We start from the raw sequence: 81473 nt of genomic DNA on the forward strand, positions 1-81473 counted from the left end.
GCTTTAGCGCGGTGGTCCCACCTGACCCCATGCCGAACTCAGAAGTGAAACGCCGTAGCGCCGATGGTAGTGTGGGGTCTCCCCATGTGAGAGTAGGGAACTGCCAGGCATCAAATTTAGTAGTAAGCCGGTGCATTAATCCGGTGGTTACAAGCAGTCTTCGGTGGAGCGGTAGTTCAGTCGGTTAGAATACCTGCCTGTCACGCAGGGGGTCGCGGGTTCGAGTCCCGTCCGTTCCGCCACTTATTAAGACATTAAGCCTGCCTTACTGGCAGGCTTAATGGCAAAAAACTTTAGGGGCGTAGCTCAGTTGGTAGAGCACCGGTCTCCAAAACCGGGTGTCGCGAGTTCGAGTCTCTCCGCCCCTGCCATATAGAATCCTTTGCTTCGGCAAAGGATTTTTTTTTGCCTGAAAGACTGTAAAAACGTCTCTTCTTACTATTCAGCCAGCATTCCTGCCGGCTGATGTATCAATCCATTACATTGATTTTTAACAGATCTTTTATCTGCGACTGCTTATCACTGTTTTGCAGCCAAATCGCATACAGCGGTCTGGTAAGCGTGGTGGAATCCATTACGGTATGCAGCCCAGCTTTAGTGTCTGCCCAGCGAACAGGTAACCAGGTACAACCTCTCAGCAAGGGCAGTTGCTGACAGGCGATCTCTGCAGAGCTGGTCGTTAACTGTGGGACGTCATCAGGTGCAATCAAGCCCGTCTCATGCTGCTGAAAATCAGGCCCCCATTCCAGGCGCAAATAGGTCAGGTCTGCCTTCATCATCGAAGGTTCAGAGGCATAAAGCGCCAGGCCAAACTGGCCCACAATCTGGCTGCTAAATTCGTCCATCTTGGGGGCTTCGGTTGTGATAAGAAGATCAAGCTGGCGCTCATGAAGTTGCTTAACCAGCGACTGCCGTTGCGCAATCCTGGCTTCAAATTGCAGGTGGCTATGAGATTGATAAAGCCGGGAAAGCCACTGACTGAGCATACATTCCCATAGGGAAGCGCTGGCCCCTATCGAGAACTCATTATGCCTCGAAGTATGTGCAACCTCTTTGCGTGCCGCCTGCCAGGTATTCATCAGCGTTTCTGCGTACGGCAGCAGTTTTTCGCCGGCGGGCGTGAGGCGGATATTGTTGCGATGGCGGGTAAAAAGATTCACACCCAGTTGATTTTCCAGCTGTCGAATACGAAAACTGACTGCTGACTGCGTCAGGTAAAGGGCTTCCGCTGCTCGCCCAAAGTGGCGTGTTCTGCTCACTTCAAGGAAAGTTTTAAGCAATTCCGTATCCACATCTTTCTCCGCAAAATTATTTGTCGTTATGATTTAAATGTTTTGTTTTACACTCTGTCAAGCGTAACTAATACTCCGCGCCATAAATAGCTCGGCCAAAGAATTAGGAGCGTGTAGGATGGCGGAAAGCTTTACGACGACTAATCGTTTTTTCGACAATAAACATTATCCGCGCGGGTTCTCTCGTCACGGCGATTTCACCATCAAAGAAGCTCAGCTGCTTGAGCGCCATGGTTATGCCTTTAACGAGCTGGATCTGGGCAAGCGTGAGCCTGCTACTGAAGACGAAAAACAGTTTGTTTCTGTTTGCCGTGGTGAGCGTGAGCCGCAGTCTGAAGCGGAACGTGTATGGATCAAGTATATGGCACGCATTAAGCGTCCAAAGCGCTTCCATACGCTGTCTGGCGGTAAGCCGCAGATGGAAGGTGCAGAAGACTACACCGAGTCTGATGACTAAGATGATAAGAAGGGGCTACGGCCCCTTTTTATGCCAGCAACTTCTGCAGGTGCAGCAGCAAACGATCGATAGCGCGGTAACTCAGCGCCTCCTGCAAGTGTTTCCTCTCAATGTCAGTACATCCCTCCACGTCAGCAATGGTTCTGGCCACTTTTAGCAAACGTTGCCACGCTCGTATAGACAGCCCAAAGCGCGTCAACGTCTCCTCAAGCCATCCTGCATCTTCACTGTTAAGCGAACAAAACTGCCGGATCCCGGCATTATCAAGCCGAGCATTCAGCCTGTTTTGACGGGCGTATTGTCGTGCCTGGGCAGCGATCACCCGCTCGCGCACTTTTACTGAGCTCTCACCCGTTATGCCCGTCTGCCTGAGCAGGCCCGGCGGCGGAAGGGGGATTTCGAGAGACAAATCGAAACGGTCGAGGAATGGGCCGGAAAGCTTTCCCAGATAGCGCAGCGTCTGCTCTGGCGTACAGCGGTTATGGTTGCCCTGATAATGCCCCGTCGGGCTGGGGTTCATCGCAGCGACCAGTTGAAACTGCGCGGGATAGCTTATTTTGGCCCGCGTGCGCGAGATATGTATTTCACCAGATTCAATAGGTTCTCTCAGTGCATCCAGCACGCGACGCTCAAACTCAGGCAACTCATCAAGAAACAGAATGCCATTGTGTGCCAGTGAAATCTCACCCGGTCCGGGGATAGACCCACCGCCGACCATTGCCGTCAGTGAAGCGCTATGATGTGGGGAACGAAAAGGGCGACGGCGCCACTGTTTTTGCAACGATGCCGAACTGATGAGGCTATATATGGCAGCGCTTTCCAGCGCTTCATGGTTATTGAGCGGCGGGAGCAACCCGCTCAGCCTGCTCGCCAGCATCGTTTTACCTGTACCAGGCGGGCCAATCAGCAGGAGATTGTGTCCACCTGCAGCCGTAATCTCCAGCGCCCGTTTACCTTGCTCCTGTCCCATGATCTCACTGAGATCTTCTGGCGTATCTGCTACAGCCTCGTCGCACTCCTCCGGCTCGGACAGTTCATGTCGGCCTTCCAGCCAGGCACACACTTCCTGAAGATGCCCGGCGATGAGACACCCCTTTTCGGCAATAAGACTCACTTCTGATGCGTTTTCATTGGCGACAATGATTTGCCGCCCTGCACGAATGGCTTCCAGCGCTCCCGATATCGCACCGGGAACGCCTCTCAATGCGCCTGTGAGCGCGAGTTCACCCACGAACTCGTACGAGCCTAGCCTGGTCGTAGTAAGCTGCTCAGAAGCCGCGAGAAGCGCAATGGCGATAGGTAAATCGTATCGCCCGCCCTCTTTGGGCAGATCGGCGGGGGCAAGGTTGATGGTGATCTTCTTCGCGGGGAAGGTATAACCGCTATTTATTATTGCGCTGCGAACGCGATCTCTGGCCTCTTTAACCGTCGTTTCAGGTAACCCGACAAGCGTGAGTCCGGGCAGCCCATTACTCAAATGAACCTCTACGGAAACAAGCGGTGCCTTTACCCCGAGAGCCGCACGCGTATAAACAACTGACAGTGACATTTGCACTACCTCCTGGTGTGACTATGCCAGTACGCGTTATGCCTGTTTAGCGCTATTTAGCGAATTTACGCTGCCTGTTCAGGAGTTTTAAAAGCACAATGAAACTATTGCACAATCGTGGAACCCTCCTCGCAGAGCGAAAAAAACCTGTTTTGACGGTTAGCGGAGGAGTAAAAAAGTGAAAAATATTCATTTTCTAATTTCCGTATATAAAACAACGATTTTAAGAAATATGATTCGCGGGCTAACCAAATCCGTCATAAATAAATCTTGTGTTTGATTTAAAAACTGTGATAACTCTTTAGGTATTCCTTCGAACAAGATGCAAAAAGAACTGAAAATGACAGCCCTTCTACGAGTGATTAGCCTGGTCGTGATTAGCGTGGTGGTGATTATTATCCCACCGTGCGGGGCTGCACTTGGACGAGGAAAGGCTTAGAAATCAAGCCTTAACGAACTAAGACCCCCGCACCGAAAGGTCCGGGGGTTTTTTTATGACTAAAAAACGTAAATGAGGAGCAGAGAATGACGACTAGCACAAAATTCTGTTTCTCCCGATTTATGACGGGGAACTAACTATGAATGGGGCACAGTGGGTAGTACATGCGTTGCGCGCGCAGGGAGTCGAGACAGTATTCGGTTATCCGGGTGGCGCAATTATGCCGATTTACGATGCACTGTATGACGGCGGCGTGGAGCACCTGTTGTGCCGACACGAGCAGGGCGCAGCGATGGCCGCCATCGGTTATGCCCGTGCCACCGGTAAAACCGGTGTCTGTATGGCGACCTCAGGTCCGGGCGCAACGAACCTGATCACCGGTCTGGCTGATGCACTGCTGGATTCTGTTCCCGTTGTTGCCATCACCGGACAGGTTGCCTCTCCGTTCATCGGCACCGACGCGTTCCAGGAAGTCGATGTACTCGGTTTATCGCTGGCCTGCACCAAACACAGTTTTCTCGTTCAGTCACTGGAAGAGCTGCCGCGCGTAATGGCGGAAGCATTCGAGGTTGCCAGCTCCGGCCGCCCTGGTCCGGTTCTGGTCGATATCCCGAAAGATATCCAGGTCGCACACGGCGAACTGGAGCCGCACTTCTCCACCGTTGGACACGACGACGCGTTTCCGCATGCGGAAGTCGAAGAGGCCCGTCAGATGCTGGCGCAGGCGAAACAGCCGATGCTGTACGTTGGTGGTGGCGTAGGTATGGCGCAGGCGGTTCCTGCCCTGCGCGAATTTATCGCGGCAACGCAAATGCCTGCCACCTGCACGCTGAAAGGGTTGGGTGCGGTAGATGCCGATTACCCCTACTATCTGGGCATGCTGGGGATGCACGGCACCAAAGCGGCAAACCTGGCGGTGCAGGCGTGCGATCTGCTCATCGCCGTAGGCGCCCGTTTTGACGACCGCGTCACCGGTAAGCTGAATACCTTTGCGCCGAACGCCAAAGTTATCCATATGGATATCGACCCGGCGGAAATGAACAAGCTGCGTCAGGCGCACGTCGCGCTGCAGGGCGATCTCAACGCGCTATTACCGGCATTGCAGCAGCCGCTGGATATCAACGCGTGGCGTCAGCACACCGCAGACATGCGCGCCGAGCACGCCTGGCGTTACGACCATCCCGGCGAGGCCATCTACGCGCCGCTGCTGTTGAAGCAGTTGTCCGACCGTAAGCCCGCCGACAGCGTGGTGACGACCGATGTCGGCCAGCATCAGATGTGGTCCGCCCAGCACATGACCTACACCCGTCCGGAAAACTTCATCACTTCCAGCGGGTTAGGGACGATGGGCTTCGGTCTGCCAGCCGCGGTTGGCGCACAGGTTGCCCGCCCGAACGATACCGTTATCTGTATCTCCGGTGACGGCTCCTTCATGATGAACGTTCAAGAGCTCGGCACCGTGAAGCGCAAGCAGTTACCGCTGAAGATCGTGTTGCTCGATAACCAGCGTTTAGGGATGGTTCGCCAGTGGCAACAGCTGTTCTTCCAGGAACGTTACAGTGAAACCACCCTGACCGATAACCCCGATTTCCTCACCCTGGCCAGCGCCTTCGGCATTCCTGGTCAGCACATCACCCGTAAAGACCAGGTTGAAGCGGCACTCGACACCATGCTGTCAAGCGAAGGGCCATACCTGCTTCATGTCTCAATCGACGAGCTTGAGAACGTCTGGCCGTTGGTACCGCCCGGTGCCAGTAACTCACAAATGCTGGAGAAATTATCATGATGCAACATCAGGTCGCCGTGCAGGCTCGCTTCAACCCGGAAACATTAGAACGCGTTTTGCGCGTGGTGCGTCATCGTGGTTTTCAGATTTGCTCTATGAATATGGAGACGGCCACCGACGCGCATAACATCAGTATCGAATTAACCGTTGCCAGCCCGCGGCCGGTCGACTTACTGTTTAGTCAGTTATCAAAGCTGGTAGACGTTGCCCATGTTGCCATCTGCCAGAGCACAACCACATCACAACAAATCCGCGCTTAAGCGTGACAGGACGAAAAAATGACGACAAAAAAAGCTGATTACATTTGGTTCAACGGTGAGATGGTTCGCTGGGAGGACGCGAAGGTCCACGTGATGTCCCACGCGCTGCATTACGGTACCTCCGTGTTTGAAGGCATCCGCTGCTACGATTCTCACAAAGGGCCAGTGGTGTTCCGCCATCGCGAACACATGCAGCGTCTGCATGACTCAGCCAAAATTTATCGTTTCCCGGTTTCTCAGAGCGTGGATGAGCTGATGGAAGCCTGCCGCGACGTGATCCGTAAGAACAACCTGACTAGCGCCTATATTCGTCCGCTGGTCTTCGTGGGCGACGTCGGCATGGGCGTGAACCCGCCAGCCGGTTACAACACCGATGTGATCATTGCCGCGTTCCCATGGGGTGCCTACCTGGGTGCTGAAGCCCTGGAGCAGGGGATCGACGCAATGGTCTCTTCCTGGAACCGCGTTGCACCCAACACCATCCCGACCGCGGCTAAAGCGGGCGGTAACTACCTTTCTTCCCTGCTGGTCGGCAGCGAAGCGCGCCGTCACGGCTACCAGGAAGGTATCGCGCTCGACGTGAATGGCTACATCTCCGAAGGCGCAGGTGAAAACCTGTTTGAAGTGAAAGACGGCATTCTGTTTACGCCGCCATTCACCTCGTCCGCGCTGCCGGGCATCACCCGTGATGCCATCATCAAGCTGGCGAAAGATCTGGGTATCGAAGTGCGCGAGCAGGTGCTGTCCCGCGAATCCCTGTACCTGGCCGATGAAGTGTTTATGTCCGGTACCGCGGCTGAAATCACCCCGGTGCGCAGCGTAGACGGTATCCAGGTGGGCGAAGGCCGCTGTGGCCCGGTGACCAAACGCATTCAGCAAGCGTTCTTTGGCCTCTTCACCGGCGAGACAGAAGATAAATACGGCTGGTTGGATCAGGTTAATCACTAAATATAAATTTGGGACGGCACGCACCGTCCCATTACATAGTCAGACGGGAGTAAATAAAGCATGCCTAAGTATCGTTCAGCCACCACCACCCACGGCCGCAACATGGCCGGTGCCCGCGCACTGTGGCGCGCCACCGGAATGACCGACGCCGATTTCGGCAAGCCAATTATCGCCGTGGTGAACTCCTTCACCCAGTTCGTACCGGGCCACGTGCACCTGCGCGATCTCGGTAAGCTGGTTGCCGAGCAAATCGAAGCCTCCGGCGGCGTGGCGAAAGAGTTCAACACCATTGCGGTGGATGACGGTATCGCGATGGGCCACGGGGGCATGCTCTATTCACTCCCGTCGCGCGAGCTGATCGCCGACTCGGTAGAGTACATGGTTAACGCCCACTGCGCCGATGCGATGGTCTGTATCTCCAACTGCGACAAAATCACCCCGGGGATGCTGATGGCCTCCCTGCGCCTGAACATTCCGGTGATCTTCGTCTCCGGTGGCCCGATGGAAGCGGGGAAAACCAAGCTCTCCGACAAAATCATCAAGCTCGACCTGGTCGATGCGATGATTCAGGGCGCGGACCCGAAAGTCTCTGACGAGCAGAGTGACCAGGTGGAGCGCTCCGCGTGCCCGACCTGCGGCTCCTGTTCCGGTATGTTCACGGCGAACTCCATGAACTGCCTGACCGAAGCGCTGGGTCTGTCTCAGCCGGGCAACGGCTCGCTGCTGGCGACCCACGCCGACCGTAAGCAGCTGTTCCTCAACGCCGGTAAACGCATCGTTGAACTGACTAAGCGCTACTACGAGCAGGACGACGCCAGCGCGCTGCCGCGCAGCATCGCCAGCAAAGCGGCGTTCGAGAACGCCATGACCCTGGACATCGCCATGGGCGGTTCCACCAACACCGTTCTGCACCTGCTGGCCGCCGCGCAGGAAGCCGAAATCGACTTCACCATGAGCGACATCGACAGGCTCTCCCGTAAAGTGCCGCAGCTGTGTAAGGTCGCACCGAGTACCCAGAAGTACCATATGGAAGACGTGCATCGCGCGGGTGGCGTCATCGGTATCCTCGGCGAGCTGGATCGCGCCGGGCTGCTGAACCGTGACGTGAAAAACGTGCTTGGCCTGTCGCTGCCGGAATCGCTGAACCAGTACGACGTGATGCTGACCAAAGACGACGCGGTGAAAAAGATGTTCCGCGCGGGCCCTGCTGGTATTCGTACTACCCAGGCGTTCTCGCAGGACTGCCGCTGGGATACCCTGGACGATGACCGCGCTGAAGGCTGCATCCGCTCGCTGGAGCATGCCTATAGCAAAGACGGCGGCCTGGCCGTGCTGTACGGTAACTTTGCGGAAAATGGCTGCATCGTGAAAACCGCTGGCGTGGACGACAGCATCCTGAAATTCACCGGTCCGGCGAAGGTGTACGAAAGCCAGGATGAAGCGGTAGACGCCATCCTCGGCGGCAAAGTGGTGGAAGGCGACGTGGTGGTCATTCGCTACGAGGGGCCGAAAGGCGGGCCGGGCATGCAGGAGATGCTCTACCCAACCACCTTCCTCAAATCCATGGGGCTCGGTAAAGCCTGCGCGCTAATCACCGACGGGCGTTTCTCCGGCGGCACCTCCGGCCTCTCTATCGGCCACGTTTCGCCAGAAGCGGCAAGCGGCGGCAACATTGCGATCATCGAAGACGGCGATCTTATCGAAATCGACATTCCGAATCGCGGCATTCAGCTCAAGCTGAGCGATCGGGAAATTGCGGCCCGTCGTGAAGCGCAGGAAGCCCGCGGCGACAAAGCCTGGACGCCGAAAGACCGCCAGCGCGAAGTCTCCTTCGCCCTGCGCGCCTACGCGAGCCTTGCCACCAGTGCAGATAAAGGCGCGGTGCGCGATAAATCGAAACTTGGGGGCTAATGATGGCCGAGTCACAACCCTTATCCGCCGCCCCCGAGGGGGCGGAATATCTCAGGGCGGTGCTGCGCGCACCGGTCTATGAAGCCGTTCAGGTCACGCCCCTGCAGAAAATGGAAAAACTCTCTTCGCGCCTCGACAACGTTATTCTGGTGAAGCGCGAAGACCGCCAGCCGGTGCACAGCTTCAAGCTGCGCGGTGCCTACGCGATGATGGCCGGGCTGACCGACGAGCAGAAAGCGCGCGGGGTGATTACCGCATCGGCGGGCAACCACGCGCAGGGCGTGGCGTTCTCGTCTGCCCGTCTGGGGCTGAAAGCGCTGATCGTGATGCCGGTTGCTACCGCCGATATCAAGGTCGACGCGGTGCGCGGTTTCGGCGGCGAAGTCTTGCTCCACGGGGCCAACTTTGACGAAGCAAAAGCCAAAGCGATTGAGCTGGCGCAGCAGCAGGGGTTCACCTGGGTGCCGCCGTTCGACCACCCGATGGTGATTGCCGGCCAGGGGACGCTGGCGCTTGAACTGCTGCAGCAGGATGCCCATCTCGACCGCGTCTTTGTCCCGGTGGGCGGCGGTGGTTTAGCCGCAGGCGTGGCGGTGCTGATCAAACAGCTGATGCCGCAGATCAAAGTCATTGCCGTGGAAGCGGAAGACTCCGCCTGCCTGAAAGCGGCGTTGGATGCCGGGCATCCGGTCGACCTGCCGCGCGTCGGGCTGTTTGCCGAGGGCGTGGCGGTGAAGCGCATTGGCGACGAAACGTTCCGCCTGTGCCGGGAATATCTCGACGATATCGTCACGGTGGACAGCGACGCTATCTGCGCGGCGATGAAAGATCTGTTCGAAGACGTGCGTGCGGTGGCGGAACCCTCCGGCGCGCTGGCGCTGGCGGGCATGAAAAAATACATCGCGCAGCACAACATCCGCGGCGAGCGTCTGGCGCACGTGCTTTCCGGTGCCAACGTGAACTTCCACGGCCTGCGCTACGTGTCCGAGCGTTGCGAGCTCGGCGAACAGCGTGAAGCGCTGCTGGCGGTGACCATTCCGGAAGAGAAGGGCAGCTTCCTGAAGTTCTGTCAGCTGCTGGGTGGACGTTCGGTGACGGAGTTTAACTACCGTTTTGCCGATGCCAAAGACGCCTGCATTTTTGTCGGCGTGCGTCTGAGCCGCGGCGTGGAGGAGCGCAAAGAGATCCTCAGCCTGCTGCATGAGGGCGGCTATAGCGTGGTCGATCTCTCCGACGACGAGATGGCGAAGCTGCACGTGCGTTACATGGTCGGCGGCCGTCCTTCCAAGCCGCTCAGGGAACGCCTGTTCAGCTTTGAGTTCCCGGAATCGCCGGGCGCGTTGCTCAAGTTTCTGCACACGCTGGGCACGCACTGGAACATCTCTCTGTTCCACTACCGCAGCCACGGCACCGACTACGGCCGCGTGCTGGCGGCGTTCGAACTGGGCGAGCACGAGCCGGATTTCGAAACGCGGCTGAACGAGCTGGGCTACGAGTGCCATGACGAAACCCACAACCCGGCGTTCCGCTTCTTCCTGGCAGGCTAAGGGCTGAGCGGCATGTAGGCCGGGTAAGCGCAGCGCCACCCGGCTTTAGTGGTTCGGCAGTATCGTCCAGAACGCATCAATAAGCGGCTCATGCAGCCGCTTTTTTTGTGCGCACACGCCAAGCTCAAACGGCGTTTTCTCGTCGCTGCGCTCTAAAATCATCACGCGATTGCGCACCGGCTCCGGGCTGTTGTCCAGCACCACTTCCGGCAGCAGCGCCACGCCGCAGCCCAGCGCCACCATCGACACCATCGCCTCATGGCCGCTGACGGTGGCGTAAATCGACGGGTTGCTGATTTTCTGACGGCGGAACCACAGCTCTATGCGGCGACGCACCGGTCCCTGATCGGCCATGATAAACGGCACCGTGGACCAGTCCGGTTTTTCCACCGATACCTGGTTACGCACCGGGCAGGGCAGCGCGGGGGCAATCAACACCACCGCCAGATTTTCCAGCATCGAGAACGCTACCGCGCCCGGCAGGGTTTCCGGCTTCCCGGCAATGGCGAGATCCGCTTCGCCTGTCACCACTTTTTCCATCGCGTCGGCAGCGTCGCCGGTAGTGAGCTTAATTTCAACCGACGGATGCGCCGCGCGAAAGCGGTCAAGGATGGGCGGCAGATGGCTGTAGGCGGCGGTCACGGAGCAGAAAATATGCAACTCACCGGAGAGTGACGGCCCCTGCTGATCGATAGAGTGCCGCAGCTGCTGGTACTGCAGCAGCGTCTGCTGGGCAAAAATGCGCAGCTCTTCGCCCGCTTCCGTGAGGGTGACGGTGCGGTTATCGCGCACGAACAGCGGCTGCCCGAGGTCTTCCTCAAGGCGCTGGATCTGGCGCGACAGCGTGGAGGGGCTGACGTGCATCGCCCGGGCGCTGCGGCCAAAGTGACGGCTTTCCGCCAGGTGCAGGAACATTTTCAGATCGCGTAAATCCACCGATTCCACTCCCTCTTTTTACATTGCATAAATTGCAATGTGACGTTGTGAATATATCAATTTCCGCAATAAATTTCCTGTTGTAATGTGGGTACATTCTCGCTGAAACGCGAACCGAACAATAAGACACACAACATCACGAGGTATCACCCATGGCTAACTACTTTAATACACTGAACTTGCGCCAGCAGCTGGCGCAGCTGGGCAAATGCCGCTTCATGGCGCGCGATGAATTTGCCGATGGCGCGAGCTACCTTCAGGGTAAAAAAGTGGTCATCGTCGGCTGTGGCGCACAGGGTCTGAACCAGGGCCTGAACATGCGTGACTCCGGTCTGGATATCTCCTACGCACTGCGCAAAGAAGCGATTGCCGAGAAGCGCGCTTCATGGCGTAAAGCGACCGAAAACGGCTTCAAAGTGGGTACCTACGAAGAGCTGATCCCGCAGGCGGATCTGGTGGTTAACCTGACGCCGGACAAGCAGCACTCTGACGTTGTGCGTTCCGTACAGCCGCTGATGAAAGACGGCGCGGCGCTGGGTTACTCCCACGGCTTCAACATCGTTGAAGTGGGCGAGCAGATCCGTAAAGACATCACCGTAGTGATGGTGGCACCGAAGTGCCCGGGTACCGAAGTCCGTGAAGAGTACAAACGTGGCTTCGGCGTGCCGACGCTGATCGCGGTTCACCCGGAAAACGATCCGAAAGGCGAAGGCATGGCGATTGCCAAGGCATGGGCAGCGGCGACCGGCGGCCACCGTGCGGGCGTGCTGGAATCGTCCTTCGTTGCCGAAGTGAAATCTGACCTGATGGGCGAGCAGACCATTCTGTGCGGCATGCTGCAGGCCGGTTCTCTGCTGTGCTTCGATAAGCTGGTGGAAGAGGGCACCGACCCGGCATACGCGGAAAAACTGATTCAGTTCGGCTGGGAAACCATCACCGAAGCGCTGAAGCAGGGCGGTATTACGCTGATGATGGACCGTCTGTCCAACCCGGCAAAACTGCGTGCTTACGCGCTGTCTGAACAGCTGAAAACCATCATGGCGCCGCTGTTCCAGAAACATATGGACGACATCATCTCCGGCGAGTTCTCTTCCGGCATGATGGCTGACTGGGCGAACGACGATAAGAAACTGCTGACCTGGCGTGAAGAGACCGGTAAGACCGCGTTCGAAACCGCGCCACAGTACGAAGGTAAAATCGGCGAGCAGGAGTACTTCGATAAAGGCGTCCTGATGATTGCGATGGTGAAAGCAGGCGTTGAGCTGGCGTTCGAAACCATGGTGGATTCCGGCATCATTGAAGAGTCTGCGTACTACGAATCACTGCACGAGCTGCCGCTGATCGCGAACACCATCGCCCGTAAGCGTCTGTACGAAATGAACGTGGTTATCTCGGATACCGCAGAATACGGTAACTACCTGTTCTCTTACGCCTGCGTACCGCTGCTGAAAGAGTTTATGACCACTCTGCAGCCGGGCGATCTGGGTAAAGCGATTGCAGAAGGTGCCGTGGACAACGCGCAGCTGCGCGACGTGAACGAAGCCATTCGCAGCCACCAGATCGAGAAAGTGGGTCACAAACTGCGTGGCTACATGACCGACATGAAGCGTATCGCGGTAGCGGGTTAACAACCTTGTCGGGTGGCGCTTTGCTTACCCGACCTACAAAACCGTAAGATGTAGGCCGGGTAAGGCGCAGCCGCCACCCGGCTTGTTTATTTGCGGTACAGCACTTTAATCACGTGGTAGCCGAACTGCGTGTGCAGCGGGCCGGTTGGCTCCAGCACCGGGCAGGAGAAGACCACTTTATCGAATGCCGGTACCATCTGACCCTGGCGGAATTCACCCAGATCGCCGCCGCGTTTGCCTGACGGACAGATAGAGTGCTTCTTCGCCAGCTTGCCGAAGTCGGCGCCGTTTTTGATCTGCTCCAGAAGATCCAGAGCCAGTTTCTCTTCTTTAACAAGAATATGCAGTGCTGCTGCTGTTTTTGCCATGATCGTGCCTTGAGTGGTATGGATTAGGCTCGCTATACTACCACGCTGTTATTCTCCCCTCCTGACTTTCATTGAGTGATCATTTATGCGTTTAAACCCCGGACAACAACAAGCCGTCGAATTTGTCACCGGACCGTGTCTGGTGCTGGCGGGTGCAGGATCCGGCAAAACGCGCGTTATCACCAATAAAATTGCGCACCTGATCCGCGGCTGTGGCTATCAGGCCCGGCACATTGCGGCGGTGACGTTTACCAATAAAGCGGCGCGTGAGATGAAAGAGCGTGTCGGCCAGACCCTGGGGCGTAAAGAGGCGCGCGGCCTGATGATCTCCACCTTCCACACGCTGGGGCTGGATATCATCAAACGCGAGTATGCGGCGCTGGGAATGAAGTCCAACTTCTCGCTCTTCGATGATACCGACCAGGTGGCGTTGCTCAAAGAGCTCACCGAGGGGCTGATCGAAGATGACAAGGTGCTGTTGCAGCAGCTGATCTCAACGATCTCAAACTGGAAAAACGATCTGATGACCCCGGCCCAGGCCGCGGCGATCGCCAAAGGCGAACGGGATCGGATCTTCGCCCACTGCTACGGTCTGTACGATGCGCACATGAAAGCGTGCAACGTGCTGGACTTTGACGACCTGATTCTGCTGCCCACGCTGCTGCTGCAGCGGAACGAAGAGGTTCGCGAGCGCTGGCAGAACAAAATCCGTTACCTGTTGGTGGATGAGTATCAGGACACCAACACCAGCCAGTACGAGCTGGTGAAGCTGCTGGTGGGGCAGCGCGCGCGTTTCACCGTTGTCGGCGACGACGACCAGTCAATTTACTCCTGGCGCGGCGCGCGTCCGCAAAACCTGGTGCTGCTGAGCAAAGATTTCCCCGCCCTGCAGGTGATTAAGCTGGAGCAAAACTACCGCTCCTCCGGGCGTATACTGAAGGCAGCAAATATCCTGATTGCCAATAACCCGCACGTGTTTGAGAAGCGTCTCTTCTCCGAGCTGGGTTACGGTACTGAATTGAAGGTGCTCAGCGCCAATAATGAAGAGCATGAGGCGGAGCGCGTGACGGGCGAACTGATCGCCCACCACTTCGTCAATAAAACCGAATATAAGGATTACGCGATCCTCTATCGCGGCAATCACCAGTCGCGCGTCTTTGAAAAGATGCTGATGCAGAACCGCATCCCGTACAAAATTTCGGGCGGTACGTCGTTCTTCTCACGGCCAGAGATTAAAGATCTGCTGGCCTATCTGCGCGTCCTCACGAACCCGGATGACGACAGCGCGTTTCTGCGCATCGTGAATACGCCGAAGCGCGAGATTGGCCCTGCGACGCTGCAAAAGCTGGGCGAGTGGGCGATGACGCGTAATAAAAGCCTGTTTACCGCCAGCTTCGACATGGGGCTGAGTCAGACGTTAACCGGCCGCGGTTACGATTCGTTAACACGATTCACCCACTGGCTCGGCGAAGTGCAGCGTCTTGCGGAGCGCGAGCCGGTGGCGGCGGTGCGCGATCTCATTCACGGCATCGACTATGAGTCCTGGCTGTACGAAACCTCGGCCAGCCCGAAAGCCGCTGAGATGCGCATGAAGAACGTTAACCAGCTCTTCAGCTGGATGACCGAAATGCTGGAGGGATCCGACATCGACGAGCCGATGACCCTGACGCAGGTCGTCACCCGCTTTACCCTGCGCGACATGATGGAGCGCGGCGAGAGCGAAGAAGAGGCCGATCAGGTTCAGCTGATGACGCTGCATGCGTCCAAAGGGCTGGAGTTCCCGTATGTGTATCTGGTTGGTATGGAAGAGGGATTGTTACCGCACCAGAGCAGCATTGACGAAGATAACGTCGACGAGGAGCGCCGCCTGGCCTACGTGGGGATTACTCGCGCGCAGAAAGAGCTGACGTTCACGCTGTGTAAAGAGCGCCGTCAGTATGGCGAACTCGTCCGCCCGGAGCCGAGCCGTTTCCTGCTGGAGCTGCCGCAGGACGACCTGATCTGGGAACAGGAACGCAAAGTGATTACCGCAGAAGAGCGGATGCACAAGGGGCAGGCTAACGTGGCGAACATTCGCGCCATGCTGGCAAAAGCCAAAGAGAAAGGATAATGATGAGTAGGCCGGGTAAGGCGAAGCCGCCACCCGGCAATGTTCAGCGTATTACTTCACTTCCAGCACCCAGTGCACATAGCTTTGCCACTGGCACTCCTGCTCGATCATCTCTGCCCCAAGCGGGTGACGCTCAATCCAGTTTTCCGGTAACGTCAGCGACAGTTTTTCGTCATCGGCCACCAGATTGATTGCAGGCAACAAATCATCGCGACGGCGGCTGGCAAAGAGAATCGCCAGACGCAGCAGGCGGCACAGATGCTCGGCTACGCGCGGCGGTACGGCGTTTTGCTGATGCAAGGATGAGAGATCAACGGCGTTGGTCTGGTTCAGCAGCAGCGTTGCCAGCAGCTTTTTCTGTGCGGGCGTGTAGCCCGGTAAATCCAGGTTGCGAACCAGATACGCTGCGTGAGCGGGGGCCTGCTTAAAATCGATGCTCAGCCCCACTTCATGCAGCGCACAGGCGCTCAGCAGTAAATCGCGGCTCAGATGATCAAGATCCCAGACGTTAGCGACCTGATCGGCGAAGCGAGATGCCAGCTGCGATACGCGTCCTGCCTGATCGATATCGACCAGAAAACGACGCTGTACGTTGCGCAGGGTTCGGCTGCGGATATCCTGATCGACCGACAGATGCAGCATCCCGTAGACCAGGCCTTCGCGCAGCGCGCCGCCGGCAAGGGTCATACACTGGATGTTGAGCTCGGTGAAAATGGCGATCAGAATGGCCAGCCCGCTCGGGAAGACCAGCGCGCGTTCCAGCGTCAGGCCTTCAATTTCCAGTTCTTCCAGGCGTCCGCACTGGATGGCGCGCTGTTTTAGCTGCTGAAGTTTGGCAAGCGTAATCCGCTCGTCCATTCCCTGCGCCATCATGATTTCCTGCAGGGCCTGCACGGTCCCCGACGCACCCACGCACACTTTCCAGCCGTGATAGCGCAGTTCGTCCATCACGGGACGTAATACCTCGCGCGCGGCATTTTCTGCCTCGTCGAAGTTCTCTTTACCCAGATTACGATCGGTAAAATAGCGCTCAAGCCAGGTCACGCAGCCCATCGACAGGCTGAACAGCGACGTAGCCTGCGCGCCGGTGCCGGTCACCAGCTCGGTACTGGCTCCGCCGATATCCACCACCAGGCGGCGATCGTCACCCCCCGTGGTGTGTGCAACCCCCTGATAAATCAAGCGAGCTTCTTCTTCACCGCTAATAACCTGAACCGGGCAACCGAGAATCTCCTGCGCTCTGGCAATAAAATCCACGGCGTTAACCGCCAGGCGGAGTGTCGCAGTGGCGACAACGGTGATTTGGGCGTGCGGGATATCCTGCAGACGCTCGGCAAAGAGTCGCAGGCACTGCCAGCCACGTTCCATGGCTTCAGGCGAGAGGTGATTGTCGCTGCTCAGGCCCGCCGCGAGGCGGACCTTGCGCTTAATGCGCGTCAGCGTTTGTATGCTTCCCGCCACCTCGCGCACAACCAGCATATGAAAACTATTCGAACCGAGATCAATTGCCGCATAAAGCGAGGTGGAGCTGAGCATATTTTCTTAACCTGAACGACGACGATTACGCGGTGCGCCGCCTGAACGACGCGGACCATTGCCGGAGCGTGGGCGGGTAAGACGCTTAGGCGGCGGCAGTTCGCTTAACAGCGCTTCCGGATTGTATTTGCTCTGCGGAATAGAGTGACCGATGTAGGTCTCAATGGCCGGAAGGTTCAGCGCATACTCTTCACACGCAAGGCTAATAGAGTGACCGCTTGCGCCCGCGCGACCGGTACGACCGATACGGTGTACGTAGTCTTCGCAGTCGTCTGGCAGATCGTAGTTAAAGACGTGCGTTACGGCTGGAATGTGTAAACCACGTGCAGCCACGTCGGTGGCGACCAGAATATCGAGATCGCCGCGGGTGAACTCTTCAAGAATACGCAGGCGTTTTTTCTGCGCCACGTCTCCGGTCAACAGGCCAACACGGTGACCATCGGCAGCCAGGTGGCCCCAGATGTCTTCACAACGGTGTTTGGTGTTCGCAAAGATGATGGCGCGATCTGGCCACTCTTCTTCAATCAGCGTTTGCAGCAGGCGCATTTTCTCTTCATTAGAAGGATAGAAGAGCTCTTCTTTAATGCGGTGACCCGTTTTCTGCTCCGGTTCCACTTCTACGTATTCAGCGTTGTTCATCTGTTCGAACGCCAGCTCGCGAACGCGGTAGGAGAGGGTTGCAGAGAACAGCATATTCAGGCGCTGATTAGCCGGAGGCATACGGCGGAACAGCCAGCGGATGTCTTTAATGAAGCCCAGATCGTACATGCGGTCAGCTTCATCGAGCACCACAACCTGGATGGCACCGAGGTTAATGTGGTTCTGTTTGGCGTAATCGATAAGACGGCCGGTGGTACCGATCAGGATATCCACACCGCTTTCCAGCACTTTCAGCTGTTTATCGTAGCCGTCGCCGCCATAGGCCAGGCCCAGCTTCAGGCCGGTAGCCTGCGCCAGGGGTTCAGCGTCTGCGTGGATCTGTACCGCCAGTTCTCGCGTCGGGGCCATAATTAGCGCGCGCGGCTGGTTAACTTTGCGGTCTGCAATCGCTGGGTGAGAAAGTAAATAATGAAACGTTGACGTTAAAAACGCCATCGTTTTGCCGGTACCGGTTTGCGCCTGCCCGGCAACATCGCGACCGGCCAGCGTCAGCGGCAGCGCGAGGGCCTGAATGGGCGTGCAGTTATGAAACCCTTTATTTTCAAGGGCTTCAATCACCTTCGGGTGCAGCGCGAAGTCGGAAAACTTCTGTTCTGTTAAATGTGTTTTGCTCATAGTGTGGTAGAATATCAGCTTACTATTGCTTTACGAAAGCGTATCCGGTGAAATAAAGTCAACCTTTAGTTGGTTAATGCGACATCAACGCGTCGTTGGTGGAGACAAAACCAACGTACCAGGCTTATTCCTGTGGAGTTATATATGAGCGATAAAATTATTCACCTGACTGACGACAGTTTTGACACGGACGTACTTAAGGCTGACGGGCTGATCCTCGTCGATTTCTGGGCTGAATGGTGTGGTCCTTGCAAAATGATCGCCCCGATTCTGGATGAGATCGCCGACGAATATCAGGGCAAACTGACCGTTGCCAAGCTGAACATCGACCAGAACCCGGGCACCGCACCAAAATACGGTATCCGTGGTATTCCGACCCTGCTGCTGTTCAAAAACGGCGAAGTGGCGGCGACCAAAGTGGGCGCGCTGTCCAAAGGTCAACTGAAAGAGTTCCTCGACGCTAACCTGGCGTAAGGTTTCTCCGCTGTGCGTTCAGAGCCCCCGGCTAAATGATTCGGAACTCTGGACGCCCGGCTGAAGTCGTGCTAAGTTAGCTATGACTTCGTTTTAAACATATCTTGTTGTTTGAATCTTGTTTTACCCGATACTTCCCGTTGTTAACATGAACAGTGCGTGAAGTGGCTAAATTCCGGGCTTGTCACTCAATCCGTCTTGTCGTTTCAGTTCTGCGTTCTTTCCCTGTGACCAGACAGCGAACAGACATGAGTTGATGGCCGCTAAACAGGCATGGATGACCCTGCCATACCATTCACAACATTAAGTTCGAGAATCACCCCGAGTTTAAGAACCCACACCATTATGAATCTTACCGAATTAAAGAATACGCCGGTTTCTGAGCTGATCACTCTCGGCGAAAATATGGGGCTGGAAAACCAGGCTCGTATGCGCAAGCAGGACATCATTTTCGCCATCCTGAAGCAGCACGCTAAGAGTGGCGAAGATATCTTTGGCGACGGTGTGCTGGAGATATTGCAAGACGGATTTGGTTTCCTCCGCTCTGCAGACAGCTCCTACCTCGCCGGCCCTGACGACATCTACGTATCCCCCAGCCAAATCCGCCGTTTCAACCTCCGCACTGGTGACACCATTTCAGGTAAGATTCGTCCTCCTAAAGAGGGTGAACGCTACTTTGCGCTGTTGAAAGTCAATGAAGTTAACTTCGATAAGCCAGAAAACTCACGCAATAAGATCCTCTTTGAGAACTTAACGCCGCTGCACGCGAACTCTCGCCTGCGTATGGAGCGTGGTAACGGTTCTACCGAAGACTTAACCGCGCGCGTTCTGGATCTGGCCTCACCAATCGGTCGTGGTCAGCGTGGTCTGATTGTGGCGCCGCCAAAAGCGGGTAAAACCATGCTGCTGCAGAACATCGCGCAGAGCATTGCTTACAACCACCCTGACTGTGTGCTGATGGTGCTGCTGATTGACGAACGTCCGGAAGAAGTGACCGAGATGCAGCGTCTGGTTAAAGGTGAAGTGGTTGCTTCTACCTTCGACGAACCAGCATCTCGCCACGTTCAGGTTGCGGAAATGGTTATCGAGAAGGCAAAACGCCTGGTTGAGCACAAGAAAGACGTGATCATCCTGCTCGATTCCATCACCCGTCTGGCGCGTGCCTACAACACCGTGGTCCCGGCGTCTGGTAAAGTCCTGACCGGTGGTGTGGATGCTAACGCCCTGCATCGTCCAAAACGTTTCTTCGGTGCTGCACGTAACGTCGAAGAGGGCGGCAGCCTGACCATCATCGCGACCGCGCTGATTGATACCGGCTCCAAAATGGACGAAGTGATTTACGAAGAGTTTAAAGGGACAGGCAACATGGAACTGCACCTCTCTCGTAAGATCGCTGAAAAACGCGTCTTCCCGGCAATCGACTACAACCGTTCCGGTACCCGTAAAGAAGAGCTGCTCACCACCCAGGAAGAGCTGCAGAAAATGTGGATCCTGCGCAAAATCATCCATCCAATGGGTGAAATCGACGCGATGGAGTTCCTCATTAACAAACTGGCAATGACCAAAACCAACGACGATTTCTTCGACATGATGAAACGCTCGTAACGCAAATAAAGCCAGCGAACGCCACGTTTTTACGTGGCGTTTTTCTTTTATGGACTATACGCTAGTACCACCTACTCCCAATTTTGACCTGTCGGTGCGACAATAAGACCGTTTGCACAGTCAAAGTAATAATTGTTTGAAAAATATACAAAGGGAGTTGTAAGAAGCCATCTTTATTACTTCTGAGGTAATGGCTTCATGGTTATACTTCCGGGACTAACATTTGTTGAGAGCAATCCATTGTGAATCTATTCACCGCCGTTACTGAATTGATCAGTATTTTTTTATTCACAACCTGTTTTTTGTTCATCGCACGTAAGGTGGCAAAACGAATAGGGTTAGTGGATAAGCCAAATTTTCGTAAACGCCATCAGGGACTTATTCCTCTAGTCGGCGGGATTTCTGTTTACGCAGGGATTTGCTTCACGTTTGGGATCGCCGATTATTATATCCCTCATGCCGCCCTTTATGTCGCCTGCGCCGGTGTCCTGGTGTTAGTCGGGGCTCTTGATGACCGGTTTGATATCGCGGTGAAAATACGCGCTACCGTTCAGGCGGCCATTGGCGTGGTGATGATGGTAGTGGGCGGACTGTATCTGAGAAGCCTCGGGTATGTGTTTGGCCCCTGGGAGTTAGTCCTGGGGCCATTTGGCTTCTTCCTGACACTCTTTGCTGTCTGGGCAGCAATCAATGCTTTCAACATGGTGGATGGCATTGACGGCCTGCTCGGTGGATTGTCATCCGTCTCGTTCGCCGCTATCGGCATTATTTTATGGTTTGATGGTCAGTACAGCCTGGCAATGTGGTGTTTTGCCATGATTGCTGCCATTCTGCCTTATATCCTCTTAAACCTCGGTGTGCTGGGTCGTCGCTATAAAGTCTTTATGGGAGACGCAGGCAGTACGCTGATTGGTTTTACGGTTATCTGGATCCTGCTTGAAACTACGCAGGGTCAAACCCATCCGATAAGTCCTGTAACAGCGCTGTGGATTATTGCCATTCCATTAATGGATATGGTGGCGATTATGTATCGCCGCCTGCGCAAAGGGATGAGTCCTTTCTCTCCCGACCGCCAACACATTCATCATCTCATCATGCGTGCGGGTTTTACGTCCCGTCAGGCGTTTGTGCTTATTACACTGGCCGCCGCTATTTTGGCCGCGATTGGTGTGGCTGCAGAATATTCTCATATTATTCCTGAGTGGGTTATGTTGGCATTGTTCTTGCTCGCATTTTTCCTGTACGGCTACTGCATTAAGCGCGCATGGAAAGTAGCGCGGTTCATTAAACGTATTAAACGCAGGATGCGTCGTAACAGTGGCAAAAACACAACATTAACTAAGTAAAACCGGGACTATGATGACTCAACCGTTGGCGGGAGCGAAATCAGTGGTAACTGAGAATGAACTGGATATTCGGGGTTTGTTTCGCGTGTTATGGGCAGGCAAACTTTGGATTGCGGGGATCGCGCTGGGGTTTGCACTGTTAGCGCTGGCCTATACGTTCTTTGCAAAACAAGAGTGGAGCGCCACGGCAATCACTGACAAACCAACGGTTAACATGCTTGGGGGGTTCTATTCCCAACAGCAATTCCTGCGAAACCTGGATATCAAAGCTAACCTCGCCACGCCAGATCAGGTCTCCGTTATGGATGAGGCCTATAAAGAGTTTGTGATGCAACTGGCTTCGTGGGATACGCGCCGCGACTTCTGGTCCCAGACGGATTACTACAAGCAGCGTCGGGTTGATAACACCAAAGCCGATGCCGCTCTGCTGGACGATCTGATTAACAATATACAATTTATGCCGGGCGATGCCCTGCGTAACGTGAATGACAGCGTCAAGCTGATTGCAGAAACCGCGCCGGACGCCAACAACCTGCTGCGTCAGTATGTCGCGTTTGCCAGCCAGCGTGCCGCAAGCCATCTTAACGAAGAGCTTAAAGGCGCCTGGTCGGCTCGCACCATCCAGATGAAAGCGCAGGTGAAACGTCAGGAAGAGGTGGCTAAAGCGATTTTCGCTCGCCGTGTACACAATATTGAGCAGGCGCTGAAAATTGCGGAACAGCACAATATTTCCCGCACTGAGACGGACGTGCCGGCTGATGAACTGCCTGATTCAGAGATGTTCCTCCTTGGCCGCCCCATGTTGCAGGCACGTCTGGAAAACCTTCAGGCCGTCGGTCCTGATTTTGACCTCGATTACGATCAAAATCGCGCGATGCTCAATACGCTTAATGTCGGTCCATCTCTGGACCCGCGTTTTCAGACCTATCGTTATTTGCGAACGCCTGAAGAACCTGTAAAACGCGATAGTCCGCGTCGTGCATTCCTGATGATCATGTGGGGGATTGTAGGCGCACTGACGGGCGCTGGCGTGGCGTTAACGCGTCGTCGCACAAACTAAGAATGCCGTCTACGATGAAGGCTGCGGCCTTCATCGCCTAATCGAAGAGAATCGATGTGAAAGTACTAACCGTATTTGGCACCAGGCCGGAGGCCATTAAGATGGCACCTCTGGTTCATGCGCTGGCCAGCGATCCTGATATTGAAGCGAAAGTGTGCGTCACGGCCCAGCACCGTGAGATGCTCGATCAGGTGTTAACGCTCTTTTCCATCGTCCCGGATTACGACCTCAATATTATGAAACCGGGGCAAGGATTGACGGAGATAACCTGTCGCATTCTGCAAGAGCTGAAGCCTATCCTGGAGTCATTCAAGCCTGACGTGGTGCTGGTACACGGCGACACCACCACGACCGTGGCGACCAGCCTGGCCGCGTTTTACCAGCGAATTCCCGTGGGGCATGTTGAGGCGGGTCTGCGTACCGGCAATCTTTATTCGCCGTGGCCGGAGGAGGCCAACCGCACGCTAACGGGCCACCTGGCGATGTATCACTTTGCGCCTACGGAAAACTCGCGTCAGAACCTGCTGCGTGAAAATATCGCCGATAACAAGATCTTTGTGACCGGCAATACGGTCATTGATGCGTTAATTTGGGTACGTGACCGGGTCCTGGCAAACCACGAGCTTAAGAACGAACTCGCTGCCCGCTATCCATTCCTGCACAACGGCAAAAAAACTATTCTGGTCACCGGCCACCGTCGCGAAAGCTTTGGCCGGGGTTTTGAACAAATCTGTCACGCGCTGGCTGAAATCGCGGCGCAGAACGACGACGTGCAGATTGTCTATCCGGTCCATCTCAATCCTAACGTCAGCGAGCCGGTTAACCGCATCCTGGGCCATATCGAAAATGTCATTCTGATTGAACCTCAGGATTATCTGCCGTTTGTCTGGCTGATGAACCATGCCTGGCTGATCCTTACCGATTCCGGCGGCATTCAGGAAGAAGCGCCTTCTCTTGGCAAACCGGTGCTGGTGATGCGTGAAACCACCGAACGTCCGGAAGCGGTCAAAGCCGGTACGGTGCGTCTGGTCGGCACCAACGCGGAACTCATCGTCGAAGAGGTCACGCGCCTTCTGCATGACGACGAAACGTATCAGGCGATGAGCCGGGCCCATAATCCGTATGGAGACGGGCAGGCTTGTGGCCGTATTTTGCATGCACTTAAAAACAATCGGGTATCGCTATGAGTTTTACTACCATCTCTGTCATTGGTCTTGGCTACATTGGCTTGCCCACCGCGGCGGCGTTTGCCTCTCGTCAGAAACAGGTTGTCGGTGTGGATATCAACGCCCGTGCGGTGGAAACCATTAACCGTGGCGAAATTCATATTGTCGAGCCCGATCTTGACCGCGTGGTGAAAGAGGCGGTGGAGGGCGGCTTCCTGCGCGCCAGTACCACGCCCGTTGAAGCGGATGCTTACCTGATTGCCGTTCCAACGCCCTTTAAAGGTGACCACGAGCCCGACATGGTCTACGTCGAGGCGGCGGCAAAGTCCATTGCCCCTGTGCTGAAGAAAGGGGCGCTGGTGATCCTGGAATCAACCTCTCCGGTCGGTGCTACCGAGCAGATGGCGCAGTGGCTGGCCGACGCGCGCCCTGATTTAAGCTTCCCGCAACAGGCGGGGGAGCAGGCGGATATCAACATCGCCTACTGTCCGGAGCGCGTGCTACCGGGCCAGGTCATGGTCGAACTGATTAAAAACGACCGCGTCATTGGCGGTATGACGCCCGTCTGTTCCGAGCGCGCCAGCGCGCTGTACAAGATTTTCCTGGAAGGGGAGTGTGTGGTGACAAACTCCCGCACCGCCGAGATGTGCAAGCTGACGGAAAACAGCTTCCGTGACGTTAATATCGCCTTTGCGAACGAACTGTCGCTGATTTGCGCCGATCAGGGGATTAACGTCTGGGAGTTGATTAGCCTGGCGAACCGCCATCCGCGCGTCAACATTCTCCAGCCAGGCCCGGGCGTGGGTGGACACTGCATCGCCGTCGATCCGTGGTTTATTGTGGCTCAGAATCCGGCGCAGGCGCGCCTGATTCGCACCGCGCGTGAAGTGAACGACAGCAAACCTCACTGGGTGCTCAATCAGGTCAAAACCACGGTAGCGGATTGTCTGGCAGAGAGCGGAAAGCGCGCCAGCGAGTTGAAAATTGCCTGCTTTGGTCTGGCATTCAAACCCAACATTGACGACCTGCGCGAAAGCCCGGCAATGGAAATTGCTCAGATGATTGCCGAATGGCACAAGGGTGAAACGCTGGTGGTTGAGCCGAATATCGATGAGTTGCCGGCAAAACTGGCGGGGCACTGCACGCTGGCTGCGCTGGATGAGGCGCTGGCGACGGCGGATGTGCTGGTGCTGCTGGTGGATCATCAAGAGTTTAAAGCGACGTCCGGTGATGCGGTGCGTCAGAAGTATGTCGTTGATACCAAAGGTGTCTGGCGTTGAACAGCCTGAACGGGGTACTTGAGCCCCTGCAGTGGGAGAGTGCCTTTTTCGGCCTGCCGTCGGCCATTGTGCGTCTGCGCGATGATGCGCCGGTACTGGCTGAATCGGATTTCATCGCCTGGCAACGGATTCAGGCGAAGATCCCGGCGGACCGTACCGACCTGCTTGATGCGCTCCAGCAACGCGGCTTTCAGCTGGTGGAAGGTGAGGCAGACCTTTCCATAACCCTCACCCGGCATGATGCGCCCGGTGCGGAAATGGCAACCGAACAGGATATTCCCGTGCTGCGTCAGATGGCGGCCCGGGCGTTTGCGCAGAGCCGCTTTCGTACGCCCTGGTACGCACCTGACGATAGTGGACGTTTCTATGCCCAGTGGATAGAGAATGCGGTTAAAGGCACCTTTGACCACGTCTGCCTGGTTTTCCGCGCAGGGGACGGTCAACTCCAGGGGTTCGTCTCGCTTCGCAAGCTCAACGTGCGCGAGGCGCGTATTGGCTTATTAGCCGGGCGCGGCATGGGTGAGAAACTTATGCAGGCGGCGCTGCACTGGGCGCAGCAGCAGCAGGTTGAGACGCTGCGGGTGGCGACCCAGGTGGGCAACACCGCCGCGCTTAAACGTTATATTGCGAGTGGTGCCAACATCGACGCCACCGCCTACTGGTTATACAGGTGACAAGATGATTCCATTTAACGCACCACCCGTCGTCGGAACGGAACTCGACTATATGCAGTCTGCCATGGGCAGCGGCAAACTCTGCGGTGACGGCGGTTTCACCCGTCGCTGTCAGCAGTGGATGGAACAGCGTTTTCGCAGCGCCAAAGTACTGCTGACCCCTTCCTGTACGGCATCGCTGGAAATGGCCGCACTGCTGCTGGATATCCAGCCCGGCGATGAAGTGATCATGCCGAGCTACACCTTCGTTTCCACGGCGAATGCGTTTGTCCTGCGCGGGGCGAAAATCGTCTTTGTGGATATCCGCCCGGATACCATGAACATTGATGAGACGCTGATTGAAGCGGCGATCACCGACAAAACGCGCGCGATCGTGCCGGTTCACTACGCAGGTGTGGCCTGTGAAATGGACACCATCATGGCCATCGCCAAAAAACATAACCTGTTTGTGGTGGAAGATGCCGCGCAGGGCGTGATGTCGACCTACAAGGGACGCGCGCTGGGCACCATCGGCCACATCGGCTGCTTTAGCTTCCACGAAACCAAAAACTACACGGCAGGCGGAGAGGGTGGCGCGACGCTGATTAACGACCGGGCACTCGTGGAGCGTGCGGAAGTGATCCGCGAAAAAGGCACCAACCGCAGCCAGTTCTTCCGCGGCCAGGTAGACAAATATACCTGGCGCGATATTGGCTCCAGCTATCTGATGGCGGATCTGCAGGCCGCGTACCTGTGGGCGCAGCTGGAAGCCGCGGATCGCATCAACCTGCAGCGTCTCTCCCTGTGGCAAACCTATTACGATGCGCTGGAACCTCTGGCCAAAGCCGGGCGTATTGCGCTGCCAACGATTCCGGCGGATTGCGTCCACAACGCACACATGTTCTACATCAAGCTGCGCGATAACGACGACCGGAGCGAGCTCATCGCCTGGCTGAAAGAAGCCGAAATTATGGCGGTGTTCCACTATATCCCGCTGCACTCCAGTCCGGCGGGCGAAGCGTTTGGAACGTTCGCGGGTGAAGACCGTTACACCACCAAAGAAAGTGAGCGGTTGCTTCGTCTGCCACTGTTCTACAACCTCGCGCCAGTTAACCAGCGTACGGTGATTAATACCCTCCTGAGTTATTTCGGCTGATATGTCTCTGGCAAAAGCATCGGTGTGGACCGCCGCGTCCACGCTTGTAAAAATTGGGGCCGGGCTGTTGGTCGTCAAGCTCCTGGCCGTCTCATTTGGCCCGTCAGGAGTGGGGCTGGCGGGTAATTTCCGTCAGCTTGTCACCGTCCTTGGCGTGCTGGCCGGTGCCGGTATCTTCAACGGCGTCACCAAATACGTTGCTCAGTATCATGATGATGCGGCCCAGCTCCGCAGGGTGGTGGGCACCTCGTCGGCGATGGTCACGGGTTTTTCGACCCTGATGGCGATCATCTTTCTGCTGGCGGCGGCGCCCATCAGCCAGGGATTATTCGGTCACACCCACTATCAGGGGCTGGTGCGTCTGGTCGCATTGGTTCAGATGGGGATTGCCTGGGCTAACCTGCTGCTGGCGCTGATGAAAGGGTTTCGTGATGCTGCCGGGAACGCGCTTGCGTTGATCCTGGGCAGCGTCATCGGCGTGATTGCCTATTATTTCTGCTATCGCCTGGGTGGCTATGAAGGGGCACTGCTGGGGCTGGCGCTGGTTCCGGCGCTGGTGGTTGTGCCTGCGGCATTTATGCTGATGCGTCGGGGCGTCATTCCGCTGAGCTACCTGAAACCGCAATGGGACTCGATGCTTGCCAGCCAACTGGGTAAATTTACCCTGATGGCGCTCATCACCTCCGTCACGCTGCCGGTGGCCTACGTGATGATGCGAAACCTGCTGGCGGCGCACTATAGCTGGGATGAGGTCGGGATCTGGCAGGGCGTAAGCAGTATTTCCGATGCCTATCTTCAGTTTATTACGGCTTCCTTTAGCGTTTACCTGCTGCCAACCCTGTCGCGTCTGACGTCCAGACAGGACATAACGCGCGAGATTTTCCGATCGCTGCGCTTTGTATTGCCGGCCGTCGCGGCTGCCAGCTTTACCGTCTGGTTATTGCGCGATGTCGCCATCTGGCTGCTGTTCTCGGCGAAGTTCACCGCCATGCGCGATCTCTTTGCCTGGCAGCTGGTGGGTGATGTACTGAAAGTGGGGGCTTACGTTTTCGGCTATCTGGTGATCGCGAAAGCGTCCCTTCGGCTCTATATCCTGGCGGAAATTAGCCAGTTTGTTTTACTGACGTCATTTTCACACTGGCTGATACCCACGCACGGTGCGCTGGGGGCGGCCCAGGCCTACATGGCAACCTATATCGTTTATTTCGCCGCCTGTTGCGGTGTATTTTTATTGTGGCGTAAACGCGCATGACTGCACTGATTCACATCCTGGGATCGGATATCCCACACCATAACCAGACCGTTTTGCGGTTCTTCAACGACGAGCTGGCATCGGGCGATCCTGATGCGCGTGAGTTTATGGTTGCAGGTCAGGATAAGGGCCTGAGCGAGGCGTTTCCGGCACTGACGATTCGCTTCTGGCCGGATAAGGCCTCACTGGCGAAGGCGGTGGTTGCCAAAGCCAAAGCGGATCGTAAGCAACGTTTCTTTTTCCACGGGCAGTTCAATACCGGCCTGTGGCTGGCGCTTCTCAGCGGAGGGATTAAACCCTCCCAGTGCAGCTGGCATATCTGGGGAGCCGATCTTTATGAAGTCTCCCGCGGCTGGAAATTCCGTCTTTTTTATCCCCTGCGCCGCATGGCTCAGGGGCGCGTAGGCTGCGTTTTTGCTACCCGCGGCGATCTCAACTATTTTGCTAAACAGCACCCGAACGTGCGCGGCGAGTTGCTCTATTTCCCCACCCGCATGGATCCGGCGCTGAATGCCATGGCGAATGACGCGGTGCGAGAAGGCAAGCTGACGATTCTGGTGGGGAATTCCGGCGATCGCAGTAACGAACATGTCGCGGCGCTCAGGGCGGTGCATCAGCAGTTTGGCGACACGGTGAACGTGGTGGTGCCGATGGGCTATCCCGCCAACAACAGCGCCTATATCGACGAGGTTCGTCAGCAGGGGCTGGCGCTGTTTAGCGCGGAAAATCTGCACATCCTCAGCGATAAGCTGGAATTTGATGACTATCTTGCGCTGCTGAGAAAATGCGATCTCGGTTATTTCATCTTTGCCCGGCAGCAGGGGATTGGCACGCTGTGCCTGCTGATTCAGGCAGGTGTACCGTGCGTGCTCAACCGCGACAACCCGTTCTGGCAGGACATGGCCGAGCAGCATATTCCGGTGCTGTTTACCTCAGACACGCTGAATGTCGAGGTGGTACGTGAAGCTCAACGTCAGCTCACGCTGGTGGATAAAAACAGCATCGATTTTTTCAGCCCGAATTATCTCACGCCGTGGCACCGCGCGCTGCGTATCGCTGCAGGAGACAAAGCATGAGTCAGTTGCAATTCAGCGGCTTACTGGTTGTCTGGCTTCTGAGCAGCCTGTTTATCGCCACGCTCACCTGGTTTGAATTCCGCCGCGTGCGCTTCAACTTTAACGTCTTCTTCTCGTTACTGTTTCTGCTAACGTTCTTTTTCGGCTTCCCGTTGACCAGCATACTGGTCTTCCGTTTTGACGTGAGCGTCGCGCCGCCGGACATTCTGCTCCAGGCGCTTCTGGCGGCGACCTGCTTCTATGCGGTTTACTACGTCACCTATAAAACGCGTCTGCGTTCAGCGCAGACAGCTGCTCCACGCAGGGCGCTCTTTACCATGAATCGGGTGGAAACCCACCTGACATGGGTGATGCTGATGACTATCGCCCTGGTCAGCGTTGGCATCTTCTTCATGCATAACGGCTTCCTGCTTTTTAAACTCCACTCCTACAGCCAGATTTTTTCGGCAGAAGTCTCGGGCGTGGCGCTTAAGCGTTTCTTCTACTTCTTCATCCCGGCGATGCTGGTGATCTTCTTCCTGCGCCAGGACAGCAAAGCGTGGCTGTTCTTCCTGGTCAGTACCGTCGCGTTTGGCATCCTGACCTACATGATTGTGGGCGGTACGCGCGCGAACATCATCATCGCCTTCGCGATTTTCCTGTTTATCGGCATTATCCGCGGCTGGATCTCGCTCTGGATGCTGGTTGCAGCAGGCGTGTTTGGCATTGTGGGGATGTTCTGGCTGGCGCTAAAGCGCTACGGGATGAACGTGGCGGGTGATGAGGCGTTTTACACGTTCCTTTACCTCACGCGCGATACGTTCTCGCCATGGGAAAACCTGGCACTGCTGCTGCAAAATTACGACAAGATTGATTTCCAGGGGCTGGCGCCGATTGTTCGCGACTTCTACGTCTTTATCCCTTCCTGGCTATGGCCGGACCGTCCTGGCGTGGTGCTGAATACGGCGAATTACTTCACCTGGGAAGTGCTGAACAACCATTCCGGTCTGGCAATTTCACCCACGCTGCTCGGTTCCCTGGTGGTGATGGGCGGGGCATGGTTCATTCTCCCCGGAGCGGTTGCCGTGGGGCTGATTATTAAGTGGTTCGACTGGCTTTACCTGCGTGGCAATGAAGAGACCAACCGCTATAAAGCGGCCATTTTGCACAGTTTCTGCTTTGGTGCCATTTTCAATATGATCGTTCTGGCGCGCGAAGGTCTGGACTCGTTCGTTTCGCGCGTGGTGTTCTTCATGGTCGTTTTCGGCATCTGCCTGTTACTGGCCAAACTGTTGTACTGGCTGTTTGACAGCGCCGGGCTTGTGCACAGGCGCGAGCGGCAGGGCAGCACAACGCTGTCTCAAGTCTGAGTAAGGATAGTAATGACTGATAGAATTTCTGCACCGCGCTATGCGCTACGTGGTCTGCAGCTGATTGGCTGGCGCGACATGCAGCACGCGCTGGATTTTCTGTTCGCCGACGGCCAGATGAAATCCGGTACGCTGGTGGCCATCAACGCGGAAAAGATGCTGGCGGTTGAGGATAACGCGGAAGTCAAAAGCCTGATAGACGCGGCCGAATTTAAATACGCGGACGGGATCAGCGTGGTTCGCTCTATCCGTAAAAAGTATCCTGACGCTAATGTTTCCCGCGTGGCGGGTGCCGATCTCTGGGAGCAGCTTATGGCCCGCGCAGGCGCGCAGGGAACGCCCGTGTTCCTGATTGGCGGGAAGCCGGAGATACTGGCCCAGACGGAAGAGAAACTGCGTCGTCAATGGAATGTTAATATTGTCGGCAGCCAGGATGGTTACTTCAAACCGGAAGATCGGCAGGCGCTGTTTGAGCGCGTTCGTGACAGCGGGGCGAAGATTGTCACCGTGGCGATGGGGTCCCCGCGCCAGGAGATCCTGATGCGTGACTGTCGTCTGGTCTGCCCGGATGCTCTCTACATGGGCGTCGGCGGCACGTACGACGTCTTTACCGGCCACGTTAAGCGTGCGCCGAAGATCTGGCAAAATCTGGGGCTGGAGTGGCTGTACCGCCTGCTATCGCAGCCGACACGCATTAAACGACAGATCCGTCTGCTTCGCTACCTCGCCTGGCATTACACCGGGAAAATGTAATCAAAATGTAGCGCGATATGCTATTCGCGCTGCAACTCGCCTGCAAAACTGCTGATAATCTGTGCAATGCATTCATTTTTTTTATGCATCGTTTGCCATTTGGCACATTTTAAGAAACCATTCGCTCCGTATTTTAGTCCCCCTAAAAAACAATACCCGATCTTAAGTCGGGAAACAGCAAACACAATCGAGGATCTATGGCAGAGAAAAAACCGGAGCTACAGCGTGGGCTGGAAGCTCGTCATATTGAACTGATAGCGCTGGGCGGCACTATCGGCGTGGGCCTGTTTATGGGCTCCGCAAGCACGCTCAAGTGGGCAGGCCCTTCCGTATTACTGGCGTACATTATTGCCGGGCTGTTTGTTTTCTTCATCATGCGTTCCATGGGCGAAATGCTCTTCCTGGAGCCGGTAACCGGCTCCTTCGCCGTTTACGCGCACCGGTATATGAGCCCCTTTTTCGGCTACCTGACAGCCTGGTCATACTGGTTCATGTGGATGGCGGTGGGCATCTCCGAGATCACCGCGATAGGGGTCTATGTCCAGTTCTGGTTCCCGGACATGGCCCAGTGGATACCCGCGCTTATTGCCGTGGGGCTGGTGGCGCTGGCAAACCTGGCCGCCGTGCGTCTATATGGTGAGATCGAGTTCTGGTTCGCGATGATTAAAGTCACCACCATCATCGTGATGATTGTTGTCGGCCTGGGCGTGATTTTCTTCGGATTTGGCAACGGTGGACACGCTATCGGTTTCGGTAACCTGACCGAAAACGGCGGCTTCTTTGCCGGCGGCTGGAAGGGTTTCCTGACGGCGCTGTGTATCGTTGTGGCTTCGTATCAGGGCGTAGAGCTGATCGGTATTACTGCCGGTGAAGCGAAAAATCCTCAGGTCACGCTGCGTAGCGCGGTGGGCAAAGTGCTGTGGCGCATCCTGATTTTCTATGTGGGCGCGATCTTCGTTATCGTAACCATCTTCCCGTGGAACGAAATTGGCACGACGGGTAGCCCGTTTGTTTTAACCTTTGCCAAAATTGGCATCACGGCGGCGGCGGGCATCATTAACTTTGTGGTCCTGACGGCCGCGCTGTCAGGGTGTAACAGCGGGATGTACAGCTGTGGGCGTATGCTCTATGCGCTCTCGAAGAATAACCAGCTGCCTGCGGCGATGAGCAAAGTGTCACGTGCTGGCGTGCCGGTGGCGGGCGTGGCGGTTTCGATTGCGATCCTGCTGATTGGTTCTTGCCTGAATTACATCATTCCCAATCCGCAGCGGGTGTTTGTTTACGTCTACAGCGCCAGCGTCCTGCCGGGCATGGTGCCGTGGTTTGTTATCCTCATCAGCCAGCTGCGTTTCCGTCATGCGCATAAAAAGGCGATTGAAAGCCATCCGTTCCGTTCAATTCTGTTCCCGTATGCGAACTATTTAACGATGGCGTTCCTGATTTGCGTATTAATCGGAATGTACTTTAATGAAGATACCCGCATGTCGCTGTTTGTCGGGATGATCTTCCTGGCCGCTGTAACGGCTGCCTATAAGCTTTTTGGTCTCGGTCGCCGTGCCACCACGCAGAAAGTGGAGGAATAAGCGGCAAAATGTGCAAACGATAACCAAACGCGCATTTTTTTCAAAAAAGCACTAGACAGCGGGGACGGAGGTACGTAATATCCAGCCCCGCAACGGCGCTAAGCGCCCGTAGCTCAGCTGGATAGAGCGCTGCCCTCCGGAGGCAGAGGTCTCAGGTTCGAATCCTGTCGGGCGCGCCATTTTAGTCCCGGCGCTAGAGCTGCGGTGGTCTGAGAAGTAGTCAGTACCGCGTGAAAGAATACAGTGGTGGCTATAGCTCAGTTGGTAGAGCCCTGGATTGTGATTCCAGTTGTCGTGGGTTCGAATCCCATTAGCCACCCCATTATTGAAAGAGTTGTGAATTGCGAAGGTGGCGGAATTGGTAGACGCGCTAGCTTCAGGTGTTAGTGTCCTTAGGATGTGGGGGTTCGAGTCCCCCCCCTCGCACCACGACTTTTTAAATGAATTGAACTAAAAATTCAAAAAGCAGTACATCGGCGAGTAGCGCAGCTTGGTAGCGCAACTGGTTTGGGACCAGTGGGTCGGAGGTTCGAATCCTCTCTCGCCGACCAATTTTGAACCCCGCTTCGGCGGGGTTTTTTGTTTTGTGCCACTTTTCACCCCTGTAGTGATTCCCCGACAGCGCCCTGTTTCATTGTCGCGATTCAGCGACATATAATGCATTGAAAATAAACATATTTACTATCCATAGGTTTTGCTGTCTCCTCCTGGCGACATATTTCTGCGTTGACCGATATGTTGTAGCGATTAAGACGACGCTTAACAGCATAATTTCCTTTTATCTTAAAATGTTGCGTCATGTAAAAGTTCTGCGTGTCATGTTGGCACGTTACGTGCAATAATATGCGTGTAGATGCTCATTCCATCTCTTATGTTCGCCTTCGTGCCTCATAAACTCCGGAATGACGCAGAGCCATTTACGGTGCTTATCGTCCACTGACAGATGTCGCTTCGGCCTCATCAGACACCATGGACATAACGTTGAGTGAAGCACCAAATATGTTGTCTTACAGACCTGTTTTAACGCCTGCTTTTATAGCAGGCGTTTTTTTATGTCTTATTCCCGATACCGGCGCACGATCAGGGCAACCATCACAAGGGCCGCTGACGAGACAGCATAGAGTGCGGCTACTGAGCCAAACCCGGCAGCCACTGCCGCTGCGATGCCGGTGAAGAGAGAGGCGCTGAGCGTTTGCCAGCGCCAGGCTTTACCACTGGCCGAAGCGGTTTGCGTAATATGAAAACTACTGAGAATGCCAAACGTCCCGGCCGCGAACAGAACATTCGAAGCCAGATGCGCGATAAAGATCATCCCCAGCGCACATGCCATCCACCCGGACAACAACGGCAGCATTCCATAAGCGGCCAGAAAGATGCCGAGACAAACGATGATGCGTGGCGTGCGAGCGGCAAAGCGCGTCAGGCTCTCTTTTTTTAGCAACATGGGGCCGCAAAGCTGTCCCAGGCTCCTGGCGAAAAGCAGCGGCAGAGCAAGGCCCGCCGCATCCTGAGGATGGATTTGCTGTGCCAGTGCCGGAAGCAGTGCCATGGCCGGCGAGCCGACGGCCGCCAGCGCTGGCAGGATGAGCAGACTGCGTTTCTGCCGAACGGTCAACGTCCGCCAGCGTAATGCCGCAGGGGCTTCCTCTTCCTCGAGGGACGGGAGTGATGGCGCAGAAAACCGGCGTCCAGCCAGCCATAGCATGAGCAGTGACCCGAGAAAGCTGGCGGCATCAATGGCCAGCAGGGTAAATACGGATATCTTCTGAAACAGCATCACGCCCAGGCTGGTCCCCAGCAAAACCTGAGAAGCAAAAATCACATTTTCCAGACAGGTCGCAGCAGGCAGCTCCGCTTCGCTGAGACCGCGCTTGAAGAGCAACGTCAGCGCGGGCCAGCTCATCCCGCTGAGCAGCGCTTCGGTGGATTGCACGGCGAGTAACGCGGTAACGCTGTGATAACCCACACCAAGGAGGGGAAAGAGCAGGGCGAGCAATCCCAGCGCCTCGGTCAGTATCAGCAGGGCGATCGGAGAACATCGGGAGCACAGCTTTTCGCCGATCGTACTCCCGATAAACCCCGGTACCGTAGCGAAAAGAAAAGCGAGGGTGAGCAGTGCGGGCGGGGCTGACCATGCTAACAGCAAGCCGAAGACCACGACCTGGGTTAAGCCATTCCCCAGCGAAGAAAAGATAAAAGCACAAGCAAGGAGGCGCAGCCAGCGGTGGCAGCGCAGCGCTTCAATCAGCGCATAGAGAAGCGAGTTCATGACGATTTCCTTTCAAAAACGATTTAATCCACGCTGCACAATGTGCGCGTGTGTGAGAAAAAGTTAATGAAAAGAGATCGTTACATTGGCGTTTTCGTTAGCGGATATAGGTGTAAAGAATGTAGCAGCAGAAAGGCGATAAAAAAAGGAGGCCGTCTGGCCTCCTTTTTGATTATTGCTGGGTACCGTTGTTTTGCAGGGTCAGCAACAGCCCGTCACGGCGCATGGCGGCGGCCTCTTCCGGCTTATGCTGCTTGTCCAGCGTATCGGCAAGCCAGGCGTAGTCGAAGGCGTCCGGACGCTGCTTCAGCGCTGCACGGAAGGCGAGGCTCGCCTCCTGCCATTCGCCGTGCTTCATCAACGACTGGCCGAGCGTGCTCCACAGCAGCGGTCGATCGCCGACGGTTTTAATCTGCTGGCGCAGCACTTTTTCGATTTGCTCAGGATTGTTGGTTTTCAGGCGCGGGATCACCATCACCAGACGATCGTCGTACTGACGCTTCAGACCGTCGAGGAGGATCGCCTGAGCCGTGTCGTGATCGTCACATTCGATGAGGTGTTCCGCCATCGCCACCTGCAGAGGAACCTGCTGACGCGTTTTACGGCTCTGATTCTTCCACCACGTTTTCAGACCGTCGCTGCCCAGGTCTGCGCGCGCCTGATCCATCAGGCCAATCCACGCCAGACGCTGAAGCTCATCACGATGTTCATCGTCGCCCACCTCGGCCTTCGCCATCGATGGAATGATGTCCAGCAGTGAGCCCCAGGCGCCGGTACGAATATAGGCCTGCTCGGCAAGGCGCAGCACTTCCGGATGACGCGGCGCGACTTCCAGCAGACGGTCGATGCCGTGGCGAGCCGCGTGATTCTCATTGCGTGCCAGCTGCAGACGAACGCGCGTGATTTCCACCGGAATCGGGTCGCCGTGAGCCAGCTCAGCCGCTCGCTCCAGGTGCTGATTAGCGCGGGCTTCGTCACCGCGCTGCTGCGCCGCTTCGGCCGCCAGCAGATAGTTCACCACCGGCTGTTCGGCATGGTCGGCGTTTTTCGACATCAGCTTTTCAACCTGCTGATAGTCACCCTCTGCGAGCTTAAGCAGCGCCTGCTCGGTCTGTTTACGGGCGCGACGGCGCTTACGGCCAACGAACCAGCCGCGGGTATGGGCACCGGTACGGAAAATACGGCGCAGGATCCACTCGATCGCAAACAGCACCACCACGCCAAGGATCAGAATGATCGTCAGACCCGTTACGCTGGTTTCAATGTTGTAGTTATCGGTCTGGATCAGGACATAACCCTGATGACCCGCAAGCATAGGCCCCAGGACGATCCCGGCGATCAGCAGGATAAAGAGTAAGAGGACTTTTAGCATCGTTACTCTCCCTGCGGTGCGCTTTCAGGCGCAGGAGCCGGAGCAGGTGCCGCTCCGCCCGTTTGCTCAGCCGGCACGCCCGGCTGCGCCAGCAGGTTACGCACGCGCGTCTGCATCAGTTTCTCCAGAATCGGCTGGCTGGTCAGCTTGTCCGGCACGTTCATGGTGATGTTCTGCTGGCTCAGCTTATCAATGTCTTCGAGGAAGGCGGTGGTCGTCGCATCATCGGTGTTGTAGTAAGCGCGTACCCACGTTGAGACGTTATCCAGCGCCTGTTTATAGGTCTCTTCCTGATGACGTGGCACGGCCTGGGCCGCCACCAGCAGACGGGAACGAATGTTCTCGCGCAGATAGATGTCCTGGTTCGGCGCGAGCAGCGGTACGGCAGTTTCGTCGCGACGGCGGATAGTGATAAAGCTGTCCATAAAGTTCTGCCAGCTTTTCTGCAGGTTTATGCGCCATTCGCTCAGCGAGCTGGAAAGCTCGGTACCGTCGGAATCCATCGGGGAGTCGTCGTCGTTGTTATCCGCTAGCTGCAGGTTATCAATCTGATTCGACAGCTGATTCACTTTAAGGATAATGCCGTCGTAATCCACCTGCGAAACGGCGGAGAGGCTGGCGATGTCTTCGGTAATCGCGCGACGGGCGGTAATGAGGCTCGGGTCGTTCATGTCTGCCAGGCTCGCATCGGCGCTTTTCAGCAGCGCGGCGGCAGTGGTGACGTCCTGATCGCTCCAGAGCTTACGTCCGGCGAGCTTCACCAGGAAGTCAGCCTGCGAGAGCAGCCAGGTTTTGGCATCGGTGCCGGAAATCGTGGCGACTTTCTGCTGTACTTCATCCAGCTGTTTGGTCAGCTCTTCCTGTTTGCTGTTCGCTTCGGCAAGCGCGGCGGCCTGCTGCTTAATCACGGCTTCCAGCTCGGTTTTCTGCGTCTCCTGCTCTTTTTGCAGGGCAGTGAGCTGATTCACCAGCGCATCGCTGGTGGACGTCTGGTTAGCGCTCTGTTGCTTCACCAGCCCGTACAGGCCAGCCCCCGTTGCCAGCGCAATGGCGATGGCAATCGCGCTCAGCGTGAGGCTTGTTTTGTTGCTGCCGTTTTTCTTCTCAGCGGTTTTCTCAGTCGTCTCTGGCTGTGGCGTCGTCTCCACAGTCTCCCTGGTCTCTTCAACCACGGCGGAGGATTTGTCGTGTTCCGTCATTATGGCTTCCCATTTGAGAGTTATTGTAATGCGCGCAGCAGCGCATCGTTGTCGGCGTTATCAGCGATCCGAATATCCTGCCAGCCCAGTTCCCGGGCCTGGTTCGCCAGACGCTCACTGACGACCAGAAGCCGACAGCGGAGTAACCAGTTTTCGCGATACCAAAGCGGTATCAGCGTCCAAAGCTGTTGTAACATTTCACCGCTGGTGACCACCAGCGTATTGATGCCTCGCGCGTGCCAGCGCATCGCCTCTTCCGCGCCATCGTAGTGTTTTGCACAGCGCTGATAGCACTCAACGAACGTCACGTTCGCACCACGTTCACGCAGCGTTTCGCCCAGCAGCTCGCGCCCCCCATTGCCGCGCAAAATGAGCGCACGCTTTCCGGCAACAGTTTGTAATTCAGGTAATTGTAGCAAGACTTCAGTGATTTCCCGATCTAACGGGTAACGAACGTCCGCGCCGCTTACGGTATGCAGCGCCAGTGCCGTTGTGCGGCCAATCGCGAAATAGCCGGGGGCGGTTGGCCAGGCCATGTCCTGCTGCTGCAGCTGTGCGTGGGCAAATTCCACGGCATGCTGCGACAGCGCAAACAGCAGGTCACCGTCCTGAAGGGTATTCATCTGGTCGGCGAGCGCAGAGAGCTCGCGACCGGGGGAGAATTCAATGAGCGGAAAACTCCAGGCCACCTGCCCCAGTGCGCGCAGACGGCTCACTAACTGCTCTCCTGCGGGAGAAGGGCGGGTGACGAGAATACTCATGCAGGGGGCTCTCCATTATATACGTCAGCCAGGATCTCGCGGGCGCCGTTATTCAGTAACTCTTCCGCCAGCGACACGCCAAGCTTTTCGGCATCTTGCGCGTTACCGCGACGTTCGCCGCGCACCATCTGCGAACCGTCCGGGGCGCCTACCAGCGCGCGCAGCCACAGTTCGCCATTCGTCAATTCAGCATAGCTGCCAATTGGCACCTGGCACCCGCCTTCGAGGCGGGTATTCATCGCCCGCTCCGCTTTTACGCGCGTAGCGGTTTCGTCATGATTCAGTGGGGCAAGCAGCTCGCGAGTACGCGCATCGTCCAGACGGCACTCGATGCCGACGGCACCCTGGCCAACAGCGGGCAGTGAGAGCTCTGGCGGCAGCGCTACGCGAATACGTTCTTCCAGCCCCAGACGCTTCAGGCCGGCAACGGCGAGGATAATGGCATCGTAATCGCCGTTATCCAGCTTGCCCAGACGCGTGCCGACGTTACCGCGCAGCGAGCGGATGATCAGGTCAGGACGACGCTCCGCCAGCTGACACTGACGGCGTAAACTGGACGTGCCAACCACGCTACCCGCTGGCAGCGCGTCGAGCGAGTCATAGCGGTTAGAGACAAACGCATCGCGCGGGTCTTCGCGCTCGCAGATGGTCACCAGCCCCAGCCCTTCCGGGAACTCGACGGGCACATCTTTCATCGAATGTACGGCGATATCGGCGCGGTTCTCAAGCAATGCCAGTTCCAGTTCTTTGACAAACAGGCCCTTGCCGCCCACTTTCGCCAGCGGCGTATCGAGGATCACGTCACCGCGCGTGACCATCGGCACCAGCTCGACGCGCAATCCACTGTGGCAGGCTTCCAGGCGCTGCTTCACATAATGTGCCTGCCAGAGCGCGAGAGGGCTTTGGCGTGTGGCAATTCTCAAAACATTGTCTAACATGCTTGTTACCGTCATTATCAATCGCTAACCATCCTAACATTGTTGACTCTGGGATGGCAGTTTTACGGTTGATGAAGCGTGAGAGGGACAAGGCGGCGTATTCGTCAGCCAGAGCCGTATTCAGGAATTTACACGTACAGAACGGTGCTACACTTGTATGTAGTGCATCTTTCTTTACGGTCAATCGGCAAGGTGTTAAATTGATCACGTTTTAGACCATTTTTTCGTCGGTACCACCAAAAATGATAAGGGCGAAAAAGGGTAACGGTTATCTTTTTGAAATACTGCGGGTCCGCTGTTACTCGTGTTTTGAATAGCTGCGACACCCGGAAACATCAGGCGATACGTCTTGTACCTCTATATTGAGACTCTGAAACAGAGACTGGATGCCATAAATCAACTGCGTGTGGATCGCGCGCTTGCTGCTATGGGCCCTGCTTTCCAGCAGGTATACAGTCTGCTGCCGACATTATTGCACTATCACCACCCGCTGATGCCTGGCTACCTTGATGGTAACGTTCCCCAGGGCATTTGCCTTTTCACGCCTGATGAAACCCAACAGCATTATTTGAACGAGCTGGAACTCTACCGCGGCATGCCGCCGCAGGAATCCCCAAAAGGTGAACTGCCGATTACCGGCGTTTACTCAATGGGGAGCACCTCATCGGTAGGGCAAAGCTGTTCTTCGGACCTGGACATCTGGGTCTGCCATCAGTCCTGGCTCGATAACGAAGAGCGTCAGCTGCTGCAGCGTAAATGCAGCCTGCTGGAGAGCTGGGCGGCATCGCTCGGTGTGGAAGTGAGCTTCTTCCTGATTGATGAAAACCGTTTCCGCCATAACGAAAGTGGTAGTCTGGGTGGTGAGGACTGCGGCTCGACCCAGCACATCCTGCTGCTGGATGAATTCTACCGTACTGCCGTTCGCCTGGCCGGGAAACGTATTCTGTGGAATATGGTCCCGTGCGAAGAAGAAGAGCATTACGACGATTACGTCATGTCGCTTTATGCGCAGGGCGTACTGACGCCAAACGAATGGCTGGACCTCGGCGGTCTCAGCTCACTGTCTGCGGAAGAGTATTTCGGCGCAAGCCTCTGGCAGCTCTATAAGAGTATCGACTCACCGTACAAAGCGGTGCTGAAAACGCTGCTGCTTGAAGCCTACTCCTGGGAATACCCGACGCCGCGCCTGCTGGCGAAAGACATCAAACAGCGCCTGCACGACGGGGAGATCGTCTCCTTCGGGCTCGACGCCTACTGCATGATGCTCGAGCGCGTAACCGAATACCTGAAAGCCATTGATGACACCACGCGTCTGGACCTGGTACGTCGATGTTTCTATCTCAAAGTCTGTGAGAAGTTGAGCCGCGAACGCGCCTGCGTGGGCTGGCGTCGTGAAGTGGTCAGCCAGTTAGTAAAAGAGTGGGGATGGGACGACGCGCGTCTGTCCATGCTCGACAACCGGGCCAACTGGAAAATCGATCAGGTGCGTGAAGCGCACAACGAACTGCTCGATGCGATGATGCAAAGCTACCGTAATCTGATCCGCTTTGCGCGCCGCAACAACCTCAGCGTTTCCGCCAGCCCGCAGGACATCGGGGTATTGACCCGTAAGCTGTACGCCGCGTTTGAAGCGCTGCCGGGTAAAGTCACGCTGGTTAACCCGCAGATTTCGCCTGACCTGTCAGAACCGAACCTGACGTTTATCTACGTGCCCCCGGGCCGCGCGAACCGCACCGGGTGGTATCTGTACAACCGTGCGCCAAGCATGGATTCCATCATCAGCCATCAGCCGCTGGAATATAACCGCTATCTGAACAAGCTGGTGGCCTGGGCCTGGTTTAACGGCCTGCTCACCTCGCGCACGCGCCTGTTTATCAAAGGCAACGAGGTGGTCGATCTCGCTAAGCTGCAGGAGATGGTCGCGGATGTGTCGCACCACTTCCCGCTGCGTCTGCCTGCGCCGACGCCAAAAGCACTCTACAGCCCGTGCGAGATTCGCCATCTGGCGATCATCGTCAACCTGGAATACGACCCGACGGCGGCCTTCCGCAATCAGGTGGTCCATTTTGACTTCCGCAAGCTGGACGTCTTTAGCTTTGGCGAGCAGCAAAACTGCCTGGTGGGTAGCGTGGACCTGCTGTACCGTAACTCGTGGAACGAAGTGCGTACCCTGCACTTCAACGGCGAGCAGGCGATGATCGAAGCGCTGAAAACCATTCTCGGCAAGATGCACCAGGATGCCGCGCCGCCGGACAGCGTGGAAGTGTTCTGCTACAGCCAGCACCTGCGTGGATTGATTCGTACCCGCGTGCAGCAGCTGGTCTCCGAGTGTATCGAGCTGCGTCTCTCCAGTACCCGTCAGGAAACCGGGCGCTTTAAGGCGCTGCGCGTCTCCGGCCAGACCTGGGGCCTGTTCTTTGAACGTCTCAACGTCTCGGTACAGAAGCTGGAAAACGCCATTGAATTCTACGGCGCGATTTCGCATAACAAGCTGCATGGCCTGTCGGTGCAGGTGGAAACCAACCACGTTAAGCTCCCGCAGGTGGTGGACGGCTTTGCCAGTGAAGGGATTATTCAGTTCTTCTTTGAAGAGTCGGGCGACGATGCCGGGTTCAACATCTACATTCTGGATGAGACCAACCGCGCCGAGGTGTATCACCATTGTGAAGGCAGTAAAGAGGAGCTGGTGCGCGACGTCAGCCGCTTCTACTCCTCTTCGCATGACCGCTTTACCTACGGCTCAAGCTTTATCAACTTTAACCTGCCGCAGTTCTACCAGATTGTGAACGTCGATGGCCGTGCGCAGGTGATCCCGTTCCGCACTCAGGCCGTCACGCCTGCCGCGCCTGCCAATCAGGACACCGCGCCGCTGTTGCAGCAGTATTTCTCCTGAGCCTTTTCGCCGGGTGGCTAATGCTTACCCGGCCTACGGTTCGAGCCGTTGTAGGCCCGGTAAGGCGCAGCCGCCACCGGGCAACAAAACTACCTGAAACGCACTTCCTCACCCGCCTGCGCGGTCGCGGCCTGTTCCAGCAGATCCCAGAACGGTACGCCGCTACGGTCGCACACCCACTCATCACCCTTCAGATCGAAGTGATAGCCGCCCTGTTTGGCCGCCAGCCACACCTGGTGAAGCGGCTCCTGACGGTTAATAATAATTTTGCTGCCATTTTCGAAGCTCAGGGTCAGAATACCGCCGTTGATTTCACAATCGATATCGCTGTCGCCGTCCCAGTCGTCAAGACGCTCTTCGATGGTCATCCACAGGTTGTCGGCAAGGCGATGGAATTCACTGTCGTTCATGGTTTTGTTCCTGTTTTTCGTGATGCCGGCAGTATAACCCTAAATAATTCCCGTTGCAGGAAAGCGGCAAACTCTTGCTTTTGTGTCTTCTCCTGCGATGATAGAAACAGATTTGAACTTACGGGCAACTTTATAATGAAAAACGCTTTCCGAACGCTTGCCGTTCTCATCACGCTGTTTAGCCTGACTGGCTGCGGACTGAAGGGACCCCTGTACTTTCCGCCTGCGGATAAAACCGCACCGCCGCCGACGAAACCGGTTAACAGCGGCATTGAGTCTTCCACGCCAGATACTAACGACCGTGGCGACAACGGCGGCCCGACTCAGGTTAATCTCTGACGACAACGTTCTGTACCCGCGCAATGGAGCAAATGATGCAGTTCTCTAAAATGCATGGCCTTGGCAACGATTTTATGGTCGTCGACGCGGTAACGCAGAATGTGTTTTTCTCACCGGAACTGATCCGTCGTCTGGCGGATCGGCATCTGGGCGTGGGGTTCGATCAGCTGCTGGTGGTTGAGCCGCCGTACGATCCCGACCTCGATTTCCACTACCGTATTTTTAACGCGGACGGCAGCGAAGTGAACCAGTGCGGCAACGGCGCGCGCTGTTTCGCCCGCTTTGTCCGCCTGAAAGGGCTGACTAACAAGCGTGATATTCGCGTCAGTACAGCCAATGGTCGCATGGTGCTCAGCGTCACCGATGATGAGCTGGTGCGCGTGAACATGGGCGAGCCTAACTTCGAGCCTTCCGTCGTGCCGTTTCGCGCAAACAAAGCGGAAAAGACCTATATTATGCGGGCGGCCGAGCAGACAGTATTGTGCGGCGTCGTCTCAATGGGTAACCCACACTGCGTGATTCAGGTTGATGATGTGGAAACCGCCGCGGTCGAAACGCTCGGCCCGGTGCTGGAAAGCCACGAACGTTTCCCGGAGCGCGCGAACATCGGTTTTATGCAGGTGGTGAAGCGCGAGCACATTCGTCTGCGGGTTTACGAGCGCGGTGCGGGCGAGACGCAGGCCTGCGGAAGCGGAGCCTGTGCGGCAGTGGCCGTGGGCATCTCCCAGGGGTTACTGGCTGAAGAGGTTCGCGTGGAATTACCGGGCGGTCGGCTTGATATCGCCTGGAAAGGACCGGGTCATCCACTGTATATGACGGGCCCGGCGGCACATGTCTATGACGGGTTTATCCATCTATGAAACAACCAGGGGAAGAACTGCAGGAAACAGTGACGGAACTGGACGACAGAGCTGTTGTTGATTATCTGCTGCGCAATCCTGAGTTTTTTATTCGCAATGCACGCGTCGTCGAAGAGATGCGCGTGCCGCATCCGGTTCGCGGAACCGTGTCGCTGGTGGAATGGCACATGGCGCGCGCGCGCAACCACATCAGCCAGCTTGAAGAGAACATGACGCTGCTGATGGAGCAGGCCAGCACCAATGAAAGCCTGTTCTATCGTCTGCTGCATCTGCAGGCGCGTCTGGCGTCGGCGCACAGTCTTGACGAGTTCCTCAGCCGCTTCCACCGCTGGGCCCGCGAGCTGGGGCTGGCGGGTGCAACGATTCGTCTTTTCCCTGACCGCTGGCGCATCGGTGCACCGTCGGGATTTACCCATCTGGCACTGAGCCGTCAGGCGTTTGAACCGCTGCGCATTCAGCGTCTGGGCCATGAGCACCACTATCTGGGGCCGCTTAACGGACCTGAGCTGCTGGTGGTGTTACCGGAGGCCAAAGCGATTGGCTCGGTGGCGATGTCGCTGATGGGGCGCGATGGCGATCTGGGCGTCATCTTATTTACCAGCCGCGACGCGCATCACTATGAGCAAGGGCAAGCCACGCACCTGCTGCAGGAGATCGCCCTGATGCTGCCTGAGCTGCTGGAGCGCTGGATTGAGCGCATATGACGGACGGACTGCTCGCCACTGACGTCTCGCGCTTTCTGCGCTATCTCGGCGTGGAACGTCAGCTTAGCCCCATTACGCTGCTTAACTATCAGCGTCAGCTTGATGCCATCATGCAGATCGCCGACGAGATCGGCCTGAAAAGCTGGCAACAATGTGATGCTGCGACGGTACGCGCGTTCGTCGTGCGTAGCCGCAAAAAAAATCTCAGCCCGGCAAGCCTGGCGCTCAGGCTCTCTGCGCTGCGCAGCTTCTTCGACTGGCTGGTCAGCCAGGGCGGCATAAAAGCCAACCCGGCAAAAGGGATCGCCACGCCGAAAGCGCCGCGCCATCTGCCTAAAAATATTGACGTTGACGACGTAAACCGCCTGCTGGATATCGATCTGAACGATCCGCTGGCCGTCCGCGATCGCGCGATGCTGGAGGTGATGTACGGTGCCGGGCTGCGTCTGTCTGAACTCGTCAACCTCGACCTGAAGCATCTCGACCTGGAATCGGGCGAAGTGTGGGTAATGGGGAAGGGCAGCAAAGAGCGCCGCCTGCCGATTGGCCGCAATGCGGTTTCCTGGATTGAGCACTGGCTTGACCTGCGCGGGCTGTTTGGCACCGACGAAGATGCGCTGTTCCTGTCGAAACTCGGCAAGCGGATCTCGGCGCGTAACGTGCAGAAGCGCTTTGCGGAGTGGGGCATTAAGCAGGGGCTGAACAGCCACGTACATCCGCACAAGCTGCGCCACTCCTTTGCAACACACATGCTTGAGTCGAGCGGCGATCTGCGCGGCGTGCAGGAACTGCTTGGCCACGCGAACCTGTCGACCACACAAATTTATACCCACTTAGACTTCCAACACCTTGCCTCGGTGTATGACGCGGCGCATCCACGCGCCAAACGGGGGAAATAATGCGTTTTTACCGCCCACTCGGTCAGATCTCAGCCCTGACGTTTGACCTTGATGACACTCTTTATGACAACCGCGAGGTGATCCTGCGTACCGAGCAGGAGTCGCTGGCGTTTGTGCAGAACTATCATCCCGCGCTGAAGACGATGCAGAACAAGGACTTCCAGAAGCTGCGTCAGTCCCTGCGGGAGACCGAGCCGGACATTTACCACGACGTGACCGAATGGCGTCGTCGCGCGGTTGAGCAGGCGATGCTGAACGTGGGGCTGAGCGCGCAGGATGCCGCCATTGGGGCAGAAGCGGCCATGGAAAACTTCGCCAAATGGCGCAGCCGTATCGACGTGCCGCAGGAAACCCACGACACGCTGGCGACGCTTGCCGAAAAGTGGCCGCTGGTGGCCATCACCAACGGCAATGCCCAGCCGGAGCTGTTCGGCCTCAGCGATTACTTTGAATTCGTGCTGCGTGCGGGTCCTCACGGACGCGCGAAGCCGTTCAGTGACATGTACCATCTGGCGGCGGATAAGCTTAACCTGCCGCTGGGTGAGATCCTGCACGTGGGGGATGACCTGACCACAGACGTGGCCGGCGCCATCCGCTGCGGCATGCAGGCCTGCTGGATCAAGCCGGAAAATGCTGACCTGATGATCGCCTCCGATAGCCGTCTTCTGCCGCACGTGGAAATTTCGCGGTTGGCATCCCTCACGACGCTGATATAATCACCAGTAATATTGTATAAATTACCAGGGTTTTGCAGTTGTAGGCCCGGTAAGCGAAGCGCCACCGGGCGTTTTGCTCTGTTCCTGAATACTATGTGACGGTGCCAATGGACGTTTCTTACCTGCTCGACAGCCTTAATGACAAACAGCGTGATGCGGTTGCCGCCTCGCGCACCAACCTGCTGGTGCTGGCTGGAGCGGGCAGTGGTAAGACGCGCGTGCTGGTTCACCGTATCGCCTGGCTACAGAGCGTGGAAAACTGCTCGCCGTACTCCATCATGGCGGTCACGTTCACCAATAAGGCGGCGGCAGAGATGCGCCACCGCATCGCGCAGCTGATGGGCACCAGCCAGGGCGGCATGTGGGTCGGTACCTTCCACGGCCTGGCGCACCGCCTGCTGCGTGCGCACCACATGGACGCCAACCTGCCGCAGGATTTCCAGATCCTCGACAGCGAAGACCAGCTCCGTCTGCTGAAGCGCCTGATCAAGGCGATGAACCTCGACGAGAAGCAGTGGCCGCCGCGTCAGGCGATGTGGTACATCAACGGTCAGAAAGACGAGGGGCTGCGCCCGCACCACATTCAGAGCTTCGGCAACCCGGTCGAGCAGACCTGGCAGAACGTCTACAAGGCCTATCAGGAAGCGTGCGATCGCGCCGGTCTGGTGGATTTTGCCGAGCTGCTGCTGCGCGCTCACGAGCTGTGGCTCAACAAGCCGCACATCCTGCAGCACTACCGTGAACGCTTCACCAACATTCTGGTGGACGAATTCCAGGATACCAACAACATCCAGTACGCATGGATCCGCCTGCTGGCCGGCGATACCGGCAAGGTGATGATCGTGGGCGATGACGACCAGTCGATCTACGGCTGGCGCGGGGCGCAGGTGGAGAACATTCAGCGCTTCCTCAACGATTTCCCCGGCGCGCAAACCATCCGTCTGGAGCAGAACTACCGCTCAACCAGCAACATTCTGAGCGCGGCCAACGCCCTGATTGAGAATAACAACGGGCGTCTGGGTAAAAAGCTGTGGACCGACGGCGTCGACGGCGAACCGATTTCGATTTACTGCGCCTTCAACGAGCTCGACGAAGCGCGCTTCGTGGTCAACCGCATCAAAACCTGGCAGGACAACGGCGGCGCGCTGGAGCAGTGCGCCATTCTCTATCGCAGCAACGCCCAGTCGCGCGTGCTGGAAGAGGCGCTGCTGCAGGTGGGGATGCCGTACCGCATTTACGGCGGTATGCGCTTCTTCGAACGTCAGGAAATTAAAGATGCGCTCTCGTATCTGCGCCTCATTGCGAACCGTAACGACGACGCGGCGTTTGAACGCGTGGTCAACACGCCGACCCGCGGGATTGGCGACCGCACGCTGGACGTGGTGCGTCAGGCCTCGCGCGACCGTCAGCTGACGCTGTGGCAGGCGTGCCGCGAGCTGCTGCAGGAAAAGGCCCTTGCCGGACGCGCGGCCAGCGCCCTGCAGCGCTTCCTTGAGCTGATTGACGCCCTGGCGCAGGAAACCGCCGACATGCCGCTGCACGTGCAGACCGACCGGGTGATTAAAGACTCCGGCCTGCGCACCATGTACGAGCAGGAAAAAGGCGAGAAGGGCCAGACCCGTATTGAGAACTTAGAGGAACTGGTCACGGCAACGCGCCAGTTCAGCTACAACGAAGAAGACGAAGATCTGATGCCGCTGCAGGCATTCCTCTCCCACGCCGCGCTGGAAGCGGGTGAAGGGCAGGCGGACACTTGGCAGGATGCGGTTCAGCTCATGACGCTGCACTCCGCCAAAGGTCTGGAGTTCCCGCAGGTGTTTATCGTCGGGATGGAAGAGGGGATGTTCCCGAGCCAGATGTCGCTGGATGAAGGCGGACGTCTGGAAGAGGAACGCCGTCTGGCCTACGTGGGCGTGACGCGTGCGATGCAGAAGCTGACGCTGACCTACGCTGAAACCCGACGTCTCTATGGTAAAGAGGTCTACCACCGTCCGTCGCGCTTTATCGGTGAACTGCCGGAAGAGTGTGTCGAAGAGGTACGTCTGCGGGCGAGCATCAGCCGTCCGGTCAGCCATCAGCGCATGGGCTCGCCGATAGCGGAAACCGACACCGGCTACAAGCTGGGCCAGCGCGTGCGCCATTCTAAGTTTGGCGAAGGCACCATTGTGAATCTGGAAGGCAGCGGCGAGCACAGCCGCCTGCAGGTGGCGTTCCAGGGGCAGGGGATCAAATGGCTGGTGGCCGCCTACGCGAAGCTGGAAACAGTCTAACTTTCAGAAAAATATCATTATTTTGTAATAATCTGCTAGCCTTATACGTTGAAGGTCAATTAATGCCCTTCAACGTTTCGTTGCGTGTTGACGCCACAGTTATAGCTGGCGTAACATGCGCGCACGATTACGCTAAGAGGACATTCGCCTTGGACACACCCAGTAGATACTGGCTCAATTCCCTGTCATCCAGGAACAACTCCTAAGGCTATCTCCTCTTGCTGATGGCCTTAGTGGTTGTCAGCGACTGCATTATTCCCGTCGCGCTGAGTCAGGCTGTTTAATGGTCTGAAACCCAATTTGTTTCTGTGTGCCCACCGAACTGTCCGATATTTTTTGCATTGGGAGTCCCGGTCATGTTGAGCGCATTTCAACTCGAAAATAACCGACTGACTCGGCTTGAAGCCGAAGAGTCACAGCCCCTCATTGATGCCGTATGGGTGGATCTGGTCGAGCCGGACGACGATGAGCGCCTTCGCGTACAATCTGAGCTGGGGCAAAGCCTGGCAACGCGCCCGGAACTGGAAGACATCGAAGCATCCGCCCGTTTTTTTGAAGACGAAGACGGCCTGCACATTCACTCCTTCTTCTTCTTCGAAGATGCCGAAGACCACGCGGGCAACTCCACCGTGGCGTTTACCATTCGCGACGGTCGTCTGTTTACCCTGCGCGAGCGTGAGCTACCGGCATTCCGCCTTTACCGCATGCGCGCCCGCAGCCAGGCGATGGTGGACGGCAACGCCTATGAGCTGCTGCTCGATCTGTTCGAGACCAAAATTGAACAGCTGGCGGATGAAATTGAAAACATCTACAGCGATCTGGAAAAGCTGAGCAGGGTGATCATGGAAGGCCATCAGGGCGATGAGTATGACGAAGCGCTTTCGACGCTGGCGGAGCTGGAAGATATCGGCTGGAAGGTGCGCTTGTGTCTGATGGATACCCAGCGCGCGCTGAACTTCCTGGTGCGCAAGGCGCGTCTGCCGGGCGGTCAGCTGGAGCAGGCGCGCGAGATCCTGCGCGATATCGAATCCCTGCTGCCGCACAACGAATCCCTGTTCCAGAAGGTCAACTTCCTGATGCAGGCGGCGATGGGCTTTATCAACATCGAGCAGAACCGCATCATTAAGATCTTCTCGGTGGTGTCCGTGGTGTTCCTGCCGCCGACGCTGGTGGCCTCCAGCTACGGGATGAACTTTGAGTTTATGCCTGAGCTGAAGTGGAGCTTTGGTTACCCGGGGGCGATTATCTTCATGATCCTCGCCGGGCTGGCGCCGTATCTCTACTTTAAGCGTCGTAACTGGCTTTGAGAATCCGCCCGGTGGCGCTACGCTTACCGGGCCTACAGATCTTGTAGGCCGGATAAGGCGCAGCCGCCATCCGGCAAAAAGGCCTACAGCCCTTTGCGCCCCCTGCGCTGGGTATAAATCGCATCCGCAACAAAGATCGCCAATGCCACCCAGATAAAGGCGAACGTCACCATCTTATCCGCACCCGGCACTTCGCCGTAAAACACCACTGCCAGCAGGAACATCAGCGTCGGGCCAATGTACTGGAAGAAGCCCAGCGTGGAGAGACGCAGGCGCGTCGCTGCACCGGTGAAGCACAACAGTGGAATGGTGGTTACTACGCCCGCCGCCATCAGCATCAGGTTCAGCGACCACGGATTGCTGCCCATGTGGCTGGTTGGGCTGTCGGCAATGCCGAAGAGATAAATCGCCGCCACCGGCAGCAGCCACAGGGTTTCAAATAGCATCCCCGTCTGCGCTTCCACCGCAATCTTCTTACGCACCAGGCCGTAGAAGGCAAAGCTGAACGCCAGACCAAGGGCGATAATTGGCAGCGAGCCGAACGTCCACAGCTGCACCAGCACGCCGCAGAAGGCCAGAATCACCGCCACCCACTGCATCCGGCGGAAGCGCTCACCGAGGAAAATCATCCCCAGCACGATGTTCACCAGCGGGTTAATGAAGTACCCCAGGCTCGCTTCGAGCATGTGATGGTTATTCACTGCCCAGATAAACAGCAGCCAGTTACCGCCAATCAGCACGGCAGAGAGCGCCAGCAGGAAGATCTTCTTCGGGGTCTGCAGCAGCGTTTTGACGCCCGACCACTGACGGCTGAGGCTCATCAGCGCAATCATAAAGAAGAACGACCAGATGACGCGGTGAGTGAGGATCTCATCAGCCGGAACGTAGGCGATTAGCTTGAAGTACGCCGGGGCGATACCCCAAATAAAATAAGCGGCAAGGGCGAGTAAAACGCCCTGCCGCGTCTGTTTAGCATCCATCGGGAAAATCCGTTACAAAAAAGTGAATCAATTTTACCCGATTTTGCCGCCTCAACCCACCATATAAGTGGCGGTTGCGCTGGCGATATAAACCTGTTCTTCGTTGTGTAATTCCACGCGCGCCACGGCAACTTTATTTCCGGCGCGCAGCAGGCTGCTGGTACAGGTGAAGCGGTTTCCGCGCCCCGGGCGAAGATAGTCGACGCGCAAATCAATGGTGCCCATGCGCGCCAGACGCTGGCGAAGTTCGTCTTCGTTGATGGTGTCATGGCGCGTCAGCGTACTGCCCACGCAGACCAGTCCTGCCGCCACGTCCAGCGCGGAGGCAATCACGCCGCCGTGTAAAATACTTTGCGCCCAGTTCCCGACCATCATCGGCTGGTTATTGAAACTCAGCTGGGCAAAGTCTTTCTCGTAACGCTCCAGCTCCAGTCCCAGCGCACGGTTAAACGGCATATGGTAAACAAATATCTCGCCCACGAGTTTTAACACTTCTTCGGCGGTAAGCATGGCTGACATGAGGCATCACATCCTTATTGTTAACGAAATGTTGATTTTATGCCTCAGCAACAAGGAATGCTACTTTCAGAAACGAGGATGCAGCAGTTGTCGCAGAAGTCTGTAGAATGTTCGCCACATAACTATTCAGGTAATTTTACTCTTTTGCAGGAGAACACCACCGATGCGGACGTATCTGGCCTGGTTACTGGCGGCGATTTCGCTGCCCCTCACAGCCTATGCGCAGGAAGCGACAATTAAAGAGGTGCATGATAAGCCTGCCGTGCACGGTAGCATTATCGCGAACCTTCTTCAGGAGCATGACAATCCGTTCACGCTCTATCCGTACGACACCAACTACGTGATTTACACCCAGACCAGCGACCTCAACAAAGAGGCGATAAGCTCCTATAACTGGTCTGATAATGCGCGTAAAGATGAGGTGAAGTTCCAGCTCAGCCTCGCGTTCCCGTTCTGGCGCGGCATTCTGGGGCCGAACTCGGTGCTCGGTGCGTCTTACACGCAGAAGTCCTGGTGGCAGCTCTCTAACAGCGGGGAATCCTCGCCGTTCCGCGAAACCAACTACGAGCCGCAGCTGTTCCTCGGCTTCGCAACGGATTATGAATTCGCCGGCTGGACGCTGCGTGACGTCGAAGTGGGCTTTAACCATGATTCTAACGGCCGTTCCGATCCGACTTCCCGTAGCTGGAACCGCGCCTATACGCGCCTGATGGCGCAGAACGGTAACTGGATGGTGGAGGTGAAGCCGTGGTATGTGGTCGGCAGCACGGATGACAACCCGGACATCACCAAATACATGGGCTACTACCAGCTCAAAGTCGGCTATCAGCTGGGCGATGCCGTACTGAGCGCGAAGGGGCAGTATAACTGGAATACCGGTTACGGCGGCGCGGAAGTGGGCTTAAGCTATCCTATGACGAAGCACGTTCGCATCTATACGCAGGTCTACAGCGGTTACGGCGAGTCGCTTATCGATTACAACTTCAACCAGACCCGCGTCGGCGTGGGCGTGATGCTGAACGATATTCTCTAGGTTGCTCGAATGTTTTTGCGTTAAACGTTGAAGTTTCTCTCTCAGGCGCTGAAAATAGCGCCTGTTTTATTTTTCGCATATGGGGTTAATGTGGCGCAGGCGGAAGTATTGAATCAGGAGTCGCTGGCTAAACAGGTTTTGCATGAAACCTTTGGCTACCAGCAGTTCCGCCCTGGCCAGGAAACCATCATTGAAACGGTGCTGCAAGGCCGTGACTGTCTGGTGGTGATGCCGACCGGCGGCGGTAAGTCCCTCTGTTATCAGGTGCCCGCGCTGGTGCTTAACGGCCTGACGGTCGTGGTATCCCCGCTCATTTCGCTAATGAAAGACCAGGTTGACCAGCTGCTCGCCAACGGCGTCGCGGCGGCCTGTCTGAACTCGACGCAAACCCGGGAGCAGCAGCAAGAGGTGATGGCCGGGTGCCGCACCGGGCAGATCCGCCTGCTGTATATCGCGCCGGAACGCCTGATGCTGGATAACTTCCTCGACCATCTCGCGCACTGGAATCCGGTTCTGCTGGCGGTGGATGAAGCGCACTGTATCTCCCAGTGGGGACACGATTTCCGCCCGGAATACGCCGCCCTCGGCCAGCTGCGTCAGCGCTTCCCCGAGCTGCCGTTTATGGCGCTTACCGCCACGGCGGATGACACCACGCGCCTGGATATCGTTCGCCTGCTGGGGCTGAACGACCCGTATATTCAGGTCAGCAGCTTTGACCGCCCGAACATCCGCTACATGCTGATGGAAAAATTCAAGCCGCTGGATCAGCTCCTGCGCTACGTCCAGGAGCAGCGCGGCAAGTCCGGCATCATCTACTGCAACAGCCGCGCAAAGGTGGAAGACACCGCTGCGCGTCTGCAAAATCGCGGCTTTAGCGCGGCGGCATACCATGCCGGGTTAGAGAACCACATCCGCGCCGACGTGCAGGAAAAATTCCAGCGCGACGACCTGCAAATCGTCGTCGCGACGGTGGCGTTCGGGATGGGGATCAACAAGCCCAACGTGCGCTTTGTGGTGCACTTCGACATTCCGCGCAATATCGAATCCTACTATCAGGAAACCGGTCGCGCCGGGCGTGACGGTCTGCCTGCAGAAGCGATGCTGTTTTACGATCCGGCCGATATGGCGTGGCTGCGCCGCTGTCTGGAAGAGAAGCCGCAGGGCCAGCTGCAGGATATCGAGCGCCACAAGCTCAACGCGATGGGCGCGTTTGCCGAAGCGCAAACCTGCCGTCGTCTGGTGCTGCTCAACTACTTTGGTGAAGGGCGGCAGGAGCCGTGCGGTAACTGCGATATCTGCCTGGATCCCCCGAAACAGTACGATGGCCTGATGGACGCGCGTAAGGCGCTCTCGACCATTTACCGCGTGAACCAGCGCTTCGGGATGGGCTACGTGGTGGAAGTGCTGCGCGGTGCCAATAACCAGCGTATCCGCGACATGGGCCACGACAAGCTGCCTGTCTACGGTATTGGCAAGGACCAGAGCCACGAGCACTGGGTCAGCATCATTCGTCAGCTGATCCACCTCGGCTTTGCCACGCAGAACATTGCTCAGCACTCCGCGCTACAGCTGACCGAAGCGGCGCGTCCGGTGCTGCGCGGTGACGTTGAACTGAAGCTCGCCGTGCCGCGTGTGGTCGCCCTCAAGCCGCGCGTGATGCAGAAATCCTACGGCGGCAACTACGACCGCAAGCTATTCGCCAAACTGCGCAAGCTGCGTAAGGCCATCGCTGATGAAGAGAACATCCCGCCTTACGTGGTGTTCAACGACGCGACGCTCATTGAGATGGCCGAGCAGATGCCGCTCAGCGCCAGCGAAATGCTCAGCGTCAACGGCGTCGGTACGCGCAAGCTGGAGCGCTTCGGTAAAGAGTTTATGGCGCTCATCCGTTCCCACGTTGATGGTGATGATGAGGAGTAGTCAGCCGGGCGAAAAAGTGCCAGGATGATGACTCACTGAATTATTTCCCCGCGAGCTAATTATGTTAATGCTATTTCTCACCGTGGCGTTAGTGCACATCGTTGCGCTGATGAGCCCGGGACCTGACTTTTTCTTCGTGTCGCAAACGGCCGTCAGCCGCTCCCGCAAGGAGGCGATGATGGGTGTGCTCGGTATCACCATGGGCGTTATGGTCTGGGCGGCCGTTGCGCTGCTCGGTCTGAACCTGATCCTGGCGAAGATGGCCTGGCTGCATAACATCATTATGGTCGGCGGCGGGCTGTACCTGTGCTGGATGGGTTACCAGATGCTGCGCGGGGCGCTGAAAAAAGAAGAGAAAAAACCGGAAGAGCCAAAGGTCGAGCTGGCAACGGGCGGCCGCAGCTTTGTAAAAGGGCTGCTGACTAACCTGGCGAACCCGAAAGCGATTATCTATTTCGGCTCTGTGTTCTCGCTGTTTGTGGGTGATAGCGTCGGTGCGGGCGCACGCTGGGGCATCTTCCTGCTGATCGTCGTTGAAACCTTTGCCTGGTTTACCATCGTGGCCAGTCTGTTCGCCTTACCGGCGATGCGCCGCGGCTACCAGCGTATTGCGAAGTGGATCGACGGCTTCGCCGGCGCGCTGTTCGCCGGCTTCGGCATTCATCTCATCATTTCTCGCTAAGCATGACGCGCTGACGCAAGCAGCGCGCCAACCAGCATAAACAGCGAACCAAAGACTTTATTCAGGGCCTTCATCTGCTTAGGCCCTTTAATCCACGCCGCAATCCGCTGCGCCAGCGTCGCGTAACCAATCATGACGATAATATCGACGATAATGGTGGTCGCGCCCAGCACTACATACTGCATCACCTGCGGCTGATGCGGCACGATAAACTGCGGGAACAGCGCGGCGAGGAAAACGATGCTCTTCGGGTTGGTCAGGTTGACGAAAACCGCACGCTTAAACAGATGACCGTGGTTTTGCGTCTGAGCGAGCGTATTCAGGTTAATGGAGCCTGCCGCGCGCCACTGCTGGATGCCGAGCCAAATCAGATAGGCCGCCCCGGCCCATTTCAGCACTTCAAAGGCCAGTACGGAGCGGGAGAACAGGGTGCCCAGACCAATCCCGACCAGCACGATATGAATGCCCAGCCCGGTCTGCAAACCGGCAATGGACGCCGCCGCGCCGCGATAGCCGTGGTTGATGGAGGTGGTCATGGTGTTAATGGCGCCCGAGCCCGGTGAAAGGCTAAGGATGATGGATGTCAGCAGGTAAGCGAACCACCACTCGAAGGTCATTTGAAACTCCCGAATTGTCTGTTTTTATGCCACAATACGCTATTGTTGAGTCATTTTGTGACCGGTTACGAAAAAACGATATTCCTTGGCTTAGGTGAGTAGAAACCCGATGTTTCAGCAGAAAAAGGACTGGGAAACACGAGAAAACGCATTTGCTGCTTTCTCCATGGGGCCGCTGACCGATTTCTGGCGCCAGCGTGAGGAAGATGAGTTTACGGGCGTCGGCGATATTCCAGTACGCTTTGTGCGTTTTCACGACAAGAAAAATGACCGGGTCATTGTGGTCTGCCCCGGACGTATTGAGAGCTACATCAAATACGCCGAACTGGCCTATGACCTGTTCCATCTGGGCTTCGATGTGCTGATTATCGATCACCGCGGGCAGGGGCTTTCAGGGCGCCTGTTATCGGATACCCATCGCGGCCACGTGGATAACTTCAGCGATTACGTCGACGATCTCGCCGCGTTCTGGCAGCAGGAGGTCGAGCCAGGCCCCTGGCGGAAGCGCTATATTCTGGCGCACTCAATGGGCGGTGCGATTTCAACGCTGTTTTTACAGCGCCACGCTCACCAGTGCGACGCCATTGCGCTCACCGCGCCGATGTATGGCATCGTCATGCGTTTTCCTGACTGGATGGTACGCCATATTCTCGACTGGGCTGAGGGCCATCAGCGCATTCGGGAAGGCTATGCCATCGGGACGGGACGCTGGCGGGCGCTGCCGTTTGCGATGAACGTGCTGACGCACAGTCGCCAGCGCTATCGTCGTAACCTGCGTTTTTATGCCGATGAGCCCCGCCTGCGCGTGGGTGGCCCGACATATCACTGGGTACGGGAAGGTATCCTTGCCGGTGAGCAGGTGCTGGCTGGTGTCGACAACGACGACACGCCAACACTCCTGATTCAGGCGGAAGAAGAGCGTGTGGTGGATAACCGCATGCATGACCGCTATTGTGAACTGCGCGCTGCCGCCGGTCACCCTTGTGAAGGGGGAAAACCGCTGGTCATTAACGGCGCGTACCATGAGATCCTTTTTGAAAAGGACGCTATGCGCTCAGTCGCGCTCAACGCCATTGTTGAATTTTTCAACAGGCATAATTGATTTTTGTTTTCCACCAGAGGTTGAAATCCCTATGTACCAGGTTGTTGCATCTGATTTAGATGGCACGCTGCTTTCCCCTGACCACACCCTGTCGCCTTACGCGAAAGAGACCCTGAAGCTTCTGACCGCCCGTGGCGTGAACTTCGTATTTGCCACCGGCCGCCACCACGTCGACGTGGGGCAGATCCGCGATAATCTTGAGATCAAATCGTACATGATCACCTCCAACGGTGCGCGTGTGCATGATACCGACGGCAACCTGATTTTTACCCACAACCTGGATCGCGATATTGCCGCCGATCTGTTCGGCGTGGTGCACAACAACCCGGCTATCGTTACGAACGTTTACCGCGACGACGACTGGTTCATGAACCGCCACCGCCCGGATGAGATGCGTTTCTTCAAGGAAGCCGTATTCAACTACTCCCTGTACGAGCCAGGCCTGCTTGAGCCGGAGGGGATCAGCAAGGTGTTCTTCACCTGCGACAGCCACGAAGAGCTGCTGCCGCTGGAACAGGCGATCAACGCCCGCTGGGGCGATCGCGTCAACGTCAGCTTCTCAACCCTGACCTGTCTGGAAGTGATGGCGGGAGGCGTCTCCAAAGGGCACGCGCTGGAAGCGGTCGCGAAACGTCTGGGCTTCGAGCTGAAAGACTGTATCGCCTTTGGTGACGGCATGAACGATGCTGAAATGCTGTCGATGGCGGGTAAGGGCTGCATCATGCAGAACGCGCATCAGCGTCTGAAAGATCTGCACCCGGAGCTGGAGGTGATTGGTTCTAACGCTGACAACGCGGTACCGAAATACCTGCGCAAGCTGTTCCTTGAATAATCTTCATTCGGTTGTTTATTGCTCAGTTGTCAACTAAAGAGTTCGCTACAATGCCTGTCCTTCTTTCTGAGAGACAAGCATTGTGGCGCTACTCATTATCACCACTATCCTGTGGGCCTTCTCCTTTAGCCTGATTGGCGATTACCTTGCCGGTTCGGTCGACAGCTACTTCTCGGTGCTGATGCGCGTGGGGCTGGCGGCGCTGGTGTTCCTGCCGTTTCTGCGCACGCGCGGGCAGTCGCTGAAAACGATTGTGCTGTATATGCTGGTGGGGGCGATGCAGCTCGGCATCATGTACCTGTTCAGCTTCCGGGCTTATGTCTACCTGTCCGTCTCGGAATTCCTGCTGTTCACCGTGCTAACGCCGCTCTATATCACGCTGATCTACGATTTGCTCAGCAAGCGCCGCCTGCGTTGGGGATATCTGCTGAGCGCGGCGCTGGCGGTGATTGGCGCGGCAATTATTCGCTACGACAAAGTGAGCGATCACTTCTGGACCGGGCTGATGTTCGTCCAGCTCGCCAACATCAGCTTCGCCATCGGCATGGTGGGCTACAAACGCCTGATGGAAACCCGTCCGATGCCGCAGCATAACGCGTTTGCGTGGTTCTACATGGGGGCCGCGATCGTCGCGGTGGCGGCGTGGTTTATGCTGGGTAACCCGCAAAAGCTGCCGACCACCACCGTACAGTGGGGTGTTCTGGTCTGGCTGGGCGTCGTGGCTTCCGGGTTGGGGTACTTCATGTGGAACTACGGCGCGACGCAGGTCGACGCCGGTACGCTCGGGATCATGAACAACGTACATGTTCCTGCAGGGCTGCTGGTCAACCTTGCCATCTGGCAGCAACAGCCGCACTGGCCGAGCTTCCTTATTGGGGGAGCGGTGATCCTGGCTTCGCTGTGGGTCCATCGACGCTGGGTCGCTCCGCGCTCCGCACAAACGGAAGATGGTCGCACGCGTGGTTCCGCGCTGAGCGAATAAACGCCTCCGTAATCGGCTGACGCTGCTCGCCATCGCGCACGGCGGCGTACAGCCGGCTCCACAGTCCTTCACCCAGGGTTTTGGTGACCACCAGGCCCTGGCGTTCAAAACTCTCCACCACCCAGTGCGGCAGCGCCGCGATACCCATGCTGGCCGCCACCATCTGAATCAACAGCAAGGTGTTATCCACGCTTTTCAGCTGCGGGCTAATGCCTGCGGGCTGCAGGAAGTGGCGCCAGATATCCAGACGACTGCGCTGCACCGGGTAAATCAGCAGCGTTTCCGTTGCCAGGTCTTCCGGCGTGATGCGCGTTTTGGTCGCCAGCGGATGGTCCGGTGCCAGCACCAGGCGCACCTCATAATCAAACATCGGCGAATAGTGCAGGCCGCTGCGCGGCAGAATATCGGACGTCATCACCAGATCCAGTTCGCCCTGCTGGAGCGAAGGCTGCGGGTCGAACGTCACGCCGGATTTAAAGTCCATCTCCACCTGCGGCCACTTCTGGCGGAAGTTCTCAAGCGCGGGGGTCAGCCACTGAATACAGCTGTGGCACTCAATGGCGATACGCAGCGTGGTCTGCTGCGGTTCGTTACACGCCTGCAGCGCGCTGGCGATCTGCGGCAGAACCTGATTCGCCAGCTGAAGCAAAATTTCGCCCTGCGGCGTAAAGCGCAGCGGCTGGCTCTTACGTACAAAAAGACGGAAGCCGAGGCGTTGTTCCAGATCGCTGAACTGGTGAGAAAGGGCGGACTGGGTCTGGTGCAGCGTGGCCGCCGCTGCCGCGAGCGATCCGCAGTTCCGCAACGCTTGCAGCGTTTTCAGGTGTTTTATCTCGATCATGAAAGTCCTTCACTTCGCCATGAACATTTTGCGCTTGAGGAATATACAGTACCTGCCAATTATAGAAGTGTAAACATCTGGACGTCTAAATAACGAATTTCACAAGGGGCATACCATGACAATCCGCAATCACACTCTCGGTTTCCCTCGCGTTGGCCTGCGTCGCGAGCTGAAAAAAGCGCAAGAAAGCTACTGGGCGGGGAACGCCACCCGTGAAGAACTGCTGGCGGTGGGGCGCGAGCTGCGCGCCCGTCACTGGGCGCAGCAGAAGCAGGCGGGGATTGACCTGCTGCCGGTGGGCGATTTCGCCTGGTACGACCATGTTCTGACGACCAGCCTGCTGCTTGGCAACGTGCCGGCTCGTCATCAGAACAACGATGGATCGGTAGATATCGATACCCTGTTCCGCATCGGCCGTGGCCGTGCGCCAACGGGTGAGCCAGCGGCAGCGGCGGAAATGACCAAGTGGTTTAACACTAACTATCACTATATGGTGCCAGAGTTCGTAAAAGGTCAGCAGTTCAGGCTGACCTGGACGCAGCTTCTGGATGAAGTGGACGAAGCGCTGGCGCTGGGCCACCAGGTGAAACCCGTACTGTTGGGGCCGGTGACCTATCTGTGGTTGGGGAAAGTCAAAGGCGAGCAGTTCGATCGTCTGAGCCTGCTGAAGGACATTCTGCCGGTCTACAAACAGGTGCTGATTGAGCTGGGCAAACGTGGCATTCAGTGGGTGCAAATCGACGAACCCGCGCTGGTGCTCGAGCTGCCGCAGGAGTGGCTTGATGCTTTCAAACCGGCTTACGATGCACTCAACGGGCAGGTGAAGCTGTTGCTTACCACCTACTTTGAAGGTGTGACGCCGAACCTCAGCACCATCACCAGATTGCCGGTGCAGGGTCTGCACGTTGACCTGGTGCACGGCAAAGACGAAGTGGCGGAGCTGCACAAGCGTCTGCCTGCGGACTGGCTGCTCTCCGCTGGCCTGATTAACGGTCGTAACGTCTGGCGTGCCGATCTGACCGAGAAATATGCGCAGATCAAGGACATCGTCGGCAAACGTGAGCTGTGGGTGGCCTCGTCCTGCTCCCTGCTGCACAGCCCGATCGATTTGAGCGTGGAAACCCGTCTTGATGCTGAGGTGAAAAGTTGGTTTGCCTTCGCCCTGCAAAAATGTGAAGAGCTGGCGCTGCTGCGCGATGCGCTGAACAGCGGCGACACGGCGGCGATTAACGCATGGAGTGCACCGATCCAGGCACGTCGTCACTCGGCGCGCGTGCATAACCCGGCAGTGGAAAAACGCCTGGCGGCCATCACCGCCCGGGACAGCCAGCGTCAGAGCCCGTATGAAGTCCGTGCCGAAGCCCAGCGCGCCCGGTTCAACCTGCCCGCGTGGCCAACCACCACTATCGGTTCCTTCCCGCAGACCACCGAAATCCGCGGCCTGCGTCTGGACTTCAAAAAGGGGAATCTGGATGCGAATCACTACCGCACCGGGATTGCCGAACACATCAAGCAGGCGATTATCGAGCAGGAGCGGCTGGGGCTGGACGTGCTGGTGCACGGCGAGGCCGAGCGTAACGACATGGTGGAATACTTCGGTGAACACCTGGACGGGTTCGTCTTTACCCAGAACGGCTGGGTGCAAAGCTATGGCTCCCGCTGCGTCAAGCCGCCGGTAGTCATCGGTGACGTCAGCCGCCCGGAGCCGATCACGGTTGAGTGGGCGAAGTACGCCCAGTCCCTGACCGACAAGCCGGTAAAAGGCATGCTCACCGGTCCGGTGACCATCCTTTGCTGGTCCTTCCCGCGTGAAGACGTAACCCGCGAGACCATCGCGAAGCAAATCGCGCTGGCGCTCCGTGATGAAGTGGCGGATCTGGAAGCTGCAGGCATAGGCATCATCCAGATTGACGAACCGGCCCTGCGCGAAGGTCTGCCGCTGCGCCGCAGCGACTGGGATGCCTACCTGAAGTGGGGCGTGGAGGCGTTTCGCATCAACGCCGCGGTGGCGAAGGACGACACCCAGATCCACACCCACATGTGTTACTGCGAATTCAACGACATCATGGATTCGATTGCCGCGCTGGACGCTGACGTGATCACCATCGAGACCTCGCGTTCAGACATGGAGCTGCTGGAGTCGTTTGAAGAATTCGACTACCCGAACGAAATCGGTCCGGGGGTGTACGACATCCACTCTCCGAACGTGCCGAGCGTGGAGTGGATTGAGTCGCTGCTGAAAAAAGCGGCCCAGCGCATTCCGGCAGAGCGTCTGTGGGTTAACCCGGACTGCGGCCTGAAAACTCGCGGCTGGCCGGAGACGCGTGCCGCGCTGGCGAACATGGTGAAGGCGGCGCAAAACTTGCGTCAGGCTTGATGATGCGTAGGCCCGGTAAGGCGTAGACGCCACCGGGCTTTTTTTTACGCTTTTTTACCGCCGTACTGGCTGAACCACGCCAGCATTCTCTGCCAGCCGTCTTTGGCTGATTCCGCGTGATAGCTCGGACGATAATCCGCGTTAAACGCGTGCCCGGCATCCGGATACACCACGATCTCCGCCTTCGCATTGGCCGCACGGAGCGCATGGCGCATGGTCTCTACCGAATCCAGCGAAATACCGGTGTCCTGACCGCCATACAGCCCTAATACGGGGGCATTCAGCTCCGTGGCGATATCCACGGGATGTTTCGGTGAATTGAGTGTTTTTTCACCTACCAGTTTACCGTACCAGGCCACAGCGGCTTTAAGCTGCGGGTTATGCGCGGCATACAGCCAGCTGATGCGTCCGCCCCAGCAGAAACCGGTGACCAGCAGACGATGGGGATCGCCCCCGTTGCGCGCCGCCCAGCTGGCGACGTGGTCGAGATCGGCCAGCACCTGCGCATCCGGGACTTTGCTGACCAGGTTGCTGAGCAAGGTGGGAATATCGCTGTAATCGTTCGGATCGCCCTGGCGAAAGTAGAGCTCTGGCGCAACGGCCAGATAGCCTTCCAGCGCCAGCCGGCGGCAGAGGTCGCGAATGTGTTCGTGAACGCCGAAAATTTCCTGAACCACGATCACGATGGGCAGCGGACCGTCTGCCGATTTTGGTCGTGCGTGGTAAGCAGGCATATTCTCTCCCTGCGAGGGAATAGAGGTCTCACCCGCCGTGATGGCCTCTTCAGACGTTGAGACGATGGTTGAGGCATGCGGGGCCGCAGCAGGTGCAAAACCGGTTTTTTCAGTCATGGCATTCTCCGTACCAATGAGTTAGCGCAAAGGTAAATATAGTCACCAGGTTAACAACTCACAGTGCCTTAAACGGTCTATCTTTTGTGCAGCACCTGACGATATAACTTGTTAATGTGATGTAAATCACCTTTTTGTGGAAATACAATGCAATCATTTTCATTCATGGTGAGATGTGTCACGAAATTATGCTTTCCGCTTCTGTAAAGTACCGTTTTACTTCTTCTGACTAACCGACCCACAGAGGAGTCACCTATGTCTAAGTCTGATGTTTTTCATCTCGGCCTCACTAAAAACGATTTACAAGGGGCTACGCTCGCTATCGTCCCTGGCGATCCGGAGCGTGTGGAAAAGATCGCCGCGCTGATGGATAAGCCGGTTAAGCTGGCAGCCCATCGTGAATTCACCACCTGGCGCGCAGAGCTGGATGGTAAAGCCGTGATCGTGTGTTCTACCGGTATCGGTGGCCCGTCTACGTCTATTGCTGTTGAAGAGCTGGCACAGCTGGGCATTCGTACTTTCCTGCGTATCGGTACGACCGGTGCTATTCAGCCGCACATCAACGTGGGCGACGTGCTGGTCACGACCGCGTCCGTGCGTCTGGATGGCGCAAGCCTGCACTTTGCGCCGATGGAATTCCCGGCAGTAGCAGACTTTGAATGTACCACCGCGCTGGTTGAAGCCGCGAAATCCGTTGGCGCGACCACTCACGTGGGTGTAACCGCTTCGTCCGATACCTTCTATCCCGGTCAGGAGCGTTACGACACCTTCTCTGGCCGCGTGGTAAGCCGCTTCAAAGGCTCTATGGAAGAGTGGCAGTCCATGGGCGTGATGAACTACGAAATGGAATCCGCCACGCTGCTGACCATGTGCGCAAGCCAGGGCCTGCGTGCCGGTATGGTGGCGGGCGTTATCGTCAACCGTACTCAGCAGGAGATCCCGAACGCTGAAACCATGAAGCAGACCGAAAGTCATGCGGTGAAAATCGTGGTTGAAGCCGCGCGTCGCCTGATCTAATCCTCTCCTTTCGAAATCAAAGGCCGACACGTTCGGCCTTTATTTTTTGCGTAGCGCCTCGCAGGAAAACCCTTTCAAACTGGACGTTTATACAGCACAATCTTATTTTGTGCGGGTAATACGTTGATGCAGGGGGCATTGTGGATATCTCAGTCCTGATTTATGCGGTGATTGCGCTGGCGGGCGTGGCGATAGGCTGGCTCATTTCCAGCTATCAGAATGCACAGCAGAAGGCCGATCAGCTGGCTGAACGCGAAGAGATCGTCGCCGAATTAAGCGCGGCAAAGCAGCAGCTTGCGCTGAGTGATCACTGGCGAGAGGAGTGCGAGTTACTCAACAACGAGCTGCGCAACCTGAGAGATATCAACACCTCGCTGGAGGCCGATCTCCGCGAAGTGACCACCCGTCTGGAATCCACTCAACTGCATGCGGAAGATAAAATCCGCCAGATGATCAACAGCGAGCAGCGCCTCAGCGAACAGTTTGAAAACCTCGCGAACCGTATTTTTGAGCACAGCAACCGCCGCGTTGACGAGCAGAACCGCCAGAGCCTGAACAGCCTGCTGACGCCCCTGCGTGAACAGCTGGACGGCTTCCGCCGCCAGGTACAGGACAGCTTTGGTCAGGAAGCCCGAGAGCGGCACACCCTGGCGCATGAAATCCGCAATCTCCAGCAGCTGAATGCCCAGATGGCGCAGGAGGCGGTCAACCTCACCCGCGCGCTTAAAGGGGATAACAAAACCCAGGGCAACTGGGGAGAAGTGGTGCTGACCCGCGTCCTGGAAGCCTCTGGCCTGCGGGAAGGGTATGAATACGAAACCCAGGTGAGTATCGAAAACGATGCCCGCTCGCGAATGCAGCCGGATGTGATTGTGCGGCTGCCGCAGGGCAAAGATGTGGTGATTGACGCCAAAATGACGCTGGTGGCGTATGAGCGTTACTTCAATGCGGAGGATGACTACACCCGAGAATCGGCGCTGCAGGAGCACATTGCCTCGGTGCGTAATCATATTCGCCTGCTCGGCAGGAAAGACTATCAGCAGCTACCGGGGCTGCGCTCGCTGGACTATGTCCTGATGTTTATTCCGGTCGAGCCCGCGTTTCTGCTGGCACTCGACAGGCAGCCTGAACTCATCACCGAAGCGCTTAAAAATAATATTATGCTGGTCAGCCCCACCACGCTGCTGGTGGCCTTACGCACGATTGCGAACCTGTGGCGCTACGAGCACCAGAGCCGCAACGCGCAGCAGATTGCCGACCGCGCCAGCAAGCTGTACGACAAAATGCGCCTCTTCGTGGACGACATGTCCTCAGTCGGGCAGAGCCTGGACCGCGCGCAGGATAACTACCGTCAGGCGATGAAAAAACTCGCCTCAGGACGTGGCAATCTTCTGGCGCAGGCCGAATCATTCCGCAGCCTGGGGGTTGAGGTGAAACGCGAGATTAATCCGGAATTGGTTGAACAGGCTACCGCCCAGGACGACGAGTTTCGCCTGCGTGAAGGGGCGGACGAACAAAAGACAAACAGTGAAGACAACACGTTAGCGGCCGATTTATCACCGAACGACTCCCCGGCGCGTTTCTTTCGCGGTGGTTGAAACGTAGGGCAATTGCGCCCAATCTGTTACACTTCACGAACATTTTACTGATTAGCAGGCTCTGAGATGGTTGACGATTCACAAGACACAACGCACTTTGGCTTTCAGACTGTCGCCAAAGCGCAGAAAGCTGACATGGTGGCCCACGTATTTCATTCCGTGGCGGCGAAGTACGATGTGATGAATGATCTGATGTCGTTCGGCATTCATCGCTTGTGGAAGCGCTTCACTATCGACTGTAGCGGCGTGCGTCGTGGACAAACGGTGCTGGATTTAGCCGGTGGTACGGGCGATTTAACCGCGAAATTCTCTCGTCTGGTGGGCGAAACCGGGCGCGTTGTCCTCGCCGATATTAATGACTCCATGCTCAAAATGGGCCGCGAAAAGCTGCGTAACATCGGCGTGGTGGGGAATGTGGAATATGTGCAGGCCAACGCCGAAGCGCTGCCATTTCCGGATAATACCTTTGACTGCATCACGATCTCCTTCGGTCTGCGTAACGTGACCGATAAAGAAAAAGCGCTGCGCTCCATGTATCGCGTGCTGAAGCCGGGTGGACGCCTGCTGGTGCTCGAATTCTCCAAACCGATTATCGAGCCGCTGAGCAAAGCTTACGACGCCTATTCATTCCACGTGCTGCCGCGCATCGGTGAGCTGGTGGCTAACGACGCGGAAAGCTATCGCTATCTGGCGGAATCTATCCGTATGCACCCGGATCAAGACACCTTAAAAGCCATGATGCAGGATGCTGAATTCGAGAACGTTGAATATTTCAACCTGACGGCGGGTGTCGTCGCGCTGCATCGCGGTTACAAGTTCTGAGTGGAGGTGTCCCGTGCCCTTTAAACCCTTAGTCTCCGCAGGTATCGAAAACGTACTGAATGCCTTTCTCTATCGTGCGCCAGCGCTGAAAGCTGCGCGTCAGCGGCTAAACGGGAAGGTATTACGCATTGTTTTAAAAGAGTTCTCGACGCCGCTGGTGCTGGTCTTCAGCGAACGCCAGCTTGACGTTCTGGGGGCGTGGGAAGGTGACGCCGACTGCTCGGTCATCACGCACATGAGCGTGCTGCCAAAACTGCGCGATCGCCAGCAATTAACGGCACTTATCCGCAGCGGTGAGCTGGAAGTGGAAGGCGACATTCAGGTCGTGCAGAACTTCGTTGCGCTTACCGATCTGGCGGAGTTTGATCCGGCAGAGCTGCTCGCGCCGTTTATCGGTGACATTGCCGCGGAAGGCATCGGGAAGGTTCTTCATGGTGGCGCGTCCTTTGCGCGTAAAAGCCTGCTACGTCAGCAACGCTATGCGGCGGAAGTACTGACTGAAGAGTGGCGAATGGCCCCCGGACCGCTGGAAGTGGCATGGTTTGCGGAAGAAACCGCGGCTGTTGAACGTGCGGTTGATGCGTTAACCAAACGGCTGGAAAAACTGGAGGGCAAATGACGCCTGGTGAAATTCGGCGCCTCTACTTCATTATTCGTACCTTTTTGAGCTACGGGCTCGACGAGCTGATCCCTAAAATGCGTATCACGCTGCCGCTTCGTATCTGGCGGCGGATGCTGTTCTGGATGCCTAACCGCCATAAAGGTCAGCCGCTGGGCGAACGCCTTCGCCTGGCGCTGCAGGAGCTTGGCCCGGTATGGATTAAGTTCGGGCAGATGCTGTCGACCCGCCGCGATCTCTTTCCGCCGCACATTGCCGATGAACTGGCGATGCTGCAGGACCGTGTTGCCCCGTTTGACGGGGTGAGGGCGAAGAAACAGATCGAAGAGGCGATGGGTAATCTTCCCGTTGAAACCTGGTTTGACGATTTCGAAATAGAACCGCTGGCGTCGGCTTCTATTGCTCAGGTGCACACTGCGCGTCTGAAAGAAAACGGCAAAGAGGTGGTGATTAAGGTGATCCGCCCGGATATTCTGCCGATCATCAAAGCCGACATGAAGCTGATTTACCGTCTGGCCCGTTGGGTTCCGCGTTTATTACCTGATGGCCGCCGACTGCGCCCGATGGAAGTGGTGCGGGAATATGAAAAAACACTGATTGATGAGCTAAACCTGCTGCGCGAATCGGCAAACGCTATTCAGCTGCGTCGCAACTTTGAAAACAGCCCGATGCTTTATGTCCCTGAAGTCTATTCTGACTACTGCAGCCAGAACATGATGGTGATGGAGCGTATCTACGGTATTCCGGTTTCGGATGTGGTGGCCCTGGAGAAGCAGGGAACGAACATGAAGCTGTTGGCCGAGCGTGGCGTGCAGGTCTTCTTCACCCAGGTGTTCCGCGACAGCTTTTTCCATGCGGACATGCACCCGGGCAATATCTTCGTGAGCTACGAGCACCCTGAGGATCCGAAGTATATCGGTATCGACTGCGGGATTGTGGGGTCGCTGAATAAAGAAGATAAACGGTATCTGGCCGAGAACTTTATCGCGTTCTTCAACCGCGACTACCGTAAGGTGGCCGAGCTGCACGTCGATTCCGGCTGGGTGCCGCCGGACACCAACGTCGAAGAGTTCGAGTTTGCGATCCGGACCGTTTGCGAACCGATTTTTGAAAAACCGCTGGCGGAAATCTCCTTCGGACATGTGCTGTTGAACCTGTTCAACACGGCTCGCCGCTTTAATATGGAAGTTCAGCCACAGCTAGTTTTACTTCAGAAAACACTACTTTACGTTGAGGGTGTAGGCCGACAGCTCTATCCTCAGTTAGACTTGTGGAAGACCGCGAAACCCTTCCTGGAATCCTGGATTAAGGATCAGGTTGGCATTCCGGCGCTGGTGCGCTCGCTGAAAGAGAAAGGCCCGTTCTGGATAGAAAAAATGCCTGAAATTCCTGAACTGGTTTATGACAGTTTGCGTCAGAGCAAGAACCTTCAGCATAGCATGGATAAAATCGCTCGCGAACTTCAGTCCAGCCGTGTTCGCCAGGGCCAGTCACGCTATCTCTTTGGGATTGGCGCAACGCTGCTGCTGAGCGGTACGCTGCTGCTGATCAACCGCCCGGAGTGGCAGATGATGCCCGCCTGGCTGATGGCCGCCGGGGTGGTTGTCTGGCTTGCCGGATGGCGAAAAACGCGCTGAGTTTGCGTCGCTATCGACAGGTCGCATACGTATAATGCGACCTGACTTATTAATCATCTATCCCTGAGGAACATGTATGGGTGGTATCAGTATCTGGCAATTGTTGATCATTGCCGTCATCGTCGTGCTGCTGTTTGGCACCAAAAAGCTCGGTTCTATTGGTTCCGATCTGGGCGCGTCTATCAAAGGCTTCAAAAAAGCGATGAGCGATGATGAGAGCAAGCAGGATAAAACCAGCCAGGACGCTGACTTTACTGCTAAATCCATCACCGACAAGCAAGAAGAAGCCAAAAAGGAAGACGCTAAACGCCACGATAAAGAGCAGGTGTAAGTCGTGTTCGACATTGGTTTTAGTGAGCTCCTGCTGGTCTTTGTGATTGGCCTGATCGTGCTGGGGCCTCAGCGTCTGCCGGTGGCGGTGAAAACCGTTGCGGGCTGGGTTCGTGCGCTGAGATCGCTGGCATCGACCGTTCAGAATGAACTGGCCCAGGAGCTTAAGCTGCAGGAATTTCAGGAAAGCCTGAAAAAGGTTGAGAAGGCGAGCATGGATAACCTGACGCCGGAACTGAAAGCGTCAATGGATGAGCTGCGCGAAGCGGCGGAATCCATGAAGCGCTCCTATAGCATCAACGATCCTGAAAAAGCGAGCGATGAAGCGAACACCATCCATAACCCGGTGGTGAAGGGCAGCGAAGAACAGCGTGAGGGCGTCACGCCTGCCAGCGCTGAACATCAGGCTGCTGCGCCTGAACAGACGCCGCAGGAAACCGAAGTGAAAAAACAGGTGCAGCCGGAAAAGCCCGTGGTTAACGCTGCCGAGGCAAAGCCCGCCGCACCCGTTTCCGAATCATCCCCCTCGTCGAGTGATAAAGCGTAAACATGGCTGTAGATGATACTCAACCGCTGATTACGCACCTCATAGAGCTGCGTAAGCGTCTGTTAAACTGCATTATTGCGGTTCTCGTTATTTTTCTATGCCTGGTCTATTTCGCCAACGATATCTACCAGGTGGTTTCTGCGCCGCTGATCAAGCAGATGCCGCTGGGCGCAACGATGATTGCAACAGACGTTGCTTCTCCGTTCTTTACCCCCATCAAGTTGACCTTTTGGGTGTCGTTGATTGCCTCTGCGCCCGTCATTCTGTACCAGGTGTGGGCCTTTGTGGCGCCGGCACTGTATAAGCACGAACGCAAGCTGGTCATTCCGCTGCTGGTATCCAGTTCGCTGCTGTTCTATATCGGCATGGCGTTTGCCTATTTCGTTGTCTTCCCGCTGGCCTTCGGCTTCCTGACACATACCGCGCCGGAAGGCGTCCAGGTGTCGACGGATATCGCCAGCTATCTTAGCTTTGTGATGGCGCTGTTTATGGCGTTTGGGGTGGCATTCGAAGTGCCGGTGGCCATTGTGCTGCTCTGCTGGGTAGGGGTCACCACGCCGGATGACCTGCGTAAGAAGCGTCCGTATATCCTGGTCGGCGCCTTCGTGGTCGGCATGCTGTTGACCCCGCCGGATGTATTCTCCCAGACGCTGCTGGCCATACCGATGTACTGCCTGTTTGAGGTCGGCGTCTTCTTCTCACGTTTCTACGTGGGTAAAGGGCGTCGGTCGGATGACGAAGACGATACCTCCGACAAGACCACTGAAGAGTAAAACCAGCCGCCCGTCAGGGCGGTTGTTATATGGGGATTCGCATGTTTGATATCGGACTCAACCTGACCAGCTCGCAGTTTGCGAAAGATCGTGATGAGGTGGTTGCGCGCGCGTTTGCCGCTGGGGTGAAAGGGCTGCTGCTGACGGGCACCAACCTGCATGAGAGCGAGCAGGCGCAGCAGCTGGCGCAACGCTACGAACGCTGTTGGTCTACCGCTGGCGTGCATCCTCACGACAGCAGCCAGTGGACCCCGGAAAGCGGGGAAACCCTGCGCAGGCTGGCGAAGACACCAGAAGTGGTGGCGATTGGCGAATGCGGCCTCGATTTCAACCGTAACTTTTCCACGCCTGAAGAGCAGGAAAAGGCATTCACTGCCCAGCTTGCGCTGGCGGCAGAGCTTGAAATGCCCGTATTTATGCACTGCCGCGACGCGCATGAGCGTTTCCTGACTCTGCTGGATCCGTGGCTCGAGAAACTGCCCGGCGCGGTGCTGCACTGCTTCACCGGCTCACGGCAGGAGGCGCTGGAGTGCCTGGAGCGCGGGCTTTATCTGGGGATTACCGGCTGGGTTTGCGATGAGCGCCGCGGGCTTGAGCTTCGGGAGCTGCTACCGGCGATCCCGGCTGACCGGTTGCTCCTTGAAACGGATGCGCCCTATCTGCTCCCGCGCGATATGCAACCCAAACCGGCATCGCGACGCAATGAGCCCGCTTATCTGGGGCACATAGTTGAGCGTGTCGCGATGTGGCGCGGAGAGGATCCGCACTGGCTTTCCGCACAGACGGATGACAACGTGCGTAATCTGTTTGGGATAAACGTTTAAAGTTTGCGGAAGTCAGTGTTTTTAACGCTCTGCAGCACCTGCTTGTTCAGCAGATTAAGCAACAGCATAGAGCGCGCTTCCCCGTCCGGCTCGGCAAAAATCGCCTGAAGGCCTTCGAAAGCCCCTTCGGTAATCACGACGCTATCGCCCGTGTAGGGCGTTTCCGGGTCGGTAAGGTCTTCGGGCTGCTGATAAATCGACAGCTGGTGGATGACCGATGAGGGAACCGTCGCGGGGTGAGCGCCGAAGCGAACAAAATGGCTGACGCCGCGCGTGGCGCTGATGGTGGTGGTGTGGATCACCTCCGGATCGAACTCCACGAACAGGTAGTTCGGGAACAACGGCTCGCTAACGGTTGTGCGCTTCCCGCGCTGCATTTTTTCAAGCGTGATCACGGGCGTCAGGCAATTGACTGACTGACGTTCAAGATGTTCCTGCGCGCGCTGAAGTTGCCCGCGTTTGCAATACAGTAAATACCAGGCCTGCATAATCACTCTTTCCCTTAGTTCGGGGCGCAAGCATATCAAAACCCTGGCGGGATCGCTAAGTTGATTATAATGGGCGAAAATGGGACAGAACGCATAACTTCACGCTAATTTAACAAAATTACAGCATCAAGCAGTCTTACGCCGTATAATGAAGCGCTTACAGAGAGGCCATGATTAACTGCATGAAATACCACGATCTCCGCGACTTCCTGACGCTGCTGGAAAAGCAGGGTGAACTCAAACGTATAACACTTCCTGTCGATCCTTATCTGGAGATGACAGAAATTGCTGACCGCACCCTGCGTGCCGGTGGCCCCGCATTACTGTTTGAAAATCCGAAAGGGTACGCCATGCCGGTGCTGTGCAACCTGTTTGGTACACCGCGTCGCGTCGCACTGGGGATGGGGCAGGAAGACGTCACGGCCCTGCGTGAAGTCGGTAAGCTGCTGGCCTTCCTGAAAGAGCCGGAGCCGCCGAAAGGCTTCCGCGATCTGTTCGACAAGCTGCCGCAGTTTAAGCAGGTGCTAAACATGCCCACCAAACGCCTGCGCGGCGCGCCCTGCCAGCAGAAGGTGCTGGAAGGCGATGCGGTTGATTTGACTAAAATCCCTATCATGCAGTGCTGGCCGGAAGATGCCGCGCCGCTGATCACCTGGGGACTGACCGTCACGCGCGGTCCGCACAAAGAGCGCCAGAATCTTGGTATTTACCGCCAGCAGTTGATTGGCAAGAATAAGCTCATCATGCGCTGGCTGTCGCATCGCGGCGGCGCGCTCGATTTTCAGGAGTGGTGTGCAGCGCGCCCGGGTGAACGCTTCCCGGTGTCTGTCGCGCTGGGCGCCGATCCGGCCACCATTCTGGGAGCCGTCACGCCCGTACCGGATACGCTCTCGGAATATGCCTTTGCAGGCCTGCTGCGCGGAACGAAAACGGAAGTCGTGAAGTGTATCTCTAACGATCTCGAAGTTCCGGCCAGTGCAGAAATTGTGCTGGAAGGTTACATTGAGCAGGGTGAACTGGCGCCAGAAGGCCCTTACGGCGACCACACCGGCTATTACAACGAAGTGGATAACTTCCCGGTGTTCACCGTGACGCACATTACGCAGCGTGAAGATGCGATTTATCACTCCACGTATACCGGGCGTCCACCGGATGAACCGGCAGTACTGGGCGTGGCGCTGAATGAAGTGTTTGTGCCGATCCTGCAAAAGCAGTTCCCGGAAATTGTTGATTTTTATCTGCCGCCTGAAGGATGCTCGTATCGCCTGGCGGTCGTCACGATGAAGAAGCAGTATCCTGGTCACGCGAAACGCGTGATGATGGGCGTGTGGTCTTTCCTGCGCCAGTTTATGTATACCAAATTTGTTATTGTCTGCGATGATGACGTTAACGCCCGCGACTGGAATGACGTAATCTGGGCCATTACTACGCGAATGGACCCGGCGCGCGATACGGTGTTAGTCGAAAACACGCCGATAGATTACCTGGATTTTGCCTCGCCGGTTTCCGGCCTTGGCTCAAAAATGGGACTGGATGCCACAAATAAATGGCCTGGCGAAACCGATCGTGAATGGGGTCGCCCGATCAAAAAAGATCCTGCTGTGACCGCGCGCATTGATGCGATCTGGGACGAACTGGCCATAATGAATAACGGTAAACCCTGAACTGACCGTTAAGCCCTATAGACTTCCCGACAGAGAGAGCGAATGACAACCTTAAGCTGTAAAGTGACCTCGGTAGATGCCATCACCGACACCGTATATCGCGTCCGTTTAGTGCCAGAAGCGCCATTCTCTTTCCGCGCGGGTCAGTATCTGATGGTCGTGATGGATGAGCGTGATAAGCGTCCTTTCTCTATGGCCTCAACGCCAGCGGAGCAGGAATTTATTGAGCTTCATATTGGTGCGTCAGAGCTTAACCTGTATGCGATGGCCGTCATGGACCGCATTCTTAAAGAGCGCGAGATAGTGGTGGATATTCCGCACGGTGATGCGTGGCTGCGCGATGATGAAGACCGTCCGCTGATCCTGATTGCCGGTGGTACAGGTTTCTCCTACGTGCGCTCCATTCTGCTGACCGCCCTGGCGCGTAATCCCGACCGTGATATCACCATCTACTGGGGTGGCCGTGAAGAGAAACACCTGTATGACCTGTCCGAACTCGAAGCGCTGAGCGTCACCCATCCTAACCTGCGCATTGAGCCGGTGGTTGAGCAGCCGGAAGAGGGCTGGCGCGGGCGTAGCGGTACGGTACTGACGGCAGTGCTGCAGGATCACGGTACGCTGGCAGGACATGACATCTATATTGCAGGGCGTTTCGAGATGGCGAAAATCGCCCGCGATCTGTTCTGTAACGAACGTGATGCGCGTGAAGACCGCCTCTTTGGCGATGCGTTTGCCTTCATTTAAATAAAAAACCCGCCCCTGACAGGCGGGAAGAACGGCAACTAAACTGTCTCTCTTCGCCAGTGACACGACCGGCGGCGAGGTACCTCTCGTAGGCCGGGAAAGCGCAGCGCCTCCCGGCAAAAGCCCGATGGCGCGATGCTTATCGGGCCTACGTTATAGCCTTACACTCTCTCAAACACCGTCGCGATACCCTGACCCAGACCGATACACATCGTTGCCAGACCAAACTGGGCATCTTTGCGTTCCATCAGGTTGATCAGCGTCGTGCTGATACGCGCCCCGGAACAGCCCAGCGGGTGTCCGAGGGCGATCGCGCCGCCGTTGAGGTTAATCTTCTCGTCGATCTGCTCCATCAGCCCCAGATCTTTAATGCACGGCAGGATCTGCGCGGCGAACGCTTCGTTCATCTCAAACAGATCGATGTCGCTGGCGGTTAAGCCCGCTTTTTTCAGCGCCAGCTTTGAAGCCGGAACCGGGCCGTAGCCCATGATCGACGGATCGCAGCCCACGACCGCCATCGAACGCACGCGGGCGCGAGGCGTTAACCCCAGCTCGCGGGCGCGGCTTTCGCTCATCACCAGCATCGCGGCGGCGCCGTCGGACAGCGCCGACGAGGTCCCTGCCGTGACCGTACCGGTGACGGGGTCAAACGCCGGACGCAGGGTGGAAAGCGCTTCGACGGTGGTTTCCGGGCGAATGACTTCATCGTAGCTGAACTGCTTCAGAACGCCGTCTGCATCGTGGCCGCCGGTCGGGATGATCTCGTTCTTAAAGGCACCGGACTGCGTGGCGGCCCAGGCGCGAGCGTGAGAGCGCGCGGCAAAGGCATCCTGCATTTCGCGGCTGATGCCGTGCAGGCGGGAGAGCATCTCGGCGGTCAGGCCCATCATCCCCGCCGCTTTCGCCACGTTGCGGCTCATGCCGGGATGGAAGTCGACCCCGTGGCTCATCGGGACGTGACCCATGTGCTCGACGCCGCCCACCAGGCAGGCCTGCGCATCGCCGGTCATGATCATGCGGGCCGCGTCGTGCAGCGCCTGCATTGACGAACCGCACAGGCGGTTGACGGTGACGGCCGGAACCGAATGCGGGATCTCCGCCAGCAGTGACGCGTTGCGGGCGATGTTGAAGCCCTGCTCCAGGGTCTGCTGCACGCAGCCCCAGTAGATATCGTCCAGCGCAGCCGGATCCAGCGCCGGGTTACGCGCCAGCAGGCTACGCATCAGGTGCGCGGAGAGGTCTTCCGCACGCACGTTACGGAACGCGCCGCCTTTTGAACGGCCCATCGGGGTGCGAATCGCATCAACAATGACAACCTTTTCCATTGTGACTCCTTAAGCCGTTTTCAGCTCGCCAACCGGACGGGCTGGCTCAACTGCGGGATAGTAGGGTTCGTTATGGCGCGCTTTATTACGCAGCCCTTCCGGCACTTCATACAGCGGGCCGAGGTGCTGATACTGCTGGGCCATATCGAGATAGCGTGCGCTGCCGAGCGTGTCCAGCCAGCGGAACGCGCCGCCGTGGAACGGAGGGAAGCCGAGGCCATACACCAGCGCCATGTCGGCTTCTGCCGGGCTGGCGATAATGCCTTCTTCGAGGCAACGCACCACTTCGTTAATCATCGGGATCATCATCCGGGCGATGATTTCATCGTCTGTGAAGTCGCGTTTTGGCTGACTGACGTCGGCCAGCAGGCCATCCACCGCCGGATCTTCTTCTTTCTTCGGTTTGCCTTTGCTGTCTTCTTTATAGCGCCAGAAGCCCAGGCCGTTTTTCTGACCGAAGCGGTTAGCGTCGAACAGCGCGTCAATGGCGTCGCGATAGTCTTTCTGCATGCGCTGCGGGAAACCTGCCGCCATCACCGCCTGGGCGTGGTGGGCGGTATCAATGCCCACAACGTCCAGCAGATACGCCGGGCCCATCGGCCAGCCGAACTGTTTTTCCATCACTTTGTCGATTTTGCGGAAGTCCGCGCCGTCGCGCAGCAGCTGGCTAAAACCGGCGAAGTAAGGGAACAGCACGCGGTTGACGAAGAAGCCCGGGCAGTCGTTAACGACGATCGGCGTTTTGCCCATCTTGCTGGCCCATGCCACCACTTTAGCGATGGTGTCGTCAGAGGTTTTTTCCCCGCGGATCACTTCGACCAGCGGCATACGGTGTACCGGGTTGAAGAAGTGCATACCGCAGAAGTTTTCCGGACGCTTCAGCACGCTCGCCAGTTCGCTGATTGGAATGGTGGAGGTGTTAGAGGCCAGAACGGTACCCGGGCGAACCTTGTCTTCCGTTTCCGCCAGCACCGCTTTTTTCACTTTCGGGTTCTCGACGACGGCTTCGACCACCACGTCGACACGGTCGAAACCGCTGTATTCCAGCACGGGCTGAATGGTGGAGATCACGCCTGCGAGCTTCAGTCCGTCAATTTTTCCGCGTTCCAGCTGTTTATTCAGCAGCTTGGCCGCTTCGGTCATGCCCAGCGTCAGGGATTTCTCGTTGATGTCTTTCATCACTACCGGCACGCCTTTCCAGACCGACTGGTAGGCGATGCCGCCACCCATAATGCCCGCGCCGAGTACCGCCGCATGTTTTGGCGTCTCAACGTTTTTGGTCAGCTGTTTGGCTTTCCCTTTTACGAACTGATCGTTGAGGAAGATACCGACCAGCGCGCGCGCTTCATTGGTGTGCGCCAGCGGGACAAAGCTCTGATTTTCGAGCTTCAGCGCTTCATCGCGCCCGAAACGGGCAGCCGCTTCAATGGTTTTCACCGCCGCGATCGGCGCCGGGTAGTGTTTACCCGCCGTCTGCATCACCATGCCTTTGGCTATGGTGAAGCTCATGGTGGCTTCAATCTTGCTGAGTTTTAACGGTTCCAGCTTCGGCTGGCGTTTGGCCTTCCAGTCCAGATCGCCGTTAATGGCCTGACGCAGAATGGCGAGTGCGCCTTCAACAAGCTTCTCAGGTTTCACCACGCCGTCGACCAGGCCAATTTTCTGCGCCTGTTCTGCGCCGACGTCTTTACCCGCGGCAATGATCTCCAGCGCGCTGTCGGCGCCCAGCATGCGCGGCATACGGACGGAGCCGCCAAAGCCCGGCATAATGCCCAGCTTGGTTTCCGGCAGGCCGATGCGCAGATCCGGCGTCGCCAGGCGGTAGTCGGTCGCCAGCACGCACTCACAGCCGCCGCCCAGCGCGTAGCCGTTAACGGCGGAAATGGTCGGGACAGGCAGATCTTCCAGACGATTAAAGACGCTATTGGCAAAGTGCAGCCACTGGCTCAGCTGTTCTTCCGGCACCAGGAAGAGCGAAAGGAATTCGGTGATATCGGCACCGACGATAAAGGCCGCTTTGTTCGAGCGCAGCAGCAGCCCTTTTAATTCAGTTTGTTTTTCCAGAACATCCAGCGCCTGGCCAAGACTGGCCACCGTCGCGGTATCGAGCTTATTGACTGAGCCGGGGGCATCGAACACGAGTTCGGCAATGCCATCTTCCAGCCAGTTGAGGTACAGGGTGTCGCCTTTGTAGAGCATGTCAGTCTCCTGAATCCAGCAAGTGGATCTGGTCATACCAGATGAGTCGGAGTGTGGGATTTATGTTAATAAAATGCAAATTACTCATTAAGAAATTGCTGCATTGATCACGGTCGGTGGAAATCACGCAGGCGGAGTGAGGTGTGCTAAGATGCGATGACTTGAGGTCAAAAAACGAAAGGAATAATGATGGACTCACTGGCTTCGCTTTATAAAAATCATATCGTTACCCTACAGGAACGTACCCGCGATGTACTGGCCCGCTTTAAGCTGGATGCGCTGCTGATCCACTCCGGCGAGCTGATGAATACCTTTCTGGATGACCACGCTTATCCGTTTAAGGTGAACCCACAGTTTAAGGCCTGGGTACCAGTGACGCAGGTTCCCAACTGCTGGCTGCTGGTGGATGGTGTGAACAAGCCGAAACTGTGGTTCTACCTGCCGGTCGATTACTGGCACAACGTTGAGCCGCTGCCGACCTCTTTCTGGACGGAGGAAATTGAGGTCATTGCGCTGCCAAAAGCGGACGGGATTGGCGGCCAGCTGCCTGCCGCGCGTGGCAACATCGCTTATATTGGCCCTGTTCCGGAGCGTGCATTAAGCCTGGATATTGCGGCAGACAAGCTCAACCCGAAAGGGGTGCTGGATTACCTCCACTATTACCGCGCGTATAAAACCGACTACGAACTTTACTGCATGCGTGAAGCGCAAAAGACCGCGGTAAACGGTCACCGTGCGGCGCATGAAGCCTTCCAGTCCGGCATGAGCGAGTTCGATATCAACCAGGCGTACCTGACCGCCACCGGTCATCGCGATACCGACGTGCCGTACAGCAACATTGTCGCGCTCAACGAGCACGCGTCCGTCCTGCACTACACCAAACTGGATCACCAGGTTCCTTCAGAAATGCGCAGCTTCCTGCTGGACGCAGGGGCAGAGTACAACGGCTACGCGGCCGATCTGACCCGCACCTGGGCGGCAAATGCGGATACCGATTTTGCACAGCTGATCAAAGATGTGAACGATGAACAGCTGGCGCTGATTGGCACCATGAAGGCGGGCACCAGCTATGTGGACTACCACATCCAGTTCCATCAGCGCATTGCTAAACTGCTGCGTAAGCATCAGATTGTGAAAGACATGAGCGAAGAGGCGATGGTCGAGAACGATCTGACCGGGCCCTTCATGCCGCACGGTATCGGCCACCCTCTGGGCCTGCAGGTGCACGACGTTGCGGGCTTTATGCAGGATGATACCGGTACGCACCTGGCGGCACCGTCTAAATATCCTTACCTGCGCTGCACCCGTATTCTGGAGCCGCGCATGGTGTTGACGATTGAACCGGGGATCTACTTTATCGAATCCCTGCTGGCGCCGTGGCGTGAAGGCCAGTTCAGCAAGCACTTCAACTGGGCAAAAGTTGACGCGCTGAAGCCGTTTGGCGGCATTCGTATCGAAGATAACGTGGTGATTCACGAAAACGGTATCGAGAACATGACGCGAGACCTGAAGCTGGCCTGATGGAAAGCTGGCTGATACCGGCTGAACCGGTCACCTTTGTTGAGGAAATCAAGAAAAGCCGCTTTATTACCCTGCTGGCGCATACCGACGGCGTAGAGGCGGCAAAAGCGTTTGTCGAGTCCGTCCGGGCTGAGCATCCTGACGCCCGTCACCACTGCGTGGCGTGGGTAGCAGGGCCGCCGGACGATTCGCAGCAGCTGGGGTTTTCCGATGACGGTGAACCGGCGGGCACGGCCGGTAAACCCATGCTCTCGCAGCTGATGGGTAGCGGCGTGGGTGAAATTACCGCCGTGGTGGTGCGCTACTACGGCGGCATCCTGTTAGGTACGGGTGGGCTGGTAAAAGCGTATGGCGGCGGCGTTCAGCAGGCACTGAATATCCTGAAGACCACCCGCAAAACGCCTCTCACCGAATATACTTTGTTATGCGATTACGCCCAGCTCTCGGGTATTGAAGCGCTGCTGAGGCAGTTTAACGGTGTCATCGCACACAGTGAATATCAGGCGATGGTGCAATTACGCGTGGCGCTTCCTCAGGCGGAACTGGCTGCTTTTTCAGCAAAACTGGCTGATTTTAGTCGTGGTTCGTTGCAATTGCTGCCGATTGAAGAATAATCCCCACCTCACTTTTGAATACCAAAGGAAGCGGCAGAGATGCATTTTCGTGCCATAACCCGAATCGTTGGACTGCTGGTCATACTCTTTTCCGGGACGATGATTATCCCTGGACTGGTGGCGCTTATCTACCGGGACGGGGCGGGGCGGGCATTTACCCAGACCTTCTTTGTCGCGCTGGCGATCGGCTCCCTGCTGTGGTGGCCGAACCGTCGTCAGAAAGGTGAGCTGAAATCTCGCGAAGGCTTTCTGATTGTGGTCCTGTTCTGGACGGTGTTGGGGAGCGTCGGTTCGCTGCCCTTTATCTTCTCTGAACAGCCTAACCTGAGCATCACGGATGCCTTTTTTGAATCCTTCTCCGGCTTAACGACGACCGGGGCCACGACGCTGGTGGGGCTGGATTCGCTGCCGCACGCGATTCTCTTTTATCGCCAGATGCTGCAGTGGTTCGGCGGTATGGGGATCATCGTCCTGGCGGTGGCCATCCTGCCGATTCTGGGCGTCGGGGGGATGCAGCTCTATCGCGCCGAAATGCCAGGACCGCTGAAAGATAACAAGATGCGGCCGCGTATTGCCGAGACGGCGAAAACCCTGTGGCTGATTTATGTCTTGCTGACGGTAGCCTGTGCGCTGGCGCTATGGTTTGCCGGGATGCCTGCGTTTGATGCTATCGGACACAGTTTTGCGACGATTGCCATCGGCGGGTTCTCCACCCACGATGCCAGCGTGGGCTATTTCGACAGCCCAACGATTAACACTATCATAGCCATTTTCCTGCTGATCTCCGGCTGTAACTACGGCCTGCACTTCTCTTTACTGAGCGGGCGCAGCCTGAAGGTGTACTGGCGTGACCCTGAGTTCCGCATGTTCATTGGGGTCCAGCTGACGCTGGTGATCATCTGTACGCTGGTGCTGTGGTTCCATGATGTCTATAACTCCGCGTTGACCACGCTAAACCAGGCCTTCTTCCAGGTGGTGTCGATGGCGACGACCGCCGGGTTTACCACGGACAGCATCGCCCGTTGGCCGCTGTTCCTGCCGGTGCTTCTGCTCTGTTCCGCGTTTATCGGCGGCTGTGCGGGGTCGACGGGCGGTGGTCTGAAGGTGATCCGTATTCTGCTGCTGTTCAAGCAGGGCAACCGTGAGCTGAAGCGTCTGGTCCACCCAAATGCGGTCTACAGCATCAAGCTGGGGAACCGCGCGCTGCCGGAACGTATCCTCGAAGCGGTGTGGGGATTCTTCTCGGCGTATGCACTGGTCTTTATCGTCAGTATGCTGGCGATTATCGCGACGGGTGTGGATGATTTCTCCGCCTTTGCGTCCGTCGTCGCAACATTGAATAACCTCGGGCCTGGCCTGGGCGTGGTGGCGGATAACTTTGCCAGTATGAACCCGGTCGCGAAATGGATCCTCATCGCCAATATGCTGTTTGGTCGTCTTGAGGTCTTTACGCTGCTGGTGCTGTTCACCCCTACATTCTGGCGCGAGTAAGGAGCCGTTGATGAAAACATTGATTCTTTTCTCTACGCGAGACGGACAAACGCGTGAGATTGCCGCATACCTTGCATCGGAATTAAAAGAGTTGGGTATTTACTCGGATGTGGTGAACCTGAACCGTGCGGAACAGATTGCCTGGCAGGATTACGACCGCGTGGTGATTGGTGCATCTATTCGTTACGGGCATTTCCATCCGGCGCTGGATCGCTTTGTGAAAAAGCACACGGCAGTACTCAACAAAATGCCAGGCGCGTTTTACTCGGTCAATCTGGTTGCGCGTAAAGCGGAGAAGCGCACGCCACAGACCAACAGCTACACGCGCAAGTTTTTACTCAGCTCGCCGTGGCAGCCAGACCTGTGCGCCGTTTTTGCCGGCGCGCTGCGCTACCCTCGCTACCGCTGGTATGACCGCTTTATGATCCGTCTAATTATGAAGATGACGGGGGGAGAAACCGATACGCGTAAAGAAGTGGTTTATACCGACTGGTCGCAGGTAGCCAGTTTTGCGCGGGAAATCGCACATTTAACGGGCGATTCGCGACTTAAATAAGCGTTAAGTTTGAAAAGTGAGCGAACGAAAAGTTTTTTGTATTTTGTGCTTGTCACTTCAGAATAACTCCCTATAATGCGCCTCCACTGACACGGAACAACGGCACACACGCCGCCGGGTCAGCAGAGAATAGCGAAAATAAACGCTTGACTCTGAAGCGGGAAAGCGTAATATGCACACCCCGCGCCGCAGCGAAAACGAAGCGGCACTGCTCTTTAACAATTTATCAGACAATC

General features: G+C 56.7%; 74 protein-coding genes, 6 tRNA genes and 1 rRNA gene. 61 read left to right on the forward strand and 20 right to left on the reverse strand.

The annotated features are described in order from the left end of the window. From rrf to FHC52_RS16315, 3 genes are all read left to right on the forward strand, one after another. Positions 1 to 109 (forward strand): 5S ribosomal RNA (gene rrf, locus FHC52_RS16305); the annotation flags it as partial. A gap of 56 nt (positions 110 to 165) precedes the next feature. Continuing rightward, positions 166 to 242: transfer RNA gene (locus tag FHC52_RS16310), tRNA-Asp, on the forward strand. A 53-nt stretch (positions 243 to 295) separates the two neighbouring features. After that, a tRNA-Trp gene (locus FHC52_RS16315) sits at positions 296 to 371 on the forward strand. Between the two features lie 99 nt (positions 372 to 470). Here the strand turns inward: FHC52_RS16315 and hdfR are convergent. After that, positions 471 to 1292 carry an HTH-type transcriptional regulator HdfR gene (gene hdfR / locus FHC52_RS16320; RefSeq protein WP_023293582.1) on the reverse strand — a complete coding sequence of 274 codons (822 nt, stop codon included), beginning with the start codon at positions 1290 to 1292 and terminating at the stop codon, positions 471 to 473. Between the two features lie 118 nt (positions 1293 to 1410). Here hdfR and FHC52_RS16325 point away from each other — a divergent pair, with 118 nt between their 5' ends. Next, a complete protein-coding gene (locus FHC52_RS16325; protein WP_008501577.1) occupies positions 1411 to 1749 on the forward strand; it encodes a DUF413 domain-containing protein in 339 nt (112 codons plus the stop codon). A gap of 28 nt (positions 1750 to 1777) precedes the next feature. On the opposite strand, the gene FHC52_RS16330 is transcribed toward FHC52_RS16325, so the two are convergent. Next, a complete protein-coding gene (locus tag FHC52_RS16330) occupies positions 1778 to 3298 on the reverse strand; it encodes a YifB family Mg chelatase-like AAA ATPase (protein ID WP_213802874.1) in 1521 nt (506 codons plus the stop codon). A 340-nt stretch (positions 3299 to 3638) separates the two neighbouring features. On the opposite strand from FHC52_RS16330, the gene ilvL reads away from it, so the two are divergent. The 7 genes from ilvL (at position 3639) to ilvA (ending at position 10189) form a co-directional block, all read left to right on the forward strand. Then, entirely contained in the window at positions 3639 to 3737 is a 99-nt protein-coding gene (ilvL, locus tag FHC52_RS16335) for an ilv operon leader peptide (protein ID WP_001311244.1), read from the forward strand. An 86-nt stretch (positions 3738 to 3823) separates the two neighbouring features. Next, entirely contained in the window at positions 3824 to 3874 is a 51-nt protein-coding gene (ilvX, locus tag FHC52_RS16340) for a peptide IlvX (protein WP_166792073.1), read from the forward strand. A gap of 2 nt (positions 3875 to 3876) precedes the next feature. After that, positions 3877 to 5523: an acetolactate synthase 2 catalytic subunit gene (ilvG, locus tag FHC52_RS16345; RefSeq protein ID WP_023293580.1), complete on the forward strand. Its 1647-nt coding sequence runs from the start codon at positions 3877 to 3879 to the stop codon at positions 5521 to 5523. Continuing rightward, positions 5520 to 5783, forward strand: coding sequence for an acetolactate synthase 2 small subunit (gene ilvM, locus FHC52_RS16350; protein WP_063616834.1), 264 nt, complete (start codon positions 5520 to 5522; stop codon positions 5781 to 5783). Before ilvG ends, ilvM begins: the two co-directional genes overlap by 4 nt. Before the next feature lie 18 nt (positions 5784 to 5801). Further along, positions 5802 to 6731, forward strand: a complete 930-nt coding sequence (gene ilvE, locus FHC52_RS16355) for a branched-chain-amino-acid transaminase (RefSeq protein WP_023326297.1) — start codon at positions 5802 to 5804, stop codon at positions 6729 to 6731. Positions 6732 to 6791: 60 nt separating this feature from the next. After that, positions 6792 to 8642, forward strand: a complete 1851-nt coding sequence (gene ilvD / locus FHC52_RS16360) for a dihydroxy-acid dehydratase (protein WP_063616833.1) — start codon at positions 6792 to 6794, stop codon at positions 8640 to 8642. 2 nt (positions 8643 to 8644) lie between these two features. Continuing rightward, on the forward strand, positions 8645 to 10189 hold the full coding sequence (gene ilvA / locus FHC52_RS16365; protein ID WP_025912232.1) for a threonine ammonia-lyase, biosynthetic: 1545 nt from the start codon (positions 8645 to 8647) through the stop codon (positions 10187 to 10189). 45 nt (positions 10190 to 10234) lie between these two features. On the opposite strand, the gene ilvY is transcribed toward ilvA, so the two are convergent. Then, a complete protein-coding gene (gene ilvY / locus FHC52_RS16370) occupies positions 10235 to 11125 on the reverse strand; it encodes an HTH-type transcriptional activator IlvY (protein ID WP_023293577.1) in 891 nt (296 codons plus the stop codon). 152 nt (positions 11126 to 11277) lie between these two features. Between ilvY and ilvC the strand changes: the two genes are divergently transcribed. Next, entirely contained in the window at positions 11278 to 12753 is a 1476-nt protein-coding gene (ilvC, locus tag FHC52_RS16375) for a ketol-acid reductoisomerase (RefSeq protein ID WP_008501571.1), read from the forward strand. Positions 12754 to 12839: 86 nt separating this feature from the next. Here the strand turns inward: ilvC and ppiC are convergent, their stop codons facing one another. Beyond that, positions 12840 to 13121 (reverse strand): peptidylprolyl isomerase PpiC, encoded by a 282-nt coding sequence (gene ppiC, locus FHC52_RS16380; RefSeq protein ID WP_008501570.1) that lies wholly within the window; start codon positions 13119 to 13121, stop codon positions 12840 to 12842. Positions 13122 to 13206: 85 nt separating this feature from the next. On the opposite strand from ppiC, the gene rep reads away from it, so the two are divergent. Next, positions 13207 to 15231 (forward strand): DNA helicase Rep, encoded by a 2025-nt coding sequence (gene rep, locus FHC52_RS16385; RefSeq protein ID WP_023345099.1) that lies wholly within the window; start codon positions 13207 to 13209, stop codon positions 15229 to 15231. Positions 15232 to 15282: 51 nt separating this feature from the next. On the opposite strand, the gene gppA is transcribed toward rep, so the two are convergent. Then, on the reverse strand, positions 15283 to 16767 hold the full coding sequence (gene gppA, locus FHC52_RS16390) for a guanosine-5'-triphosphate,3'-diphosphate diphosphatase (protein ID WP_021242833.1): 1485 nt from the start codon (positions 16765 to 16767) through the stop codon (positions 15283 to 15285). Between the two features lie 6 nt (positions 16768 to 16773). After that, positions 16774 to 18042, reverse strand: coding sequence for an ATP-dependent RNA helicase RhlB (rhlB, locus tag FHC52_RS16395; protein WP_021242834.1), 1269 nt, complete (start codon positions 18040 to 18042; stop codon positions 16774 to 16776). A 144-nt stretch (positions 18043 to 18186) separates the two neighbouring features. Here rhlB and trxA point away from each other — a divergent pair, with 144 nt between their 5' ends. The 17 genes from trxA to FHC52_RS16480 all read left to right on the forward strand — a co-directional run bounded on the left by trxA (position 18187) and on the right by FHC52_RS16480 (position 33346). Next, positions 18187 to 18516 carry a thioredoxin TrxA gene (gene trxA, locus FHC52_RS16400; protein WP_006179218.1) on the forward strand — a complete coding sequence of 110 codons (330 nt, stop codon included), beginning with the start codon at positions 18187 to 18189 and terminating at the stop codon, positions 18514 to 18516. Positions 18517 to 18861: 345 nt separating this feature from the next. Beyond that, positions 18862 to 20121 carry a transcription termination factor Rho gene (rho, locus tag FHC52_RS16405; RefSeq protein WP_008501566.1) on the forward strand — a complete coding sequence of 420 codons (1260 nt, stop codon included), beginning with the start codon at positions 18862 to 18864 and terminating at the stop codon, positions 20119 to 20121. Positions 20122 to 20363: 242 nt separating this feature from the next. After that, positions 20364 to 21467, forward strand: coding sequence for a UDP-N-acetylglucosamine--undecaprenyl-phosphate N-acetylglucosaminephosphotransferase (wecA, locus tag FHC52_RS16410; RefSeq protein ID WP_032654049.1), 1104 nt, complete (start codon positions 20364 to 20366; stop codon positions 21465 to 21467). Between the two features lie 13 nt (positions 21468 to 21480). Next, positions 21481 to 22527 (forward strand): ECA polysaccharide chain length modulation protein, encoded by a 1047-nt coding sequence (gene wzzE, locus FHC52_RS16415; RefSeq protein ID WP_008501563.1) that lies wholly within the window; start codon positions 21481 to 21483, stop codon positions 22525 to 22527. A 56-nt stretch (positions 22528 to 22583) separates the two neighbouring features. Continuing rightward, positions 22584 to 23714, forward strand: coding sequence for a non-hydrolyzing UDP-N-acetylglucosamine 2-epimerase (gene wecB / locus FHC52_RS16420; RefSeq protein ID WP_063616830.1), 1131 nt, complete (start codon positions 22584 to 22586; stop codon positions 23712 to 23714). Beyond that, entirely contained in the window at positions 23711 to 24973 is a 1263-nt protein-coding gene (gene wecC, locus FHC52_RS16425; protein ID WP_063616829.1) for a UDP-N-acetyl-D-mannosamine dehydrogenase, read from the forward strand. Before wecB ends, wecC begins: the two co-directional genes overlap by 4 nt. After that, a complete protein-coding gene (gene rffC / locus FHC52_RS16430) occupies positions 24970 to 25647 on the forward strand; it encodes a dTDP-4-amino-4,6-dideoxy-D-galactose acyltransferase (RefSeq protein WP_063616828.1) in 678 nt (225 codons plus the stop codon). Before wecC ends, rffC begins: the two co-directional genes overlap by 4 nt. Before the next feature lie 4 nt (positions 25648 to 25651). Next, on the forward strand, positions 25652 to 26782 hold the full coding sequence (rffA, locus tag FHC52_RS16435; RefSeq protein WP_008501559.1) for a dTDP-4-amino-4,6-dideoxygalactose transaminase: 1131 nt from the start codon (positions 25652 to 25654) through the stop codon (positions 26780 to 26782). 1 nt (position 26783) lies between these two features. Continuing rightward, positions 26784 to 28034, forward strand: a complete 1251-nt coding sequence (gene wzxE, locus FHC52_RS16440) for a lipid III flippase WzxE (protein WP_063616827.1) — start codon at positions 26784 to 26786, stop codon at positions 28032 to 28034. Then, complete coding sequence (locus FHC52_RS16445; protein ID WP_008501557.1) at positions 28031 to 29110, forward strand: TDP-N-acetylfucosamine:lipid II N-acetylfucosaminyltransferase; 1080 nt, start codon at positions 28031 to 28033, stop codon at positions 29108 to 29110. The genes wzxE and FHC52_RS16445 overlap by 4 nt, the downstream gene beginning before the upstream one ends. After that, positions 29107 to 30459: an ECA oligosaccharide polymerase gene (wzyE, locus tag FHC52_RS16450; RefSeq protein ID WP_021242840.1), complete on the forward strand. Its 1353-nt coding sequence runs from the start codon at positions 29107 to 29109 to the stop codon at positions 30457 to 30459. The genes FHC52_RS16445 and wzyE overlap by 4 nt, the downstream gene beginning before the upstream one ends. Positions 30460 to 30471: 12 nt before the next feature. Then, positions 30472 to 31212 (forward strand): lipopolysaccharide N-acetylmannosaminouronosyltransferase, encoded by a 741-nt coding sequence (wecG, locus tag FHC52_RS16455; RefSeq protein ID WP_032675636.1) that lies wholly within the window; start codon positions 30472 to 30474, stop codon positions 31210 to 31212. A 197-nt stretch (positions 31213 to 31409) separates the two neighbouring features. Then, positions 31410 to 32795, forward strand: a complete 1386-nt coding sequence (locus FHC52_RS16460; protein WP_008501553.1) for an amino acid permease — start codon at positions 31410 to 31412, stop codon at positions 32793 to 32795. 102 nt (positions 32796 to 32897) lie between these two features. Further along, a tRNA-Arg gene (locus FHC52_RS16465) sits at positions 32898 to 32974 on the forward strand. Positions 32975 to 33041: 67 nt separating this feature from the next. After that, positions 33042 to 33117: transfer RNA gene (locus FHC52_RS16470), tRNA-His, on the forward strand. Between the two features lie 21 nt (positions 33118 to 33138). Continuing rightward, positions 33139 to 33224, forward strand: a tRNA-Leu gene (locus FHC52_RS16475). A gap of 45 nt (positions 33225 to 33269) precedes the next feature. After that, positions 33270 to 33346: transfer RNA gene (locus FHC52_RS16480), tRNA-Pro, on the forward strand. Between the two features lie 506 nt (positions 33347 to 33852). Here the strand turns inward: FHC52_RS16480 and FHC52_RS16485 are convergent. From FHC52_RS16485 to hemC, 5 genes are all read right to left on the reverse strand, one after another. Beyond that, positions 33853 to 35064: an MFS transporter gene (locus FHC52_RS16485; protein WP_220420147.1), complete on the reverse strand. Its 1212-nt coding sequence runs from the start codon at positions 35062 to 35064 to the stop codon at positions 33853 to 33855. 172 nt (positions 35065 to 35236) lie between these two features. After that, complete coding sequence (gene hemY / locus FHC52_RS16490) at positions 35237 to 36436, reverse strand: protoheme IX biogenesis protein HemY (RefSeq protein ID WP_023293568.1); 1200 nt, start codon at positions 36434 to 36436, stop codon at positions 35237 to 35239. 2 nt (positions 36437 to 36438) lie between these two features. Then, a complete protein-coding gene (gene hemX, locus FHC52_RS16495; RefSeq protein ID WP_220420148.1) occupies positions 36439 to 37635 on the reverse strand; it encodes a uroporphyrinogen-III C-methyltransferase in 1197 nt (398 codons plus the stop codon). 20 nt (positions 37636 to 37655) lie between these two features. Continuing rightward, positions 37656 to 38396, reverse strand: coding sequence for a uroporphyrinogen-III synthase (gene hemD / locus FHC52_RS16500; RefSeq protein ID WP_021242845.1), 741 nt, complete (start codon positions 38394 to 38396; stop codon positions 37656 to 37658). After that, a complete protein-coding gene (hemC, locus tag FHC52_RS16505) occupies positions 38393 to 39334 on the reverse strand; it encodes a hydroxymethylbilane synthase (RefSeq protein WP_219291307.1) in 942 nt (313 codons plus the stop codon). Before hemC ends, hemD begins: the two co-directional genes overlap by 4 nt. A gap of 349 nt (positions 39335 to 39683) precedes the next feature. Here hemC and cyaA point away from each other — a divergent pair, with 349 nt between their 5' ends. After that, entirely contained in the window at positions 39684 to 42227 is a 2544-nt protein-coding gene (cyaA, locus tag FHC52_RS16510) for a class I adenylate cyclase (protein ID WP_008501547.1), read from the forward strand. Positions 42228 to 42316: 89 nt separating this feature from the next. Here cyaA and cyaY read toward each other — a convergent pair whose 3' ends face one another. Continuing rightward, positions 42317 to 42637, reverse strand: coding sequence for an iron donor protein CyaY (gene cyaY / locus FHC52_RS16515; RefSeq protein ID WP_008501546.1), 321 nt, complete (start codon positions 42635 to 42637; stop codon positions 42317 to 42319). Positions 42638 to 42772: 135 nt separating this feature from the next. Between cyaY and FHC52_RS16520 the strand changes: the two genes are divergently transcribed. The 8 genes from FHC52_RS16520 (at position 42773) to corA (ending at position 49732) form a co-directional block, all read left to right on the forward strand. Continuing rightward, positions 42773 to 42976 carry an LPS translocon maturation chaperone LptM gene (locus FHC52_RS16520; RefSeq protein WP_021242847.1) on the forward strand — a complete coding sequence of 68 codons (204 nt, stop codon included), beginning with the start codon at positions 42773 to 42775 and terminating at the stop codon, positions 42974 to 42976. Positions 42977 to 43011: 35 nt separating this feature from the next. After that, positions 43012 to 43836 (forward strand): diaminopimelate epimerase, encoded by an 825-nt coding sequence (dapF, locus tag FHC52_RS16525; protein WP_008501545.1) that lies wholly within the window; start codon positions 43012 to 43014, stop codon positions 43834 to 43836. Beyond that, positions 43833 to 44540: a DUF484 domain-containing protein gene (locus FHC52_RS16530; RefSeq protein ID WP_220420149.1), complete on the forward strand. Its 708-nt coding sequence runs from the start codon at positions 43833 to 43835 to the stop codon at positions 44538 to 44540. The genes dapF and FHC52_RS16530 overlap by 4 nt, the downstream gene beginning before the upstream one ends. Then, a complete protein-coding gene (xerC, locus tag FHC52_RS16535; RefSeq protein ID WP_008501543.1) occupies positions 44537 to 45439 on the forward strand; it encodes a tyrosine recombinase XerC in 903 nt (300 codons plus the stop codon). The genes FHC52_RS16530 and xerC overlap by 4 nt, the downstream gene beginning before the upstream one ends. Next, positions 45439 to 46155 carry a 5-amino-6-(5-phospho-D-ribitylamino)uracil phosphatase YigB gene (gene yigB / locus FHC52_RS16540; RefSeq protein ID WP_008501542.1) on the forward strand — a complete coding sequence of 239 codons (717 nt, stop codon included), beginning with the start codon at positions 45439 to 45441 and terminating at the stop codon, positions 46153 to 46155. The genes xerC and yigB overlap by 1 nt, the downstream gene beginning before the upstream one ends. Positions 46156 to 46262: 107 nt before the next feature. Beyond that, the gene (gene uvrD / locus FHC52_RS16545) at positions 46263 to 48425 is read left to right on the forward strand and encodes a DNA helicase II (RefSeq protein ID WP_008501541.1); all 2163 of its coding nucleotides are present in this window, start codon (positions 46263 to 46265) and stop codon (positions 48423 to 48425) included. 149 nt (positions 48426 to 48574) lie between these two features. Further along, complete coding sequence (gene ysgD, locus FHC52_RS16550; RefSeq protein WP_212743980.1) at positions 48575 to 48631, forward strand: YsgD/CorL family protein; 57 nt, start codon at positions 48575 to 48577, stop codon at positions 48629 to 48631. 150 nt (positions 48632 to 48781) lie between these two features. Then, complete coding sequence (gene corA, locus FHC52_RS16555; protein ID WP_008501540.1) at positions 48782 to 49732, forward strand: magnesium/cobalt transporter CorA; 951 nt, start codon at positions 48782 to 48784, stop codon at positions 49730 to 49732. Between the two features lie 83 nt (positions 49733 to 49815). On the opposite strand, the gene rarD is transcribed toward corA, so the two are convergent. After that, a complete protein-coding gene (gene rarD / locus FHC52_RS16560; RefSeq protein WP_008501539.1) occupies positions 49816 to 50712 on the reverse strand; it encodes an EamA family transporter RarD in 897 nt (298 codons plus the stop codon). A gap of 51 nt (positions 50713 to 50763) precedes the next feature. After that, positions 50764 to 51231 (reverse strand): acyl-CoA thioesterase YigI, encoded by a 468-nt coding sequence (gene yigI, locus FHC52_RS16565; protein WP_008501538.1) that lies wholly within the window; start codon positions 51229 to 51231, stop codon positions 50764 to 50766. A gap of 163 nt (positions 51232 to 51394) precedes the next feature. Here yigI and pldA point away from each other — a divergent pair, with 163 nt between their 5' ends. The 3 genes from pldA (at position 51395) to rhtC (ending at position 54866) form a co-directional block, all read left to right on the forward strand. Continuing rightward, complete coding sequence (pldA, locus tag FHC52_RS16570; RefSeq protein WP_008501537.1) at positions 51395 to 52264, forward strand: phospholipase A; 870 nt, start codon at positions 51395 to 51397, stop codon at positions 52262 to 52264. Positions 52265 to 52354: 90 nt separating this feature from the next. Next, positions 52355 to 54184 (forward strand): ATP-dependent DNA helicase RecQ, encoded by a 1830-nt coding sequence (gene recQ, locus FHC52_RS16575; RefSeq protein ID WP_021242852.1) that lies wholly within the window; start codon positions 52355 to 52357, stop codon positions 54182 to 54184. Positions 54185 to 54245: 61 nt separating this feature from the next. After that, positions 54246 to 54866: a threonine export protein RhtC gene (gene rhtC / locus FHC52_RS16580; RefSeq protein ID WP_010426287.1), complete on the forward strand. Its 621-nt coding sequence runs from the start codon at positions 54246 to 54248 to the stop codon at positions 54864 to 54866. Here the strand turns inward: rhtC and rhtB are convergent. Next, positions 54863 to 55483, reverse strand: a complete 621-nt coding sequence (rhtB, locus tag FHC52_RS16585) for a homoserine/homoserine lactone efflux protein (RefSeq protein ID WP_126289442.1) — start codon at positions 55481 to 55483, stop codon at positions 54863 to 54865. The two genes, rhtC and rhtB, sit on opposite strands and share 4 nt — an antisense overlap. A 109-nt stretch (positions 55484 to 55592) precedes the next feature. Between rhtB and pldB the strand changes: the two genes are divergently transcribed. From pldB to FHC52_RS16600, 3 genes are all read left to right on the forward strand, one after another. Beyond that, entirely contained in the window at positions 55593 to 56585 is a 993-nt protein-coding gene (gene pldB / locus FHC52_RS16590; RefSeq protein WP_008501532.1) for a lysophospholipase L2, read from the forward strand. 31 nt (positions 56586 to 56616) lie between these two features. Then, entirely contained in the window at positions 56617 to 57417 is an 801-nt protein-coding gene (yigL, locus tag FHC52_RS16595; RefSeq protein ID WP_021242854.1) for a sugar/pyridoxal phosphate phosphatase YigL, read from the forward strand. An 82-nt stretch (positions 57418 to 57499) separates the two neighbouring features. Continuing rightward, on the forward strand, positions 57500 to 58399 hold the full coding sequence (locus FHC52_RS16600) for a carboxylate/amino acid/amine transporter (protein WP_126289440.1): 900 nt from the start codon (positions 57500 to 57502) through the stop codon (positions 58397 to 58399). Here the strand turns inward: FHC52_RS16600 and metR are convergent. Further along, the gene (metR, locus tag FHC52_RS16605; protein ID WP_008501529.1) at positions 58287 to 59240 is read right to left on the reverse strand and encodes an HTH-type transcriptional regulator MetR; all 954 of its coding nucleotides are present in this window, start codon (positions 59238 to 59240) and stop codon (positions 58287 to 58289) included. The two genes, FHC52_RS16600 and metR, sit on opposite strands and share 113 nt — an antisense overlap. Before the next feature lie 115 nt (positions 59241 to 59355). Between metR and metE the strand changes: the two genes are divergently transcribed. Continuing rightward, the gene (metE, locus tag FHC52_RS16610; RefSeq protein ID WP_126289438.1) at positions 59356 to 61617 is read left to right on the forward strand and encodes a 5-methyltetrahydropteroyltriglutamate--homocysteine S-methyltransferase; all 2262 of its coding nucleotides are present in this window, start codon (positions 59356 to 59358) and stop codon (positions 61615 to 61617) included. 44 nt (positions 61618 to 61661) lie between these two features. Here metE and FHC52_RS16615 read toward each other — a convergent pair whose 3' ends face one another. Beyond that, a complete protein-coding gene (locus FHC52_RS16615; protein ID WP_021242857.1) occupies positions 61662 to 62468 on the reverse strand; it encodes a dienelactone hydrolase family protein in 807 nt (268 codons plus the stop codon). A gap of 255 nt (positions 62469 to 62723) precedes the next feature. Between FHC52_RS16615 and udp the strand changes: the two genes are divergently transcribed. From udp to tatD, 9 genes are all read left to right on the forward strand, one after another. Continuing rightward, positions 62724 to 63485, forward strand: a complete 762-nt coding sequence (gene udp / locus FHC52_RS16620) for a uridine phosphorylase (RefSeq protein ID WP_003860792.1) — start codon at positions 62724 to 62726, stop codon at positions 63483 to 63485. 140 nt (positions 63486 to 63625) lie between these two features. After that, positions 63626 to 65083: a DNA recombination protein RmuC gene (rmuC, locus tag FHC52_RS16625; protein WP_126289436.1), complete on the forward strand. Its 1458-nt coding sequence runs from the start codon at positions 63626 to 63628 to the stop codon at positions 65081 to 65083. Positions 65084 to 65149: 66 nt separating this feature from the next. Further along, on the forward strand, positions 65150 to 65905 hold the full coding sequence (ubiE, locus tag FHC52_RS16630) for a bifunctional demethylmenaquinone methyltransferase/2-methoxy-6-polyprenyl-1,4-benzoquinol methylase UbiE (RefSeq protein WP_008501525.1): 756 nt from the start codon (positions 65150 to 65152) through the stop codon (positions 65903 to 65905). A 13-nt stretch (positions 65906 to 65918) separates the two neighbouring features. Beyond that, positions 65919 to 66524: a ubiquinone biosynthesis protein UbiJ gene (ubiJ, locus tag FHC52_RS16635; RefSeq protein ID WP_008501524.1), complete on the forward strand. Its 606-nt coding sequence runs from the start codon at positions 65919 to 65921 to the stop codon at positions 66522 to 66524. Continuing rightward, complete coding sequence (gene ubiB / locus FHC52_RS16640; protein ID WP_008501523.1) at positions 66521 to 68161, forward strand: ubiquinone biosynthesis regulatory protein kinase UbiB; 1641 nt, start codon at positions 66521 to 66523, stop codon at positions 68159 to 68161. Before ubiJ ends, ubiB begins: the two co-directional genes overlap by 4 nt. Positions 68162 to 68237: 76 nt before the next feature. Continuing rightward, entirely contained in the window at positions 68238 to 68492 is a 255-nt protein-coding gene (tatA, locus tag FHC52_RS16645; protein ID WP_008501522.1) for a Sec-independent protein translocase subunit TatA, read from the forward strand. Between the two features lie 3 nt (positions 68493 to 68495). Then, positions 68496 to 69038 (forward strand): Sec-independent protein translocase protein TatB, encoded by a 543-nt coding sequence (gene tatB / locus FHC52_RS16650; protein ID WP_008501521.1) that lies wholly within the window; start codon positions 68496 to 68498, stop codon positions 69036 to 69038. Between the two features lie 2 nt (positions 69039 to 69040). Then, positions 69041 to 69811, forward strand: coding sequence for a Sec-independent protein translocase subunit TatC (tatC, locus tag FHC52_RS16655; protein ID WP_008501520.1), 771 nt, complete (start codon positions 69041 to 69043; stop codon positions 69809 to 69811). Between the two features lie 41 nt (positions 69812 to 69852). Next, a complete protein-coding gene (gene tatD, locus FHC52_RS16660) occupies positions 69853 to 70635 on the forward strand; it encodes a 3'-5' ssDNA/RNA exonuclease TatD (protein WP_126289434.1) in 783 nt (260 codons plus the stop codon). On the opposite strand, the gene rfaH is transcribed toward tatD, so the two are convergent. Further along, complete coding sequence (gene rfaH / locus FHC52_RS16665; protein ID WP_008501518.1) at positions 70632 to 71123, reverse strand: transcription/translation regulatory transformer protein RfaH; 492 nt, start codon at positions 71121 to 71123, stop codon at positions 70632 to 70634. The two genes, tatD and rfaH, sit on opposite strands and share 4 nt — an antisense overlap. Before the next feature lie 170 nt (positions 71124 to 71293). On the opposite strand from rfaH, the gene ubiD reads away from it, so the two are divergent. Next, the gene (gene ubiD / locus FHC52_RS16670; RefSeq protein WP_008501517.1) at positions 71294 to 72787 is read left to right on the forward strand and encodes a 4-hydroxy-3-polyprenylbenzoate decarboxylase; all 1494 of its coding nucleotides are present in this window, start codon (positions 71294 to 71296) and stop codon (positions 72785 to 72787) included. 42 nt (positions 72788 to 72829) lie between these two features. Further along, positions 72830 to 73531 carry an NAD(P)H-flavin reductase gene (gene fre, locus FHC52_RS16675; RefSeq protein ID WP_008501516.1) on the forward strand — a complete coding sequence of 234 codons (702 nt, stop codon included), beginning with the start codon at positions 72830 to 72832 and terminating at the stop codon, positions 73529 to 73531. Between the two features lie 161 nt (positions 73532 to 73692). On the opposite strand, the gene fadA is transcribed toward fre, so the two are convergent. Together fadA and fadB are read right to left on the reverse strand one after the other, a co-directional pair. Continuing rightward, positions 73693 to 74856, reverse strand: coding sequence for an acetyl-CoA C-acyltransferase FadA (gene fadA, locus FHC52_RS16680; RefSeq protein ID WP_008501515.1), 1164 nt, complete (start codon positions 74854 to 74856; stop codon positions 73693 to 73695). Positions 74857 to 74865: 9 nt separating this feature from the next. After that, positions 74866 to 77055 (reverse strand): fatty acid oxidation complex subunit alpha FadB, encoded by a 2190-nt coding sequence (fadB, locus tag FHC52_RS16685; RefSeq protein WP_220420150.1) that lies wholly within the window; start codon positions 77053 to 77055, stop codon positions 74866 to 74868. Positions 77056 to 77244: 189 nt separating this feature from the next. Between fadB and pepQ the strand changes: the two genes are divergently transcribed. From pepQ to hemG, 4 genes are read left to right on the forward strand one after another with little or no spacing between them, the layout of a single operon-like run. Further along, positions 77245 to 78576 carry a Xaa-Pro dipeptidase gene (pepQ, locus tag FHC52_RS16690; RefSeq protein WP_128299392.1) on the forward strand — a complete coding sequence of 444 codons (1332 nt, stop codon included), beginning with the start codon at positions 77245 to 77247 and terminating at the stop codon, positions 78574 to 78576. Next, on the forward strand, positions 78576 to 79190 hold the full coding sequence (locus FHC52_RS16695) for an IMPACT family protein (protein WP_008501512.1): 615 nt from the start codon (positions 78576 to 78578) through the stop codon (positions 79188 to 79190). The genes pepQ and FHC52_RS16695 overlap by 1 nt, the downstream gene beginning before the upstream one ends. Before the next feature lie 39 nt (positions 79191 to 79229). Further along, positions 79230 to 80681: a Trk system potassium transporter TrkH gene (gene trkH / locus FHC52_RS16700; protein ID WP_008501511.1), complete on the forward strand. Its 1452-nt coding sequence runs from the start codon at positions 79230 to 79232 to the stop codon at positions 80679 to 80681. A 10-nt stretch (positions 80682 to 80691) separates the two neighbouring features. After that, positions 80692 to 81237: a menaquinone-dependent protoporphyrinogen IX dehydrogenase gene (gene hemG / locus FHC52_RS16705; protein ID WP_008501510.1), complete on the forward strand. Its 546-nt coding sequence runs from the start codon at positions 80692 to 80694 to the stop codon at positions 81235 to 81237. The last annotated feature ends 236 nt before the right edge of the window (positions 81238 to 81473 follow it).

This window comes from Enterobacter sp. EC_64 (assembly GCF_019584165.1).
GTDB lineage: Bacteria > Pseudomonadota > Gammaproteobacteria > Enterobacterales > Enterobacteriaceae > Enterobacter > Enterobacter roggenkampii.

Bases quoted from the DNA above. Each gene is read 5' to 3' on its own strand.
- FHC52_RS16325 (WP_008501577.1), top strand. From the start codon at position 1,411: ATGGCGGAAAGCTTTACGACGACTAATCGTTTTTTCGACAATAAACAT.
- FHC52_RS16330 (WP_213802874.1), bottom strand. From the start codon at position 3,298: ATGTCACTGTCAGTTGTTTATACGCGTGCGGCTCTCGGGGTAAAGGCA.
- ilvL (WP_001311244.1), top strand. From the start codon at position 3,639: ATGACAGCCCTTCTACGAGTGATTAGCCTGGTCGTGATTAGCGTGGTG.
- ilvG (WP_023293580.1), top strand. From the start codon at position 3,877: ATGAATGGGGCACAGTGGGTAGTACATGCGTTGCGCGCGCAGGGAGTC.
- ilvM (WP_063616834.1), top strand. From the start codon at position 5,520: ATGATGCAACATCAGGTCGCCGTGCAGGCTCGCTTCAACCCGGAAACA.
- ilvE (WP_023326297.1), top strand. From the start codon at position 5,802: ATGACGACAAAAAAAGCTGATTACATTTGGTTCAACGGTGAGATGGTT.
- ilvD (WP_063616833.1), top strand. From the start codon at position 6,792: ATGCCTAAGTATCGTTCAGCCACCACCACCCACGGCCGCAACATGGCC.
- ilvA (WP_025912232.1), top strand. From the start codon at position 8,645: ATGGCCGAGTCACAACCCTTATCCGCCGCCCCCGAGGGGGCGGAATAT.
- ilvC (WP_008501571.1), top strand. From the start codon at position 11,278: ATGGCTAACTACTTTAATACACTGAACTTGCGCCAGCAGCTGGCGCAG.
- ppiC (WP_008501570.1), bottom strand. From the start codon at position 13,121: ATGGCAAAAACAGCAGCAGCACTGCATATTCTTGTTAAAGAAGAGAAA.
- rep (WP_023345099.1), top strand. From the start codon at position 13,207: ATGCGTTTAAACCCCGGACAACAACAAGCCGTCGAATTTGTCACCGGA.
- gppA (WP_021242833.1), bottom strand. From the start codon at position 16,767: ATGCTCAGCTCCACCTCGCTTTATGCGGCAATTGATCTCGGTTCGAAT.
- rhlB (WP_021242834.1), bottom strand. From the start codon at position 18,042: ATGAGCAAAACACATTTAACAGAACAGAAGTTTTCCGACTTCGCGCTG.
- trxA (WP_006179218.1), top strand. From the start codon at position 18,187: ATGAGCGATAAAATTATTCACCTGACTGACGACAGTTTTGACACGGAC.
- rho (WP_008501566.1), top strand. From the start codon at position 18,862: ATGAATCTTACCGAATTAAAGAATACGCCGGTTTCTGAGCTGATCACT.
- wzzE (WP_008501563.1), top strand. From the start codon at position 21,481: ATGACTCAACCGTTGGCGGGAGCGAAATCAGTGGTAACTGAGAATGAA.
- wecC (WP_063616829.1), top strand. From the start codon at position 23,711: ATGAGTTTTACTACCATCTCTGTCATTGGTCTTGGCTACATTGGCTTG.
- rffA (WP_008501559.1), top strand. From the start codon at position 25,652: ATGATTCCATTTAACGCACCACCCGTCGTCGGAACGGAACTCGACTAT.
- wzxE (WP_063616827.1), top strand. From the start codon at position 26,784: ATGTCTCTGGCAAAAGCATCGGTGTGGACCGCCGCGTCCACGCTTGTA.
- FHC52_RS16445 (WP_008501557.1), top strand. From the start codon at position 28,031: ATGACTGCACTGATTCACATCCTGGGATCGGATATCCCACACCATAAC.
- wzyE (WP_021242840.1), top strand. From the start codon at position 29,107: ATGAGTCAGTTGCAATTCAGCGGCTTACTGGTTGTCTGGCTTCTGAGC.
- wecG (WP_032675636.1), top strand. From the start codon at position 30,472: ATGACTGATAGAATTTCTGCACCGCGCTATGCGCTACGTGGTCTGCAG.
- FHC52_RS16460 (WP_008501553.1), top strand. From the start codon at position 31,410: ATGGCAGAGAAAAAACCGGAGCTACAGCGTGGGCTGGAAGCTCGTCAT.
- FHC52_RS16485 (WP_220420147.1), bottom strand. From the start codon at position 35,064: ATGAACTCGCTTCTCTATGCGCTGATTGAAGCGCTGCGCTGCCACCGC.
- hemY (WP_023293568.1), bottom strand. From the start codon at position 36,436: ATGCTAAAAGTCCTCTTACTCTTTATCCTGCTGATCGCCGGGATCGTC.
- hemX (WP_220420148.1), bottom strand. From the start codon at position 37,635: ATGACGGAACACGACAAATCCTCCGCCGTGGTTGAAGAGACCAGGGAG.
- hemD (WP_021242845.1), bottom strand. From the start codon at position 38,396: ATGAGTATTCTCGTCACCCGCCCTTCTCCCGCAGGAGAGCAGTTAGTG.
- hemC (WP_219291307.1), bottom strand. From the start codon at position 39,334: ATGTTAGACAATGTTTTGAGAATTGCCACACGCCAAAGCCCTCTCGCG.
- cyaY (WP_008501546.1), bottom strand. From the start codon at position 42,637: ATGAACGACAGTGAATTCCATCGCCTTGCCGACAACCTGTGGATGACC.
- FHC52_RS16520 (WP_021242847.1), top strand. From the start codon at position 42,773: ATGAAAAACGCTTTCCGAACGCTTGCCGTTCTCATCACGCTGTTTAGC.
- dapF (WP_008501545.1), top strand. From the start codon at position 43,012: ATGCAGTTCTCTAAAATGCATGGCCTTGGCAACGATTTTATGGTCGTC.
- FHC52_RS16530 (WP_220420149.1), top strand. From the start codon at position 43,833: ATGAAACAACCAGGGGAAGAACTGCAGGAAACAGTGACGGAACTGGAC.
- xerC (WP_008501543.1), top strand. From the start codon at position 44,537: ATGACGGACGGACTGCTCGCCACTGACGTCTCGCGCTTTCTGCGCTAT.
- yigB (WP_008501542.1), top strand. From the start codon at position 45,439: ATGCGTTTTTACCGCCCACTCGGTCAGATCTCAGCCCTGACGTTTGAC.
- uvrD (WP_008501541.1), top strand. From the start codon at position 46,263: ATGGACGTTTCTTACCTGCTCGACAGCCTTAATGACAAACAGCGTGAT.
- corA (WP_008501540.1), top strand. From the start codon at position 48,782: ATGTTGAGCGCATTTCAACTCGAAAATAACCGACTGACTCGGCTTGAA.
- rarD (WP_008501539.1), bottom strand. From the start codon at position 50,712: ATGGATGCTAAACAGACGCGGCAGGGCGTTTTACTCGCCCTTGCCGCT.
- yigI (WP_008501538.1), bottom strand. From the start codon at position 51,231: ATGTCAGCCATGCTTACCGCCGAAGAAGTGTTAAAACTCGTGGGCGAG.
- pldA (WP_008501537.1), top strand. From the start codon at position 51,395: ATGCGGACGTATCTGGCCTGGTTACTGGCGGCGATTTCGCTGCCCCTC.
- rhtC (WP_010426287.1), top strand. From the start codon at position 54,246: ATGTTAATGCTATTTCTCACCGTGGCGTTAGTGCACATCGTTGCGCTG.
- rhtB (WP_126289442.1), bottom strand. From the start codon at position 55,483: ATGACCTTCGAGTGGTGGTTCGCTTACCTGCTGACATCCATCATCCTT.
- pldB (WP_008501532.1), top strand. From the start codon at position 55,593: ATGTTTCAGCAGAAAAAGGACTGGGAAACACGAGAAAACGCATTTGCT.
- yigL (WP_021242854.1), top strand. From the start codon at position 56,617: ATGTACCAGGTTGTTGCATCTGATTTAGATGGCACGCTGCTTTCCCCT.
- metR (WP_008501529.1), bottom strand. From the start codon at position 59,240: ATGATCGAGATAAAACACCTGAAAACGCTGCAAGCGTTGCGGAACTGC.
- metE (WP_126289438.1), top strand. From the start codon at position 59,356: ATGACAATCCGCAATCACACTCTCGGTTTCCCTCGCGTTGGCCTGCGT.
- FHC52_RS16615 (WP_021242857.1), bottom strand. From the start codon at position 62,468: ATGACTGAAAAAACCGGTTTTGCACCTGCTGCGGCCCCGCATGCCTCA.
- udp (WP_003860792.1), top strand. From the start codon at position 62,724: ATGTCTAAGTCTGATGTTTTTCATCTCGGCCTCACTAAAAACGATTTA.
- ubiE (WP_008501525.1), top strand. From the start codon at position 65,150: ATGGTTGACGATTCACAAGACACAACGCACTTTGGCTTTCAGACTGTC.
- ubiB (WP_008501523.1), top strand. From the start codon at position 66,521: ATGACGCCTGGTGAAATTCGGCGCCTCTACTTCATTATTCGTACCTTT.
- tatA (WP_008501522.1), top strand. From the start codon at position 68,238: ATGGGTGGTATCAGTATCTGGCAATTGTTGATCATTGCCGTCATCGTC.
- tatC (WP_008501520.1), top strand. From the start codon at position 69,041: ATGGCTGTAGATGATACTCAACCGCTGATTACGCACCTCATAGAGCTG.
- tatD (WP_126289434.1), top strand. From the start codon at position 69,853: ATGTTTGATATCGGACTCAACCTGACCAGCTCGCAGTTTGCGAAAGAT.
- rfaH (WP_008501518.1), bottom strand. From the start codon at position 71,123: ATGCAGGCCTGGTATTTACTGTATTGCAAACGCGGGCAACTTCAGCGC.
- ubiD (WP_008501517.1), top strand. From the start codon at position 71,294: ATGATTAACTGCATGAAATACCACGATCTCCGCGACTTCCTGACGCTG.
- fre (WP_008501516.1), top strand. From the start codon at position 72,830: ATGACAACCTTAAGCTGTAAAGTGACCTCGGTAGATGCCATCACCGAC.
- fadA (WP_008501515.1), bottom strand. From the start codon at position 74,856: ATGGAAAAGGTTGTCATTGTTGATGCGATTCGCACCCCGATGGGCCGT.
- fadB (WP_220420150.1), bottom strand. From the start codon at position 77,055: ATGCTCTACAAAGGCGACACCCTGTACCTCAACTGGCTGGAAGATGGC.
- pepQ (WP_128299392.1), top strand. From the start codon at position 77,245: ATGGACTCACTGGCTTCGCTTTATAAAAATCATATCGTTACCCTACAG.
- FHC52_RS16695 (WP_008501512.1), top strand. From the start codon at position 78,576: ATGGAAAGCTGGCTGATACCGGCTGAACCGGTCACCTTTGTTGAGGAA.
- trkH (WP_008501511.1), top strand. From the start codon at position 79,230: ATGCATTTTCGTGCCATAACCCGAATCGTTGGACTGCTGGTCATACTC.
- hemG (WP_008501510.1), top strand. From the start codon at position 80,692: ATGAAAACATTGATTCTTTTCTCTACGCGAGACGGACAAACGCGTGAG.